This is a genomic window from Gaetbulibacter sp. PBL-D1, from assembly GCF_050509525.1.
Taxonomy (GTDB): domain Bacteria; phylum Bacteroidota; class Bacteroidia; order Flavobacteriales; family Flavobacteriaceae; genus Gaetbulibacter_B; species Gaetbulibacter_B jejuensis.
In genome coordinates, this window is the sequence record NZ_JBNWKB010000014.1 from 1 (window position 1) to 105,629 (window position 105,629).

General features: G+C 33.5%; 102 protein-coding genes and 1 pseudogene. 55 read left to right on the forward strand and 48 right to left on the reverse strand.

The genetic code is table 11. The annotated features are described in order from the left end of the window. Both ACQ0RB_RS11960 and ACQ0RB_RS11965 read left to right on the forward strand, forming a co-directional pair. Nucleotides 1-657 (forward strand): annotated as a pseudogene (locus ACQ0RB_RS11960) (hypothetical protein); the annotation flags it as partial. A gap of 14 nt (nucleotides 658-671) precedes the next feature. After that, entirely contained in the window at nucleotides 672-1,331 is a 660-nt protein-coding gene (locus tag ACQ0RB_RS11965) for a hypothetical protein (RefSeq protein ID WP_430498698.1), read from the forward strand. On the opposite strand, the gene ACQ0RB_RS11970 is transcribed toward ACQ0RB_RS11965, so the two are convergent. From ACQ0RB_RS11970 to ACQ0RB_RS11985, 4 genes are read right to left on the reverse strand one after another with little or no spacing between them, the layout of a single operon-like run. Continuing rightward, entirely contained in the window at nucleotides 1,315-1,890 is a 576-nt protein-coding gene (locus tag ACQ0RB_RS11970) for a 5-formyltetrahydrofolate cyclo-ligase (protein ID WP_430498700.1), read from the reverse strand. The genes ACQ0RB_RS11965 and ACQ0RB_RS11970 overlap by 17 nt on opposite strands. Continuing rightward, nucleotides 1,859-2,869, reverse strand: a complete 1,011-nt coding sequence (locus tag ACQ0RB_RS11975; RefSeq protein ID WP_430498704.1) for a succinylglutamate desuccinylase/aspartoacylase family protein — start codon at nucleotides 2,867-2,869, stop codon at nucleotides 1,859-1,861. The genes ACQ0RB_RS11970 and ACQ0RB_RS11975 overlap by 32 nt, the downstream gene beginning before the upstream one ends. After that, nucleotides 2,866-3,741: a 30S ribosomal protein S6--L-glutamate ligase gene (rimK, locus tag ACQ0RB_RS11980; protein WP_262732315.1), complete on the reverse strand. Its 876-nt coding sequence runs from the start codon at nucleotides 3,739-3,741 to the stop codon at nucleotides 2,866-2,868. Before rimK ends, ACQ0RB_RS11975 begins: the two co-directional genes overlap by 4 nt. Next, entirely contained in the window at nucleotides 3,719-4,162 is a 444-nt protein-coding gene (locus ACQ0RB_RS11985) for an ATP-dependent zinc protease family protein (protein ID WP_129759583.1), read from the reverse strand. Before ACQ0RB_RS11985 ends, rimK begins: the two co-directional genes overlap by 23 nt. 114 nt (nucleotides 4,163-4,276) lie before the next feature. On the opposite strand from ACQ0RB_RS11985, the gene uvrC reads away from it, so the two are divergent. The 10 genes from uvrC (at nucleotide 4,277) to ACQ0RB_RS12035 (ending at nucleotide 20,120) form a co-directional block, all read left to right on the forward strand. Beyond that, nucleotides 4,277-6,067 (forward strand): excinuclease ABC subunit UvrC, encoded by a 1,791-nt coding sequence (gene uvrC / locus ACQ0RB_RS11990; RefSeq protein ID WP_430498705.1) that lies wholly within the window; start codon nucleotides 4,277-4,279, stop codon nucleotides 6,065-6,067. Beyond that, nucleotides 6,067-8,304 carry a patatin-like phospholipase family protein gene (locus ACQ0RB_RS11995; protein ID WP_430498707.1) on the forward strand — a complete coding sequence of 746 codons (2,238 nt, stop codon included), beginning with the start codon at nucleotides 6,067-6,069 and terminating at the stop codon, nucleotides 8,302-8,304. The genes uvrC and ACQ0RB_RS11995 overlap by 1 nt, the downstream gene beginning before the upstream one ends. 217 nt (nucleotides 8,305-8,521) lie before the next feature. Further along, nucleotides 8,522-9,679 carry a homogentisate 1,2-dioxygenase gene (locus ACQ0RB_RS12000; RefSeq protein WP_134198471.1) on the forward strand — a complete coding sequence of 386 codons (1,158 nt, stop codon included), beginning with the start codon at nucleotides 8,522-8,524 and terminating at the stop codon, nucleotides 9,677-9,679. Nucleotides 9,680-9,805: 126 nt separating this feature from the next. Beyond that, nucleotides 9,806-10,966: a 4-hydroxyphenylpyruvate dioxygenase gene (gene hppD / locus ACQ0RB_RS12005; RefSeq protein WP_129759579.1), complete on the forward strand. Its 1,161-nt coding sequence runs from the start codon at nucleotides 9,806-9,808 to the stop codon at nucleotides 10,964-10,966. 149 nt (nucleotides 10,967-11,115) lie between these two features. After that, a complete protein-coding gene (locus ACQ0RB_RS12010) occupies nucleotides 11,116-11,895 on the forward strand; it encodes a DUF3108 domain-containing protein (RefSeq protein WP_129759578.1) in 780 nt (259 codons plus the stop codon). Between the two features lie 4 nt (nucleotides 11,896-11,899). Then, nucleotides 11,900-12,832: a tryptophan 2,3-dioxygenase family protein gene (locus ACQ0RB_RS12015; RefSeq protein ID WP_129759577.1), complete on the forward strand. Its 933-nt coding sequence runs from the start codon at nucleotides 11,900-11,902 to the stop codon at nucleotides 12,830-12,832. 14 nt (nucleotides 12,833-12,846) lie between these two features. Continuing rightward, the gene (locus ACQ0RB_RS12020; RefSeq protein ID WP_430498710.1) at nucleotides 12,847-14,136 is read left to right on the forward strand and encodes a peptidoglycan DD-metalloendopeptidase family protein; all 1,290 of its coding nucleotides are present in this window, start codon (nucleotides 12,847-12,849) and stop codon (nucleotides 14,134-14,136) included. A gap of 7 nt (nucleotides 14,137-14,143) precedes the next feature. Continuing rightward, nucleotides 14,144-15,766, forward strand: a complete 1,623-nt coding sequence (pgi, locus tag ACQ0RB_RS12025; protein ID WP_430498712.1) for a glucose-6-phosphate isomerase — start codon at nucleotides 14,144-14,146, stop codon at nucleotides 15,764-15,766. A 163-nt stretch (nucleotides 15,767-15,929) separates the two neighbouring features. Continuing rightward, complete coding sequence (locus tag ACQ0RB_RS12030; RefSeq protein ID WP_430498714.1) at nucleotides 15,930-18,464, forward strand: TonB-dependent receptor; 2,535 nt, start codon at nucleotides 15,930-15,932, stop codon at nucleotides 18,462-18,464. A 12-nt stretch (nucleotides 18,465-18,476) separates the two neighbouring features. Then, complete coding sequence (locus tag ACQ0RB_RS12035) at nucleotides 18,477-20,120, forward strand: choice-of-anchor J domain-containing protein (RefSeq protein WP_430498716.1); 1,644 nt, start codon at nucleotides 18,477-18,479, stop codon at nucleotides 20,118-20,120. Between the two features lie 59 nt (nucleotides 20,121-20,179). Here the strand turns inward: ACQ0RB_RS12035 and gldD are convergent, their stop codons facing one another. From gldD to mutY, 4 genes are all read right to left on the reverse strand, one after another. Next, nucleotides 20,180-20,755, reverse strand: a complete 576-nt coding sequence (gene gldD, locus ACQ0RB_RS12040) for a gliding motility lipoprotein GldD (RefSeq protein ID WP_131506215.1) — start codon at nucleotides 20,753-20,755, stop codon at nucleotides 20,180-20,182. After that, on the reverse strand, nucleotides 20,755-22,062 hold the full coding sequence (locus ACQ0RB_RS12045) for a gliding motility-associated protein GldE (RefSeq protein ID WP_430498718.1): 1,308 nt from the start codon (nucleotides 22,060-22,062) through the stop codon (nucleotides 20,755-20,757). Before ACQ0RB_RS12045 ends, gldD begins: the two co-directional genes overlap by 1 nt. Before the next feature lie 25 nt (nucleotides 22,063-22,087). Next, nucleotides 22,088-22,531 (reverse strand): single-stranded DNA-binding protein, encoded by a 444-nt coding sequence (locus tag ACQ0RB_RS12050; RefSeq protein WP_129759570.1) that lies wholly within the window; start codon nucleotides 22,529-22,531, stop codon nucleotides 22,088-22,090. A gap of 82 nt (nucleotides 22,532-22,613) precedes the next feature. Continuing rightward, nucleotides 22,614-23,660: an A/G-specific adenine glycosylase gene (mutY, locus tag ACQ0RB_RS12055; RefSeq protein WP_430498721.1), complete on the reverse strand. Its 1,047-nt coding sequence runs from the start codon at nucleotides 23,658-23,660 to the stop codon at nucleotides 22,614-22,616. A gap of 133 nt (nucleotides 23,661-23,793) precedes the next feature. Between mutY and ACQ0RB_RS12060 the strand changes: the two genes are divergently transcribed. Together ACQ0RB_RS12060 and ACQ0RB_RS12065 are read left to right on the forward strand one after the other, a co-directional pair. Continuing rightward, nucleotides 23,794-24,084 (forward strand): HU family DNA-binding protein, encoded by a 291-nt coding sequence (locus ACQ0RB_RS12060; RefSeq protein WP_129759568.1) that lies wholly within the window; start codon nucleotides 23,794-23,796, stop codon nucleotides 24,082-24,084. Between the two features lie 322 nt (nucleotides 24,085-24,406). Continuing rightward, complete coding sequence (locus tag ACQ0RB_RS12065; RefSeq protein ID WP_134198476.1) at nucleotides 24,407-25,951, forward strand: Rne/Rng family ribonuclease; 1,545 nt, start codon at nucleotides 24,407-24,409, stop codon at nucleotides 25,949-25,951. A gap of 43 nt (nucleotides 25,952-25,994) precedes the next feature. Here ACQ0RB_RS12065 and ACQ0RB_RS12070 read toward each other — a convergent pair whose 3' ends face one another. The 5 genes from ACQ0RB_RS12070 to ACQ0RB_RS12090 all read right to left on the reverse strand — a co-directional run bounded on the left by ACQ0RB_RS12070 (nucleotide 25,995) and on the right by ACQ0RB_RS12090 (nucleotide 29,492). Next, nucleotides 25,995-26,159: a hypothetical protein gene (locus ACQ0RB_RS12070; RefSeq protein ID WP_430498723.1), complete on the reverse strand. Its 165-nt coding sequence runs from the start codon at nucleotides 26,157-26,159 to the stop codon at nucleotides 25,995-25,997. Nucleotides 26,160-26,332: 173 nt separating this feature from the next. Next, nucleotides 26,333-26,560: a hypothetical protein gene (locus tag ACQ0RB_RS12075; RefSeq protein WP_430498725.1), complete on the reverse strand. Its 228-nt coding sequence runs from the start codon at nucleotides 26,558-26,560 to the stop codon at nucleotides 26,333-26,335. A 27-nt stretch (nucleotides 26,561-26,587) separates the two neighbouring features. Then, nucleotides 26,588-27,625 (reverse strand): aldo/keto reductase, encoded by a 1,038-nt coding sequence (locus tag ACQ0RB_RS12080; RefSeq protein WP_430498812.1) that lies wholly within the window; start codon nucleotides 27,623-27,625, stop codon nucleotides 26,588-26,590. An 87-nt stretch (nucleotides 27,626-27,712) separates the two neighbouring features. Next, nucleotides 27,713-28,672: an OmpA/MotB family protein gene (locus tag ACQ0RB_RS12085; protein WP_131506210.1), complete on the reverse strand. Its 960-nt coding sequence runs from the start codon at nucleotides 28,670-28,672 to the stop codon at nucleotides 27,713-27,715. Nucleotides 28,673-28,730: 58 nt separating this feature from the next. Then, the gene (locus tag ACQ0RB_RS12090) at nucleotides 28,731-29,492 is read right to left on the reverse strand and encodes an exodeoxyribonuclease III (protein ID WP_430498727.1); all 762 of its coding nucleotides are present in this window, start codon (nucleotides 29,490-29,492) and stop codon (nucleotides 28,731-28,733) included. 113 nt (nucleotides 29,493-29,605) lie between these two features. Between ACQ0RB_RS12090 and ACQ0RB_RS12095 the strand changes: the two genes are divergently transcribed. Beyond that, nucleotides 29,606-33,016 carry a hypothetical protein gene (locus ACQ0RB_RS12095; protein WP_430498729.1) on the forward strand — a complete coding sequence of 1,137 codons (3,411 nt, stop codon included), beginning with the start codon at nucleotides 29,606-29,608 and terminating at the stop codon, nucleotides 33,014-33,016. A gap of 51 nt (nucleotides 33,017-33,067) precedes the next feature. On the opposite strand, the gene ACQ0RB_RS12100 is transcribed toward ACQ0RB_RS12095, so the two are convergent. Together ACQ0RB_RS12100 and ACQ0RB_RS12105 are read right to left on the reverse strand one after the other, a co-directional pair. Further along, nucleotides 33,068-34,612 (reverse strand): glycine--tRNA ligase, encoded by a 1,545-nt coding sequence (locus ACQ0RB_RS12100; protein ID WP_129759560.1) that lies wholly within the window; start codon nucleotides 34,610-34,612, stop codon nucleotides 33,068-33,070. Nucleotides 34,613-34,675: 63 nt separating this feature from the next. Next, a complete protein-coding gene (locus ACQ0RB_RS12105) occupies nucleotides 34,676-35,560 on the reverse strand; it encodes a hypothetical protein (RefSeq protein ID WP_430498731.1) in 885 nt (294 codons plus the stop codon). Nucleotides 35,561-35,737: 177 nt separating this feature from the next. On the opposite strand from ACQ0RB_RS12105, the gene ACQ0RB_RS12110 reads away from it, so the two are divergent. Both ACQ0RB_RS12110 and ACQ0RB_RS12115 read left to right on the forward strand, forming a co-directional pair. Next, entirely contained in the window at nucleotides 35,738-36,307 is a 570-nt protein-coding gene (locus ACQ0RB_RS12110) for a ComF family protein (protein WP_430498733.1), read from the forward strand. A gap of 113 nt (nucleotides 36,308-36,420) precedes the next feature. Beyond that, nucleotides 36,421-38,028, forward strand: coding sequence for an Ig-like domain-containing protein (locus tag ACQ0RB_RS12115; RefSeq protein ID WP_430498734.1), 1,608 nt, complete (start codon nucleotides 36,421-36,423; stop codon nucleotides 38,026-38,028). On the opposite strand, the gene ACQ0RB_RS12120 is transcribed toward ACQ0RB_RS12115, so the two are convergent. The 3 genes from ACQ0RB_RS12120 to ACQ0RB_RS12130 form a co-directional block, all read right to left on the reverse strand. Beyond that, complete coding sequence (locus tag ACQ0RB_RS12120; RefSeq protein ID WP_430498736.1) at nucleotides 38,015-38,794, reverse strand: amidohydrolase; 780 nt, start codon at nucleotides 38,792-38,794, stop codon at nucleotides 38,015-38,017. The two genes, ACQ0RB_RS12115 and ACQ0RB_RS12120, sit on opposite strands and share 14 nt — an antisense overlap. A gap of 11 nt (nucleotides 38,795-38,805) precedes the next feature. Continuing rightward, entirely contained in the window at nucleotides 38,806-39,276 is a 471-nt protein-coding gene (locus tag ACQ0RB_RS12125; RefSeq protein WP_430498738.1) for a hypothetical protein, read from the reverse strand. An 87-nt stretch (nucleotides 39,277-39,363) separates the two neighbouring features. After that, nucleotides 39,364-40,506 (reverse strand): methionine aminotransferase, encoded by a 1,143-nt coding sequence (locus ACQ0RB_RS12130; RefSeq protein WP_430498814.1) that lies wholly within the window; start codon nucleotides 40,504-40,506, stop codon nucleotides 39,364-39,366. 83 nt (nucleotides 40,507-40,589) lie between these two features. On the opposite strand from ACQ0RB_RS12130, the gene ACQ0RB_RS12135 reads away from it, so the two are divergent. Next, nucleotides 40,590-42,680, forward strand: coding sequence for a S46 family peptidase (locus ACQ0RB_RS12135; RefSeq protein WP_430498740.1), 2,091 nt, complete (start codon nucleotides 40,590-40,592; stop codon nucleotides 42,678-42,680). Nucleotides 42,681-42,768: 88 nt separating this feature from the next. Here ACQ0RB_RS12135 and ahcY read toward each other — a convergent pair whose 3' ends face one another. Continuing rightward, nucleotides 42,769-44,085: an adenosylhomocysteinase gene (ahcY, locus tag ACQ0RB_RS12140; RefSeq protein WP_129759553.1), complete on the reverse strand. Its 1,317-nt coding sequence runs from the start codon at nucleotides 44,083-44,085 to the stop codon at nucleotides 42,769-42,771. A 68-nt stretch (nucleotides 44,086-44,153) separates the two neighbouring features. Between ahcY and ACQ0RB_RS12145 the strand changes: the two genes are divergently transcribed. The 8 genes from ACQ0RB_RS12145 (at nucleotide 44,154) to ACQ0RB_RS12180 (ending at nucleotide 51,430) form a co-directional block, all read left to right on the forward strand. Next, nucleotides 44,154-44,783: a 4'-phosphopantetheinyl transferase family protein gene (locus ACQ0RB_RS12145; RefSeq protein ID WP_129759552.1), complete on the forward strand. Its 630-nt coding sequence runs from the start codon at nucleotides 44,154-44,156 to the stop codon at nucleotides 44,781-44,783. Continuing rightward, nucleotides 44,784-45,509: a geranylgeranylglyceryl/heptaprenylglyceryl phosphate synthase gene (locus ACQ0RB_RS12150; protein WP_129759551.1), complete on the forward strand. Its 726-nt coding sequence runs from the start codon at nucleotides 44,784-44,786 to the stop codon at nucleotides 45,507-45,509. Nucleotides 45,510-45,511: 2 nt separating this feature from the next. Further along, nucleotides 45,512-45,772 (forward strand): thiamine-binding protein, encoded by a 261-nt coding sequence (locus tag ACQ0RB_RS12155; RefSeq protein ID WP_129759550.1) that lies wholly within the window; start codon nucleotides 45,512-45,514, stop codon nucleotides 45,770-45,772. Beyond that, on the forward strand, nucleotides 45,756-46,388 hold the full coding sequence (pnuC, locus tag ACQ0RB_RS12160) for a nicotinamide riboside transporter PnuC (protein WP_129759549.1): 633 nt from the start codon (nucleotides 45,756-45,758) through the stop codon (nucleotides 46,386-46,388). Before ACQ0RB_RS12155 ends, pnuC begins: the two co-directional genes overlap by 17 nt. After that, nucleotides 46,349-46,918 carry an AAA family ATPase gene (locus ACQ0RB_RS12165; RefSeq protein ID WP_129759548.1) on the forward strand — a complete coding sequence of 190 codons (570 nt, stop codon included), beginning with the start codon at nucleotides 46,349-46,351 and terminating at the stop codon, nucleotides 46,916-46,918. Before pnuC ends, ACQ0RB_RS12165 begins: the two co-directional genes overlap by 40 nt. After that, a complete protein-coding gene (locus ACQ0RB_RS12170) occupies nucleotides 46,915-48,480 on the forward strand; it encodes a DUF4301 family protein (protein WP_129759547.1) in 1,566 nt (521 codons plus the stop codon). Before ACQ0RB_RS12165 ends, ACQ0RB_RS12170 begins: the two co-directional genes overlap by 4 nt. Then, nucleotides 48,473-48,877, forward strand: a complete 405-nt coding sequence (gene arfB, locus ACQ0RB_RS12175; RefSeq protein WP_129759546.1) for an alternative ribosome rescue aminoacyl-tRNA hydrolase ArfB — start codon at nucleotides 48,473-48,475, stop codon at nucleotides 48,875-48,877. Before ACQ0RB_RS12170 ends, arfB begins: the two co-directional genes overlap by 8 nt. A gap of 369 nt (nucleotides 48,878-49,246) precedes the next feature. Next, entirely contained in the window at nucleotides 49,247-51,430 is a 2,184-nt protein-coding gene (locus ACQ0RB_RS12180) for a TonB-dependent receptor (protein WP_430498743.1), read from the forward strand. Here ACQ0RB_RS12180 and ACQ0RB_RS12185 read toward each other — a convergent pair. Then, nucleotides 51,427-51,852 (reverse strand): hypothetical protein, encoded by a 426-nt coding sequence (locus ACQ0RB_RS12185; protein ID WP_129759544.1) that lies wholly within the window; start codon nucleotides 51,850-51,852, stop codon nucleotides 51,427-51,429. The genes ACQ0RB_RS12180 and ACQ0RB_RS12185 overlap by 4 nt on opposite strands. A 171-nt stretch (nucleotides 51,853-52,023) precedes the next feature. Here ACQ0RB_RS12185 and greA point away from each other — a divergent pair, with 171 nt between their 5' ends. Further along, a complete protein-coding gene (greA, locus tag ACQ0RB_RS12190) occupies nucleotides 52,024-52,497 on the forward strand; it encodes a transcription elongation factor GreA (RefSeq protein ID WP_129759543.1) in 474 nt (157 codons plus the stop codon). 99 nt (nucleotides 52,498-52,596) lie between these two features. Continuing rightward, entirely contained in the window at nucleotides 52,597-52,986 is a 390-nt protein-coding gene (locus tag ACQ0RB_RS12195; RefSeq protein WP_430498746.1) for an HIT family protein, read from the forward strand. A gap of 1 nt (nucleotide 52,987) precedes the next feature. On the opposite strand, the gene ACQ0RB_RS12200 is transcribed toward ACQ0RB_RS12195, so the two are convergent. Continuing rightward, nucleotides 52,988-53,338, reverse strand: coding sequence for a hypothetical protein (locus ACQ0RB_RS12200; RefSeq protein ID WP_430498748.1), 351 nt, complete (start codon nucleotides 53,336-53,338; stop codon nucleotides 52,988-52,990). A 12-nt stretch (nucleotides 53,339-53,350) separates the two neighbouring features. Further along, nucleotides 53,351-54,505 (reverse strand): sensor histidine kinase, encoded by a 1,155-nt coding sequence (locus ACQ0RB_RS12205; RefSeq protein ID WP_134198492.1) that lies wholly within the window; start codon nucleotides 54,503-54,505, stop codon nucleotides 53,351-53,353. A gap of 122 nt (nucleotides 54,506-54,627) precedes the next feature. Between ACQ0RB_RS12205 and ACQ0RB_RS12210 the strand changes: the two genes are divergently transcribed. The 3 genes from ACQ0RB_RS12210 to aat all read left to right on the forward strand — a co-directional run bounded on the left by ACQ0RB_RS12210 (nucleotide 54,628) and on the right by aat (nucleotide 56,777). Then, nucleotides 54,628-55,497, forward strand: coding sequence for a flavin reductase family protein (locus ACQ0RB_RS12210; RefSeq protein ID WP_129759539.1), 870 nt, complete (start codon nucleotides 54,628-54,630; stop codon nucleotides 55,495-55,497). A 16-nt stretch (nucleotides 55,498-55,513) separates the two neighbouring features. Continuing rightward, nucleotides 55,514-55,888 carry a DUF3127 domain-containing protein gene (locus tag ACQ0RB_RS12215; protein ID WP_129759538.1) on the forward strand — a complete coding sequence of 125 codons (375 nt, stop codon included), beginning with the start codon at nucleotides 55,514-55,516 and terminating at the stop codon, nucleotides 55,886-55,888. A gap of 265 nt (nucleotides 55,889-56,153) precedes the next feature. Then, nucleotides 56,154-56,777: a leucyl/phenylalanyl-tRNA--protein transferase gene (gene aat, locus ACQ0RB_RS12220; RefSeq protein WP_430498751.1), complete on the forward strand. Its 624-nt coding sequence runs from the start codon at nucleotides 56,154-56,156 to the stop codon at nucleotides 56,775-56,777. Between the two features lie 11 nt (nucleotides 56,778-56,788). Here the strand turns inward: aat and ACQ0RB_RS12225 are convergent, their stop codons facing one another. Then, nucleotides 56,789-57,355: a DNA-3-methyladenine glycosylase I gene (locus ACQ0RB_RS12225; RefSeq protein WP_430498753.1), complete on the reverse strand. Its 567-nt coding sequence runs from the start codon at nucleotides 57,353-57,355 to the stop codon at nucleotides 56,789-56,791. A 103-nt stretch (nucleotides 57,356-57,458) separates the two neighbouring features. On the opposite strand from ACQ0RB_RS12225, the gene ACQ0RB_RS12230 reads away from it, so the two are divergent. Beyond that, a complete protein-coding gene (locus ACQ0RB_RS12230) occupies nucleotides 57,459-58,043 on the forward strand; it encodes a thioredoxin family protein (protein WP_430498754.1) in 585 nt (194 codons plus the stop codon). A 102-nt stretch (nucleotides 58,044-58,145) separates the two neighbouring features. On the opposite strand, the gene ACQ0RB_RS12235 is transcribed toward ACQ0RB_RS12230, so the two are convergent. From ACQ0RB_RS12235 to ACQ0RB_RS12265, 7 genes are all read right to left on the reverse strand, one after another. After that, the gene (locus tag ACQ0RB_RS12235; protein ID WP_430498756.1) at nucleotides 58,146-58,886 is read right to left on the reverse strand and encodes an energy transducer TonB family protein; all 741 of its coding nucleotides are present in this window, start codon (nucleotides 58,884-58,886) and stop codon (nucleotides 58,146-58,148) included. A gap of 49 nt (nucleotides 58,887-58,935) precedes the next feature. Then, nucleotides 58,936-59,475, reverse strand: a complete 540-nt coding sequence (locus ACQ0RB_RS12240; protein WP_430498758.1) for a hypothetical protein — start codon at nucleotides 59,473-59,475, stop codon at nucleotides 58,936-58,938. A gap of 37 nt (nucleotides 59,476-59,512) precedes the next feature. Beyond that, on the reverse strand, nucleotides 59,513-60,205 hold the full coding sequence (gene truB / locus ACQ0RB_RS12245) for a tRNA pseudouridine(55) synthase TruB (protein WP_430498760.1): 693 nt from the start codon (nucleotides 60,203-60,205) through the stop codon (nucleotides 59,513-59,515). Further along, nucleotides 60,205-61,005 (reverse strand): undecaprenyl-diphosphate phosphatase, encoded by an 801-nt coding sequence (locus ACQ0RB_RS12250; protein WP_430498762.1) that lies wholly within the window; start codon nucleotides 61,003-61,005, stop codon nucleotides 60,205-60,207. Before ACQ0RB_RS12250 ends, truB begins: the two co-directional genes overlap by 1 nt. Before the next feature lie 139 nt (nucleotides 61,006-61,144). Then, nucleotides 61,145-61,411: a DUF3098 domain-containing protein gene (locus ACQ0RB_RS12255; RefSeq protein WP_129759530.1), complete on the reverse strand. Its 267-nt coding sequence runs from the start codon at nucleotides 61,409-61,411 to the stop codon at nucleotides 61,145-61,147. Between the two features lie 34 nt (nucleotides 61,412-61,445). Next, complete coding sequence (locus ACQ0RB_RS12260) at nucleotides 61,446-61,781, reverse strand: hypothetical protein (protein WP_430498764.1); 336 nt, start codon at nucleotides 61,779-61,781, stop codon at nucleotides 61,446-61,448. Nucleotides 61,782-61,843: 62 nt separating this feature from the next. Next, complete coding sequence (locus tag ACQ0RB_RS12265) at nucleotides 61,844-62,722, reverse strand: cell division protein FtsX (protein ID WP_129759528.1); 879 nt, start codon at nucleotides 62,720-62,722, stop codon at nucleotides 61,844-61,846. A gap of 128 nt (nucleotides 62,723-62,850) precedes the next feature. On the opposite strand from ACQ0RB_RS12265, the gene ACQ0RB_RS12270 reads away from it, so the two are divergent. Further along, nucleotides 62,851-63,711, forward strand: coding sequence for a UbiA family prenyltransferase (locus tag ACQ0RB_RS12270; RefSeq protein WP_430498766.1), 861 nt, complete (start codon nucleotides 62,851-62,853; stop codon nucleotides 63,709-63,711). A gap of 142 nt (nucleotides 63,712-63,853) precedes the next feature. Next, nucleotides 63,854-66,913 (forward strand): leucine--tRNA ligase, encoded by a 3,060-nt coding sequence (locus ACQ0RB_RS12275; RefSeq protein ID WP_430498768.1) that lies wholly within the window; start codon nucleotides 63,854-63,856, stop codon nucleotides 66,911-66,913. A gap of 364 nt (nucleotides 66,914-67,277) precedes the next feature. Here ACQ0RB_RS12275 and ACQ0RB_RS12280 read toward each other — a convergent pair whose 3' ends face one another. Then, nucleotides 67,278-67,745: a hypothetical protein gene (locus tag ACQ0RB_RS12280; protein WP_430498770.1), complete on the reverse strand. Its 468-nt coding sequence runs from the start codon at nucleotides 67,743-67,745 to the stop codon at nucleotides 67,278-67,280. Between the two features lie 142 nt (nucleotides 67,746-67,887). Between ACQ0RB_RS12280 and ACQ0RB_RS12285 the strand changes: the two genes are divergently transcribed. After that, nucleotides 67,888-68,307, forward strand: coding sequence for a hypothetical protein (locus ACQ0RB_RS12285; RefSeq protein WP_430498772.1), 420 nt, complete (start codon nucleotides 67,888-67,890; stop codon nucleotides 68,305-68,307). Here ACQ0RB_RS12285 and ACQ0RB_RS12290 read toward each other — a convergent pair. Next, a complete protein-coding gene (locus ACQ0RB_RS12290) occupies nucleotides 68,304-68,900 on the reverse strand; it encodes a hypothetical protein (protein ID WP_430498774.1) in 597 nt (198 codons plus the stop codon). The two genes, ACQ0RB_RS12285 and ACQ0RB_RS12290, sit on opposite strands and share 4 nt — an antisense overlap. Before the next feature lie 435 nt (nucleotides 68,901-69,335). On the opposite strand from ACQ0RB_RS12290, the gene ACQ0RB_RS12295 reads away from it, so the two are divergent. Further along, nucleotides 69,336-70,031 (forward strand): zinc metallopeptidase, encoded by a 696-nt coding sequence (locus tag ACQ0RB_RS12295; protein WP_131506179.1) that lies wholly within the window; start codon nucleotides 69,336-69,338, stop codon nucleotides 70,029-70,031. A 205-nt stretch (nucleotides 70,032-70,236) separates the two neighbouring features. On the opposite strand, the gene ACQ0RB_RS12300 is transcribed toward ACQ0RB_RS12295, so the two are convergent. Both ACQ0RB_RS12300 and ACQ0RB_RS12305 read right to left on the reverse strand, forming a co-directional pair. Continuing rightward, nucleotides 70,237-70,707 (reverse strand): Lrp/AsnC ligand binding domain-containing protein, encoded by a 471-nt coding sequence (locus ACQ0RB_RS12300; protein ID WP_129759525.1) that lies wholly within the window; start codon nucleotides 70,705-70,707, stop codon nucleotides 70,237-70,239. 66 nt (nucleotides 70,708-70,773) lie between these two features. Continuing rightward, nucleotides 70,774-72,138: a saccharopine dehydrogenase family protein gene (locus ACQ0RB_RS12305; protein ID WP_131506178.1), complete on the reverse strand. Its 1,365-nt coding sequence runs from the start codon at nucleotides 72,136-72,138 to the stop codon at nucleotides 70,774-70,776. Nucleotides 72,139-72,217: 79 nt separating this feature from the next. On the opposite strand from ACQ0RB_RS12305, the gene ACQ0RB_RS12310 reads away from it, so the two are divergent. Together ACQ0RB_RS12310 and pckA are read left to right on the forward strand one after the other, a co-directional pair. Continuing rightward, entirely contained in the window at nucleotides 72,218-72,607 is a 390-nt protein-coding gene (locus ACQ0RB_RS12310) for a DUF423 domain-containing protein (RefSeq protein ID WP_430498777.1), read from the forward strand. A gap of 68 nt (nucleotides 72,608-72,675) precedes the next feature. Next, the gene (gene pckA, locus ACQ0RB_RS12315; protein ID WP_430498779.1) at nucleotides 72,676-74,292 is read left to right on the forward strand and encodes a phosphoenolpyruvate carboxykinase (ATP); all 1,617 of its coding nucleotides are present in this window, start codon (nucleotides 72,676-72,678) and stop codon (nucleotides 74,290-74,292) included. 75 nt (nucleotides 74,293-74,367) lie between these two features. Here pckA and ACQ0RB_RS12320 read toward each other — a convergent pair whose 3' ends face one another. Then, a complete protein-coding gene (locus ACQ0RB_RS12320) occupies nucleotides 74,368-75,117 on the reverse strand; it encodes a uroporphyrinogen-III synthase (RefSeq protein WP_131506175.1) in 750 nt (249 codons plus the stop codon). An 18-nt stretch (nucleotides 75,118-75,135) separates the two neighbouring features. Further along, the gene (locus ACQ0RB_RS12325; RefSeq protein ID WP_430498782.1) at nucleotides 75,136-75,789 is read right to left on the reverse strand and encodes a DUF4271 domain-containing protein; all 654 of its coding nucleotides are present in this window, start codon (nucleotides 75,787-75,789) and stop codon (nucleotides 75,136-75,138) included. A gap of 104 nt (nucleotides 75,790-75,893) precedes the next feature. On the opposite strand from ACQ0RB_RS12325, the gene ACQ0RB_RS12330 reads away from it, so the two are divergent. The 3 genes from ACQ0RB_RS12330 to ACQ0RB_RS12340 are packed head-to-tail and all read left to right on the forward strand — an operon-like array spanning nucleotide 75,894 to nucleotide 78,419. Then, nucleotides 75,894-76,619 carry a polyprenol monophosphomannose synthase gene (locus tag ACQ0RB_RS12330; RefSeq protein WP_430498784.1) on the forward strand — a complete coding sequence of 242 codons (726 nt, stop codon included), beginning with the start codon at nucleotides 75,894-75,896 and terminating at the stop codon, nucleotides 76,617-76,619. A gap of 1 nt (nucleotide 76,620) precedes the next feature. After that, nucleotides 76,621-77,967, forward strand: coding sequence for a dihydroorotase (locus tag ACQ0RB_RS12335; RefSeq protein WP_430498786.1), 1,347 nt, complete (start codon nucleotides 76,621-76,623; stop codon nucleotides 77,965-77,967). After that, nucleotides 77,964-78,419 carry a DUF4296 domain-containing protein gene (locus ACQ0RB_RS12340; protein WP_262732278.1) on the forward strand — a complete coding sequence of 152 codons (456 nt, stop codon included), beginning with the start codon at nucleotides 77,964-77,966 and terminating at the stop codon, nucleotides 78,417-78,419. Before ACQ0RB_RS12335 ends, ACQ0RB_RS12340 begins: the two co-directional genes overlap by 4 nt. On the opposite strand, the gene ACQ0RB_RS12345 is transcribed toward ACQ0RB_RS12340, so the two are convergent. After that, nucleotides 78,416-79,438 (reverse strand): NAD-dependent epimerase/dehydratase family protein, encoded by a 1,023-nt coding sequence (locus tag ACQ0RB_RS12345; protein ID WP_430498788.1) that lies wholly within the window; start codon nucleotides 79,436-79,438, stop codon nucleotides 78,416-78,418. The genes ACQ0RB_RS12340 and ACQ0RB_RS12345 overlap by 4 nt on opposite strands. 83 nt (nucleotides 79,439-79,521) lie before the next feature. On the opposite strand from ACQ0RB_RS12345, the gene tyrS reads away from it, so the two are divergent. Further along, on the forward strand, nucleotides 79,522-80,829 hold the full coding sequence (gene tyrS, locus ACQ0RB_RS12350; RefSeq protein ID WP_131506170.1) for a tyrosine--tRNA ligase: 1,308 nt from the start codon (nucleotides 79,522-79,524) through the stop codon (nucleotides 80,827-80,829). Nucleotides 80,830-80,932: 103 nt separating this feature from the next. Here tyrS and ACQ0RB_RS12355 read toward each other — a convergent pair whose 3' ends face one another. The 3 genes from ACQ0RB_RS12355 to ACQ0RB_RS12365 form a co-directional block, all read right to left on the reverse strand. Beyond that, complete coding sequence (locus ACQ0RB_RS12355; protein ID WP_430498790.1) at nucleotides 80,933-81,913, reverse strand: acyl transferase; 981 nt, start codon at nucleotides 81,911-81,913, stop codon at nucleotides 80,933-80,935. Between the two features lie 72 nt (nucleotides 81,914-81,985). Further along, nucleotides 81,986-83,566 carry a T9SS type A sorting domain-containing protein gene (locus tag ACQ0RB_RS12360; RefSeq protein ID WP_430498792.1) on the reverse strand — a complete coding sequence of 527 codons (1,581 nt, stop codon included), beginning with the start codon at nucleotides 83,564-83,566 and terminating at the stop codon, nucleotides 81,986-81,988. A gap of 105 nt (nucleotides 83,567-83,671) precedes the next feature. Beyond that, nucleotides 83,672-85,348: a T9SS type A sorting domain-containing protein gene (locus ACQ0RB_RS12365; RefSeq protein ID WP_262732274.1), complete on the reverse strand. Its 1,677-nt coding sequence runs from the start codon at nucleotides 85,346-85,348 to the stop codon at nucleotides 83,672-83,674. A gap of 375 nt (nucleotides 85,349-85,723) precedes the next feature. Between ACQ0RB_RS12365 and ACQ0RB_RS12370 the strand changes: the two genes are divergently transcribed. Both ACQ0RB_RS12370 and ACQ0RB_RS12375 read left to right on the forward strand, forming a co-directional pair. Further along, on the forward strand, nucleotides 85,724-86,407 hold the full coding sequence (locus ACQ0RB_RS12370) for a response regulator transcription factor (protein ID WP_129759511.1): 684 nt from the start codon (nucleotides 85,724-85,726) through the stop codon (nucleotides 86,405-86,407). After that, nucleotides 86,408-87,451, forward strand: a complete 1,044-nt coding sequence (locus ACQ0RB_RS12375) for a sensor histidine kinase (protein WP_131506166.1) — start codon at nucleotides 86,408-86,410, stop codon at nucleotides 87,449-87,451. On the opposite strand, the gene ACQ0RB_RS12380 is transcribed toward ACQ0RB_RS12375, so the two are convergent. Then, nucleotides 87,425-88,486 carry a glycosyltransferase gene (locus ACQ0RB_RS12380; protein WP_430498795.1) on the reverse strand — a complete coding sequence of 354 codons (1,062 nt, stop codon included), beginning with the start codon at nucleotides 88,484-88,486 and terminating at the stop codon, nucleotides 87,425-87,427. The genes ACQ0RB_RS12375 and ACQ0RB_RS12380 overlap by 27 nt on opposite strands. 60 nt (nucleotides 88,487-88,546) lie before the next feature. Here ACQ0RB_RS12380 and trmB point away from each other — a divergent pair, with 60 nt between their 5' ends. The 7 genes from trmB (at nucleotide 88,547) to ACQ0RB_RS12415 (ending at nucleotide 93,256) form a co-directional block, all read left to right on the forward strand. Then, nucleotides 88,547-89,221 (forward strand): tRNA (guanosine(46)-N7)-methyltransferase TrmB, encoded by a 675-nt coding sequence (trmB, locus tag ACQ0RB_RS12385; RefSeq protein WP_131506164.1) that lies wholly within the window; start codon nucleotides 88,547-88,549, stop codon nucleotides 89,219-89,221. Nucleotides 89,222-89,223: 2 nt separating this feature from the next. Beyond that, on the forward strand, nucleotides 89,224-89,853 hold the full coding sequence (locus ACQ0RB_RS12390) for a LysE family transporter (RefSeq protein ID WP_129759507.1): 630 nt from the start codon (nucleotides 89,224-89,226) through the stop codon (nucleotides 89,851-89,853). After that, on the forward strand, nucleotides 89,850-90,179 hold the full coding sequence (locus ACQ0RB_RS12395) for an MGMT family protein (RefSeq protein WP_430498798.1): 330 nt from the start codon (nucleotides 89,850-89,852) through the stop codon (nucleotides 90,177-90,179). Before ACQ0RB_RS12390 ends, ACQ0RB_RS12395 begins: the two co-directional genes overlap by 4 nt. 137 nt (nucleotides 90,180-90,316) lie before the next feature. Beyond that, nucleotides 90,317-91,450 carry an Mrp/NBP35 family ATP-binding protein gene (locus tag ACQ0RB_RS12400; protein ID WP_129759505.1) on the forward strand — a complete coding sequence of 378 codons (1,134 nt, stop codon included), beginning with the start codon at nucleotides 90,317-90,319 and terminating at the stop codon, nucleotides 91,448-91,450. 6 nt (nucleotides 91,451-91,456) lie between these two features. Then, nucleotides 91,457-91,699, forward strand: coding sequence for a NifU family protein (locus ACQ0RB_RS12405; RefSeq protein ID WP_129759504.1), 243 nt, complete (start codon nucleotides 91,457-91,459; stop codon nucleotides 91,697-91,699). Between the two features lie 163 nt (nucleotides 91,700-91,862). After that, entirely contained in the window at nucleotides 91,863-92,924 is a 1,062-nt protein-coding gene (locus ACQ0RB_RS12410; protein WP_430498800.1) for an NAD(P)/FAD-dependent oxidoreductase, read from the forward strand. Then, nucleotides 92,924-93,256, forward strand: coding sequence for a 2Fe-2S iron-sulfur cluster-binding protein (locus ACQ0RB_RS12415; RefSeq protein ID WP_131506161.1), 333 nt, complete (start codon nucleotides 92,924-92,926; stop codon nucleotides 93,254-93,256). Before ACQ0RB_RS12410 ends, ACQ0RB_RS12415 begins: the two co-directional genes overlap by 1 nt. Before the next feature lie 51 nt (nucleotides 93,257-93,307). On the opposite strand, the gene ACQ0RB_RS12420 is transcribed toward ACQ0RB_RS12415, so the two are convergent. The 7 genes from ACQ0RB_RS12420 to ACQ0RB_RS12450 form a co-directional block, all read right to left on the reverse strand. Beyond that, nucleotides 93,308-93,781, reverse strand: a complete 474-nt coding sequence (locus tag ACQ0RB_RS12420; protein ID WP_430498802.1) for a hypothetical protein — start codon at nucleotides 93,779-93,781, stop codon at nucleotides 93,308-93,310. Nucleotides 93,782-94,028: 247 nt separating this feature from the next. After that, nucleotides 94,029-94,925 (reverse strand): serine/threonine protein phosphatase, encoded by an 897-nt coding sequence (locus ACQ0RB_RS12425; RefSeq protein WP_430498803.1) that lies wholly within the window; start codon nucleotides 94,923-94,925, stop codon nucleotides 94,029-94,031. Between the two features lie 51 nt (nucleotides 94,926-94,976). Then, complete coding sequence (locus ACQ0RB_RS12430; protein WP_430498805.1) at nucleotides 94,977-95,699, reverse strand: SGNH/GDSL hydrolase family protein; 723 nt, start codon at nucleotides 95,697-95,699, stop codon at nucleotides 94,977-94,979. A 102-nt stretch (nucleotides 95,700-95,801) separates the two neighbouring features. Beyond that, nucleotides 95,802-96,980: an acyl-CoA dehydrogenase family protein gene (locus tag ACQ0RB_RS12435; protein WP_262732269.1), complete on the reverse strand. Its 1,179-nt coding sequence runs from the start codon at nucleotides 96,978-96,980 to the stop codon at nucleotides 95,802-95,804. Between the two features lie 93 nt (nucleotides 96,981-97,073). Next, nucleotides 97,074-97,787, reverse strand: coding sequence for a tRNA1(Val) (adenine(37)-N6)-methyltransferase (locus tag ACQ0RB_RS12440; RefSeq protein WP_430498807.1), 714 nt, complete (start codon nucleotides 97,785-97,787; stop codon nucleotides 97,074-97,076). Then, complete coding sequence (gene rimM / locus ACQ0RB_RS12445) at nucleotides 97,780-98,310, reverse strand: ribosome maturation factor RimM (RefSeq protein WP_129759497.1); 531 nt, start codon at nucleotides 98,308-98,310, stop codon at nucleotides 97,780-97,782. The genes ACQ0RB_RS12440 and rimM overlap by 8 nt, the downstream gene beginning before the upstream one ends. Before the next feature lie 137 nt (nucleotides 98,311-98,447). Continuing rightward, nucleotides 98,448-98,963: a 30S ribosomal protein S16 gene (locus ACQ0RB_RS12450; RefSeq protein ID WP_129759496.1), complete on the reverse strand. Its 516-nt coding sequence runs from the start codon at nucleotides 98,961-98,963 to the stop codon at nucleotides 98,448-98,450. 183 nt (nucleotides 98,964-99,146) lie between these two features. On the opposite strand from ACQ0RB_RS12450, the gene ACQ0RB_RS12455 reads away from it, so the two are divergent. The 4 genes from ACQ0RB_RS12455 (at nucleotide 99,147) to ACQ0RB_RS12470 (ending at nucleotide 105,561) form a co-directional block, all read left to right on the forward strand. Continuing rightward, complete coding sequence (locus tag ACQ0RB_RS12455; protein ID WP_131506157.1) at nucleotides 99,147-99,833, forward strand: DUF6252 family protein; 687 nt, start codon at nucleotides 99,147-99,149, stop codon at nucleotides 99,831-99,833. 136 nt (nucleotides 99,834-99,969) lie between these two features. Further along, nucleotides 99,970-104,358 (forward strand): DNA polymerase III subunit alpha, encoded by a 4,389-nt coding sequence (gene dnaE, locus ACQ0RB_RS12460; protein WP_430498810.1) that lies wholly within the window; start codon nucleotides 99,970-99,972, stop codon nucleotides 104,356-104,358. 263 nt (nucleotides 104,359-104,621) lie between these two features. Next, nucleotides 104,622-104,939 (forward strand): thioredoxin, encoded by a 318-nt coding sequence (gene trxA / locus ACQ0RB_RS12465; RefSeq protein WP_103050957.1) that lies wholly within the window; start codon nucleotides 104,622-104,624, stop codon nucleotides 104,937-104,939. 79 nt (nucleotides 104,940-105,018) lie between these two features. Then, complete coding sequence (locus tag ACQ0RB_RS12470) at nucleotides 105,019-105,561, forward strand: ClpP family protease (protein ID WP_131506155.1); 543 nt, start codon at nucleotides 105,019-105,021, stop codon at nucleotides 105,559-105,561. Nucleotides 105,562-105,629 lie beyond the last annotated feature (68 nt).

The window sequence follows — 105,629 nt, forward strand, 5'->3', positions numbered from 1 at the left end:
TCAGCAATGAAATATATGTTGGAAGAACCTCAAATAGTAATTGTTTATAACGAATTGCAACAGTTGGAAAAACTGTCGCCAAAAGATAAACGTGTAAAATATAACATTGCAGCTATTGAGCTTAAGTTGTGGCGATATAAAGCAATGGATATTGATAAAAACAAACTTAAAAGCAAAATAAATGCTTTAAAAACCTATGGTATTAATCAGGAACTAATCTCTAGAATGCTGGTGAATTATCATATTATTGAAGCTGAAAATTTAATGCGAAAACGCGATTATGCCAACAAGGACAAAGCTGTTTCGTATATTAAAAACAGTTATAAAAGTTTTTATTTATCAGACTATGATTATTTAAGTTTAGCGCAGTTTTTTAGCTATTACGCTAATACTGATATGGCTGTGGAACTTTTAAGCCCAAAAGCAAAAAGCATTGATATTGACGAAAACTTGCTGTTTTACTATTTGAATTTAACCATCATAAATCCTGAGCTTACACAAACGTCAGATTATAGAACTATTATGTTAAATGCATTAAACATGAACAAAACACGCTATTGTAAATTGTTTAATCCTTATGGTGAAGGTGGAGTTACATTTCAGTTGTTGGAAGATAGTTATTTAAGAACAACCTATTGTGAGAGTTGTGAAAATTAAGTGTCATTAATGGTTTGAAAAAGTCTAAAGACATATTGATAATTATTTTTTTGGTTCTTGTAATTTCAGTTTTGATTTATTTGGTTAGCATGTTTTTTCATGTTCAAAAGAAATATCGCGAAATTCCAATTGAAAAAAATGAAGTTGTTAAAACGTCAAAATTAGATGTTAACTCTAGTTTAGTTGAATTTTTAAAAAGTCCAATAGATTTACAGAAATTTAAAAGTGACAAAAAGAGAAATGTAACAACAACAGTTACTAATGGAATGAATTACTACTTCTCCCCAAAATTTAAAGATTCAATTTTTTATAAATACAATTTTATAACAGAAAAAGAAGGAGGTAAGCTTGGAATTAATAAACTAGTTGTCTTTAAATATGGAGAAAGCAAACACAAGTATGACGATTCAACAGAAATATTGATAGAGCTAAAGATTTCTAATAAAGATGTAAGTTTAAAGAAAGCAAACCTTGTTGGAACCACAAAAAAAGATATAGAATCTAAATTTGGAAAAGATTATTTAGTCTTTGAAAAAGGAATAGTTTATTCTCACAAAGACAAAGTGTTAATAATTGAGTTTAACGATTCTATAGTTAGTTCATTTAAATATATAAGATTAAACACTAATGTAATTGATAACGAGTTAATCCGAAAAATTAAAGAGAGCGATTAAACCTATATATGGTTTTAGGCGTCACGCAACAATCTAAAGTTACGTCACTTTCAAAAGTGTCTTCAATTTGGGTTTCTGCTTCAAAAAAAGACAGTCCAATTTTTAGTGTTTCAGGGTTGCATTGCGACAAGAATTTATCATAAAATCCTTTGCCATAACCTACACGATGACCTTGTTTATCAAAAGCTAAAAGCGGAACAAAAACAACATCTATTTTTTTCGAAGGAATAGCAATACCATCAACTGGTTCTGGGATATTATAATGGTTTTTCTTAATAACTGTTGCATCAGTTAAGAGAAAATGAGTCATTTCATACGTGTTGAAATCACTTTTTGAAATCACTATGTTTTTATCTTTTCCTGAGAGGATGTTTAAAATAAAATCGGTATTGATTTCCTTTTGTTCTTCAATAGATAAAAAAATATGATAAAACGATTTGTCCCAAATATCTAATTGGAGTAACGCATTTGCAATTTGAAGACTCAAATCATCAACATCATCTACTGTTAAAGCGTTGCGTTTTTGTTTATAAGTTGCTCTTAAGGTGGCTTTTTTCACTTGAAGAGGGTTTTAGTTTAGTGGTAATATGAAAAAGGGCATCACCTTGATATACAATAGGAGATTCATTAACATTAATAATATAACCCGAAAAAGAAGCTCTCACAAAGTGGTTGAATTTTCCGTAAGGGTCAGTAATATTACCAATAATATCTCCTTTAGTCACTTCAGAGCTTATTTGAACTGAAGCTCTAAACATACCTGAAATATTTGCACGTTGCCAACGACTGTCTAAAATATAAACAGGATTGTTTTTAGGTTTAGACACCTTAAACTTTGTAGATAACATACCTAAATGATTTAAGACGCGTTTAGCCCCATTTACACCAGTATTGGTAATGTTGTTATCAATATGATTAGATTTTCCGCCTTCAAACAATAGTACAGGTTTACCATGTTTGCTCAACACGCTTCTAAACGATTTTTTAATGTTTTTTGAGTACAGTATAAAAGGTGCATTAAAAATGTTTGCTAGTAAATCGAGCTCAGGATTATTTTTTACAATACGCATTTGAGGTGCATTAAAACGACCTGCTCCTCCAGTATGAAAGTCGACTACAACATCTACATCAGGAATAACTTCGGTAACTAATTTATTGGCAACTCTACTGGCTAAAGAGCCTTTTTTTGTGCCTGGAAATACGCGGTTTAAATCTCTTCCGTCTGGGAACTCTCTGTTGAGGTTAATAAACCCAAACACATTAATTACAGGTAAGCATACAATAGTTCCGCACTTAGGTTTATTGATGCCTTTTGCTATAATTTGACGTACAATTTCAACACCATTAACTTCATCACCATGAATACCTGCGGTAAATAAAACTACAGGTCCAGGTTTTTTAGAACGTTCAATAATTACAGGAACATCAACACTAGAGGAAGTATGTAAATTAGCAACACCAAAACTAAGTTCGCAGCTTTCGCCAACTTTAATATCGCGTCCTAAAATTGTTATAACTTTCCTGTGTTTGTAGGTCATGTTCTGTTTCTTTCTATATAAGTGATAATAGCTTTTGCTATATTTCTCCCTGTTGCACCTTCAATGCCTTCAAGTCCTGGAGTAGAGTTAACTTCTAATAACAAAGGTCCTCTTGCCGATTGCAGCATATCAACACCGCAAACAGGTAATTTTAAAGCGCGAGATGCTTGCATTGCTAATCGTAGTTCAGCATCGTCTAGTTTTACTACTTCAGCAGTTCCGCCTCTATGTAAATTAGACCTAAATTCGCCTTCTTTACCTTGGCGTTTCATAGCACCAACCACATGTCCATCAACAACCAAAGCTCTTAAATCGGCTCCTTTTGCTTCTTTAATAAACTCTTGAACAATAACTCTTGCTTGTAAACCATTAAAGGCCTCCAACACTGATTCGGCAGCGTTTTTTGTTTCAGCTAAAACAACTCCTAAACCTTGTGTGCCTTCTAAAAGTTTAATAATTACAGGTGTTCCTCCAACATGTTCAATAACTTCTTCAACGTCTCTAGAGTAGTTAGTGAAAACCGTTTTTGGCATACCAACACCAGCTTTACTTAGGCGTTGTAAACTGCGCAACTTATCTCTTGAACGTACAATGGCATCAGAGGTTACAGTTGTAAATACATTCATCATTTCAAACTGTCTTACCACAGCACAACCGTAAAAGGTTACCGAAGTTCCAATTCGAGGAATGATAGCATCTACATAATCCAAATACCTATCTTTATAATAGATGGTTGGTTTTTCTTTTTCAATAATAATATCACATTTTAAAGGGTCAATAACTTCAACGATATGACCTCTTTTTTCTCCTTCGTCGATTAATCGACGTGTTGAATACAAATGCGAATTTCTAGATAGAATGACAATGTTCATGGATGCTGGTATTGTATGATACATTTTGTTGATTAACGTCAACAAGAAATTTCTTGCTCAAAAACTGTCTGCCAATGAGTACAGGAAATTTCATATCATCTCTAGTGCTTAAAGTTAAGTTAATCTTATACGTTTTACCAAAAAATATAATGGTTGATTTTATTTTAAATCTATTTTCCTTAAAACCATTGCTACTTTTTACGTCAGTACGAGTATAGCTGTCAAACACAACTTCTTTTCCGCTAAAATTAGGATGACCAGCACTGTAAAATGTGCAAAAAAGTTTGTTGTCTTTTTCAATAATTTTTGAACAATGTATGGCAGAGGTGTAAGCACCTGTATCTATCTTAACATCAATGCTAAAAAGACCTAGCGTAGGAAAATCTACTCTGTCAATTCTACCAATAATTTGTTTTGTCATGTGTTTTTTTACGTTTTAAAAAAGTGGCGCAATGTAGTAAATAAGTTAATTCAAAAAATTTTAAAAATCATAAATTTTTCACGCTAAAAAATTAAAATATTTACCTTTGAAGTAATGAGCAATACATCACTAGAAATTCAGTTAAAAACCCTACCAAATCAACCTGGTGTATATCAGTATTTTGATAGTGATGGCAAGATTTTGTACATAGGTAAAGCCAAAAACTTAAAGAAACGCGTAAGCTCTTACTTCAATAAACAGCACGATTATGGAAAAACCAGAGTGTTGATAAAAAAAATTGCAACTATAAAACATATTGTTGTTGATACCGAAACCGATGCGTTGTTGCTGGAAAATAATCTTATTAAAAAATACCAACCGCGTTACAATGTTATGCTCAAAGACGACAAATCTTACCCATGGATTTGTATTAAGAATGAGCGTTTTCCAAGAGTGTTTTCTACCAGAAGAGTCATAAAAGATGGTAGTGAGTACTTTGGTCCTTATACAAGTATGAAGACCGTTTCTACATTGCTTAACCTTATAAAAGGGCTTTTTCAATTAAGAACTTGCAATTATGATTTGTCACAGGAAAAAATTGATGCCAATAAATATAAAGTATGTTTAGAATACCATTTAGGAAATTGCAAAGGTGCATGTGAAGGTTATGAGACAGAAACAGAGTATCACGCAAACATTGATGCTATAAAAGAAATTCTTAAAGGAAATTTTAAAGATTCGCTTTCGCAGTTTAAACAGCAAATGAAAGACTATGCCGAAGATATGCAGTTTGAAGAAGCGCAGAAAATAAAAGAAAAAATTGAAGTTTTAGAAAACTACCAGTCAAAATCTACTATAGTCAATCCAAAAATTAGCAATGTGGATGTGTTTAGCATTGTAAGTGATGAATCTTATGGCTATATCAATTTTTTGCAATTATCTTATGGTTCAATTATTCGTTCGCATACATTAGAAATTAAAAAGAAACTTCAAGAAACTGATGTTGAACTTTTAGAATTGGCAATTACCGAGTTAAGACAGCGTTTTAATTCAAAGTCAAAAGAAATTTATGTGCCATTTAAGGTGAATATTGGTGAGCATATAAAAACAACAATTCCTAAGCTAGGAGATAAAAAACACATTTTAGACCTATCACTTCGAAATGCCAAATATTACCGAATGGAACGCTTTAAACAGGTAAAAATCACCGATCCTGATAGACATGTCAATAGGATTATGGCACAAATGAAAGCCGATTTGCGCTTAAGTGAAGAGCCTAGACATATTGAGTGTTTTGATAACTCAAACATACAAGGAACCAATCCTGTTGCAGCTTGTGTAGTGTTTAAAGATGGTAAACCAAGTAAAAAAGATTACAGGCATTTTAATATAAAAACAGTTGAAGGACCAGACGATTTTGCGTCTATGGAAGAAGTAGTGTTTAGGCGATACAAGCGTTTGCTTGACGAAGATCAACCTTTACCACAGTTAATTGTTATTGATGGAGGGAAAGGACAACTGACTTCTGCCTTAAAGAGTTTGGATGTATTAGGATTGAGAGGAAAAATAGCAATCATCGGAATTGCAAAACGTTTGGAAGAATTATTTTATCCAGATGATCCAATTCCCTTATATTTAGATAAAAAAAGTGAAACCCTAAAAATCATTCAACAATTACGTAACGAAGCTCATCGTTTTGGAATAGAACACCATAGAAACAAGCGTAGCAAAAGTGCTTTAAATACTGAGTTGGAAACCATTCCAGGAATTGGAGAAAAAACAGTTGTTGAGCTTTTAAAAACATTTAAATCGGCTCGTCGAGTATCTAATGCAAAACTAGATGAGTTAGAAGATGTAGTAGGTAAATCAAAAGCAGATAAAATTTATAATTACTATCATAATTAATGAAGCATATAATCTTAATAGCACTGATATTTTTTAATATATCACTTTATGCTCAAGAAAGCGTAGAAGAAATCAAGCCCAAAATAGGTTTAGTGCTAAGTGGTGGTGGAGCAAAAGGGTTTGCACACATAGGTGTTTTAAAAGTTATTGATAGCTTAGGTATTAAAGTAGACCATGTTGCAGGAACCAGTATGGGAGCAATTATTGGATCATTATATGCGTCTGGTTATACAGGAAAACAATTAGAATCAATTTTTAGAACTCTAAATTTTGATGATGTTATTAGCGATAATCTACCTCGTGAAGCAAAAACGTTTTATGAACGTGATAATGCCGAAAAATATGCAGTAAGCTTACCGTTTGATAAATTTAAACTTAAGTTGCCTTCAGCAATTTCAAGAGGGCAAAATGTATATAATTTATTAACCTATTTAACGCTACATGTGAGTGAGGTTGATGATTTTCAAAAGTTACCTATTCCGTTTTTTTGTATTGCTACTGATGTAGAAACTGGTAAGGAGGTAATTCTAGATAAAGGAAATTTAGCTAAAGCTATTACAGCAAGTGGAGCGTTTCCGTCTTTATTTCAGCCTGTTGAGATTGATGGTCAACTACTTATCGATGGAGGTGTAGTAAACAATTATCCTATTGATGAGCTTAGAGCCAAAGGAATGGATATAATTATTGGTGTTGATGTGCAAGATGGATTGGCGACAAGAGACGAGTTGACTTCAGCACCTGATATATTACTTCAAATCAATAATTACAGGACAATTAATGACATGAAGTCTAAAGTAAAGAAAACCGATGTTTATATAAAACCAGATATTAAAGACTTTACTGTAATTTCGTTTAGTGAAGGAAGTCAAATTGTGGAAAATGGTGAATATGCTGCAAGTCAAAAGATTGATGAACTTGTAGCATTAGCAAAAACAAATCAAAACTCTGTACAGTATAAAGCAGTCAAATCACCAGATAGTATACTTATTAATTCAGTAAATTTTGATGGTAATAAACGCTACACGAGGTCGTATGTGCTAGGAAAGTTAAGATTAAAACAAAACTCTAAAGTAAGCTATGAAGATTTTAATAGTGGCGTAAATAATTTGGTTGCAACCAATAATTTTGATGCCTTTCAATACAAGTTCAAAAAGTCAAAAGACTCTGATGGTTACGATTTAGATGCAACCTTAAAAGAAAGTAAAGCAACTACGTTTTTAAAACTGGGTTTACATTATGACGATCTTTATAAAAGTGCAGCTTTAGTAAACATAACCAAAAAGCGATTTTTATTTGATAACGATGTAGCTTCTTTCGATTTTATTCTAGGAGATAATGTTAGATATAATTTTGAATATTTTATTGACAAAGGGTTTTACTGGAGTATTGGTTTAAGATCTAGATTTAACCAATTTCAAAAGGGAATTAGTGCACAATTATTGCTAGATGATGCTGAGCAAGACCTAACAGGAATTAACAAGCTAGATGTAGAATTACAGGATCAAACCAATCAATTTTATTTACAAACCCTTTTCAGAAAAGACTTTGCATTTAGTGTTGGAGCGGAGCATAAGCGTTTAAGAATTAAATCGGAAACGATAATCGACGATTTTCAGAGCGATGATGATGAGGTCATTTTTGAAAACACCGATTACTTAAGTTTGTTTGGAGGACTTAAGCTAGACACATATAGTAATAAGTATTTTCCAAAGAAAGGATTTTATTTTAATGGCGATTTTCATTTGTATTTACACGCTTCAAACTTTAACAAGGAGTTTTCTGAATTCTCAATAGCTAAAGCTGATATAGGATATGCGTTTAGTTTTTCTGATAAGTTTGCGGTAAATCTTTTATCACAAGGAGGCTTTAAAATTGGTGACGACTCTACCAAAACACTCGATTTTGCACTCGGTGGTTATGGTAATAACTTTATCAATAATTTTATTTCATTCTATGGGTATGAAAACATTGCCTTAACAGGTAATAGTTTTGTAAAAGGAACCATAACCTTAGACTATGAGTTATTTAAAAAACACCATATAATAGCTGCTGCTAACTATGCAAATATTGAAGATGGTTTGTTTGAGTCTGGAGGATGGATTTCTAAGGTTGACTACAGTGGTTATGCCTTAGGTTATTCAGTAGAAACATTTTTAGGACCGCTTGAAGCAAAGTATACATGGTCTCCAGAGAACAATAAAAGCATTTGGGTCTTTAATATTGGGTTTTGGTTTTAATAATCGTTTAAATTTTTCGATATTTGAGGACATGAAACCATTTTGGGAAGACTTATTACTACACTTACATTTTCTCATCAAGAGAAACCCAGAATAATTAGGCTCTATTGTAATTTCTGCTTAGACAGAAATCTTATATTTTGTATCTTTATATAAATTAAATAACGACTGTTCTGTAACTTTAAACTTTTAATATCAGAACATTAAAATATAAAAAATGCCTTTTTATCATAAATTAGGGAAAATCCCACATAAACGACATACACAGTTTAGAAAACCAGATGGTAGCTTGTACTACGAGCAATTATTTGGAACCATTGGTTTTGATGGTATGTCCACCAATATGTATCACGAGCATAGGCCAACACAAGTCAAAGAAATAAAAAAACAATACAGTGTAGCGCCTAAAATTGCCAAAGCAAATAATATTCAATCCTATAGGCTTCACGGATTTAAAATTCCACAGATAAACGATTATCTCGAAAGCCGAAAAACGGTATTAACCAATAGCGATTGTAGTATTATTTTGGCAGCACCAAAACAATCTACCAAAGAGTATTTTTACAAAAATACCGATGCCGACGAGCTTATTTTTGTACATCGTGGTAGCGGAAAACTACGAACACATTTAGGAAACCTCGATTTTAAATATGGCGACTATTTGTTAGTACCAAGAGGAATCATCTACAAAATAGATTTCGATACCGAAGATAACCGTTTGTTTATTGTGGAGTCTCGTCGTCCAATTTACACGCCAAAGCGTTACCGCAACTGGTTTGGGCAATTATTGGAGCATTCGCCATTTTGTGAGCGCGATTTACGCCAACCGCAAGAATTGGAAACTCATAACGAAACAGGAGACTTTTTAATGAAGGTTAAAAAGCAAGGTGATATTTTCGATATGGTTTATGCCACACATCCTTTTGATGTTGTTGGATACGATGGTTACAACTATCCGTATGCCTTTTCAATTCACGATTTCGAACCTATAACAGGTCGTGTGCACCAACCACCACCAGTTCACCAAACCTTTGAGACCGATGCCTTTGTGGTATGCAGTTTTGTGCCAAGGCTGTACGATTACCATCCAGAAGCAATTCCTGCACCTTATAACCATAGCAATATAGATAGCGATGAGGTTTTGTACTATGTAGATGGCGATTTCATGAGCCGAAACGATATTGACGCAGGTCATATCTCGTTGCATCCAGCAGGAATTCCGCATGGACCACATCCTGGAGCAACAGAGCGTAGCATTGGTAAAGTAAAAACCGACGAGTTAGCAGTAATGGTTGATACATTTAAACCTTTACAAGTAACCGAAGACGCATTAAAAATAGCAGACGAAGATTATTTTAAATCTTGGTTAGAATAACATATTAATAAGAAGCTAATCCTGCTTTCGGCAGTCGCTTTAAAAACTGTCCTATCGAGCGCAGTCGAGATACAGTTTTTAAGAGCTCCAACAAACTGCCTCAATCAGGGCTAAAAAATAAATAAAATGAGCAAAAACATAGAATCAGTAAACTACGGACTAGAAAAAATATTTGAAGGTGCAGAAGACTTTCTACCTTTATTAGGAACCGACTACGTGGAGTTTTACGTAGGTAACGCTAAACAAGCAGCACACTTTTACAAAACCGCTTTCGGGTTTCAATCTTACGCATATAAAGGGTTAGAAACAGGAAGTAAAGACACAGTATCTTATGTCTTAAAACAGGACAAAATACGTTTGGTATTAACCACACCATTAAACTCAAAACACCCAATTAATGACCATATTGTAAAACATGGTGATGGTGTAAAAGTAGTTGCCCTTTGGGTTGAAGATGCTCGTAGTGCTTACGAAGAAACCACATCGCGTGGTGCAAAATCTTACATGGAACCAACAGTTGAAACTGATGAGTTTGGAGAAGTTGTAAGAGCAGGTATTTACACCTATGGCGAAACCGTTCACATGTTTGTAGAGCGTAAAAACTACAAAGGTCAGTTTATGCCTGGGTTTATAAAATGGGAATCTGATTACAACCCAGAACCAGTAGGCTTAAAGTATATTGACCACATGGTTGGTAACGTAGGTTGGGGCGAAATGAATACTTGGGTAAAATGGTACGAAGACGTCATGGGCTTTGTAAATTTCCTGTCTTTTGATGACAAGCAAATCCACACCGAATACTCTGCTTTAATGAGTAAGGTAATGAGTAATGGTAACGGACGCATTAAATTCCCAATAAACGAACCAGCTGAAGGGAAAAAACGTTCACAAATTGAAGAATATCTAGATTTTTATGAAGGTCCAGGTGTTCAGCATATAGCTGTAGCTACAGATGATATCATAACAACAGTTTCGCAGTTGCGTTCTCGAGGTGTTGAGTTTTTATCTATTCCACCAGAAGAGTATTACAAAGCAGTTCCTGGTCGTTTAGAAGAGTTTAGTCATGAATTACGTGAAGATATCGAAACGTTAAAAAGTTTAGGGATCATGATTGATGCTGATGAAGAAGGCTATTTATTACAAATATTCACCAAACCAGTAGAAGATAGACCAACGTTATTCTTTGAAATTATTCAACGTATGGGAGCAAGAGGTTTTGGAGCAGGAAACTTTAAAGCTTTGTTCGAATCCATTGAAAGAGAGCAAGAAAAGCGCGGAACATTATAACAAATGTTTAACAATTACAGTATCAAAAAACTCCGCTAAAATATTGTGGAGTTTTTTTGTTTTAATACTTTTGGAACAGTAATTGTAATTTGTAGTTTATAACAATAAAATGTAAGCAAATAAGTTACATTTACAATCTTGTATAGATCATGAAAAAATTACTACTTATAATAGTTGCCCTGTCTTTTATGCAAACGTCTTTTGCTCAAGAGAAAACTGCATTTCAAGATGGAGAATGGTTTAAGTTTAGAATGAGTTACAGTGGCTTTTTAAAAGCTGGTAACGCAACATTAACAGTAGATGAAACTACCCTTAATGGTAAGCAAGTATACCATGTGGTTGGTAAAGGATGGACAACTGGAGCTATAAAGTGGTTTTTTAAAGTGAAAGATCGCTATGAAAGCTATTTTGATAAACAAACAGGACTTCCATATAAATTTATAAGAAAAATAGACGAAGGTGGTCACACAAAAGATATTGAAATAGACTTTGACCATAAAAAAAGGCAAGCTCACGTTGAAAATAAAAAACACAATACCAAAAAAGTAATTGCTACAGAGAAAGATGTGCAAGATATGGTGTCTGCGTTTTATTTTTTACGTAATAACTATAAAACCGAATCTATAAAAGAAGGAGACATGGTCTCTCTTAATATGTTTTTCGATGAAGAAAACTTCAATTTTAAATTGAAATTTCTAGGAAGAGAAACTATAGATACTGAATTTGGAAAAGTAAAAACACTTATATTCAGACCATACGTTATGGCAGGACGAGTGTTTAAAGAACAAGAAAGTTTGACGCTTTGGGTAAGTGCAGACGAAAATAAAATACCATTAAAAATTAAAGCAGATTTAGCTGTAGGATCATTAAGAGCAGACTTAGAAGCTTTTAAAGGACTAAAGCACTCCTTTCAAGTACAATTTGATTAATACCATGTCTAACCAACAAGATTACGATACAATAATAGAAGCACTTCAACAGAAGTACAAATCCATAAATCAAGATACCGAAGACCATTTATATGGTCTTTTGTACAGTAAACCCATTACTTATTGGGATTATATTCAAACCGATGCACTTTTAAGCCTACAAACGCAACGTACCACGTTACCAGATGAAATGGTGTTTATTGCCTATCATCAAATTAACGAGCTTATCTTTAAAATGATTTTGTGGGAAATTCAGCAAGTAGCCGAAAAAGAAGAATTAGATGCTACGTTCTTTGAAGGAAAAATAATGCGTATAAGTCGTTATTTTGATATGCTTACCACCTCATTCAATATTATGAGAGAAGGTATGGAAATAGAGCAGTACATGAAGTTTAGATATACTTTAACACCTGCGAGTGGTTTTCAAAGTGCGCAATACAGATTGGTTGAATTTGCTTCAACCGAATTAATAAATTTAATAGATTATAGATTTAGAGCTTCTATTGATCGAAATACACCTTACACACATGCTTTTGAGCATTTGTATTGGCAAGCAGCAGGTAAAGATTATAAAACTGGTAAAAAATCAACACTTTTAGTTAATTTTGAAAAACGCTACAAAGATGAGTTTTTAAGGTTTATGGAAAGTTATAATACCAAAAACCTTTGGACGCGTTTTAAAGAATTGCCAGAAAAAGATCAAAAAGATGAAGATCTTGTTAAGGCAATGAGACATTACGATTACACTGTAAACGTTACATGGGTTATGGCGCATTACAATGCTGCAAAACACTATATTGAAAGCGGTACAGGTGATGGCGAAGCTACTGGAGGAAGCGATTGGAAAAAATACATGCACCCAAAATATCAAAGACGTATATTTTTTCCTGAACTTTGGACCAAAGAAGAATTGGATAATTGGGGAATGGACGTATAAAATCAATCAAAATAATGCAATCAAAAAAATTATTAATAGCACTTTTAATTTTCACTTCAATTTTATCATGTAAAGATGATGAAAAAGAAAAAATTGAAGAAGTTCCGCTACAAACCTTTGTTGAACCTGAAGGAATTAAAGAGTTTGGGTTTAATCTTAACGATTATATTGTAAAAAGAGATACCATAAAATCAGGAGATAGTTTTGGTGTTATCTTAGAAAGAAACAATTTAGGGTATCCAAAAATTTTTCAAATTGCTGAAAGAGCTAAAGATACTTTTGACATTACAAAACTGCAAGTAGGAAAGCCCTATACCTTGTTATGTGCTAAAGATTCTATACAAACGCCTAGGTGTTTTATTTATCAACCTAATAAAGAAGAGTATGTGGTTGTGAATTTTCACGATTCCATTCATGCTTACACTAGCCGAAAACCAATAAAGTATGTCGAAAAAGTTGCTACAGGAACCATTTCTAGCAATATTTCAGAAGCTTTAGAAAAGCAAGGTTTAAGCCCTAGATTAGCATTTAAAATGGCTGACGAAATTTATGCTTGGACTATTGATTTTAGACGCTTACAACCAGGAGACAGGTTTAAAGTAATTTATACTGATAAGTATATTGATGACAGTATTTATGCAGGTGTGCATAATATTAAAGCTGCCTTTTTTGAACATAACAAAGAGCCTTTTTACGCATTTCAGTTTGAAACAGATTCTACTAAAGGTATTAAAGATTACTTTAACGAAGAAGCCAAAAACCTAAGAAGAGCCTTTTTAAAAATGCCTGTTAAGTATGGTAGATTGTCTTCTCGCTATAATTTAAAAAGACGTATAGCCTATTACGGTTATAAAATTAGACCTCACAAAGGAACAGACTTTGCTGCTCCTGTTGGTACTGAAATTATGGCAACAGCAAATGGTACTGTAACTGAATCTAGACGAAAAGGAGGAAATGGTAATTATGTTAAGATTAGGCATAATGCAACCTACTCTACCCAATACTTGCACATGAGCAGACGAAAAGTAAAAGTAGGCGACTATGTAAAGCAAGGCGACGTTATCGGTTGGGTAGGAATGACAGGTAATACTGGAGGACCACACGTATGTTATCGTTTTTGGAAAAACGGAAAACAAGTAGATCCTTTTAGAGAAAAACTACCTGAAGCTGAGCCAATTTCTGATAGCTTAAAGGTTAGATATTTAGAATACATAAAACCAATAAGAACCCAATTGGATAATATTCTATTTGAAGAACAAGAACCTGAAATCGAATTAGCAATAGAGGACGATATAATATCATAAGTATATAATGGCACTAAAAACAATCAACCCTACAACTACAAAATCTTGGAAAAAATTAGAAGAGCATTTTAACAATGTTAAAGATGTTCACATGAAGCAATGGTTTGCTCAAGATGCAGAAAGAGCAAATAAAATGACCGTAAAATGGGAAGATTTTTATGTAGACTATTCTAAAAACAGAATAACTGAAGAAACGCTAAACCTTTTACTAGAGTTAGCTAATGAAGTTGATTTAAAAGATGCTATTTCAAAATATTTTGAAGGCGATATCATTAACGAAACCGAAGGAAGAGCGGTACTTCATACTGCTTTAAGGGCTCCAAAAACAGCTGAGGTTTTTGTAGATGGAGAAAATGTTATCCCAGAAATTTATAGTGTTAAAGAAAAGATTAAAGATTTCACTAATAAAATTGTTAATGCCGAATTAAAAGGATATACAGGAAAAGGTTTTACTGATGTTGTAAACATTGGTATAGGTGGTTCCGATTTAGGTCCTGCAATGGTAGTCGATTCTTTGTCATATTATAAAAATCATTTAACAACGCATTTTGTAAGTAATGTAGATGGAGATCATGTTAATGAAGTTATCAAAAACTTAAATCCAGAAACAACACTATTTGTTATAGTGTCCAAAACATTCACTACACAAGAAACGCTTTCTAACGCAACAACTATTAGAAAATGGTTTTTAGAAAAAGCACCAAATAATGCTGTTGCTAAACATTTTGTAGCTGTATCTACAAATATTGAAAAAGTAAAAGCTTTTGGTATTGACGAGAACAATATTTTCCCAATGTGGAATTGGGTAGGTGGTCGTTTTTCGCTTTGGAGTGCTGTAGGACTATCAATTAGTTTGTCGGTTGGTTTTGAAAACTTTGATAAACTGCTTCAAGGAGCTCATAAAATGGATGAGCATTTTAAGACTGAAGACTTTGATAAAAACATACCTGTAATTGCAGGCTTGCTAAGTGTGTGGTACAATAACTTTTTTAATGTAGAAACCGAAGCGATTATCCCTTATACACAATACTTAAACCAGTTTGCTACCTATTTGCAACAAGGTATAATGGAAAGTAATGGAAAAAGTATTGACAGAAGCGGAGAACCTGTAAACTACCAAACAGGAACTATTATTTGGGGAGAACCAGGAACTAATTCGCAGCACGCATTTTTTCAATTAATACATCAAGGTACAAAAATAATTCCTGCAGAATTTATAGGTTTTGCTAAATCTTTACACGGTAATCAAGACCATCAAGATAAGTTAATATCTAACTTTATTGCGCAAACCGAAGCCTTGTTAAATGGTAAATCAAAAGAGCAAGTAATTGCTGAAGGTGCTCCTGAAAAATTAGTGCCTTTTAAAATATTTGAAGGGAACAAGCCTACAACTACAATTTTAATAAACCAATTAACACCTGAAAGCTTAGGAAAGCTAATTTCATTATACGAGCATAAAATATTCGTTCAAGGTGTAATTTGGAACATTTTTAGCTACGATCAGTTTGGTGTAGAGCTTGGTAAACAACTAGCAAATACAATTTTAAAAGACATTGACGAAAAAGAAATTGTTAATAAACACGATGCATCTACGCTTAACCTTTTAAAATTCTACAAAAATTTAACATAAAAATTGTTAAAAAGTTCTTGATAGTTTAAAGGCGTTAATAACTGATAACCTCAATATTATAGGTAACTTATATCGGTTTAATTCTTAACATTTAGGTAATATATTATTTCCTTTAATGCGTAATTTTGCCAAAAAACTAATTCAAATTTTTTAATAATTCAGTATGAAAAAAATTACTCAATTTTTATCGATTGTCGTACTAATGCTTTTTACGACAATTGCTTTTTCGCAAAGTACTATCACAGGAAAGGTTGTTGATGGTGACATGAATGCGCCACTTCCTGGTGCAAACATTATTGTGAAAGGAACTTCGAATGGAGCAACCACAGATTTTGATGGTAACTTTACATTAAAATCAGATTCTAGCTCTGGAGAGGTAATAATCACTTATGTAGGTTACATAAGTCAAACAATTCCTTTTAATGGAGATGTAGATTTAGGAACAATCACTTTACTGTCTAGCGAAGTAGGATTAGATGAAATTATGATTGTTGCTTCTGTAGCTGTAGACAGAAAAACACCAGTTGCAGTATCGACAATTAAAGCCGAAGAAATTTCTTTAAAGTTAAGTACACAAGAATTTCCAGAAGTTTTAAAAGCCACACCAGGTGTTTATGCAACAAGAGCTGGTGGTGGATATGGTGACGGACGTATTAATTTACGTGGATTTACATCTGAGAACGTAGCTGTAATGATTAACGGTGTTCCTGTAAACGATATGGAGAACGGAGCAGTATATTGGAGTAACTGGGCAGGTTTAGGAGATGTAACTTCTAGTATGCAAGTTCAAAGAGGTCTAGGAGCATCTAAAGTAGCAGTAGCATCTGTTGGTGGAACAATAAACATTCTTACTAAAACGACTGACGCTGTTAAAGGTGGTAATTTTTATACAAGTATAGCTAATGATGGATACCTTAAATATGGTATGACTTATTCAACAGGATTAAGTGAAAAAGGGTTTGCTGCAACTGTAAGTGCATCTAAAATATCTGGAGATGGTTATGTTGATGGAACAGAGTTCTCTGGATACAATTATTTCGTTAGCTTATCACAACAGCTATCAGATGATCATAGATTATCTTTTACAGCTTTTGGTGCGCAACAAGAACATGGTCAACGTTACAATCGTTCAACGATTTCTGAATTAAGAATGACTGACTCAGGACCAAGAAAAGCTAATAAAGATTGGGGTTATAAAAATGGAGAGGTTTATCACCAATCATTTAACTTTTACCACAAGCCACAAATTTCATTAAATCACTTATGGACAATTAATGATGATTCAGCATTATCAACTGCGCTTTATGCATCTTTTGGTTCTGGAGGAGGACGAAGAGACGAAGGTTCAAAAATTGGTTCAGATGATTACAGAATAGGATCTGCTGGTTTACAACCAATTGATTTTGATAGAATTGTTGAAGAAAATATTGCAAATGGTGTAAATGGATCTTCAGATATTATCTCATCTTCTAGAAACTCTCACGAATGGTATGGAATCTTATCTACTTATAAAAATAAGATTAATGATAAGTTAACTATCTCAGGAGGATTTGATGGTCGTTATTATATCGGATCACATTGGTATGAAGTAGATGACTTATTAGGAGGTCAATTTTATTTAGATAACGAAACAGACACGTTTGCTTTTGGTAAGCCTCTAGGTGTTGGTGATAAATATAATAAAGATTACGATGGAATCGTAGTAAGATATGGGCTTTTTGGTCAAGCAGAATACCAAGTAAACGAGAAATTTAATGTATTTATGGCTGCTGATGTATCTAACAGTAACTACAAGCAAAAAGAGTACATGAATAACACTATTACAGGAAGTAGATCATCAGATGCAGTAAACTTTCTAGGTTTTGGAGTGAAAGGTGGAGGAAACTACAATATTGATGGTAATCATAATGTTTTTGCAAATATTGGTTATTTTGAAAGAGCACCATTCTTAGATGCTGTTTTCTTAGATGAAGATGGAATAGATGCTAACAAAGATGCTGAAAATGAAAAAGTATTTAGTGCTGAGCTTGGTTACGGTTTCCGTGGTGAAAAATTAAGCGCTAATGTTAACGTTTACTATACTAAATGGTTAGATAAAACATTAAGTGGATCAATAGGTACAGGAGAAAATATTTTCTTTTATAACTTATTAGGTATCGATGCATTACATCAAGGTGTTGAAGTAGATGTAAGATATAAAGCTACAGATAACTTAACCTTAACAGGTATGGCATCTCTAGGGGACTGGAAATGGAAAAGTAACGTATCAGCAAGTATCAGAGACCAAGCAGGTGAAGAAGTAGATGTTGTAGAAGTATTTGCTAAAGACCTTAAGGTAGGTGATGCAGCACAAACTACATTTGCTCTTGGTGCAGATTATAAAATCGCAGCAAAATCAAACATTTATGTAGATTATAACTTTGCAGGAGATAACTATGCTTCTTATGATGTAACTAACAGAGCAAGTAGTGACTTACCAAACGTATGGAAATTACCAGATTTTGGTTTGTTTGATTTAGGTGCTAGACATACTTTTGAAATGGGACAGTTTGAAGCTACTTTAACCGGTAAAATAAACAACGTATTCAATACAGAATATGTATCTGATGCTAATGACATTAACGGAACAGCTAATGCAGCTCAAGTTTATTTTGGACCTGGTAGAACATATAGTGTAGGATTAAAAGTTAATTTTTAAAAAATAATTAAAATGAAAAGAATAATTTATTGTTTAGTATTATTGGGCTTAACCATTACTGGTTGTGACCCAATGGAAGACGTTTATCAAGAGACCGCTACAGAGGCAGACCCTATAATAGGTTCTGATAACTATACACTAACAAGTGATGATTATGCTGAACTAGAATTAGACTTTGGCAATTTTAGCTCTATTGATGATGCTAGAACTATGTTACCAGGGTTTTTAGCTGAAAAGTACCCATTTTGGGGAGAAGGCTCATCAGTTGTAGTTGGTTATAAATTGTATGTAGGAAACGCTGAAGGTGTAAGTGATTTTACTGGAGCTGATATTTATGAATTTACAAATTCTGATTATGCTACAACTGGTAGTGATGCTTTTGGGTTTTATCCAAATGTAAATGCTACTAATGAAATCCCTACAGTGTTAGACGCACAAATCGCTAGTCCAACCGAAGGACAAATAGTTTTAGCTAAATATGACCAATACACAGAAACTCCAGAAGTAGGTTTAGCTGATTTAGTAGCTTACAACTTTGAAGGAAGCATGGAAGGATGGACTGTAGCTGAAGAATCAGGAGCTGATGAGGTTTGGACTTCTCAATCAGGATATGTTCAAGGTAATGGATATTTTGGAACTCAAATAGCTAATGAAGAGTGGTTAGTATCGCCTTCAATTGATTTATCAGGAGAAAGTGATTTGAAATTCCAAATTACCCAAGAGTTAGATTTCGCTGGAGATACATCTTTAATCAAAATCTTAGTTTCAACTGATTATACTGATGATGTTTTAACTGCAACTTGGGATGAAATTACTTTAGCTAACCCAGCAACAGGTGATATGGCTTCTTCTGAAGATTATGATTTTTCAGCTTATGATGGAGAAACAATTAACGTAGCATTTAGATATGAGTCAACTGATAGTGATGCTGCAAGATGGAGAATTGCAAACTTAAAAATTAAAACATTAGGAGCTACTGGAAATACAAATTCTAAAGGAGAATACTTTATGTATACAGGAGGTTCTTGGGAGGCTGTTGAAGGTGTTTATTATTTAAGTTCCGCTGATTTTGATTCTATGGGAGAAGGTTCAGGACAACCAGGTCAGTACGATAACTTTAGTAGTTCAATATCACCAGATGACTATCTGCCTACTTTCCTAGGGTTAACTTTCCCATATGCCCAAGAAGAGGACGAGTTATTTGTAATCTATGATTACTATTCAAGCTCTAGTGGAGCTCAAATAAGAGGTAATCTTTATACAGTGACTGGTGGTGTTTGGACAGGACATGAAAGTGTTATTGACACAACTTTACAGTTTGGTTTTGAAGATGGTGTTTGGGTACCTGATAATACTATAAGATATGCGATGACTACTGATGATTATGCTACTATAGTAGCTGCTTTAGCAGATCAATATCCATCTGCGACATCTAGTATGGAGAACTATGGAAATATGGATAGAAGAGCAGGTAATCCTGCTGAATGGACTAATCCTATGGTTTTAGATGCAATAAATGTTGTTTTGGATGCTTTAAACCCATCAGCTGAAGAAGAGCAAAAGTATGTAGTTACTATTGACGTATATAACGGAAGTAACACTACTGAAGATTTTGCAGTTATTAAAATAGGAGGAGAGTGGATTTATCAAGAATAATATATTCTTTTCTTTAAATAAAAAACGCCTATCATAAATTATGATAGGCGTTTTTTATTTTATTGCCTCCATTTTATGGTTTCCATTATGTGCTTAATGTCGTTTTTTAAATACACAGCAGCAGGATAAATGGAGTCGTAATTAGGTTTTGCATAAAAGTAAAGTGACCCTGTTAAAAAGTGATTAATGCTATCAGTAACATAAAACTGAGATTGCGATGCAGCATTACCACCAACTTCGTAAAACATTCCAAAAACGCTTTGCTTTTCATTCTCATAAGGCTGTTCAACGATTTCATCAGCTTTACTAACATGTTTTAGAGTTAAACTTTGAGCATCTCTTAGTAAATTGTTTAAGTTGTCTTCGGTAACTTTTTTATAGGTAAGATAGATAGTTCCTTTCATTGAAGGATAGTTTATATCAATACCATAAGCATTTCTATTCTCGTCAATTTTAATTGAAGAAATACTATCAGAAAGTGTATTTTTTTCAAATGAAAACGGAAGAATAGTGTTTGTGCGCTTATACTCAGCAGCAGGATAATCTAAACGAAGATAACCATTAGGTTTTGGTACTGGGTCATCACCACAAGACATGCATAAACTTGCTAATACAGGTAAAATGAGTTTCTTCATTAATCTAATATTGTAAACTTTACTTGTTTTATTCTCTTTTTGTCAAGAGCTTCAATAGTGAAAACGTAGTTTTTGAAATTTATTTTACTTCTCACTCTTGGAAATATACCAGAAATCTCTAGGACAAAGCCTGCAACAGTTTCAGCTTCTCCTTTAAACTCTTCAAAGTCTGAGTCGTCTTCTAACGAGATAATTCTATAAAAATCCTTTAAAGGTGTTTTGCCTTCAAATAAAAAGTTTTTATCATCAATTATGGTGTAAATAAGGTCTTCATCGTCAAACTCATCACTAATATCGCCAACTATTTCCTCAATAACATCTTCTAAAGAGACCAACCCTGATGTGCCTCCATACTCATCAACCACAACAGCAAGATGTACTTTTTTAGTTTGAAATTCAACCATTAAATCATCTAGTTTTTTATTCTCAGGAACAAAAAATGGTTCGCGTAGCAAACTAGTCCAATCAAACTGCTTTCGGTCAATATATGGCAATAAATCTTTTACATATAAAATACCTACAACAGTATCTATGCTTTCTTTGTAAACAGGAATTCTAGAATATCCATTTTTTACAATTTCAGGAATAATTTCGGAGTATTTCTGTTCAGAATTAAGCGCGAAAATATCCATTCTTGGTCGCATAACTTGTTTGGTGTCGGTGTTTCCAAAAGAAACGATTCCTTGTAGTATTTTATGTTCTTCGGTAGTGGTGTCTTGTTCGCTAGTAAGTTCTAAAGCTTGTGAGAGCTGGTCTACACTAATGTTGGATTTTTGTTTTCCAAGCCTATTTTGAATAGTAATGGTAATAAAACGCATAGGCATACTCACAGGTGTAAAAACAACATCTAAAAAGCGCAAAGGAACAGCCATAAAAGATGAAAATTTCACCCTATTTCTACTCGCATAAATTTTAGGAAGAATTTCACCAAATAGTAAAATTAAAAAGGTAATGACCACCACTTCTAATAAAAAACGTACCCAAGGGACTTGTATACTTTGAAATAAACTTTCTCCTAAATAAGCAAACAAGATTACAATACCAATGTTTATAAAATTGTTAGCAACAAGTATGGTTGCCAAAAGTTTTTTTGGGCGTTCCAAAAGGTTAGAAATTATATTGAAAGTGTTAGGTTTTTCGTCTAAACCTGTATCAATATCAGATCGTGTTAAAGAGAAAAAAGCAACTTCGGCTCCAGAGATAAGTGCAGAGCAAATTAGCAAAACTACAAGCAGAATAATTCCCGAAATTAACGGAAGGTTTACTGAAATTAATGTTATTATTAAACTCGAGGGTTCAGGGTCCAATTCTAAAAAATTTGGTTAAACATAATTAAAATGGCAAATCATCATTATCATCAACCATTGGTTCAGAACTACTATTGGCAGTTGGTTGTGGTTTTTGTGGTTGAGGTGTAGGGCTGTTTTGTTGAGATTCGCTTTTAGTAGTTAAAAACGTAAAGTCTGTACATTGTATTTCGGTTGAATACCTGTCCATACCTTTATCGTCTTGCCACTTTCTAGTTTTTATACGACCCTCAACATAAATTCTATCACCTTTGGTTAAATATTTTTCGCAAATTTCAGCAGCTTTATTTCTAACCACTATATTATGCCATTCAGTATTAGTAACCCTTTCGTTAGTTTGCTTGTTGGTGTAGGTTTCGTTAGTAGCCAAAGGAAAACGACCAACACAGTTTCCACCTTCAAAATAATGCAGTTTTACTTCATCTCCCAAATGCCCAATGAGCATTACTTTATTTAAGGTTCCAGACATAATTAAAATTAAAATTTAAGTTAGCAAAATTAGCCATTTTAAAATGACTTTTTTAAAAGTAATAAAAAAATATGAGTCTTTACTAAACAGGAAAATTAAAATCGTTTAAAAAGTTACTTATTAAAACTGGAGTAGGATAATTGTGTAACTCAGTAATATAAATTCCGTCTTTAGGCAAGGTGTCAACTTCAATGATCCAAAATTTAGTATGTAAATGTTGATGCGATAGTTTATGTATAATTTCAGTCTCATTATATAATGTAAAGTCATAACGCTGACCATTAAAAAAACCTTTAACCAAAGGATGTGTTTTAAAATCGTCAACACTTAAACTAGATTTAGTTTCAACTAATGGAAATTGATAAAGGTTTTTCCATATTCCTTTACCTATTCGTTTATTGAAAACAGTTTTTTTATCAGAAGAGATACACACCAAAAAGTTAAAGTGCTTTTTACTTACTTTAGTTTTCTTGAGTTTAACAGGTAGTTTAGAAATGGTATCATTTTTTAAAGCTTCACAACTAGAGTTAAAAGGACAACGAGTACACTCAGGGTTTTTAGGCTTACATTGTGTAGCACCAAACTCCATTATGGCTTGGTTAAAATCAGCAGGATTATTGGTATCAATAAGCTCTGTTGCCAAAGCCTTAAAAGTTTTAAAGCCTTCGGTAGTATTTATTGGAGTCTCAATACCATAGTGTCTAGATAAAAATCGATATACGTTACCATCTACAACAGCAGTAGGTTCATTAAAACAAATTGAAGCTATTGCACTTGCGGTATAATCTCCTACACCTTTTAATTTAAGTAGCTCCTTGTATGTGTTAGGGAAAATCCCATTTAGTTCGTTTACAATATATTTTGCAGTGAAATGAAGATTTCGGGCTCTAGAGTAGTAACCTAAACCTTGCCATAGTTTTAAAACCTCTTCTTCACTAGCATTAGCTAAGTCGAAAACAGTAGGAAAATTAGTAACAAAAGCTTCATAATATGGTAAACCTTGCTTAATTTGAGTTTGCTGCAAAATTATTTCCGATAACCAAATGTAATATGGGTTTTTGGTTTTTCGCCATGGAAGTTCGCGCTTATTTGCTGAATACCAATTAGTTAAAATTTCTTTAAAATTCATTTAAATTTCTAAATATTGACAAAAATAAATCTTTACAACGTTAAATTTTAATTAATTAGGCTTGAAATATTGAAATTAAAATTCCTATATTTGCATCCCTTATAATTAATAGTAACCCAAAAATTAAATAACTATGACTAAAGCTGATATAGTAGCTAGAATTTCTGACAAGTTAGGAATTGAAAAAGGAGATGTACAAGCAACAGTAGAGACATTCATGGAAGAAGTAAAAACCTCATTAGAAGGTGGTGACAATGTTTACCTAAGAGGTTTTGGAAGTTTTATTATCAAAACAAGAGCAGAAAAAACAGGAAGAAACATTTCTAAGAATACAACAATTAAAATTCCTGCTCACAACATACCAGCATTTAAGCCTGCTAAAGTATTTGTAGAAGGTGTAAAGACAAATGTTGAAGTTAACTAAGACATTATAAAATAAATATTAATTAAAAAAGACAACAATTTATGCCAAGTGGTAAAAAAAGAAAAAGACACAAGGTAGCTACGCACAAGCGTAAAAAAAGACGTCGCGCTAATCGACACAAAAAGAAATAAAGTTGAAAAAGTAGTTTTTAAGCTACTTTTTCAATTTTTTAAAACAAACGTTCTTTGATATAAAATCCATAATACTTTACGTTTACCTTCGTAAAATATGGATTTAACGGATTTAACATCCTGTGTCAAAAAATAAAGTACAATCCATCTATCGTGGTCATTTATGACCATGGTGGATTTAAATTTACAATATGGAGAATGAATTGATTATAAGATCGAGTTCAGATATTGTTGATTTTGCCTTATTAAAAGATGGAAAACTTATTGAATTACATAAAGATGAAGAGGATAACAACTTCTCGGTTGGTGATGTGTTTATAGCCAAAATACGTAAAGTTGTTCCTGGTTTAAATGCTGCATTTGTTAATGTAGGTTATGAAAAAGATGCATTTTTGCATTATCATGATTTAGGACCAAAATTACCTTCACTTTTAAAATTCGTAAAACGTGTAAGCACAGGAAAACACACAGATTTTTTACTCAAAAACTTTCAGTTTGAAAAGGATATTGATAAAAACGGAAGCGTTACTAACGCTTTAAAGTCCAATCAATCAATATTAGTACAAATTGTAAAAGAACCAATTTCAACCAAAGGACCTCGCATTAGTAGTGAGTTGTCCATAGCTGGTCGTTATATTGTTTTAGTACCATTTTCTGATAGAATTTCAATTTCTCAAAAAATTGAATCGAAAGAAGAAAAAGATCGTTTAAAACGATTGGTAAAAAGTATAACACCTAAAGGTTTTGGAGTTATAGTTCGTACTGTAGCTGAAGGACAAAAAGTTGCAGAGCTAGATAGAGATTTACAAAACTTACTATCTAGATGGAAAGCAATGTGTAAAAAACTTAACAAAGCACATCACCCAAGCAAAGTACTTGGAGAAATGAACAAAGCCTCTTCTATTTTAAGAGATATATTTAATGATTCATTTTCTAGTATTGTTGTGGATGATGAAGAGTTGTACGTACAAATAAAAGATTATGTGCAAGAAATTGCACCAAAAAAAGAGTCTATAGTAAAGATGTACAAAAATGGCGTACCAGTTTTTGAAAAATTTGGTATAGAACGTCAAATAAAAACATCTTTTGGACGCACAGTATCAATGGCAAAAGGTGCCTACTTGGTTATTGAACATACCGAAGCACTACATGTTATTGATGTAAACAGTGGTAATCGATCTAACAAAGAAAAAAACCAAGAAGACACTGCTCTTGAAGTTAATATGATATCAGCATCTGAAATTGCTCGACAATTGCGTTTACGTGATATGGGAGGAATTATTGTAGTTGATTTTATTGACATGAACAAAGCAGAAAACCGAAAAACACTGTACAATCATCTTCGCGAAGAAATGAAAGATGATAAAGCAAAACATAAGATATTACCTCCGAGCAAGTTTGGGCTAGTACAAATTACCAGACAGCGTGTACGTCCGGAAAGGAATATTAAAACTAAAGAAGAAAACCCTAATGGTAATAATGGTGACGAAATTGAAGCACCAATTAAAATTGTGAATAAAATTACACAAGACCTTGAAAGGATTTTCAATAAAGACTATAAAAAGGTGACTTTAAACACACATCCTTTTATAGCAGCCTTTTTAACTAAAGGTTTTCCATCCATTAGGACAAAATGGTTTATGGAACATAAAAAATGGGTAAAAGTGTTACCTAGAGATGCTTACACATATCTTGAATATCATTTTTTTGACAAAAATGGTAAGGAAATCAAATAATATCTAAAACCCCTTTTCACTATCGTGGAAAGGGGTTTTTTTATTACCATTTTTCAGTTTTATATAGTTTTATGATTTTCCAATTTCCATCTTTTTTCTCATAATAGATATCGTATCCTTGTCCCCAAAGTCCACTTCTACTTAAACCTACTGAACTTATACAAGTACTATCAGAATTAAAATTAACCTTGGAGAATCTGTATAACAAATTATATTCCTTCCAATCGATAGTCTTTTTTAGAACTAGAGTATCAGCTATTACAATATTATGTTTGCTTATCTTGTTTATTGAGTTTTCTAATGTTTTGTTTAAACTTAATTTATTGTCTTTTAATTTTAAAAAATCTTCACTAGAACCTAAACTGATTAAAGGATGAATAGCTACTTCATTCGAACCTTTTTTAAGGAATCCTTTGTTTTTTCACTTATTGAACCTGAAACCAACGAATCATTTACTATTTCAGGTAATGGAGGTAAAGGAAAACTTAAACTATCAACTGTAATACTGATAATTTCTTCAACATTATTATTTAAATCAAAACTCTTATGATTGCAAGAAAAAAATGTTGTAATTCCAATAAGGTATATTATAACTATTCTCAGTCTCATAAGTTTTAAGATTAAAGCAAGAAAGTATCAAGGAGCTGGATTAGGTATTTCAGCATGTACTTGGTCTATTTCTTTAAGGATATCATCAGTTAATGTGATGTGTATACTATCAATGTTTTCTTGTAACTGTTTGGTACTGGTTGCTCCAATAATATTACTGGTTACAAAAGGACGTTGTGTTACAAATGCCAAAGCCATTTGAGCTAATGACATATTGTGGTCTTCAGCAATTTTTAAATAGCGCTTTGTAGCTTCGGTGGATTGTGTGCTACTGTATCTTGCAAATCTTGGAAAGAGATTTAATCGCGCGTTTTCTTCATCTTGTCCTTTTATGTACTTACCAGATAATACACCAAATGCCATTGGCGAGTAGGCTAAAAGCCCTATGTTTTCACGTAATGAAATTTCAGCTAAGTCACCTTCAAAGGTTCTGTTTAATAGTGAATACGCATTTTGTATGGTAATCATTCGTGGTAAATCATGAGTTTTAGAGACTTCTAAATAACGCATAGTTCCCCAAGCTTTTTCGTTTGAAATACCAGCATGTCTAACTTTTCCAGACTTGATAATATCGTCTAAAGTTTCTAAAACCTCATGAAAATTATCACTCCACGCATCAGTAGAATTGTGTTTATAATCTCTTATGCCAAAGGTGTTTGTATGACGCTCTGGCCAATGCAGTTGAAACAAATCAATATAGTCGGTTTTTAATCGTTTTAAACTATTTTCAACCGCTTCATGCAGTGCGTTTTTGCTAAATCCATTAGTTCTTATATGTGCTGTGTAATCTCCTGGTCCAGCAATTTTACTCGCCAAAATAACCTTGTCTCTATTACCAGTTTTTTCAAACCAGTTTCCTATAATTATTTCGGTGTGCGCATAACGTTCAGGTGTTGCTGGTACAGGATATAATTCGGCAGTATCAAAAAAGTTTATGCCATGGTCTAAAGCCATATCCATTTGAGCAAAGCCTTCGTCTTGGGTGTTTTGATTTCCCCAAGTCATTGTGCCCAAACATAGTTTGCTCACTTTTATATCAGTATTTGGGAGTGTAGTGTATTTCATTTTGCTTTTCTTGTCATGCTGAACTTGATTCAGCATCTAATTAAAACTTTTTTTGATAGAGGATTCCTGCTTTCGCAGGAATGACGATTAAATGTCATTCAATAGCTTAGAAATCTCGTCTAACTTTGGTGTTAAAATTACTTCAATTCTTCTGTTCTTCGCTTTTCCTTCAGCAGTATCATTGCTTGCAACAGGTGCAAACTCTCCACGTCCTGCAGCAGTTAAATTTTCAGGGTTTATTGAAGGGTTTTCTCTTAAAATAGTAACGATAGCAGTTGCTCGTTTTGTTGATAAGTCCCAGTTACCACTAAGTTGACCACTACCTGTATAAGGAACATTATCGGTATGTCCTTCAATAAGGATAGCAATTTCAGGGTTCTCAGCTAAAACGCTACCAAGTTGTTTTACAGCTTCTCGTCCGTTAGCACCAACAGCCCAACTACCAGATTGGAACAACAGCTTGTTTTCCATAGACACATATACTTTTCCGTCGCGTTGCTCAACAGTTAAGCCTTTACCTTCAAAATTAGTTAACGCTTTTGAAATAGCGTCTTTTAAGCGTGTCATGGCAGCATCTTTAGAGGCTATCACATTTTCAAGTTCAGCTACACGTTGCGATCTACTTTCCAGTTCTTTTTTCAATTTTTCCAAACGTTCGTTTTCGGCAGCAAGTGCTTGCTCTTTAGCTTCTAGTTGCGCTAACAATTCTCTATTCTTTTTTGAGTTTGCTGCAATAGCTGAGGAGCTATTCTTTTCTAAAGCATCATAAGATTCTTTTAAGTTGTCGAGATTGGTTTTTGTAGCGTCATAATCGGTTTGCAATTTATCACGCTGAGCAACAGTTGCGTCGTAATCTTTTTTAAGTTTTGCCAAATCGTTTTGAGCTTTGTTTAAAGCATCAGACAAACTTTTGTTCTCACTGGATAACGCTCTGTTTTCCTTTTTTAAATCGGCATATTTGTTTTCTAAATCAGTATAGATTTTTTTAGATACACATGATGTTGTTAAGGTTAGTGTAAGTGCTATTAACGACAATTTTTTAAGCATAGATATTTTTTATTTATTTGTTAATGTGTGTTTTTGACTGCTGACTGCCTACTGATAACTAAGCATCAATTTCTAATAAAATAGGACAATGGTCACTATGAACAGCGTCAGATAGTATAACGCTTCGTTTTATGTTTTCTTGTAGAGGTTCGGTTACCATAGCATAATCTAGTCGCCAACCTTTGTTATTGGCTCTTGCATTGGCTCTATAACTCCACCAAGTATATTCTTGTTTTTCAGGATGTAAATGTCTGAAAGAATCTATAAAACCACTATTGATAAAATTGCCTAACCATTCGCGTTCTTCGGGCAAAAATCCTGAGACACCTTTCATTTTAGGATTGTGAATGTCAATTTCTTCATGGCAAATATTATAATCACCACACACTACAAGGTTAGGGAAGGCTTCGCGTAATTCATTTAAATACTCATGAATCATGTTCATGTATTCAAATTTATGGGCTAACCTATCATCATTGGTTCCTGAAGGTAAATACATACTCATTACTGAAACACCATTAAAATCGGCTCTAATGTTTCTGCCTTCAAAGTCCATAGATTCTATTCCTGTACCAAACTCTACATGATCAGGTTTTATCTTGCTAAGTATAGCAACACCACTGTAGCCTTTTTTTTGAGCACTAAACCAATAGTTGTGAGTGTAACCTGCTTCTTCAAAAATATCTAAATCCAATTGCTCTTTTAAAGCTTTTATTTCCTGAAGGCAAACAACGTCAGGATTTGCAATTTTTAACCAATCTATAAACCCTTTATTTAATGCTGCTCTTATACCATTGACGTTATAGGAAATAATCTTCATTGAATCGTTTTTTTGAATTTTAGCTAAAATAAATAATACTGTACTTTTACACTAAAATTTTATGGAGCTTTTAACTATAAAATATTTTTGTGTTTAAAGAGTTTTAGGTACTGATGAAAATTGCTATTGCTTGTGTGTGTGTTTTAATGTCTTTTTGTGCTTTAGCGCAAGAATCGACCTCTAATTACAGAACCAAAAAAGTAGCAGTAAGTGATACCATAAAAATTGATACTGTAAGCATTAACTCTAGCAAGTTTGTGTTAAAGACTAAAACTAATGTGGTTATTGATAGCTCTAAGTACAAAGTCGATTTTTCTAAAGCGCTTTTAACTTTTAACGCTCCTTTAGAAACTGATACGCTTGTTATTGAATACTTGCGTTTTCCTGAGTTTATGACTCGTAAGTATTTTCAGTTAGATGACAATATTATTGTCAATAACACCAATGATACACAACGGTTGTATAGGTTGCAACAATCTACACTACAAAATAATTTCACACCTTTTGACGGTTTAAATACTTCAGGTAGTATCTCCAGAGGTGTTACTATTGGTAACAACCAAAACTCAGTATTAAACAGTGAATTGGATTTACAAATCACAGGTAAATTGAACGATAAAGTCTCGCTACGAGCATCAATACAAGATGCGAATATACCTTTGCAAGAGAGTGGATATTCGCAACGATTAGATGAGTTTGACCAAGTGTTTATTGAGTTGTTTAGTGACAATTGGAACATTAGAGCAGGAGATATCGATTTGGTTAACAACAGTAGCTATTTTGCCAATTTTACTAAGCGAGTACAAGGATTGCTGGTTAATGTGGATTTAGAACACCTTAACTCTAAAACCAATTTTTTTGCTTCAGGTGCTTTGGTAAGAGGACAGTTTACAACCAGCAAGTTTACAGCTCAAGAAGGTAACCAAGGTCCTTATAAACTTAGAGGACCAAATAACGAGTTGTTTGTGCTTATTGTTTCTGGCAGCGAAACGGTTTATGTTAATGGAATTCCGGTTGAACGTGGAGAAGACAAAGACTATATCATAGATTATAATGCTGGTGAGATCATTTTTAACTCAACCTATCCTATTACTTCTGAAATGCGTATCACTGTCGATTATCAGTTTAGTGAACGTAATTTTTCTCGTTTTACAGCGTATGGAGGTGGAAGTTATGAAACTGAAAAGCTAAAGTTAGGTGTTTCGGTGTATTCCGAAGTGGATGCTAAAAATCAACCCTTGCAGCAAAACCTATCTAACGAACAAAAGCAAATATTGGCCGATGCAGGTGATGATAGCTCCTTAATGGTTGCGCCTTCTGATGTTCCTGAAAATTACAGTGAAAATCGAATTTTGTACAAAAAGGAACTCATTAATGGTGTTGAAGCCTTTGTGTTTTCAAACAATCCTGATGACGAGTTGTTTAATGTGAAATTCTCGTTGGTTGGTGATAATCAGGGAAATTACATTATAATAAATAGTAATGCTATTAATAACATTTACGAATATATACCACCAGTAAATGGTGTTCCACAAGGAAATTATGAGCCTGTTGTGCAGTTGATAGCACCTACAAAATTGCAGATAGCAGTACTGAATGCAACATATAAACCAACTGAGAAAACAGATGTATATTTTGAAGTAGCAGGAAGCAAAAACGATCTCAATTTATTTTCGGGTTTAGATGATGCTAATAACGATGGGTTTGCTGCTAAATTGAAAGTGAACCAAAAACTGATACAAACCGATAGCCTTTGGAACTTAAATGCTTATGTAGATGCAGATATTATCCAGGAGAATTTTAAAACCATTCAACGTTTGTATTATGCCGAATTTAATAGAGATTGGAACCTCGAAGACCCACTTGGTAATCAAAACCTGTTGAGTTCAGGAGTAGAATTATTTCATCCTAAAAAAGGAATTGCAAATTATAAGTTTGAACATTTAGGGTTTTCTGAAAACTTCACAGGAAACCGTCACAGCCTTTTGGCTAATTTGAATTTTAAAGGTTTAAATGTATTTACAAATACAAGCATAACCAAGAGTGATAACACAATTTCAGATTCTAGGTTTTTTAGGTCATTTAATCGTGCGGTGTATGGTTTTAACAAACAATGGGTTGGTGCCAAATTAGCTTCAGAAGAGAACAAACAACGCGAAAAACTATCAGGTAATTTCACTAATTTAAGTCAGCGCTTTACGTCTTACGAAGTGTTTACAGGTATTGGTGATAGTACAAATGTGTTTGTTGAATTGGGTTATAAACACAGGGTTAATGACAGTTTAAGGGTTGAAGGACTTAAGCGTGTAAACAGTTCAAACACGTATTATATTAAGTCAAAGTTGATACAAAATGATAATACCAATTTAGGAGTTTATGTTAATTACCGAAAATTAAAATGGGTAGATGAAGCTGTTGAAGATGAGCAGTCCTTGAACTCTAGGGTTAGCTACAACCAAAACTTGTTTAAAAATATAGTACAATGGAACACTATTTTTGAGACCAATTCAGGAACATTACCACAACAAGATTTTACTTATGTTGAAGTTGAAGCAGGACAAGGTAGCTACACTTGGATTGATTATAATAACAATGGTATTCAAGAGCTCAACGAGTTTGAAGTGGCGCAATTTCAAGATGAAGGAAATTATATACGCGTGTTATTGCCTAATCAGGTATTTATAAAAACACATCAAAATAGGTTGAGTCAAACCATAACGTTAAATCCGCAGCAATGGTCAGTTTCCGAAAATAAATCCAAAAAGTTCTGGTCTCATTTTTACAATCAAACCGCATTTTTAATTGACCGAAAGTTGAGAAAAGAAGGCAATGATTTTAATTTAAATCCTTTTGAAGAAGATGAAAACAACCAATTGGCAGTTAATAAGAGCATAAGGAATGTGTTGTTTTTTAATAGAGGAAAACAGCGTTTTACAACATCTTACACATTCTTGTCTAATAGCAATAGAACAGTGCTTTCAATAGGATTTCAACAAAATAAATTAAAGAGCCATCAGTTTAATTTTAATCATAAATTCGGGAAAAGCTGGTTGCTTAACATGACTTCGGCTATTGATGTCAATGAGAGCGAAAGTGAAAATTACAGCTCAAGAAATTATACCATTGACGAAGTAAGGTTTAACCCAAAGTTGTCATATTTATTCAATGAAAATGCAAGTTTTGATGTGTTTTACCAATACACTTCAAAAGACAATACTATTGGTAATATGGAAACCTTACTTCAAAACAATTATGGAATTTCTTTTACGTACAATAACGCGCAAAAAATTTCACTTACAGGTGAAGTCAATTTGTTTCAAAACACTTTTGAGGGTAATGCCAATACACCTGTGAGTTATCAAATGCTAGAAGGCTTACAGCCAGGGAAAAACTTTACTTGGAGTTTGCTGGCTCAAAAGAAGTTGACTAAGTTTTTAGATTTGAATTTAAACTACTTTGGAAGAAAAACCGAAACCTCCAAGACCATTCATACAGGAACAGTACAGTTGAAAGCTTATTTTTAAAAAAAATGCTCAAACTAAATTTGTTTGAGCATTTAATATTGTAAAAAAAAATTACATTTTCATTAACCACTCACGAACATCAACTTCTTTTTTGATAATGTCTCTTAACTCAGAAACCTTAACGCGCTTTTGCTCCATAGTGTCTCTATGACGAATTGTAACTGTATTGTCTTCTAAACTTTCTCCATCTACAGTAATACAAAATGGCGTACCAGCAGCATCTTGTCTTCTGTAACGTTTACCTACAGCATCCTTTTCATCATAAAATACGTTGAAGTCCCATTTTAGGTCATCAACAATAGCCTTAGCCATATTTGTTAAAGCTTCATCTTTTCTTACTAATGGTAGTATAGCAGCTTTTGTAGGTGCTAAAACAGCAGGAAGTTTCAACACATCGCGTTTTGAACCATCTTCTAATTCTTCTTCTACTAAAGCGTTTGAAAACACTGCTAAGAACATTCTGTCAAGTCCAATAGACGTTTCTAGAACATAAGGCACGTAGCTTTTACCTTCTTCGTGGTCAAAATACTGTAGCTTTTTACCAGAGTATTCTTCGTGTTGTTTTAAATCAAAATCTGTACGCGAGTGGATGCCTTCTAGTTCTTTAAATCCGAATGGGAATTTAAATTCAATATCAGTAGCAGCATCAGCGTAGTGTGCTAATTTTTCATGATCATGGAAACGATAGTTGTCTTCGCCTAAACCTAAAGATTTATGCCATTTTAAGCGTGTGTCTTTCCAATAGTCGAACCATTCTTTTTGAGTTCCTGGTTTTATGAAAAATTGCATTTCCATTTGTTCAAACTCACGCATTCTAAAAATAAATTGTCTTGCAACAATTTCGTTTCTAAATGCTTTTCCTGTTTGGGCAATTCCAAAAGGAATTTTCATACGTCCTGTTTTTTGAACGTTTAGAAAGTTTACAAAAATACCTTGAGCTGTTTCAGGACGCAAGTACAAATCCATTGCACTTTCAGCAGAAGCACCTAGTTTGGTACCAAACATAAGGTTAAATTGCTTTACATCTGTCCAGTTACGACTTCCTGTAAGTGGGTCGGCAATTTCCAATTCTTCTATCAACGCTTTTACATCAGCTAAATCTTCATTTTCTAAAGATTTTGCAAGACGCGATAAGATAGTATCAATTTTTTCTTGATACCCTAAAACACGTTGATTTGTGGTAATAAATTCTTGTTTATTAAATGCGTCACCAAAACGTTTTTCTGCTTTAGCAACTTCTTTATCTATTTTAGCTTCAATTTTGGCACAGTAGTCTTCAACAAGCACATCAGCTCTGTAGCGCTTTTTAGAGTCTTTGTTGTCAATTAATGGGTCGTTAAAAGCATCGACGTGTCCTGAGGCTTTCCAAGTAGTTGGATGCATAAATATTGCAGCATCAATACCTACAATATTATCGTGCATTTGTACCATGGCTTTCCACCAATAGTCACGTATGTTTTTTTTGAGTTCGGCTCCATTTTGTGCATAATCATATACAGCACTTAAACCGTCGTATATTTCACTACTTTGGAATACGTATCCATACTCCTTTGCGTGTGATATAACCTTTTTAAATTGATCGTCGTTGTTTGCCATGATGCAAAAATAAAAAACCGCACCAACTAACGGAACGGTTTTTCAAAAAATAAAATTAGTTAGTTAATTAAGCTCTATTTTGGTGGAACCTAAATGATGATTTTTGTGAAACACATTAATGTGATAGGTGCCTTTTGTTAAAGGTTGATCGTCATTATCAGTGTCTATTGACAGTGTGACATCCATATCATTATTTTGGTAATTAACCACTTCTTTAAGACTGTAGATTAATAGCGAATTTCCAAAATCAATTGAGCCTTTATCAGCTACTACATTGTTTTTTGGGTTTACTATTTGAACATATAATTCTTTATCACCATTTTCAGCTAATGCATTTTCAACCAAAGTAAAACTTACGTCTATTTGGTTGGTGCTACTGGCTTTTCGAGTAATTATGGCTTTTCCTAAAAAGTTTTTAACCGCTTTAGCTTTAAAAGAATTTGCAGTTAAAACAGCTCCTTCTTCTAGCTTTTTGTTTAATATAAAATTTTCTTCAGAAAGCTTTTTATTGGTAAGTCGCTCTTTTTGTAACTCGTTGTAAGCTAATAGTTTTTCCTTTTGAAGGTTGTGGTTGATAGCCTTTAGAGAGTCTATAGTAAAGAACAATAAATTGTTTTTTTCTTTAAGATTAATAACTTGGTTCTTAAACTTCGAAATCACTGATAAGTCTACTTGCATAAGCTTTAGAGAATCTAAAGCTACTAGTGTTTCTCTTTTGGCGTCTTCAAGTTGAGAAGATAAAAGATTATTAGAGGTAAGCGAGTTGTCATATCTCAAAATCATTTGAGATAATTCATTTTCCATTAAGTGTTTTTCTTGTTCTAAAAATTGTTGATGAGTTCTAATGGATTGGTAACTTGTAAAACTAAAAACACATAAAACCGCAATAGTTGCTACTAATGAACCTATAATTAATCTGTAGTTAAAAAATTGAGGGTTAACTATCATTATTAATTTGTTATTTCATCGCGAAAGTATAACTTTATGTTAAGGTTGATTATTTTTATCGATGAAATGATAAAAAACTTGTTAAACTTGTTTTTTCCAAAGGTTTGTCTATCATGCGCAAGCTATTTGGGTGATAATGAGGCATATATTTGTATTAAGTGTAGGCATGATCTTCCATTGACAAATTTTCATTTTAATGAGGACGATACCGTTAAAAAAGTACTTTATGGAAGAGTAAAACTTGAAAATGCAACTGCCTTTTTACACTTTTCTAAAAAAGGGATTGTACAGCAACTTATTCATAAATTAAAATATAAAGGTTACGAAGAGGTAGGAACATTTTTAGGCAAGTGGTTAGGGGCTGAATTAAAAACAATTGAAGCTTATAACACAATAGATGTAGTGGTACCAGTGCCTTTACATAAACACAAACTTAGAAAGCGAGGATATAATCAAGTCTCAAAGTTTGCAGATGAAATTGCCAAAGCCTTAAATGTAAATGTAAACACGACAACATTACAAAAGATTGCAAATACTAAAACGCAAGTATTTAAGGACAGATTAAAACGAACCGATGATAGTAAAACTATTTTTGCTATATCTGAAAACCAATCATTAAAACACAAGCATATTTTATTGGTTGACGATATTATTACAACAGGAGCAACAATAGAAGCTTGCGCTAATGCCATGTTGCAAATAGAAGGTGTTAAAATAAGTGTGGCAACTATGGCAATTACACATTAACGTAATGCTTAACGGTAGTTGGTTTTCGTTTTTTAATACAATAAAACTTAATAAGTTTGAGTTTTGAGTATAGTTTTTAAAATTGTTTCTTTGTGCAAAATTATTCTTATTTAATGCGCTCATATATCACACGGATTTTAGGCATTGTTTTCTTAGCATTAGTTATTGCTAGTTGTGCTAATAGAGGAACTCCATCAGGTGGAGAAAAAGATACTGAACCACCAGTAATACTAAAGTCTGTCCCTGAAAACTTTACCACAAATTTTCAAGGTAACGAAATTCGAATTTACTTTGATGAATACATTAAGGTTAAAGATGTTCAGCGTCAGCTTATCATTTCACCACCAATGGACACACAACCAGATATTATTCCGTTAAGTTCAGCAAGTAAGTATATAAAAATAACCATAAAAGATACGCTTCAACCTAATACAACTTATGCGTTTAATTTTGGTGAAAGTATTGTAGATAACAACGAAGAAAACCCTTACCCTTATTACAGATATGTATTCTCCACAGGTGATTATATCGATTCGCTTTCAGTTAAAGGTGTGGTTATGGACTCTAAACTTAAAAAACCAGATACCTTTGTTTCGGTAATGCTGTATGAAGTCGATTCTACTTTTACTGATTCTATCATTTATAAAGAAAAACCTAAATACATTACTAATACACTAGATAGTGTTACAACATTTAGTATTGATAATTTAAAAGCTGGTAAATACTTGATGGTTGCTGTAAAAGATGAAAACAGTAATTACACATTTGAGCCTAAAAGTGATAAAATAGGATTTCATAAAGACTTTATTGAAGTCCCTAGCGATTCCATTTATACTTTAAAACTATTTGAAGAAGAACTCGATTTTAAAGCTATAAAGCCAAAACAAATTGCAAAACAACGAATTGCTTTTGGCTATGAAGGAGATTATAACGGAATGCAGATTGAAATACTCAACGACAGTATACCTAATAACTTTAAAACTAAAATAACTAAAGACAGTAAAACTGATACTTTGTATTACTGGTACAAACCTAAATTAGAATTAGATTCTACATTGTTTGTGGTTAAAAATAAAATGTATGTTGATACACTAAAGCATAGGTTTAGAGATTTAGATAAAGATTCATTAACTGTTAGAGCGTTGGTTTCAGGAACTATAGATTTTGGTAAAGATTTTTCATTACAAGGAAGTACGCCTTTTGTGTCTTTAAACGAAAAGCAGGTGACTATCTTAGATCAAGATTCGGTAAATGTAGATTTCACTACAGAGTTTAACGAAATGGAAAACACCTATGCTTTTAAGTTTGAAAAGTCTCAAAACAATACCTATAAGATACAGATGTTACCAGAAACATTTACCGATTTTTTTGGTGAAGTTAATGATACGCTAAACTTTAATTTAAAAACTAAAGCTTATTCTGATTATTCTAATGTGAGAGTGACTTTAAGAAACGCTAAATATCCTGCTGTTGTTCAACTTACTGATGATAAAGGCGAAGTTAAATATGAACAATTTGCTACAGAGTTAAAGCCAATAGATTTTAGGTATATTCTTCCAGGAACTTATTTTTTAAGAGTTGTGCATGATGCTAATGGTAACCAAAAATGGGATACAGGAAGTTACCTTAAAAAAATACAACCCGAACGCGTTAGCCACTTCCCTGATGCTATAGACGCAAGAGCTAATTGGGACCCTATTATTGAATTTATTCTAGAGTAAAACGGTCTTTATCGTTTAAAAATCTGAGTTTATTACGATAAAATGTAATATGGCTACGCTCTAGCGTAACTATTTCAGTAAGGTCTTTATTGGGTTTTATAGGTAGCATCACATTGCCCAAAACATCGTAAGCAGCTGAGTGCCCACAATATTCGTTTTCCTTTTCGTCAACACCAATTCGGTTTACACCAATGCAATATGTCATGTTTTCTATTGCTCTTGCTTTTAGCAATGCGTCCCAAGCTTGTATGCGAGGTTTAGGCCAATTGGCAACATATAGCAATAAGTCGTAGTCTTCAACATTTCGGCTCCAAACAGGAAATCTTAAGTCGTAGCATATAAGAGGGCAAATTTTCCAACCTCTAAAATCTATAACTAATTTATCACTACCAGCCGAAAATACCTTGTCTTCACCTGCTAATGAAAAGGTGTGGCGTTTATCATATTTATGGATAGTTCCATCTGGCTCAACAAAACACAATCTATTATAAAACGCATTATTTTCTTCAATAATTAAGCTGCCAACTAAAGCTGCATTTTTGTTATTAGCCATTTTTTGCATCCACTCTACAGTTTTACCTGCCATGATTTCAGCATTGTCCTTGGCATTCATGGTGAAACCTGTGGTAAACATTTCAGGAAGAAGTATAACGTCAACAGGCTTGGTGATGTCTTCTATTTTTTGTTTAAAATGTTTGCGGTTTTGTTTTGGGTCTTCCCAAATTAAATCCGATTGTAAATAAGCGATTTTTAGTTGGTCTTGCATTGAGTTTAGGCTCACTTGAGCTTCTTTTTAGACTTATCGTAGTTTTCTTTTAGTTTTTCTATTTTTTCAAGCCATTTTGCCTCGTCATTAGGAGATAGTTTTCCTTTCTTTTTTAGCTTTTCGTACTTGCTTTGAGCGTCTTCTAATTTTTTAGATGCTTTATCAAATTTTAATTGCGCCTTTTCTTTTCGTTTTAGCTCTTTTTCGGCCTTTTTTTGCGCTTTTTCAGCCTTTTTTGCTTGCTTTTCAAGTTTTTTAGCCTCTTTTTCTTGTTTTTGTATTTTGGCGTATTCTTCTTTTGCTTTGGCTATTTTTACTTTAAATGCTTCAATTTCTTCTTTAGTAAACGTATCAGTAACATCTTTTCCTTCAAGGAAAATTTTTCCTTTTTTTATTTCGTAAGTTTTTCCCTCATGTTTAACCTCTTGTGCGTTTAAGTACAGTCCTAAGCTTAAAAATAATATTGTAATCCAGAATTTCATGTATTTATGTATTTGGTTTCTATATAAAGTAAGACACAGAATTATTGTAAAAGTAACTCTTTTGTAGCAAATTAATTCAACTATTTTTTAAATGCTGTTTAATAATTCTGCAGCTTTTTTTAGAGTGTCATTTGTTTTAGCAAAGCAAAAGCGTAGTACATGCTCATCTAGATTATTATCGTTAAAAACAGATAATGGAATTGAGGCTATACCATGCTCAATAGTTAGGCGTTTTGCAAAATCTACATCATGCTCTAGTGTAATGTCAGAGTAATCCAATACTTGAAAGTATGTGCCTTTTGAAGGTGTAAACTTAAAACGAGAATCTTTTATCAATTCTAGAAATAAGTTGCGTTTTTCCTGATAGAACTCAGGTAAATTCAAATAATGATCTGGCTCTTCCATATAATCCGATAGTCCTTTTTGTGAAGGATGATGCACAGAAAACACGTTAAATTGATGCACACTTCTAAAAACGTCCATTAGTGTTTTTGGCGCACAACAGTAACCAATTTTCCAACCAGTGTTATGAAATGTTTTCCCAAAAGAAGCTGTTATAAAACTTCGCTCTTTTAAGTTTTTAAACCTACAAACACTTTGGTGTTGCTCACCATCAAAAATAATATGCTCATACACTTCGTCACTTAAAACAACAATATCTGTTTCGTTGGTTAATTCTTGTAGCTTGAGCATATCAGCTTTACTCAGTACTGTTCCACTTGGGTTGTGAGGAGTGTTGACAATAATCATTTTGGTATTACTGTTTATGCTTTTCGTAACAGTATTCCAATCAATAGTGTAATTAGGTGCTTTTAGTTGTATAGCAATGCTTTTTCCACCATTAAGTTCAATTGCAGGTTGATAGCAATCATAAGCAGGTTTAAAAATAATGACTTCGTCATTTGGTCTTATAAATGCTGATATTATGGTGAAAATAGCTTGGGTAGCTCCAGCTGTAACGGTAATTTCATTTTCAGGATTGTAACTAGAATTATAGAGTAACTCATATTTTTTACTGATAGCATGACGTAAACCCAAATGTCCTTGCATAGGTGCATATTGGTTGTACCCAGAATTCATTGCGTTTGAAACTGCATCGATGAGTTTCTGGTCGCTTTTAAAATCAGGAAACCCTTGTGCTAAGTTCATAGCATTATGGGTATTTGCCAATGCACTCATTACAGAAAAAATGGAGTTGCCTACGTTGGATAGTTTTGATTGGTGGTATATCATAATATCTCGTTAAATTGATAAGTTTTAAAGATATAAAAATGTACTTTTTTTATTTTTACGCAAACTATAAAATATTAAATATGCGCATAATAAAATTTCTTTGCTTTTTCGTTGTTTTTCAAATGTCTGCCCAACAAGGAGGTATGTGGATTCCATCTCTTTTAGAAGGTATGAATGAAGATGAAATGCAAAGCCTTGGAAGTAAACTAACAGCAAATGATATTTATGATGTTAATAATTCTAGCCTTAAAGATGCTATTGGACATTTTAATGGAGGTTGTACAAGTGAGGTGATTTCCGAACGTGGTTTGGTACTTACTAACCACCATTGTGGCTTCAGTCAAATCCAATCACATTCTTCTTTAGAAAACGATTATTTAAAAGATGGATTTTGGGCAATGTCTTTGGAAGAAGAACTGCCTAACGAAGGACTTTATATTGAGTTCATTGTAAGTATTCATGATGTTTCTGAGACCGTTTTAAAAGGGATTAATAACTCTATTACCGAAAAAGAAAAACAGTCTTTAATTGATCAAAATAAAAATGCAGTAATGGACTCTTGGCCAAAAGAAGAATGGCAAGATGTAAAAACAAAATCTTTTTACAAAGGCAATCAATATTTCTTATTTGTAACCGAACGATTTGAAGATATTAGATTGGTAGGAGCACCTCCAAGTAGTATAGGTAAGTTTGGAAGTGATACTGATAACTGGGTATTTCCAAGACATACAGGTGATTTTTCGTTATTCAGAATTTATGCTGATAAAAATAACAGACCAGCAAAATATAGTAAGGATAACGTTCCTTATAGACCAAAACATTTTTTACCTGTTTCGTTAGATGGTATTGAAGAAGGAGATTTTACAATGGTTTTTGGTTTTCCAGGTAGAACAAACGAATACCTTCCAGCTGTGGCCATTGAGCATATTACTGAAGAGTACAACCCTACAAATATTGCAATTAGGGAAGCCGCTTTAAAAGTGATTGATGCTAAGATGAAAGCGAGTGATGAAGTACGTATTAAATATGCCTCTAAGCAAGCTAGAATTGCAAATGCATGGAAAAAATGGATAGGTGAGAATTTAGGCATTGAGAAGAGTGATGCTGTTGCTAAACGACGTGAGTTTGAAGCTACATTTACAAAAGCTTTAAAAGAGAATAATTTAGAAGAAAAATATGCGCACATTCTTCCTGAGTTTGATAGACTTTATAAAGACTTTGCTCCAATTAATATCAAAAGAAGGAATTTTACCGAAGTTTTTTTAGTAACCAATGAGTTAATGCAAATGACGTATAGGTTATACAAATTTGAACAAGCACTTGTTGACAATACTGAAGATTTTGAAAAGCAAAAACCTGATTTAATCCAACGCCTTAAGAAAATTCATAAAAATTATGATGTTGATGTTGATAAAGGTGTTTACTTAAATGTAATGCCATTATATGGAGAATCTGTTGATGCTTCAATTTATGATAAAACGGCTTTAACAAACTTAGACTCTGCTTTAAAGCTTTTAGAAGGCGATGTTAAAAAAGTTCTAAAAAATATAAATAAGGATGCTGCTTATGCTTACGCAAAACCTATAATAGAGGAGTATTTTAATACAATAGACCCTGAGTATAAAGAAAAAAACGAGCTAATAACTGCATTGCAAACCGATTACATGACAGCATTAATGAAAGCATTACCTAACGAACGTTATTTCCCTGATGCAAATAGTACTTTACGTGTTACTTATGGGCAAGTTCGAGGCTATTCACCAAGTGATGCTGTGTATTACAGTCCAGTAACTTATTTAGAAGGAATTATGGAAAAGTATATTCCTGGTGATTATGAGTTTGATGTACCGCAAAAGTTAATAGACTTATACAATACTAAAGATTTTGGTCCATATGCTGATAACAATGGAAAAGTGCCAGTGTGTTTTATAGGTACTAATCACACAACTGGTGGAAATTCTGGTAGTCCAGCTATAGATGCTTACGGAAATTTAATAGGACTCAATTTTGACCGTGTTTGGGAAGGTACTATGAGTGACATGAATTATGATCCTGAAATTTGTAGAAATATTATGGTAGATATTAGATATGTACTTTTTATAATAGATAAATATGCAGGAGCAAAACACCTAATTGAAGAAATGAAATTAGTTAGTAAAACACCTCAATAGATAGAATAAAAATAAAACCCTTACTAAATTTAGTAAGGGTTTTTTATTATCTAAAAGCAAAGCAATCTATAGTTTAGACGCTATTTTTTTAGTATCTATAATACTCAGGTTTATAAGGACCTTCTACTTTAACACCAATGTACTCTGCTTGGTCTTGCTTAAGTTCTGTTAGCTCAACACCAATTTTTTCAAGGTGTAATTTCGCTACTTTTTCATCAAGATGCTTTGGTAACATATACACTTTGTTTTCGTAAGCGTCTTTGTTATTCCAAAGTTCTATTTGAGCCAATGTTTGGTTTGTAAACGAGTTACTCATTACAAAACTTGGGTGTCCTGTTGCACAACCTAAATTCACCAAACGACCTTGAGCTAAAATGATAACATCTTTACCGTTTACGTTGTATTTGTCAACTTGTGGCTTAATTTCATCTTTAGTGTTACCGTAGTTTTTGTTTAACCAAGCCATGTCAATTTCATTGTCAAAATGTCCAATGTTACAAACTATGGTTTTGTCTTTCATAGCTTCAAAGTGCTCACCACGAACAATATCTTTATTTCCTGTAGTTGTAATCACAACATCTGCATTACCAATAACAGTTTCCAGTTTCTTCACTTCAAAACCGTCCATAGCAGCTTGTAGTGCACAAATAGGATCAATTTCAGTAACAGTTACAATACTTCCTGCGCCTTTAAAAGAAGCAGCGGTACCTTTACCAACATCACCATAACCACAAACAACCACACGTTTTCCAGCTAGCATAACGTCAGTTGCACGACGAATAGCATCTACAGCACTCTCACGGCAACCGTATTTGTTATCAAATTTAGATTTAGTAACAGAATCGTTTACGTTAATAGCAGGCATTGGTAATGTACCTTTTTCCATACGCTCGTATAAACGGTGAACACCTGTTGTAGTTTCTTCACTTAATCCGTTAATTCCAGGAACTAACTCTGGGTATTTGTCTAATACCATATTTGTTAAATCACCACCATCATCAAGAATCATGTTAAGTGGCTTTCTGTCTTCACCAAAGAAAAGTGTTTGTTCAATACACCAATCAAATTCTTCTTCGGTCATATTTTTCCATGCATAAACTGCAGTGCCAGTTTCAGCTATAGCAGCAGCAGCTTGATCTTGCGTAGAAAAGATGTTGCAAGAACTCCAAGTTACTTCAGCGCCAAGAGCTTGTAATGTTTCAATCAAAACAGCAGTTTGAATAGTCATGTGTAAACATCCTGCAATACGAGCACCTTTTAAAGGTTGTTCATCTTTATATTCTTCACGAAGGCTCATTAAACCTGGCATTTCTGCTTCGGCTAATTCAATCTCTTTTCGTCCCCAAGCCGCAAGCGACATATCTTTTACCTTATTAGGTACGTAAGCAACAGTTTTTGTGTTCATATTAGTATATTTGTCTTTGTAAAATTAATTGAGACTGCAAAGATAACTAATAACTTTCAGAATAATAAATGCCTCTATATAAAACCCTTACTCCTAATTCTTATACTACTGTTAAAATTTGGAAGATTACAGAATCTTATAACCAGTTAAAGCAAGGTATGTTTTTAAGACCAGAGTGCGAAACTCGTGTTTTAGGTATGAAAAGCGAGTTGCATCAACGTGGTTTTTTAAGTGTGAGACATTTGCTAGCAGAGTTTGGATACACTGATGCCGATTTGTTTTATGACGAAAATGGAAAGCCACACCTAAAAGATGGAAAACATATTTCCATAACACATTCGTTTATATTTTCGGCAGTTGTAGTAAGCGATAAAGAAGTAGGTATTGATATTGAAAAGCAACGAGAAAAAATAAGCATTATTGCTCAAAAGTTTGTTGAGTATGAGTTTGAATATCTTGATAAAACTGCAACGGATTATATTAATAAGCTTACTGTAATTTGGTGTATTAAAGAGTCCTTGTATAAGTTGTTTGCAACACCAGGTTTAAGCTTTTTTCAGCATACATTGGTAATTCCATTTATGATGAAAGATGAAGAAACAATAGCTTGGATTGATTATGATAATAAGAAATACCGTTACCAAACCACATTTTTAGAATTTGAAGGATTTACCTGTGCGTTAGCTTTACCATCATAAATGAAACAGATTTACAAAAACATAGTGCAGTCTGTTTCTAGTGGCAAAAAGTTATTGGCAGTTCTTATTGATCCTGATAAGTTTCATGTGCAAAATACAAAACTCTTTATTGATAAAGTAAATGCCTCTATAGCAACTCATATTTTTGTTGGAGGAAGTGAAGTAGAAGAACAGCTTACAGATATTTTGGTTAATGAAATAAAAAAACACACGCAATTGCCAATTGTTTTGTTTCCTGGAGATGTTACTCAAATTACAAATAAAGCTGATGGCTTACTATTTTTATCATTGATTTCTGGGAGAAACCCAGAATATTTAATAGGCAAACATATAAAAGCAGTTTCAAAACTAAAAGGCACGCAGCTTGATATTATTCCAACAGGGTATTTGCTTATAGAAAACGGAAAAGAAACAGCTGTACAGCGTGTAACAGAAACACAACCTTTACAAAAAAGCAACAGCAATCATATAGTAAACACAGCAAAAGCTGGAGAGTTGCTAGGTATGAAACTTATTTATCTTGAAGCAGGAAGTGGAGCATGTGAACCAATTTCAGAAAGTATTATTTCTAAAGTGAAAAGAGAATTGAATATTCCGTTGATTGTAGGAGGAGGAATTAGAAGTAAAACACAAATGAATGCTGCATATCAAGCAGGAGCAGATGTTGTGGTTATAGGAACCGCTTTTGAAGAAGACGAATCATTTTTTGACAGTTTAAAAAAATAAATATGAAAATATCAGTAGAACTAACATTAACACCATTACAAGACGATTTTGAACCATCAATCATCCATTTTATTAAAAAGTTGAGAGCTTCAAATCTTAAAGTACTAGAAAACCCATTAAGCACTCAGGTTTATGGTGAGTATGATGAGGTTATGCAGGTGCTTACAACCGAAATAAAAGAAGCTTTTGAACTTGTAGAAAGAGGCTTACTGTATATGAAAATTGTAAAATCAGACAGACACGATTATGAGCCACATTTTTGATTGGTTGTTTTCACAGTATCAAGGTATAGATACACATTTAATAGTTCTTGAGTTTATAGGAGTCTTCTTTGGCTTTTTAAGCGTTTGGTATTCCAAGCAAGAAAACATTTTGGTGTATCCAACGGGAATTATTAGCACAGCAATTTTTGTTTATATTCTTTGGGTTTATGGTCTTTTAGGAGATATGTTTATAAATGCCTATTACTTTTCTATGAGTATTTATGGCTGGTATTTCTGGACTAGAAAAGATGATAATAACCAAGAAGTGCCAGTAACAAAAACTACAAAAAAAGAACACTTGTGGAGTGCAGTTATTTTTGTAATTACAATTCTTTTTGTGATTCTAATTTATAAAGTAAATGATAAGTTTGATTCATGGACAGCTTATGTAGATACCGTTACTACTGCCATATTTTTTGTTGGTATGTGGTTAATGGCAAAAAAGAAATTAGAAAATTGGACATATTGGATTATAGGAGATTTAATTTCGGTACCCTTGTATTTTTATAAAGGTCTAATTTTCACGTCTTTTCAATATTTTTTATTTACTATTATAGCTATTTATGGATATAAAGCATGGAAGAACAGCTTAAACAACAACCAGCAAATTGCATAAAAGTAGTTTTATTTGGACCGGAAAGTACAGGTAAAACAACACTTTCTAGGCAGTTGGCAAGACATTATAATTCTGTTTGGGTACCAGAGTATGCACGTGAATACCTTCAAAATAAATGGAACAATGAGCGTAAAACCTGCGAACCTAAAGACTTGCTGCCAATTGCTATTGGACAAATACGTTTAGAAAATGAGCTAGCCCAAAAAACAAATACTGTTTTGATTTGCGATACCGACTTGTTAGAAACCAAAGTTTATTCTGAAGCGTACTACTCAGGGACTTGCGATCCAATTTTAGAAAAATTTGCTTTAGAGAACACCTATAGTTTATACTTTTTAACGTATATTGATACACCTTGGGAGGCAGACGATTTACGTGATAAACCCAATGAGCGAGAACGTATGTTTAAAGCGTTTGAAAGTGCATTAATCAAGCATAAAAAACCTTATGTTTTGCTTAAAGGAAATAAAAGTAAACGTCTAGAAACTGCCATAAAACACATTGATCAATTATTAAAAAGCAATGCATGAGTTTTTCAGATTCAGATTTAAAACAAATTGAAAGTAAAGGTCTAACGCTTAGAAAAGTCCAGTCTCAAATAGAACTTTTTGTAACAGGATTACCTTTTTCTAACCTTGTCTCAGCTGCTACCATTGGTGATGGAATTATCAGGTATACTGATACTGAGGTTGAACATTATATAAACGTGTTTGAAGGCAAAAAAAATGACCTATGCGTTTTAAAGTTTGTTCCTGCTTCTGGTGCTGCAACTCGCATGTTTAAGTTTTTATTTCAGTTTACAAAAGAATATAATCCTGAAGCTGAAACCTTAAATGCCTATATAAACAGAACAAAAAACAGTAATCTGTCTATGTTTTTGGTTGGTTTAGAAAAGTTTCCGTTTTATTATGAGGTTATGGATATGCTCAATGAAAAATATCCTAATTATAAAGCGCTAAGTACAGGTCATCAAGCATTGTTGTTTGTAAAAACTATGTTAGATGAAGACAAGCTTAACTATGGTAATTTCCCTAAAGGTTTATTGCCTTTTCATGAATACAAAAACAAAATAATTTCAACGGCTTTTGAAGAGCATTTATTTGAGTCGGCTTTGTATTCTTCAACAAATGCAACAACTAAACTGCACTTTACAATTTCTGAAAAGTATAAAGACAAATTCAAGAATGAGTTCAATAGAATTCAGGAAAAAGTAGAGAAAAAAACAGGCGCAAAATTTGATATTTCGTTTTCCTATCAAAAAGAATCTACTGATACTATTGCAGTAACTCCAAAAAACAAACCCTTTCGTGAAGACGATGGTACATTGTTGTTTAGACCATCAGGTCATGGAGCACTTATTGAGAACTTAAACGACCTAAATGCTGACATTATCTTCATCAAAAACATTGATAATGTTGTGGTGTATAAGTACAAGACTGAAGTTGCTAAATACAAAAAGTTACTTGCAGGTGTTTTACTAAACCTTCAAGAAACCTCGTTTAAATATATGGAGCAATTGGATGATGAAGAAACAACTGAAGAGGAACTGATTAAAATTGCTGAATTCCTTCTTAATAAATTACAGGTAAAAATTTCTCCTGAGTTTGAAAAATATAAAGCTAAATACCAAATTGAATATTTAAGAGAAAAACTAAATAGACCAATACGTATTTGTGGAATGGTGAAAAATGAAGGCGAACCAGGTGGTGGACCATTTTGGGTAAAAGACGAAAGCGGAAATGTGTCGCTTCAAATTGTGGAGTCTGCTCAAATAAACATGAAAAATAAGCCGCAAAAAGCCATTTTAAAAAAATCTACGCACTTTAATCCTGTTGATATTGTATGCAGTGTTAAAAACTATAAAGGAGAAAAGTTTGATTTAACTGACTTTGTAGACCCAAAAACAGCATTCATTACCATGAAGACCAAAGTAGGAAAAGATTTAAAAGCACTTGAGCTACCTGGTTTATGGAATGGAAGCATGTCTAACTGGAATACGGTTTTTGTTGAAGTTCCTCTTATTACGTTCAATCCTGTAAAAACGGTAAACGATTTATTAAAAGCACCACACCAAATAAAAAGTGATGCTTAACGAAGACCTCTTACTTGCCGAATTATCTTTTAAAGCCATAAAGAGTTCTGGAGCTGGTGGACAACACGTTAATAAAACAGCTTCAAAAGTTGAATTGACTTTTAATGTTGAAGCATCTACAGTTTTAAATGAGGAGCAAAAGGAGCTCTTGCTCAAAAACCTACAAACAAGATTAAGCAACCAAAATGTACTTATCTTACAATGTGGTGAAAGCCGAAGTCAGCATAAAAATAAAGCACTTGTAATTGAACGTTTTCTAGAAATTATTAAACAAGGTTTGATAGTTCCTAAAAAAAGAAAAAAGACAGCTGTTCCTAAAGCAGTAAAACAAAAACGACTTCAAAACAAAAAACAACTGTCTGAAAAAAAAGCCAATAGAAAGCCTCCTGAAATTTAAAAGTTATAGGTGTCACTCTCAGTGATTTTTCGAGTAATAAAAAATTGTTTCGAGAAGTCTTTTAAAGTCTAAATTAGTTCATTAATTTTGCAGCGTTCTCAAAAAGGGGTGCTTTTTTCAGTACTCAGTAGAACAGTATTCAGTTACAGTTTAAGTGTTTTTTGTAATACAGACTGCTAATTGTAAGACTGTAAACTGCGCACTGATTTCGGCTGAGATCATACCCAATGAACCTAGAACAGGTAATGCTGTTTAGGGACTGTGAATACTTAATGCTGTATCCGGAACAACCTAAAGTATTCTATTTTATAATAATTTATTAACCAAAGAATAATTACCTCTTTTTATTCGATTATAAACATAATCGTAATGAAAAATTTATTCGCATTTTTAGCATTATTTGTGCTATCTGTCAGTGCATTTTCACAAGAAAAACAAAAAGATTCTACCAAAGTAGAAAAGCTAGACGAAGTTCTAGTAAAAGCAGTTCGTGTTGAGGCAACATCACCAATTACTCACACAAACGTAAAAAAAGAAGACCTTAAAAAACGCAATTTAGGTCAAGACATTCCTGTACTTTTAAATTATTTACCGTCAGTTGTTACTACAACCGATGCTGGAGCAGGAGTTGGTTATACAGGAATTAGAGTTCGTGGTATTAGTTCGCAATCTACTAACGTAACTATTAACGGAATTCCCTATAATGATGCAGAGTCATTAGGAACATTTTGGGTGAATTTAGGGGATTTTGCGTCTTCTGTTGAAAACTTACAATTGCAACGTGGAGTAGGAACATCTACTAATGGTTCAGGAGCTTTTGGAGCTAGTATTAATGTGCTTACCGATGCGATTTCTGAAAAGCCTTATGGCGAAATTTCAAACTCATTTGGTAGTTATAATACTAGAAAACACACCTTAAAGTTTAGTACAGGTAAGTTAAATGACCATATTGAAATTGCAGGTCGTTTGTCTCAAATAAAATCTGATGGATATATAGACAGAGCAACTTCTGATTTAAAATCCTATTTTCTACAAGCAGCTTATGTTGATGCTAATACTTTAATTAAAGCTATTACTTTTTCTGGTAAAGAAATTACCTATCAATCTTGGAATGGATTGGAAGATTTAGAAAAACTAGAAAATGATCGTACCTTCAATACAGCAGGTATGTATACTGACGAAGATGGCAACACACGCTTCTACGATAACGAGGTTGATAATTACCAGCAAGATCACTATCAGCTACACTGGAACCAACGTTACAATAACAATTGGTCAACTAACTTAGGGCTTAACTATACCTATGGTCATGGTTATTTTGAGCAGTATAAAGAAGACGAAAGCTTTTCAGATTATGACTTAGAAGAAATCACTATTGGTGGTGAAACTATCAATGAAACAGATTTGATTAGACGTAGATGGTTAGATAACGATTTTTATGTAGTTAATGCCAACGTTAATTATAAAGACGATGCTATAAATGTTATTTCTGGGTTATCTTATAGTAATTATGATGGCGATCATTTTGGAGAAATAATTTGGGCTCAATATGCTAGCAATAGTGAAATAAGAGATCATTATTATGACGGAAATGGTAAGAAAAATGATTTTAGTGTATTTGCAAAAGCAACCTACAGATTGAATGATAAAGTTAGTTTATATGGTGATTTACAATTGCGAAATGTAGGTTATAAAACAACAGGAGAGACATCAGATAGAGTGCCATTTAATATTGATGAAAACTACAGTTTTTTTAATCCTAAAGCAGGCATCACGTATAAGTTAAACACAGCAAGTAACCTGTATTTCTCATATGCAAGAGCTAACAGAGAACCAAAGCGAGATGATTTTGAAAACAATCCTGATGTAAAACCAGAACAGTTAAACGATTTTGAATTAGGTTGGAGATACAGTAAAGAAACCTTTAGACTTAATATCAATGGTTACTATATGCAGTATAACGAGCAATTGGTTTTAACAGGAACTATTGATGATGTTGGTAGTCCTGTAAGAGCCAATAGTGGAGAAAGCTATAGACTAGGTATAGAAGTTGATGCAGCTTTAGCCATAACGCCTAAGTTTTCAGTGCAACCTAATTTTACCATTAGTTCTAATAAAAACAAAGAAACTGTTGCCTCAATTGATGGCGAGCTAGTAAATCTTGGTAAAACCAATATTTCATTTTCACCAGAGTTTATTGCAGCTAATGCTTTTGTATTTCAACCAACACCACAATTTCAAATGTCTTTTTTAAGCAAGTATGTTGGTGAGCAGTTTATGGGAAATACTGATGCTGAGGCTTCAAAACTCGATAGCTATTTTGTTAACGATTTCAATATCATGTATGAAATTAAAACCAATTCTATTTTCAAATCTATAGTGCTAACAGGATTGGTAAACAATGTGTTTGGTGAAAAATATGAGTCTAACGGATATTATTATACCTACGATGATACTTGGTCTAATCCAGGACAAGTTGAAACAATTGAAGGTGCAGGCTTTTATCCGCAGGCAACTACTAACTTTTTAGTAGGAGCAACCTTAAGATTTTAATTAGTAATACTATAGGTGTTACTTCCAGTTGGAGTAACTCTGTATTCTTTAAGACCACAAGGTAATGCTTCGTTAAGAGGCTGACCAATAAATAGGCTATATTCATTTTCATCACCACAACCACACTTAGCATTTGCACCATCAATAGTCATAATTGAGCAACTGCTAGCTGTGTGGCTAGGGTCTGCAGCATCCCATGCTCTCAGTCCTGAGCCAACATTGGTCACAATAATGCCTCCATTACCTTGGTTGGGAATATATACAGAGTTACTCGTAAACTGTAATTGACTGTATTGTGGTAGGTTAAGGTTAATACTTGCGTTAACCCCTAAATTTTGTAAAAAATTGCAGTTGTTGTTATCGTCACTTTTACTGCACGATACCAATAAAGCAAAGGTAAGTAGTGTTAAAAAATTCTTCATAGCATGAATTTATAAGCCTGCAATTTAAACAAAATAAATAGTGAAATAAATATTTTGTATATTTGTGTCATAATCTCGTGTGAGCGAGATTTTTTGCGTTAGTCCCGAGCATAAGCATCGGGATATTTTGAATAAAGTCGCAAAGCTAATTATAAAGTAAACGATGAAGTTATGAGTAAAGTATCTTATTATACTGCTGAGGGATTAAAAAAATTAAGAGAAGAGTTAAACCAACTTAAAGATATAGAACGTCCTAAAGCGTCACAAGCAATTGCCGAAGCTAGAGATAAAGGCGATTTGAGTGAAAATGCTGAATACGATGCAGCTAAAGAAGCTCAAGGTATGCTAGAGATGAAAATTTCTAAGTTAGAAGAAACTTTGGCTAACGCAAGACTTATTGATGAGTCGCAATTAGACACTTCAAAAGTATTGGTATTGTCTAAAGTGAAAATTAAAAACCAAACCAACGGTATGGAAATGACTTATACTTTGGTTGCTGATGGTGAAGCTAATTTAGCACAAGGAAAAATTTCAGTTAACTCTCCAATAGGTAAAGGGTTGTTAGGAAAATCTGTAGGAGATGTTGCCGATATACAAGTGCCTAATGGTATAATGAAATTTGATATTTTAGAGATAAGCCGATAAGCTTCCACGACATAATAATATGCTAAAAGATTCCACATACGTTGGAATCTTTTTATATTTACAAATAGTGCAATAACTAAGTAACCTAAAACCTAAAAAATGGCATCCATATTCACAAAAATTGTAAATGGTGAAATACCTTGTTATAAAGTAGCCGAAACTAAAGATTATTTGGCGTTTTTGGATGTTAACCCTAATGCAGTAGGACACACGCTTTGTATTCCAAAAATTGAAGTAGATAAATTATTTGATCTTGACGAAGCGACCTATATAGGTTTAATGGAGTTTTCTAGAAGCGTTGCTATTGCGCTAGAAAAAGCAGTGCCTTGTAAACGTGTAGGTGTTTCGGTTATTGGGCTAGAAGTTCCTCATGTACATGTACATCTTATTCCATTAAACTCAATGGAAGATGCTCGTTTTATTTCAAAAGTTGCCATGGATAAAGAAGCGTTTGAAGCTACAGCAAAACGTATTACTTCGTTTATGTAAACTACCCAAAAACTCCCATAGCAAATAGGACAACTCCTGCTATGATAAGCAAATCTAAAACAATAAGTACCCAAGCTAAGGTTTTTAGCTTTAAAGATTTTGGTTTAGGCTTAGCAGCGCGTTTTTGGTAAGCAACTACTCGTTCAATTTCATCAGTCCAACGTACAGGGAAAATATCAGTATTGCAGGTAGAGCATGACATTGACTGTGTGGTTTCTTCGGTAATGGCTTTGTAAAAAGCGTTTTCAACAAACTGTTGCTTAAAGGTGAGTTGCAATCCATTGTTGGAGTAGCATTCAGGACAATTGTTGTTAAGTTTAACTTCTTTTAGTGTAAAAAACTTTTTAGCCATACTTCAAATGTACTAAACTAATTTTAAACTGATTAACATTGTGGTGCCTTTACCAATTTCGGACTGTAAGACTTTTATTTTGCCTTTGTGGTAATCTTCAATAATACGCTTGGATAACGAAAGTCCTAATCCCCAGCCACGCTTTTTACTGGTAAAACCAGGTTCAAAAATTTTATTGAATTGGTGTTTTGGAATTCCTTTTCCTGAGTCGCTAATAGTTACTTTTACATATTTACCATCTTCAACTATTGCTATTTTAAGCTCGCCTTTACCTTTCATGGCATCAATAGCATTTTTTACAAGGTTTTCGATAGTCCAACTGTAAAGTTGAGCGTTGAGGTTTACAAAAATATTAGCATCGGGAGTAGTGATTTCAAAATCTATAAGTTTGGAAGAACGCGCTTTTAAATAATCGTAAGAGTCTAGTGTTTCCTGTACAATATCAGTTTTTTTAAGTGTTGGTACAGAGCCAATTTTACTAAAGCGTTCAGTAATGGTTTGAAGCCTATTGACGTCTTTTTCAATTTCTTTTATATAATCTGGATTTACGTTTTCAGAACGTAAAATTTCAGTCCAACCAACTAATGAAGACAATGGTGTCCCAATTTGGTGTGCTGTTTCTTTTGCCATTCCTGTCCAGAGTTTATTTTGTTCAGCATTTTTAGCACTTCGGTAAAAAAAGTAGGCCACAGCTATAAACAGGAAAATAATAAGCAACAATGCCATTGGGTAATACTTCAACTTATTCAATAGAGGAGAGTTACCATAGTATAAAGTAGAAAAAATCTTGTCTTTATATTTTATTTCAATAGGTTGGTTTTCTTTTTTAAACTGTTCAATTAACTTTTTAGCATATTCAGGATCTTGAATTTTCTCTTCATCAATATTATTACTACTGGTTACATTTCCTTTTGCATCCAATAAAATCATTGGAGTAGAGGAGTTGCTTCTTAAAATCTCTAAAGGTAATTCACCTATGTCACCATCAAGGTCTGTGGTTTTGGTAACTTCTTTTTGAGCAAACGACCAATTTTGCATTTTTATTCGCTCTTCTTGTTTAAAATTTTGAAAGAAAATATAGGTATTCCAAAGTATTAACGAGATAATAATAAAAGAAACTATAATAATGGTCCAGCGTAGAATGTTCTTGTTTGCGGTAAGTGTCATTATAAAATGTTTACAATAATTAAATATAATGCAAATCTGTTAATAATATTGTACATCAACTACTTCAAATCATTTTTATAACAGTACTAATATGGTTACATTTGTGCAAAATCAATGGTGTAATGATATCTTTTGAGCCAAAAGACCTTTCAACAGGAAAACTTCATAGTTATTTATTAAGTGCTGTAGCGCCTAGACCTATTGCATTTGCAAGTACTATAGACAAAGACGGTAACCCAAACTTGTCACCTTTTAGTTTCTTTAATGTGTTTAGTGCTAATCCGCCAATTATGATATTTTCTCCTGCACGACGTGTAAGAGATAATACAGTAAAACACACTTTAGAAAATGTTGAAGCTATAAAAGAAGTGGTCATTAATGTGGTGAATTATGATATGGTACATCAAGCATCATTAAGTAGTACCGAATACGCTAAAGGTATTAACGAGTTTGATAAAGCTGGTTTAACCATGTTAGCATCTGATGTGGTAAAACCCTTTAGAGTAGCCGAATCGCCTATTCAATTTGAGTGTAAGGTAAACGATGTTATTAAACTAGGAACCGAAGGAGGAGCAGGTAATTTGGTAATATGTGAGGTAGTTAAATTCCATATTACAGAAGAAGTACTGGACGACAACCAAGTTATAGACCAAGAAAAACTAGACTTAGTTGCTAGAGCAGGTGGAAGCTATTATAACAGAGCTAAAAAAGGATTTTTTGAAATTCCTAAACCACTCTCAACACTAGGTATAGGTGTCGATGCAATGCCTGAAGAAGTTAAAAACAGTATGGTGTTGACAGGAAATGATTTGGGTATGTTGGGTAATGTAGAAGAGTTACCTAACCAAAAGGAGATTGATGCGTTTATAACCACTGTAAGCGAGCATTATCCAAATATTAAAAACATGTCTCACCACCAAAAGCATAGTATAGCGCGAAACTATTTAAGTTATGGCGATGTAAGTAGTGCGTGGAAGTTATTATTATCATAAGTAAATTAAATATTAGATGGAAATACAAGGAAAAGTAAAAATGATTGGAGAAACCCAAACTTTTGGAAGTAATGGGTTTAGAAAAAGAGAAATTGTTGTAACTACTGAGGAACAATATCCTCAGCATATAATGGTAGAATTTATTCAAGATAAAACCGATTTGTTAAATAACTATCAAGTAGGTCAACCAGTAAAAATAAGCATCAATTTAAGAGGAAGAGAATGGGTTAACCCACAAGGTGAAACCAAGTATTTCAATTCTATACAAGGATGGAGAATTGAAAACTTACAACAAGAAGCCTCTAGTGATATGCCACCAGTACCACCAGCAGAAGCGTTTGAGCCTGCTGGCGATTTAAATGAAGATGACCATGACGATTTGCCATTTTAATTGGCAACCAAAATAAGTGTTAATGAAAATCCCAATGTAAACCCATTGGGATTTTTTATTTTTAATGCATAAAAAAAGCCCTGAATTACTTCAGGACTTTATAATGTGGTTTTAGGTTTGACCTTTACAAACAAACTCAAAAAAAAGCAATGATGAACAAAATTTAATTAGTAAAGGTCTACTCAAATATGGCTAAAAATGTTTGTTTTTCAAAGTGTTAAGCCATTTTTAACAGTAAAAAATCAACGAAAACGTTTTAGTAATAATGCACATTTTAAATAAAGACATAGCGTTTCCTGAAATAAATTCTGCATCACCTGAAGGCGTTTTAGCCATTGGAGGCGATTTGTCTGTTGAACGCTTATTGTTGGCCTATAAATCTGGGATATTCCCTTGGTTTAGCGAAGACGAACCTATTATTTGGTGGTCTCCAGACCCAAGATTTGTACTCTTTCCTGAAAAGCTTAAAGTTTCAAAAAGTATGAAACAAGTATTACGAAACACTAGCTTTGTTATAACCGTAAACCAAGCATTTACACAAGTAATTACAGAGTGTGCTAAGGCAAAACGCGACGGACAAGATGGAACTTGGATTACCCAAACAATGATTGAAGCTTATACTAAATTACATCAATTAGGTTATGCCAAATCTGTTGAGGTCTGGTTGCACAATGAGTTGGTTGGTGGTTTGTATGGTGTAGATGTTGGTAATGGTGTGTTTTGTGGCGAAAGTATGTTTGCCAAAGTAAGTAATGCGAGTAAAGCAGGTTTTATAACCTTTATACAAAACACCAATTACAAGCTTATAGATTGCCAAGTCTATACCAATCATTTAGAGCGTTTAGGTGCAGAAGACATGGATAGAGAAGTGTTTTTAGGGTTTTTGTGAAAATCTTTCAACTAAACCTCATCATATCTAAAACAACCCACTTCATGGTCGTTTACCATACCTGTGGCTTGCATATGCGCATAAATAACGGTTGAGCCCACAAACTTAAAGCCTCGCTTTTTCAAATCTTTGCTAATGGCATCACTTAACGCAGTAGTTGCAGGAGCATCCTTGTAGTTTTTAAGCGTGTTTTTTATAGGTTTACCATCAACAAATCCCCAAATATATTTTGAAAAACTTCCAAACTCTTGCTGCACGTTCATAAACGCTTTGGCATTGGTAACGGTTGCGTTTACCTTTAGCTTGTTACGTATAATACCAGCATCTTGTAGTAAATTATCAATCTTAGCTTGTTTGTAGTTAGCAATGGTTTTATAGTCAAAATTATCAAAGGCTTTTCTAAAGTTTTCGCGTTTGCGTAAAACGGTTATCCAACTCAATCCTGCCTGAAAGGTTTCTAATATTAAAAACTCAAAAAGTGTGTCGTCGTCGTAAACAGGAACTCCCCATTCTTGGTCGTGATAAGCTTCGTAAAGGTCGTCTCCAACACACCAACCGCATCTGTGTTTTGATTGCATAACTTAGTTGTAAGTTTTTTATTATAAATTAGACTTATTCATGACATTAGTCATAAAACAAGAGCGTACAAGATACTATTTTTGCTTTATCAAACATACAATTATGAACCCAAATATAGATACAAAACTATCATACAGTCAATACAGAGAGTTGGTTTCTGAATTGGTTGAAAACAAATCAACAACTGGTAACGATGCTTCTGAAGCATTGGTGAATTACACAATGCTCAACGACCGAAGAATGAAACGTTGGGACAAGACCGTAAAAATTTCAGATGAAGACCAAGCACGTATAAAATCTTTTAAAGGAAATGTTACTTGGGTAGTACTTACCGAGAGTTGGTGTGGTGATGCAGCACATGTAGTGCCTGTGTTAAATAAAATAGCTGAACTTAACGATGGTATTGAACTACAACTAGTTTTTAGAGATGAAAACGAGGAGTTAATGAATCAGTATTTAACCAATGGAGCAAAGTCTATCCCAAAACTGATTATGACTGATAACGTTACGCAAAAAGTGGTGGATACTTATGGACCAAGACCTAGTGAAGCAACTAAATTGGTAAACGATTTTAAAGCAAAACACGGAACACTATCTGCGGAGTTTAAAGAAGACTTACAGCGTTGGTACAATCAAGATAAAGGTAAAACTGTAATTAAAGATGTGTTACAGTTATTAAGAGTCTAATTGAAAACTATAGCTGCCGATTATTTTTAAAAACAATTATAAAAAATAGATAGAAGTGTCAGTTCGAGTATGCCGACAGAAACTGTCGGTATGTATCGAGAACTAGTTTTTTCCTTTAAAGAAAAACGTGATAGAGCCTATTTGCGAATTGTTGGTTGAAGCATCAAAAGTAGCCGATTTTGCATACTCCAAAGCATGTTCGGTTAAACACTCATTTTGTGTTGTAGAAGAATTGTTTATATAAGCATTGGTTACTAAGCCATCAGCATTTACTGTGATGTTTATTACAATTTTACCACTGTCTTCACACAAGTATCTAGGTGTGTTATAATCTAGTAATTCTCTTCCTTTTAGAGAGTAGGTTAAGGTACTTATAGCATTTCCTTTTTGATTTTTTTCACGCTTTTCTGGAGAACGCATTGCAAGTACATCGTTTGCTTTTTTATAACGGTTGAGTTCTTCTTTATTAACGGAATAGCCACTAGAACTGTTGTAGGAAGAAGATGAAGTAACCACATCATTTAGCTCTTGCGAAGCTTCTTCTTCAAGGGCTTTTGTGGTACGATCAAAGTCATTGGCATTCATGGATTTGAAGTTCTTCATCATTTCCTTGAATTCCTCGTCTTCGTTATAAGCTTGATTGGTAGTTTTAAGTCCTTTTTCCAAAGCTTTTAAAGCTTCAAGTTCTTTAAGCTCTTCTTCGGTAGGTGGTTCTATTTCGTAAAAACTTTCAGCAATAAACTCATTTTGTTTAGTAATATGAAAACTAAACATAGCAAACACTATGATTCCCGATAAAAGAACCGTAATTATTAATGCCTTATGTTGTTCAATCCATCCCAATAGTTAAGATTTGAGTGCTTAATATATACGTTAAAATAGGAAAAATAGATTAGAAGAGCATAAATTCTAAAAAAATTGATACACTAGATAGTTTTTCGGTTTGCCTAAAACCGAAGCGTTTTCGGCTAAAATCTAACCCAATCAACCACGAGTTTTTAAAGTTGTCATCAAAGGCTTGATACCCAATTCCTAGTTTGTAAAGCGTACCACTTTCAAAGTTTTTGCCTAAGTCTATCATCTTACCATAACCTCCTCTTAAAAACACTTTGTCATCAAAATCAAACACATTGTATCTAAAACTTAAGTGTACAGGAAAAAAGTTGAGTTCTTGCTTAAAATAACGGTCATATTCTATGTTTAAACCAATACTTGAGCGTTCGTCAAACTGATAACCTAAAGTGTTATTGATAAAAATAGCGTTTGGGTTTATAAAGGTTTCACCATCGTCATTTCCAATGCTATAATCGTCATTGGTGGTTAATGTAACAGCAGCCGAAACTTTATAAAAAAGACCACGTGTTTTAATGGTGTCTTGAGAAAATAAAAGGCTAGTAAAAAGTGCAAAGTAGAGTTGTAAAAATAGCTTCATGGTTTTGTTAGGTTTAAAGCTAGTTTGCTATCAATAATTATTCCGAAGCAAGTTGTTCAATAAACTTTTCGGGAGTAACAGCGTTGTCAACACTAAAATCACCAATTTTTGTACGTCTTAAAACCGAAAGGTGAGCGCCAGAGTTTAAGGCTTTTCCAAAATCGTTAGCCAAAGAACGTATGTAAGTGCCTTTGCTGCAAACTACTCTAAACTCCACAGAATTACCATTGATAGACGTAATTTCAAATTCTGAAATATGTACAGTCCTAGATTTGATTTCAACCGCTTCACCAGCTCTTGCAAATTCATACAAACGCTTACCATCTTTTTTAATAGCCGAAAATACAGGAGGATACTGCTCTATATCACCAATAAATTGTTTGGTGGTTTCGTGTATGAGTGCTTCTGAAATGTGTTCGGTAGGATAGGTTTGATCAATTTCGGTTTCTAAATCATAAGAAGGCGTAGTGCTACCTAAAACAAACGTTCCTGTGTATTCTTTTATCTGACCTTGAAAAATATTGATTTGCTTAGTCATTTTTCCTGTGCAAATCACCAATAGTCCTGTAGCCAAAGGATCTAAAGTTCCAGCATGACCTACTTTTATTTTTTTTATGTTGAATGCTTGCCTAATTTCCCAACGCAGTTTATTAACGGCTTGAAAGGAAGTCCAGTGCAAAGGTTTGTCAATTAATAAAACTTGACCAGAAAGTACATCGTCTTTAGTCATTAGCCTACTTTATAAGAATAGATTACAGCAATAATACCAATAACAATGCAGTATAGCGCAAAGTAAGACAATTTGCTTTTCTTAACTAAAGCAATCATCCATGTGCAAGCAAAAAGCCCAGTGATAAAAGCAGCAATAAAACCTAAACTAAGGCTTGTAAAGTTTGCACTGTCGTAGGTGATGTCACCACTTAAAACGTCTTTTGCTATTTTACCAAAAATTAAAGGGACAACCATCAAAAACGAAAAACGAGCTGCTTTGGTTTTATCGTTTCCTAATAATACTGAAGTCGATATAGTTGCTCCCGAACGCGAAATTCCAGGAAGCATTGCAATAGCTTGAGAAATACCAATTACAAAAGCATTAGCAAAACTCACTTTTTTATTAGTGTCTTTGGCTTTATCGGCAAGAAATAACAGAACAGCAGTAACCATGAGCATAAAACCTACAAGTTTTATATTGCCTTCAAACAGTTGCTCTAATTGTTCTTCAAAAAAGAGCCCAACAATTACTGCAGGAATCATTGATAATGCAATTTTAGACACAAATTGCAAATCCTCGTTCCATTCAAATTTTAAAATACCTTTTAGAATTAAAAGGATGTCTTTTCTAAAGACAACCATTGTACTTAATGCAGTGGCAAAATGAAGTACAACTGTAAATAAAAGACTTTCTTTAGGGACTAGATTGTCGTCATTTAAAATAACTTTCCCTAACTCTAAATGTCCACTAGATGATACAGGTAAAAACTCTGTTAGTCCTTGTATAATACCTAATATAATTGAATCGATAATATCCATGTGCGCAAAAGTACATGAATTTTTTCGTTTGAAAATTTAAAAAACAAATGAAAAAATGTTAAGTATTAACAAAGTAGAAACTAAAGCGAAAAAAAGGAGGCAGTTCTAACAGATGTAAGTTAAAAAATGGAAGCTGAGTTTACTTCTTACTGTTTTCTTTATTTGGGTTCAATAAAATAGCATACACTTCAATAGCAAAACCAATTAAGATAAGTGTTGGTGCTAGTCTAATTCTTCTGAAACTAAAAATACTTGGGTCAAAAACGTTTGGGTCATCGCTACCACCACCAGACATTAAAATAAAACCAATGGCTATAAATGCTAAACCTATTAGCATAAACTTGTAGTTTTTCTTTCCGAAAACAAATTCGGCTTTTGCACTTTCTTTACGTTTTTGTTCTCCCATATTCATTTCCTACCAAAGCAGGAATCTATTTTAATTACTCAAATTCTGTAAAAATAATCTCATCACCTATGGCTAGTTGTGCAATATGTTCTGAGGTACCTAACCAAAGTTTAGGTAAGTGCAAAGTAACGGTTTTATTTAAAACTTTTGCGTTAAGAGTATCTAAATTTAATCCGCGTTCCAAACCTCTGTTAATGTAAAAGAAGTCGGTTTTGTCATCATGAAACACAATATCATGCGATGTGGCTTCAGTAATATTGGTAATTTTAGCAGTAACCACAGTACATTCTTCTGGTTTAGGGTTGTTAATAATGCAAGACCAAAACGTTAGAAAAAGGGCAAGGGCAAAAAAAGGAACTGTTCGTTTCATGAATGAAATCTTGGTTGGTTTCATTAAGAACGTAAAAACCCAAGTGTTTAGTGTGTTGCGACTTAATAGTACAACTGGTCGGTTTTCAAATTCAAGAAACGTTGTGTGGCAATAAATGTACTAATCCAAGTGATAATTATACCAAGTATAAAAATACCAGCAAACAATATTGCTAACAACACAGGGTTTTGAACAAAGCCAAGATCAGGGAATGTTCGGTTAAGGTAATAAAGTACTAAAGCCATACCAATAAGTGCAACAATAGCTCCTATAACACCAAGCTGAACGCTTTTAAATACAAATGGTCTACGAATAAAAGCTTTGGTAGCACCTACCATTTGCATCGTTTTTATGATAAAACGTTTAGAATAAACAGCTAATCGTATAGAACTGTTAATGAGTAAAACTGCAATTACGGTAAATAATGCACTTACAATCAGTACCCAAAACGTTATTTTTTTAACGTTGTCATTCATCAGTTCCACAAGGTCATTGTCATAACGTATGTCTTCAATAAACTGTTTGTTGGCAAGCTCTTCGGTAATACCATCAAGGGTTTCGTTAGTAACATAATCGGCCTTTAAGTAAACCTCAATGTTGTTTTGTAACGGATTGTACCCAACAAAATCCATAAAGTCTTCACCTGTATCTGCTTTCATAAACTCAGCAGCTTCTTCTTTTGAGACATAAACCGTTTTCTTGGTGTATTCAGCCATGGCTAAACTTTTTTGAAGCTGGTTGATTTCAACTTCTTTGGCAGAATCATTCAAGAAAATAGTAACAACAACTTGCTCTTTAAAATGGTCTGCTACTTTTTTAGCATTTAAAACCAAAAGACCTAAACAGCCTAAAAGAAAAAGAACCAAGGCGATGCTGATAACTACAGAAAAGTATGACGAAATTAATTTTCGTTTTTGGTATCTATCAAAAGATGAACTCATAAATATTGTGGGTTAATGGTGTAAAAATAATAAACAAAACTATTTCCGTAAGGTTTACAACGTTTAATCTTTCAACATTGTTATAATAACCTTAAATTTGAAGCAAAATGCACTTTAAAATCTAGTATTTGCTCCACGATTTAAAAATTTCACGTCCAGGTTTATGGTTTCCAACACTTTGGATTTATTTGGTGCCATTTAGTTTAGAAACCCATTTTTGGCAAGATTATAATTTCTGGATAGGTTTACTTTTTGTCACTTTTCCGCTTAATTATTTAGTGTATGGTTTAAACGATTATAATGATGTAAAAGCCGACGAAGTCAATGAGCGTAAAGGAAATTTTTTATTTGGAGCAAAATCCACAGCAGAACAACTGGTGTCTATTCCTAAGAAAATAGCAGTAATACTATTGCCTTTTATAATCTATTTTACAGTAGTATCTGGATTAAAAATGCTGTTACTTTTAGTGTTTATGATTGTTATAAATATCATTTACAATTTTAAACCTTTCAGAGTCAAAGAACGTCCACCTTTTGAAATATGCATTCAGGTTGGTTATGTATTCACAGCTTTTTTCAGTGTTGTACTTAATGATTTACCAATGTTGCCTTGGCAAACCATTTTATACCTAACATTGTTTGCATTTCAAGCACATATTGCAGGAGAAATCATGGATATTGAACCCGATTTAAAAGCAGGAAAACAAACCACAGCAACATTAATTGGTAGAAAGAACACCAAATTATTAATGCTCTTATTATTGCTTCTAGAAACATTTATTCTAGCATATTGGTTTAAAGACTATGTACTTTCAGGATTTTTAGCTTTGTTTTCGTTATGGCTTATAGCTGATGTATTTGTCTGTTTTAAAGAAAAACCATATTCAGTACAACAAATGAAACTCTTTGGATTTGCGATGAATATTTCAGCGCTTTTATCGATGATTTGGGTACTGTATTCAGGAAAACTAATGCAACCTGTTTTTTGATAGCGCTTCCTTTTACAATCGTATAATAAACCTTAAATTTGCACCTAATTTCCAAATTAAGTGTGATTTGTCATTCCACACTTGATACGGAATCCATAAAGCGACAGTAAAAAATAAAATACTCACCTTCGAGAGCATTATTATGACATATAATTTCAACGAAATAGAAGCCAAATGGCAAAAATATTGGGCAGAAAACAATACGTTTAAAGCCGAAAACCATAGTGATAAACCAAAATACTATGTGCTGGATATGTTTCCTTATCCAAGTGGAGCAGGTTTACATGTTGGTCATCCATTAGGTTATATTGCTAGTGATATTTATGCACGTTATAAGCGTCATAAAGGGTTTAATGTACTGCATCCTCAAGGGTATGATAGTTTTGGTTTACCTGCAGAACAGTATGCTATTCAAACAGGTCAGCATCCTGCAATCACTACCGAAACTAATATTGCAACCTATCGTCGCCAATTAGACCAAATAGGATTTTCGTTTGATTGGAGTAGAGAAGTACGCACATCAGACCCAAGCTATTACAAATGGACACAGTGGATTTTCATTCAACTATTCAACTCGTGGTACAATAATGAGAACGATAAAGCTGAAAACATTTCAACTCTAATTTCTGTTTTTGAAAAAGAAGGAAATGCAAACGTCAATGCTGCTTGCGATGATGATATTAAAATATTTTCTTCGGAAGAATGGAAAGGCTTTTCTTCTGAAAAACAACAAGAAATACTATTGCAATACAGGTTAACGTATTTAGCCGAAACTGAAGTAAATTGGTGTCCTGCTTTAGGAACCGTTTTAGCCAATGATGAAATTGTTAATGGCGTTTCAGAACGTGGTGGACATCCTGTAGTGCGTAAAAAAATGACACAATGGAGCATGCGTATTTCGGCATATGCTGAACGTTTGCTTCAAGGGCTAGATACTATTGATTGGACAGATTCACTTAAAGAAAGCCAGCGCAACTGGATAGGAAAATCGGTTGGTGCATCTGTTACATTTAATGTTATTCCTGCTGTCTCGTCGAGCGCAGTCGAGACGTCTCATCAAATAGAAGTTTTTACCACACGACCTGATACTATTTTTGGAGTGTCGTTTATGACTCTAGCTCCAGAGCACGAAATGGTCTCAAAAATTACAACACCAGAACAAAAAGCTGAGGTTGAAGCCTATATTGAAGCGACTTCAAAACGTAGCGAACGCGATCGTATGGCAGATGTAAAAACCATTTCAGGAGCGTTTACAGGAGCTTATGCAGAGCATCCGTTTAGTAAAAAACCTATCCCAATCTGGATTGGAGATTACGTATTGGCAGGTTATGGTACAGGAGCTGTAATGTCAGTGCCTTGTGGTGACCAACGCGATTATGATTTTGCAAAACATTTTAATATTCCTATTCCAAATATATTTGAAGGTGTTGATATTAGTGAAGCAGCATTTACCGACAAAGACAATACTGTAATTGCTAATAGTGGCTTTCTTGATGGGTTAAACTATAAAAAAGCAACTAAAACAGCTATTTATGAGTTGGAAAAATTAGGCTACGGAAAAGGGAAAACCAATTACCGCTTACGTGATGCTGTATTTAGTCGTCAGCGTTATTGGGGAGAACCATTTCCTGTGTATTATGTCAACGGCATGCCGCAAATGATAGACGCGCAACACTTGCCTATTACCTTGCCTGAAGTTGAAAAATACTTACCAACCGAAACAGGTGAGCCACCTTTAGGAAATGCAAGCGTTTGGGCTTGGGACACCAAAACAAATACGGTTGTCAGTTCGAGCGCAGTCGAGAACAAAACCGTATTTCCTCTAGAACTTAACACCATGCCTGGGTGGGCAGGAAGCTCACAATACTTTAATAGGTACATGGACCCACATAATGACAAAGAAATTTTCTCGCAAGAAGCCGTAAACTATTGGCAGCAAATAGACTTGTACATTGGTGGTAGCGAGCATGCTACAGGACACTTGCTGTACGCGCGTTTTTGGCAAAAGTTTATGTTCGATTTAGGATTAGTACCTGTTGATGAGTTTGCTAAAAAACTCATTAACCAAGGAATGATTTTAGGTGAGAGTGCTTTTGTTTATAAAGTAATAGTAGATTCTGAAGAAGTAAGGCAGTTGTTGATTGAAGGAAGAGATAATATTTCAAGTAATGAAGCTTCGGATTTAGGCTTAATTTCTAAGGAAATAAGAGAGATTTATTTGTCAAAATCTCATTCTGATATAAGTAAATCTAAAGATATAGTTATTAGTTATTTGAAGGCGTCTTATGAGTTGAAATCTGATATTGTAGATAAAATTACTTTTAAGATTTTACCAATCCATATGTATGTTGATTTAGTTAATTCTTCAAATGAGTTGGATGTTTTAGCTATTCAGTCTGAATACAAGTATAAAAGAGAGTTTGGAAAGAATTCTGTTTTTATTGGAGAAAAAGGTGAAGTTATTAAAGGCGATAATGATGTGTATATTGTAGGTCGCGAAGTAGAAAAAATGTCCAAGTCCAAATACAATGTGGTTAATCCAGACCATATTTGTGAAGAATATGGCGCAGACAGTTTACGTCTGTACGAAATGTTTCTTGGGCCTTTAGAGCAATACAAACCTTGGAATACTGCTGGTATCACAGGAGTACATGGATTTCTTAAAAAGTTATGGAAACTCTATCATTCCTCACTTGAGGGAGGTCAGGGTGTTTTTCACGTCACTGAAGAGCAACCGACTAAAGAGGCTTTAAAAACCTTACATAAAACCATTAAGAAAGTAGAAGAAGACATCGAGAACTTCTCGTTTAATACTTCGGTATCTACGTTTATGATTGCTGTTAATGAGTTAACCGCTCAAAAATGTACAAGTAGAGCAATTTTAGAACCTCTTATTGTGTTAATCTCACCTTATGCACCACATATCGCTGAAGAGTTATGGAGCAAGTTAGGATACAACGAGTCCATTGCTACTGCACCTTTTCCTGAGTATGATGAAAAGCACTTGGTAGAAAGCAGTAAGGTATATCCAATTTCGTTTAATGGTAAAAAACGTTTTGAACTAGAGCTACCATTAGATATGAGTAAAGAAGATATTGAAAAAACAGTGATGGCTCACGAAAAAACACAAGACCAACTACAAGGACGCACACCTAAAAAAGTAATTGTGGTTCCTGGGAAGATTGTGAATGTTGTTGGGTAGTTAAATTCCTGCAACAGCAGGAATCTCTCTTGTCATCCTGTCCCAATTTTCGGGAGTTTCTGGATCTCGTGCGATTTGCTCGTGGCTTAACAAATCACTCGAAGTGACGATTAACTATTCCTCATCGTCAGTTCGAGTGTCACGCCAAAGCGTGATGTATCGAGAACTAAAGCAATACATTGCAAACATGACAAAATTTCTTGACGAATGTAATGATAAACTAACAAAAACGATTTACGAGTGCTATGGTCAATTTTTTTTTAAGTTCTATAATTTGAAATACTGTTGTTTTGTGAAAAAATACCACTGTTAAAGAAAATGAACTATAATAATTACTTTGAGCTACAATTTTTTAATGGATTACTCAATCATTTTTACCCTGTTCTTTCTCTAGTTGCTTAATTCTAAATTCAGCTAAACTAATATCTCCTAAAATATATTTTGTGCTTGCCTCATTACTATAAGGCTGACAAGGGTTATGGATTTTGGTATATTTTCCAGCATATTTCTTGTCGATTTCCATAAGTTCGTTACAATAAGCTATAGCCTCTGAATTACTTTCTATTTTTCTTTTATAGATTTTTGCATTTTCAATAAAAGCCCTTAAATCTTCAATAGAAGAATTGCTATTATTTAACTTGCTATTTTTGTAATTTTCATAATCTTTAGATAATTGTCCATAAGAGTTGTTGATCAATTTATTTAATTCTCTTCTTCTTTCTTGATCTTCATTATAATTTGACTCTTTGTCTTCAATATGTACTTTGGTTTGGGCTTGGAGTGAAAAGGAACATATAAACAACAAGACTCCGAAGTATCTTAATATTAACATGAAATGATTGGATTATAGATTAATAGCACTGTAATATAATAAAAATGTTAAAATAATTAACATTATTTTGATTAACAATACTCATTTTGAGTATTTTACGCTTTATTTTTAATGCAGAGTATTACAACAGGCTAGCAACAACATGGAAATAAAAATTAATAATATACCAACTGAATCTCAAAACATAGCGTATAACGATGGACTTAATTTTGGTCGGTTTTTAGAAAATATGGAAGTTGTGAGCTATACTCTAAAATTATCTAAAAATCAGTTTTTAGCCTTGATTGAAGCGGACTACAACCAAATACGAGATGAGATAAAAGCAGATGATGAGACCATGAATGACACATCCGAATTTTCAGAATCAGGTTACTGTTCTTTGGAAGATTTGTTTACAAAAACCGCTGCTTTTTCAGACATTGTTAAGACGTATTTAGGTAGGTTATTATTGGAAAAAGTGGTAATACCACAAGAAAACCCAAAGTATATTATAAATAGTATTGGTGGAGCAAAAGTTGAGGATAATGCTATAATTATTTACGGAAAAGCTTCTGTAACCTAATCTTTTTCTTCATCCAACTCAGCAGCCGTTTTAGCGCCATAGTCTTCAATAAGATATGTGCGGAGTTCTTTCATAACGGTTAATTTGTAGTCTTTATGCTTGCTTGGGTCTGCAATAATTTTATCCAGATAATCTATGAGGGTTTCACCTTTGCCATCAACTAGTTCCACTGCGTTAACATCTATAGGAAATTCTTCTGGGTCATTAAGTAGAAACTCATCAAACACTTGTGGTTCCATATTGAAATCCACCACACGCTTTAAAAAATGGGTAGGATATGGTATTTCGGGTTTTGTTACAGATTTAGATTTACAAACAAAACAATTGGAATAAGTGTTCCATAAGCTTAAAATCTGTTGTTTGTAATTGGGAGTGTCTCGTGTAATCCCTAAATGACCTAAAAAAATATTTTCAATTTTTTCGCCTGCATCATCATAACCAAAATTAATATCTATTGAAAGACATATTTTATTTCCCAGCATTTCCACTTCTGTTTCGCCATAGCCTGTATCTTCTCCACAATCGGTTTGTGCGGTAAGGGTTACTGTAAAACCTACAAAAACAAACAGTAAGGTGTGTTTTAGTTTTTTCATGAGTAATAGCATTGTGTTAAGGTTTCAATTTAATTTATTTTATTTAGAACTAAAAAACCAATTACTACAATGATTTAAATAATTATGTTGAACAGCTCTTGTAATGCACTAAATTATTCTGGTGACTATGCTATTTAAATCTTCAATTTCTATTTTGTTGCCGCAAAGGTGTATTGAGGATAGATAAAAAAGGAAAACGAACAAAGAAACCTTAATATGAGGATTGAACTGGGTTTTTGAAACACAATTGATAGCATCATTTTCTTTATGTTTGAAGTAGAGGGAAGCATCCTTACAACTATTGAGTATGTAGTCTTTGGGATAGCTAAGATTAAATGGATTGAAATTACACAAAACTGACAAAATTTCTTAACTTAAATTTGGCTTATTTTTTGCTAGATTAGTATTAAATTTACACTATTAAACTTTAAAAAGATGATTGGATATTATATATTAATTGGAGCGATTGCTCTGGTAAGTTGGTTAGTTAGTAATCAATTAAAACAAAAGTTTGCCAAATACTCTAAAGTAAGATTACGCAACGGAATGACAGGACGTGAGATTGCTGAAAAAATGTTGGCAGACAACGGTATTTATGACGTTGAGGTTATTTCGGTAGCTGGTCAACTAACAGACCATTACAACCCAAAAAATAAAACAGTAAACCTTAGTGAACCAGTGTACAACCAAGCTAACGCAGCTGCTGCAGCTGTTGCAGCACACGAGTGTGGGCACGCAGTACAGCATGCACAAGCCTATAGCGCTTTAGGGATGCGTTCAGCATTAGTACCTATTGTAAGTGTAACTTCTGGGATGTCACAATGGTTAGTAATAGGAGGTTTAATACTTGGTGCAGCTGCAGGAGTAGGATTAGGATATTGGGTTGCTGTTGCAGGATTGGTATTTATGGGGTTTGCAACCTTATTTAGCTTTATCACGCTACCTGTAGAGTATGATGCTAGTAATAGAGCATTAGCTTGGTTAAAAGCAAAAAACATGGTAACTCCTGAAGAATATAAAGGCTCTGAAGATGCACTTAAGTGGGCAGCTAGAACTTATCTGGTAGCAGCAATTGGTGCTTTAGCTTCATTGCTATATTGGGCACTTCAAGTATTTGGCGGAAGAGATTAACACTCACAATAATTATAACAAAAGCCTTTCAAAACTATTGAAAGGCTTTTTTGTTGGGTATTAGTAGCTTTTAAGTTAGTCATTCGTCAATTTATACCAACTATATGCCGACTTTATACCGACTATATGTTGAGTCAAATTGCAGTTAAATACCTGTTATAGTAAATACAACTATTACTTATAAGGTTATGAATAAGGCAAGGAGTTACACTTTTATCTGTCTGTCAATTTGCTGTTGAAGCGATATAAAGGTTTCAGTTCGTGATACACCAGAAATAGATTGTATTTCTTTATTAAGAACTTGCATTAGGTGCTCATTGTCTTTACAAAGAATCTTTACAAAAATACTCCAGTTACCAGTTGTGTAATGACATTCCAATACTTCAGGTATCTTTTGTAATTGTCGTACAGCTTCTGGGTTACTAACGGCTTTATCTAAGTATATACCTATAAAAGCCATAGTAGTATATCCTAAAACCTTAGGATTGATTACAAACTTTGATCCCGAAATTAACTTAGACTTTTCAAGTTTTCGTAACCTTTGGTGGATAGCAGCTCCTGAAATACCCACTTGTCTTGCTATTTCAAGAATGGGTGTTCTTGCATCTTCCATTAAGGCACGAAGAATTTTTTTGTCTATACCATCAATATGGATATTTTGATTTACAACTTTCATTAGGTTTTAAATAGAAATTATAAAACATAAAAGTAGTAAATACAATTAGATTTGTAATGCTTTAGACTATAAGTTTAAAGGATTGTAACCAAGATACGGTACATCGTATTCTTTAAACTTAATATCATACGCTTCCAACTCTTTTAAAATAGGCTCATACACTTCTTTATTAATTGGTATTTGAACACCAGGAGTTGTGATTTTTTCATTTAAAATCGCCAAGGTAGCTATAGCCACAGGTAAGCCAACAGTTTTAGACATTGCTGTAAACGTCTGGTCTTCACCAATAGTTACCATTGTAGAGTCTATTTGGTGTTTTTTACCGTTAAGCTCGTAACCAAACTTGTGATACATTACAATCATGTCTTTATCCTCTTCGGCAAGTGTCCAACTATCCATTAATATCTTTTGAAGTATTTGTGCAGGCGTTGCTTTTTTAAGCTCAACCATTTTACTAGCACTAAAGATATCTAGTTCAATAAGTTTGTCCCAAACAATATCGTCTTGGTCAATCTTTAAAGCATGTCTAAATTTTAATTCAACCGAATCTGTTGGGCTGTAAGGTAAAAAGGCGTTTACAAAATCGCGATAGCTCATGTTTTCACTATCATCTATAGTGTAGCTGTCGTCAGTCATCCCTAAAAGTACAAACATGTTCCACGCACGAGAAAACCCTACACGACGCATTGTACCTCTGTAAAGTGTTTTAATATCATCTAGTCCATAAACGCTTTGGTATTTTAAAGAATCTCTATTAGCATATGCTTCAAAACGTCCATAGCCTTCAACGTCCAAAAATTCTGTTCTTCTAAATAATCGGTTATAAGGAATGTATTTATAGGTGCCTTCCTGAAGAAATTTTGCAGCACCACCTTGTCCAGCAACAACTACGTTTCTTGGGTTCCAGGTAAACTTGTAATTCCATAGGTTATTATCGCTTTCAGGAGCAACCAAACCACCAGTAAACGATTCAAATAAAATCATTTTACCACCTTTTTCACGTATGCTATCAATTACTTTCATAGCACTCATGTGGTCAATTCCTGGGTCAACACCTATTTCGTTCATAAACACCAAGCCTTTATCTCTAGCAGCTTTGTCTAAACTTTGCATTTCATCGCTTACATAAGATGCAGTAACCATATTTTTACCAAACGAAATACAATCTTTAGCAACCTCTATGTGGTATCTTGCTGGAAGCATAGATACTACAATGTCGGCATTTTGAATAGCTGTTTCTCTAGAGTGTTTGTCAAACACATCTAGCACAATAGCTTGAGCATTTTTGTGGTCGCCAATTAACTTTTTGGCACTAGAATAGTTGATGTCTCCAACAATTATAAGTAGGTTTTCAGATTCTGATTTTTCAAGTAAATATTTTATAAGATAGGATGCAGATTTTCCTGAACCAATAACTAAAATCTTTCGCATAATGGGATTTGTTGAGTAATTTTGTGTTCACGAAAGTAGTAAATCGAACGTGCAATAAAAACCCAAAGATTAAATTTATATGAACAAGTCTATATTAATTACCGCTTCCATATTAGGAATTTTAAGCATTGTACTTGGTGCCTTTGCAGCACATGGTTTAAAGTCACTTGTTTCTGCCGAAATGATTGATACTTTTGAAACAGGAGTAAAATACCAAATGTATCATGCTATTCTATTATTGTTTGTAGGAAGCACTACTCTTGTAACCCAAAAGGCTAAGAAAACCATCTTTTATTTGGTGCTTGTTGGAGTGTTGTTTTTTTCGGGTTCAATTTATGGTTTGGCAACTAATGTATTGTCTTCGTTTGATTTTAAAAGCATAGGGTTTATTACACCAATAGGAGGATTACTACTTATACTTTCATGGGTTGTTTTGTTGATAAACTTTTTAAAACTTAAAAAGGATTAAAAAGCTATTTTAGTGAGAGTTTTAAAATATTGTTTTAGCTTTGCACAATTAAAACAACACAAAAAATTATGGTAAACCATACTCAAACTACGAAATCGATTTCGTTAGAGCAATATGGCATTAAAAATGCAAAAGTAAATTATCAATTGTCTCCTGATGAACTTCAGGCTGCGGCAATTTCTAAAAAGCAAGGTGTAGAAACATCTAATGGAACTTTAGCTGTAAACACAGGTGAGTTTACAGGACGATCGCCTCAAGACCGTTTTATTGTAAAAGATGCCATTACCGAAGACAAGGTATGGTGGGGAAATATCAATATTCCTTTTGAGTCGGACAAATTCCAAAAACTGTACGATAAGGTTACTGATTACCTTTCAGAAAAAGAAGTTTTTGTTAGAGATAGCTATGCTTGTGCTGATGACAATTACAAGTTGAATATTCGTGTAATTAATGAATATCCATGGAGCAATATGTTTGCTTACAACATGTTTTTGCGTCCTACTGAAGCTGAACTAGAAAACTTCTCACCAGAGTGGACTATAGTTAATGCACCTGGTTTTATGGCAAATCCAGAGGTTGATGGTACACGTCAACACAACTTTGCTATTTTAGACTTTACAAGAAAAATAGCCTTAATAGGAGGAACAGGATATACAGGAGAGATTAAAAAAGGAATTTTCTCTGCGTTGAATTTTATACTTCCTGTATTTAAAAACACTTTACCAATGCACTGTAGTGCTAATGTTGGAAAAGATGGAGATACAGCAATTTTCTTTGGACTGTCAGGTACTGGAAAAACTACACTTTCTACCGATCCTGATAGAAGTTTAATAGGTGATGACGAACATGGTTGGACAAGCGAAAACACAGTGTTTAACTTTGAAGGTGGTTGCTATGCAAAAGTTATAAACCTTTCACAAGAGCAAGAACCTGAAATTTTTAATGCTATTAAAAAAGGAGCTATACTAGAAAATGTGATAATAGATGATAAAGGTGAAGTTGATTTTGCCGACACATCAATTACTCAAAACACACGTGTTAGCTACCCAATCTATCATATTGAAAATATTAAAAAGCCATCAATAGGAGAAAACCCAAAAAATATATTCTTCCTTACTGCTGATGCTTTTGGAGTTTTGCCTCCAATTTCTAAATTAACACCAAGTCAGGCAGCATACCATTTCATTTCAGGATATACTGCAAAAGTAGCAGGTACTGAAGCTGGAGTTGTTGAACCTGTACCAAGTTTTTCAGCTTGTTTTGGAGCACCTTTTATGCCTTTGCATCCTACTAAATATGCTGAAATGTTAAGCAAAAAGATGAAAGAGTCTGGAGTTAATGTTTGGTTAGTAAACACAGGTTGGACAGGTGGACCTTATGGTGTTGGTATAAGAATGAAGTTAAAATACACTCGTGCTATGATTAATGCTGTTTTAAATGGTGATTTAGGACTGTATAATTATGACGATTACCATATTCACTCAGTATTTGGAGTGGCGCAACCAAGAAGTTGTCCAGGAGTTCCAACTGAGGTATTGAGCCCAAGAACTACTTGGAACAATGACGAAGCATACTACACTACAGCATTTAAGTTATCTAACGCTTTTAGAGAAAACTTTAAAAAGTTTGAATCTTATGCAAGTGAAGAAATAAGAAGAGGCGGACCACAGCGTTATGCCTTTTAATTAATGAAGGCTAATTCATTAAATAAAAAAGCGATTCAATTTTGAATCGCTTTTTTTTATTATGATGTAAGAAATTTATTTTCCTTTATTAGCCTGAGTAATGTACTTTTCTAAAGCCATTGTCATCGAAGGTGTTTCAGGAGTTGGAGCTGCAATGTCAACTCTTAATCCATGAGACTCAACAGCTTTAATAGTAGTGTTTCCAAAAACAGCTATACGCGTATTGTTTTGTTTGAACTCTGGGAAATTGTGGAATAAAGATTCAATACCAGAAGGACTAAAAAACACTAAAATGTCATAGTAAACATCAGCTAAATCAGATAAATCACTAATTACTGTTTTGTAAAAAACAGCTTCTTTCCATTTTACTTTCAACCCATTTAAAGTTTCAGGAACTTCAGGTTTTAATTTGTCGGTAGTAGGTAGTAAAAAGCTTTCGTCCTTATACTTTTTAATAAGTGGCGATAAATCTTGGAAGGTACGTTTACCAACATATATTTTACGCTTTCTATACACTACGTATTTTTGAAGATAAAATGCAACCGCTTCAGACTGACAAAAATACTTCATCGTATCTGGAACTTTAAAACGCATTTCTTCAGCTACTCTAAAAAAGTGGTCCACAGAATTTCTACTAGTAAGTATAATTGCTGTGTACTGGCTTAAGTCTACTTTTTGTTGTCTAATCTCTTTAGCAGGAACACCTTCTACATGTATAAAAGGTCTAAAGTCAATCTTAACTTTCTGCTTTTCTTGAAGATCAAAGTAAGGCGAATTTTCTATTTTAGGCTCGGGCTGTGACACTAAAATTGTTTTCACTTTCATAGGCTCTAGTTATAGTTTTTAAGCGTTATAATCTGTAATTAACTTATACAAAATTAGATAAGGTCCAATTTCGAGTGCGCAAAGATACAAAATAAAATAGAATAAGTTATCAAATATCAACTTTTGATGTTTTTTAAATGAAGTTATAAATCCAATTAAATTAATCAATAAAACAAGACCAATAACTGTGTAAATTAAAGGTTTTGAAGGTGTTATGCTATATATGAGTAAAATGTTTATTGGTAAGAGTACAAAGCCACTATAATTTAAATAGCTGGTTTTCTGAAATAAATATACATCAATCAATTCGTCTATTTCAAACAAACTTGCTAATAGTCGTTCTAAGAGCACTTTTATAAGTATGAGAGCTCCAATTGCAAAAAGAACTTTAACAAATAGTGTAAGATCAAATTCTGAAGGTAAAAAAAGTTCAGAGTAAGCTATAAACGAAAATATTGATACTGAAATTAGTAGGTTTAAAAACATTAAAGTGTCAAACCCATCAATAAATTTTTGGTCTCTAGAGTAGATTTTTAAATACTTGGAGTTACCTATAACTAAGAGAAAATCTTTAAATCTGTTTTCAAACAAAAACTTTGACAGGGTTACCAATACCAAACCCAGTACAATGAATATTGTAAACCATTCATTTGAAACTACCTCTCTTAACATGATGCTAAATTATAAAGAAATTTTCACCTGTTTAACTTTTATTTAAGCTCATTTCAATAAACTTTATACTTCAAAAAAACTTACTTTTGCTAAAATTTGGTAAAATGAAGGATGCAATTGTCATCATACCTACTTACAATGAAATAGAGAACATTGAAGCTATAGTGAGAGCTGTTTTTGCTCAAGACAAAGCTTTTGATGTTTTAGTGGTTGACGATAATTCACCAGATTTAACTGCACTTAAGGTTAAAGAGCTTCAAAAGGAATTTGATAACCAGCTTTTTTTACTTCAAAGAAAGGAAAAGACAGGATTAGGAACAGCTTATATTGCTGGATTTAAATGGTGTTTAGAAAAAGAATATGAATATATTTTTGAAATGGATGCCGATTTTTCTCATAATCCTGATGATTTGATGAGGTTGTATACTACTTGCGCAATAGAAGGAGCTGATATGGCAATAGGTTCAAGGTATATTAATAATACTGTTAATGTGGTTGATTGGGATATGAAGCGATTATTGTTATCTTACTTTGCATCTAAATATGTAAAGTTTATAACTCGAATGAAAATTGCAGATACAACAGCTGGTTTTGTATGCTACAAAAGACAAGTGTTAGAAACTATTAATCTAGATACAATTAAGTTTGTGGGTTATGCGTTTCAAATAGAAATGAAGTTTAAAGCCTATTTAAAGCAATTTAAAATTGTTGAAGTTCCTGTCATTTTTACCGATAGAGCTAAAGGAAAATCAAAAATGAGTGGAGGTATTATTTCCGAAGCTATTTTTGGAGTGTTGAATATGAAATTTAAAAGTCTATTTGCTAAGTAACATGAAAGCAAAAACTATTCTTATTAAAAATGCCAAAATTATAAACGAAGGCAAAGTTAAAGAAGGTGATATCCTTATTGAAGGCGAGTATATTAAAGAAGTTGCCGACTCAATAAGTGCTAAATCATCTGATGTTGTGGTAATTGATGTTGAAGGAAACTATGTGTTACCTGGTGTTATTGACGATCAAGTGCATTTTAGAGAACCAGGACTTACCCATAAAGCTGATATAGGCACAGAATCTAAAGCTGCTATAGCTGGAGGTATTACCTCTTTTATAGAAATGCCAAATACAGTACCGCAAACCACTACTATTGAAAAACTAGAAGAAAAGTTTGAGATAGCTTCAAAAACATCATACGCTAATTATTCGTTTATGTTTGGTGGAACCAATGATAACTTGGAAGAAATTTTAAAGGTTGACGAAAAAAACGTAGCAGCACTTAAATTGTTTTTAGGATCTTCAACAGGAAATATGCTAGTTGATAATCCTGAGGTACTCGAAAAAATATTCAGTAGCACCAATTTGTTGATTGCTGTTCACTGTGAAGATGAGGCAACTATTAGAGCTAACATGGAAGAATTCACCAGCAAGTATGGTGAGGATATCCCAATTGAAAACCATCCTATCATTCGTAGTGAAGAAGCCTGTTATTTATCCTCTTCAAAAGCTATAGAACTTGCTAAAAAAACAGGAGCTAGGTTGCATGTATTCCATTTGTCAACTGCTAAGGAAACTAAGCTGTTTTCAAACAAAATTCCTTTAAAAGATAAAAAAATTACTGCCGAAGTTTGTATACATCACCTATGGTTTAGTGATGAAGATTATAGCAAAAAAGGAACGCTAATTAAATGGAATCCTGCTGTAAAAACTGCACACGATAGAGACGAACTTTGGAAAGCATTGTTAGACAACAGAATTGATGTTGTTGCTACTGACCATGCACCTCATACTCTAGAGGAGAAAAAGAATGTATATACAAAAGCACCATCTGGCGGACCATTAGTACAGCATGCACTTGTTGCAATGATGGAGTCTTACCATAGAGGACGAATTTCCTTAGAAAAAATAGTGGAAAAGATGTGTCATAATCCTGCGATATTATTTCAAATAGAAAAACGAGGTTTTATAAGAGAAGGGTATTTTGCCGATTTAGTTGTAGTAGATGCCAATAGCCCTTGGACAGTAAACAAAGACAATATATTATATAAATGTGGATGGTCGCCTTTTGAGGGAACTACCTTTAAGTCTAGAGTAACACATACATTTTTAAATGGTACTTTAGTGTATAATAATTTTAAATTCCTTAACGGAAATGCTGCCAAACGACTAACATTCGATAGATGAAAAAAATAGTAACACTTGTTTGTATCATAGCGTTGTTTTTAGGTTGCGATAAAACGCAAAAACCTAAAAAACCAAGTAATCTTATACCAAAAGATAAGATGGAGCAAGTGTTATATGATACTTATTTAATGAATGCTGCTAAAGGCATTAAAAAGCAACAACTTGAAAATTATGGTATTAATCCTGAAGGATATATATTTAAAAAGTATAGCATAGACAGTCTTCAATTTGCATTAAGTAACGAGTATTATGCATACGATTCTAAAGACTATGCTGAAATGATAGAATCTGTTAAAGAACGTCTTAGCAAAGAAAAAGAAACTTACGAAAAACTAAAAGAAGAGGAAGAAGAGGATAGAAATAAAAAAAGAGATTCAATAAAAAAATTATCTGATTCTATTAAAAGAGAAACCAAAAGATTAAAGGATAAAAACTTTGGCGCTCGAGATTAATCTTTTTTAATATCTTCTAAAAAGAGTTTGCTCGTCTTTTCTATAACTTCATCAATTGGTGTAAACTGAAAGTTTAATGCGTTTTTTATTTTAGAATTATCATATAAAGTTCTCTGTCTTGCCGATTTTGCAGTATGTTTTGATAATCGTCTTCGTTTTCCTGTAAGTTTATGTCGAAGCCAATCCAATCGCCAACCTAGTTCCAATAAAAAAGTACTGGCTTTTTTCTTTGTAGGTTCAACCTTTAAAGCATTGGCAACTTTATAAATAAAGTTCTTAAATGTAAGATTATCTGAAACAAGAATAAAACCCTCATTTTTTATGTTACTTTCCATAAGTTGTTGCATAACATTTGCAACATCCCAAACACCAACATAACCAGTGCTTCCGTTAGTGTAGTAAGGAACACCTTTGTAAATCAAACGAATTAAACTGCTACTGCCAGCACCTTTCCAAAAGCCTGGACCAACTATTATTCCTGGATTAACAATTACTGCATCAACACCTTCTTGAGTGCCTCTCCATACTTCAATTTCGGCACCATATTTAGTAATAGCATAAACGCTGTTGTCGTCTTCAGTATTCCAATGGGTGTTTTCTGTAATTAATTTCTCAGAATTTGTATGATGTCCTATAGCAGCAATAGAGCTTATATAACACAGCTTTTTTATATTATGAGAAACACAAAGGTTAACAATGTTAGCGGTACCTTCAATATTTATTTTTCGGAGTTGATGGTATTTATCAGGCTCAAAAGATACAAATGCAGCACAATGGTAAACATGTGTTACCTCCTTAAAAGCATTGGTTAAAGCAGTAATATCTGTAAGGTTGGCTTCAACCCATTCAATGGAGTTAAAAAGAGATTCAGAATGTTCAGTATAATATGAAAACACTTTTTTTACAGTATCTAGTTTGTGTTCACGTCTATAAATTGCACGAACCTTCTTTTTATTACTCGCAAGATTATAAAGTAAATGCGAACCAACTAAACCTGTACCTCCTGTAACTAAAATCATAAAACTAAAGTAAAGAATTATTCATAAAGGGATAAGAATTCTACATTGATTTTTATCTTTGCGGAACTAAAAATAAATTGAATATGTCTAAATCATTGGTAGAAGAATTACGCTGGAGAGGTATGGTACACGATATTATGCCTGGAACCGAAGAACAACTTGATAAGGAAATGACAACTGCTTATATAGGTTTTGATCCAACTTCAGATTCTTTACACATTGGGAGTTTGGTGCCAATTATTCTACTGGTACATCTTGAGCGATTTGGTCATAAGCCTATTGCTTTGGTTGGTGGAGCTACAGGAATGATTGGAGACCCATCAGGTAAGAGTGATGAGCGAAACTTATTAGACGAAGCAACACTTAATCATAATGTACAAGGCATAAAAAATGTACTGTCAAGGTTTTTAGATTTTAATTCTAAAGCAGCTAATGCGCCTTTATTAGTTAATAATTATGATTGGATGAAAGACTTTTCTTTTATCGATTTTGCAAGAGATGTAGGTAAACGTATAACCGTTAATTACATGATGGCAAAAGACTCGGTAAAAAAACGTTTTTCTGGTGAAGAAGGTAGTGTTGGTATGTCGTTTACAGAGTTTACTTATCAATTAATTCAAGGTTACGATTTTTACCATTTATATAAAACTCATAATTGTTTACTACAAATGGGAGGAAGCGATCAATGGGGAAATATTACCACAGGAACTGAATTAGTAAGGCGTATGAATGTTGGCGAAGAGGCTAAAGCTTACGCAATGACCTGTCCGTTGATCACAAAAGCTGATGGTTCTAAATTTGGAAAAAGTGAAGGTGGTAACGTTTGGTTAGATGCCGATAAAACTTCGGTTTACAAGTTTTACCAGTTTTGGGTAAATACGACTGATGAAGATGCTGAAAAGTATATTAAAATCTTTACGTTTTTAGATAAAGAAACAATTGAGAATATAGTTGCTTCTCATAAAGAAGCACCTCACCAAAGACTACTTCAAAAACGATTAGCAGAAGAAGTAACAACCTTTGTGCATAGCAAAGAAGACTTTTTAACTGCTGAAAAAGCGTCAAACATCTTGTTTAGTAAAACTTTTAAAGATGATATTAAAACACTAGACGAAAAAACATTTTTAGATGTCTTTGAAGGTGTTCCGCAAGCCGAAGTGTCTAAAGCAGATTTTGAAGGAGGTTTTGATATGATTGCTGCATTATCTGCCAAAACAAGCTTTTTGAATTCTAATGGTGAAGCCATAAGAGCATTAAAAGAAAATTCAGTGTCAGTTAACAAAGAAAAAGTCACAAAAGACTATCAGTTAACTGATGAAGACCTAATAAATGGTAGCTATATCATTATCAATAAAGGAAAGAAAAACACTTACATTATAAAAGTTGTATAAAAAAACGCCTGATGAAAATCAGGCGTTTACAATAACCAACCAACTAAAAAAAATAATCTTGCTTTCTCTTAGCTAGATAATAGTCGTAGTTGATATTATTTCCTTACAAAGCCATCAAATTGCAGCCTCTAATATCGCTGTTGTCAAACCTACCAATAATTTCAAAAGAATTATCGTTGTAAACTTTACCAAGATCTTGAGTTGCCATAAAAGAGCAGCTGTAAATATTTGCTAAATCAATAATGTTAATTCCTCCAGTAGTAGACGTGCTTGTTATAGTTAAAGGGTCTTCAGTATCTCGTGTTAAAACTTTCATCCAGTTAGGACATTTAAAAATACCGTTTCCTTTGGAATATGCTTGACTTAAAAGCTCTGTCATACCATATTCGCTATGAATTTCAGAAACACCAAAACCTTGTTTTAAAATAGTATGAAGTTCATCGCGAATCAATTCTTTTCGTCTCCCTTTCATACCACCAGTTTCCATAACAATAGTGTTTTTAAGCTGAAATTGGAACTGTTCCACTAAATCCAATAATGCAAACGACACACCAATAAGTAGCACTTTTTTTCCTTCGGAATCTAAAGTGATTAACTTGTTTTTTAATTCGGCTAGATTATGAAGGTAAAACCCACTTTCTTTATGGTTAGATTGCGCTATTAAGTGCTCAACCATATAAATTAATGACGAGCCATCACGCTCTAAATAACTAGGTAAAAGTGCTAATACCACATAATCTTCAATAGGTCCGTAAAAGTGATTAAAACAAGTGTTAAAACTGTTTTCGTAAACATCTAAATCACTTACATGATGCTTGCTTGTTATTTGACCTGTTGTTCCTGAACTTTCAAAAACTTTTTCTATTGCATTAGTTGTACTTAAAATAGGGTGTGTTTTAAAAAATTGAATAGGTAAAAACGGAATGTCTTCAACTTTTTTTATGTCGCTTGGGTTTTTGTACAACAAATCGCAATATGAACGATATACAGTGTTATTTTCAAATTGAAATTTGAAAATATCTAAAGCAAGAGTATTAAACTCTGCTTGCGTAGAACTGTTGAAGATGGAACGTGTATCAATCATTTTGGCAAAAGTATGCAAAATAAAAAAGCGTCACCAAGTTGATGACGCTTTTTAAATAGTATAAGGTAAGTTTTACTTAATTACAATCTTTTGAGTAGTTGTAGTATTACCTTGAGAAATTTTCATGATGTAAACCCCAGCATTAAGTGTTGAAACATTTAAGCGGTTGTTAGCAATAGTTTCATTAATTACTTGTTTACCTAACATATCATAAACATTAACTGAAATAGCTTCAGAATGTGCAGAAACAATATTTACAAATCCAGTTGATGTTGGGTTAGGGAAAATTGAAAATTCTCTTTGCTCTGAATCAACAATTGATAAAGTAGGGCAATCTGAAGTAGGTCTAGCGCCTAAAACAGGACAATTGTTGTAAGTAGTTAACTCTACATTTGATAAATCCCAGTTAGAGTAACCGTCAACACCATCATCATAATACTGAATACCAATAAAAACTGCAGTACCAGTTAAAGCAGATAAGTCAATTTCAACATCACCTGCATCGCTTTCAGTGATAGTTTGTAATAATGACCAAGAAGTTGTGTCAGGACATCCTGAGTAAGCAGCTGTGTAATTGATAGCTAAAGGAGTGTCTCCAAAATTTTCTTGAGCGTTAAATTTTAAAGCTAAGTCAGAAACAGATGTTAAATCTAATGGTCCAAATAATAACCAAGTGTTTACCACTTCTTCGCAGCCACCACCACAATAGCCATTCATGTTGTATGTACCACTACTTTCAGTCCAAACATCATTGTCAGAGTTAGTAGCTACAGTAAACATTTCAAATTTTTCAGCACCATTGCTTATGTCAAAACAAGATGTAATTGCTGGCTCGCAATGATCAGAAGGAATAGTTCCGCTTGAAGCAACACAATCACTACCAGTAAATTTTAAATCCCAGTTGTCTCCTTCAGATAATCCAGTAATAGTAATTGTTCCATTTTCTGTTGTTGCAGGATCATCACCACTTATGACACCTAAAGAGGTAGTTGCTACTTCAGTGATTGAAGCGTCAACTCCATTATAATTAACATTAATAGTAACAGAATCATTGTTGTCACCCAATGTTAAAGAGTTACATACAATATCTACAGAATCAATTGTAATTCCACAAGAGCTTGAAAATCCTGTCCAAGTAAAATCATCAATCATAATTCTTTCAGTAGACCCATTTGATTTGATTCTAATTAAGATATTAGAATTAGCACTTTGTATAGATGTACCAAAAGTTACCCAATCTGACGAATCATTTAAAGTAGTATTATTAATGGTAGCCACATCTGTCCAATCTGTACCACCATTAATAGAATATTCTAAAGTAAAATCTGGAGAAGGGCTACCATCCCATCTTCTAATTTTTACAGAAAAATTATCAACTCCACCAGTAGCAATGTTTGCTGTAAATTCTGAAGAGCTATTGTTTCTAAGGCGCAATGCGTAAGTTCCAAAAGCTTTTGGGAAACCATCTTGCGTACCTGTTGTTTCTCTTAATGCTTCATTACTTGAAAAAGAGAATTCTCCTTCACTGTAAGATTGTGTAGAATAACCACTGCTGTAGGTCCAATTGGCAGTATTATCAAAATTTATTGTTGTTTGTCCAAAAGTTAGGTTCCCTATAAATAAGGAGCATAATAAAAAGTAAATGTTTTTCATGAATTAAGTTTTAAAGTTCAACGAGCTCCAAAAGTAATACTAGCAACAAAAAAAGCCAACATTTAAGTTGGCTTTTAATGATTTGTTAATATAGATGTGTTTTATCTATTTAATAACTAATTTTTTGGTAACTGAAGCATCGTTTTGAGAAATATTCATAATATAAACCCCAGTGTTTAGTGTTGAAACATCTAAACGGTTGTTGCTTACTGTAGCTTTATTGATAACTTGTTTACCTAAAACATCATAAACAGAAACTGAAATCGTTTCAGAACTAGATGAAGTTATGTTTACAAACCCAGTTGAAGTTGGGTTAGGGTAAACAGAGAAAGAAGCAATTGCATTAGGGTTATTGATTGAAAGTACTTCATCAGGACTTCTTGGGTATACTTGTGGAGTTCCAAAGTATTCTCCAGCTATTACTGTAATTGTAGTAGCAGTTGAAGGAATTGTCTCTCCTGCCATGTTATCATTTGGATAATTTGTTCTAAACGCTAAAGGTCCTCCAGAAACATCTGAGATGTCATAGTTTTGACTTGAATCAAATGTAGCAGTACCATTTCCATCAGCAAATGTTACATCAGCAATTGATACTAATTCAGACTCATACATATCAAAGTTGTTGATGATGTCATTAACCGTTACAGTTTGAGGAGTTATTGAATTACCTGTAGAACTAGCAGCACCAGGATCAACTGAAGGAACAAGCTGCATAACATTAGCGAACTCTCCCAACTGACCTTGAAGACCTGTTATACCATCACCATTATTAAATACGGTTGTAATTGTACCAGAGTTGTCGTCAATTAACATACCTCCAGTTGCATCTTCAATAAAAATTTGATTTCTACTGTTACCAGTTACAAATGTTACAACTACTTCGCCAGTAATTTGATAAATATTACCAATAGTACCTGCTCTTAAACCAGCTATATCAGCAACCGTTTGTACAGATGTTACTGTGAAAGTAACTGAAGCAGTTACAGCAGGATCTAGAGGCACATGACTGTTATCAACTAAAGTAAGCTCAACAGTGTGCTCACCGTCAGCTAATCCTGTTAAGCTAATAGGATCTGTGTCATATTTCATAACATTACTACCTCCATCAACAGTATAGTGTATGTGACCATCTCCAGTACCACCATTAGCAGGTAATTGATCTACAACAAAATTTTGTACACTTAATTCAATGTCAACATCACTAGATGCAATTGTAGCTCCATTAGATGGCGAGGTTACCGCAATACTAGGTGTAGTTGCAGCTACTACTTGTAAATTGTCAATATAAAATAAAGACGATTGTGTGCCAGCAGTCCAGTTTGAAGCGATATCATAAAAACGGATACCCATATCAAAATCTTCATTAGTAGCAGGTGTATATTCAAATGAAATAGTTTGCCACTGATTTAATAGAGTTTCGTCTGAATATACAGAAGGCGAAAATCCATTACCATTAAAAATACGAGCTCTAGCTTCATTATTTGTTGCATAGACGTCTAAGCTCATAGTATATGTTACTCCTCCTACTAATGCAATAGTTTGTCTTATGTCAGTATCTCCTTGAGTTTGAGTTAAAACATTAACACTTGCAGAACTTGTTCCGTCAGAAACAAAAGTTGAATTCGTGTTTTCTGTAAGATCAGTAGTGCTAAAATCTACAGTAGTGTATCCATCAGGAACACCAGCTGTCCAGTTTTCAAAGCTACCATTAACAGCTAAATTTTGGGCAAACCCAGAAAAAGCCATTAAAGTAATAAGGAATAAAAAGTAAATTTTTTTCATAAATCTTAATTTTAATAAGTTTAAATTTTGTTTCAAATATAGTGAGATTTTGGTGTTTAAAACGTTAAAGCCACTATATTGTATGCTAATTTACAATAATATAACATTATTTTTTAACTATCTTAGGGACAGTTTTACATTTTTACTCTAAAAACCTGATTTAAGACGCTATAATAGAATAGATTTTTTATTGTGTTTTGAGAGTTTTTAGAGTAGGTTATAAAACAGTAAGGACTAAGTTATTTTAACGTTATGATTATATTATGTAATATAAATTTTTGTTATTAATTCTATCTTTACATCGTTAGTTTCTCAAAAAAAATGAAGAACTAAACAACAAAACACATGTGATAACTAAAACAATAAAAACTACACATGAAAAAAAAGGATATTAAAATACTTTTAGTTGACGACGAACCAGATATTTTGGAAATTGTTGGCTACAACCTTTCATCTGAAGGTTACCAGGTTATAACTGCCGAAAACGGTCATGAAGCTGTTAAAAAAGCAAAAAAAGAAAGGCCACAACTAATCATTTTAGACGTTATGATGCCTGAGATGGATGGTATTGAAGCTTGTGAGCAAATAAGAAAAAACCCAGATTTAAGCGAAACGATTATTACATTTTTAACTGCAAGAGGTGAAGATTATTCACAGGTAGCAGGTTTTGATGCTGGAGCAGATGACTATATTACCAAACCTATAAAACCAAAAGTTTTAGTAAGCAAAGTAAAAGCTTTACTAAGACGACTTAAAGAAGAAGACGCCTCGGAAAGTATATTAAAAATAGGTAGTTTGGTAATCAATCGCGAAGAGTATAAAATATCTTTAAAAGGCGAAGAATTGGTCTTGCCAAGAAAAGAATTTGAATTGTTATCTTTGCTAGCAACAAAACCAGGAAAAGTTTTTAAGCGCGAAGAAATCTTAGATAAAGTTTGGGGAAATGAAGTTGTAGTAGGAGGGAGAACCATTGATGTGCATATTAGAAAACTTCGCGAAAAAATAGGAGATAAAAGCTTTAAAACCGTTAAAGGAGTTGGTTATAAGTTTGTAGACTAGATGCAGAAAAAATTAAAAAAAACGTACAGGTTCGCTATTAGAACCTCAATGTACATCACAATTTTTTTAACGCTCTTCATGAGTGTTTTTTTATATACAACAAAGTCTTTTGACTGGTTGTTGATACTCTCCTTTGCACTAATTTGTTATAGCTTTTGCTTTATTGTGATTCAATATAGGGTCGAGCGTTTTATTTACCGTCGTGTAAAAAAAATATACGACGACCTCACTTTGTTAGAGTCTACATCATTGCGTAAACAGCCTATTACTACAGATATGGCAACGCTTACTAAAGAAATAGATAAATATGCAAAAGATAAAAAACTAGAAATTGAAACTCTAAAAGTAAGAGAAGAATACCGAAAAGAGTTTTTAGGAAATGTATCACACGAGCTAAAAACACCATTATTTACTGTTCAAGGTTATTTGTTAACCTTAATTGATGGTGCTCAAAATGACCCGAAAATTAGAGAAAAGTACCTTAATCGAGCCAATAAAGGCGTGGAACGTCTAATCTATATTGTAAGAGATTTAGATATGATTACTAAACTTGAGGTTGGTGATTTGAGTCTAAATGTTGAAAGGTTTGATATTGTTGAGTTGGTAGAAAGTGTTTTTGACCTTTTAGAAATGAAAGCTACCAAGAAAAAAATTACACTTACGTTTGATATGGATTATAATGAACCTGTTTTTGTTAATGCCGATAAAGAGCGTATACAACAGGTGCTTACAAACCTTATCGTAAATTCCATAAAATACGGAAGAGAAAAGGGAACTACCGAAGTTAGTATAGAAAATCTTATAAAAAATAAGGTTATTGTAAGAGTGACCGATAATGGTGAGGGTATTGCTAAACCTAATGTTCCAAGACTTTTTGAACGCTTTTTTAGAGTAGATAAAAGTGGTTCTAGAAAAGAAGGCGGTTCAGGCTTAGGCTTATCAATAGTGAAACATATTATTGAAGCTCACGATGAAAAAATATATGTAGAAAGCGAATTTGGTGTAGGTAGTGAGTTTTCATTTACCCTTGAAAAGGCTGAATAGTTTTTTGTAATTCAATTCGTAATCCAATTCAGCTAAACCTTTATAGTCGTCAATTTTTTCAAGCATTTCCATAGTAAAAGTATCTTGCGTTGCTGTAGGAACTAACTTTTGTTCATCTAGTTTTTTAGCTAGATATTCTTGCTCAAATTGCCCAGGAGTAGGAATAAAAAACGCCTTTTTATTCAGTTTTGCTAAATCCATTATAGTAGTATAGCCAGAACGCGAAATCACAAAATCACTTTGGTTTAATGCAAGTTCAAGTTGTTCGCTAGTCATATAATTGTAAATAGTCATACTGCCTTTGTGAACTGTAGTTTGTTGGTCTTCAACCAGTCCTTTTACAAACAATACGTTGCCATTATAATTCTCAAGTAGAGTGAGTAGCTTTTCTTCTAAGAGTGTGCGTTGAGGTTCAGGTCCAGATAGTAGTGCCATGATATCATATTCTTTTTCAACCTCCAGTTTTTTAAATCTGCTAATAGGACCAATATATTTTAAAGGGATTTCTAAGAAATTAACATGACCTAGTTTGCCACTTAAGTTTGGTTCATTAACATTATCAGGAACCCAACATTCGTTGAATTTTTTAATAAATTTTTGATGAATTTTTGTGCTAATCCAAGTTGTATTTCCACTTAAAACCTGTAATTGATGTGTAATAAATACAGAAGGCACTGTTTTAGAACAAACCCCTAGTCTATTATCAGAAATGATTCCGTCAATATCATAAGTTTCAATAATTTGCTTTGTGGCTTGTTTTTCTCTTTTGATGGCTTTCACCACTTTAGGCGAATTACTAATAATTTTCAACTTAAACCATTTTCCTTTTTTCGCGTAGGTAATTCCGTAAGAAGGCAATTCAACAGCAATTAAATCTGGAAACTCTTTTTTTAAAAGTTCAAGTGCAATACCATCACTCGCAATAACAGGTATGTAGTTATTTTTTAATAAGGCATTAATGATTGGAATACACCTTGTGGCATGACCTAAACCCCAATTTAGAGGCGCAACTAATATTCGTTTTTTCAAAATCATAAAAAAAGCAAATGTAAACCTAATATGTTTCCTTAATTTTGCCTAAATATTAAATTAACTGTGGGAAGTAAAAATAAGCTAAAAAGATTTAAGGAAAACGAGACCTTTTCAAACGTAATTCAGCCAACAAGAGATGAATTAGTCAATCAAGATTTCAAATGGAAAGGGAATTGGAACAGTCATTTTTTTAAGAATGATAACCCTTTGGTTTTAGAGTTAGGTTGTGGTAAAGGTGAATATTCGGTTGGATTAGCTAAACTATATCCAAACAAAAACTTTATTGGAATTGATATTAAAGGAGCTCGCTTTTGGAGAGGTGCTAAAACTGCTATTGAAGACAATATGACTAATGTTGGGTTTTTAAGAACTCAAATAGAATTAATTGATTTTGCTTTCGCAGAAAACGAGGTTGATGAAATTTGGATAACCTTTCCTGATCCTCAAATTAAATACAAGCGTACCAAACATCGTATGACTAATACTGAGTTTTTACAACGCTATAAAAAGGTATTAAAACCAGATGGTGTAGTTAATTTAAAAACCGATAGCGAGTTTATGCATGGTTACACGCTTGGGTTATTACATGGTGAAGGACATGAAGTGTTGTATGCTAACCATAATGTGTATAAACAAGAAGGCAGTCCTGAAGAAGTTACTGGTATTCAAACATTTTATGAAAGCCAATATCTAGAGCAAAACAAACCAATTACGTATATTAGATTTAAAATCAAGTAATTTTGAATATAACAGTTGTATTTTTCTTGGGACTGATTTTTGCGCTTGTTGGTGTAATTCCTCCAGGATTATTAAATATGACTGCAGCAAAAATTAGCTTAAAGGAAGGACACTCTAGAGGTATTATTTTTTCAGTTGGAGCTTGTGTTGTAGTTTTTTTACAAACCTATATAGCTGCAATGTTTGCACGTTATCTAAGCAATCATCAAGATGTGGTTGATATCTTACAACGTGTTGCCTTTGTTATTTTTGTGCTAATCTCCATTTACTTTTTACTCATTGCTAAAACCAATTCTAAACCAGATGTAGAAGAAAACAGCAAGAGCAAACACAGTCGTTTTTTTCAAGGTATGTTCATGTCTGCATTAAATGTGTTCCCAATACCTTATCAAGCTTATATGACAGTAACTTTGGCGTCTTTTGATTTGTTAACTTTTGAAAGAACAAGTATTATTTCGTACGTGTCTGGAGCAGCTATGGGAACCTTTGTGATGCTGTATGTGTACATTTTCTTTTTTGATAAAATCAAGAATAAGAAGTTTACGTCTCAAAAAAATATGAACTACATAATAGGGTCAATTACTGGTTTAATTGCTGGAGTAACATTGATTAATATTTTAATGGAAGCATGAAGCCAGAAACCTTAAGTTTTTTTGATAAAGTTTATGAGGTAGCCAAATTAATACCCTACGGAAGAGTTACAAGTTATGGTGCAATTGCAAAGTATTTAGGAGCTCCTCGAAGTTCAAGAATGGTTGGTTATGCCATGAACGGTTCTTCAAGAAAAGATGTGCCTGCACACAGAGTGGTAAATAGGAATGGTTTGCTTACTGGTAAACACCATTTTGAGGGTACAAATTTAATGCAGCAACTATTGGAAAGTGAAGGTGTAAAAGTTAAAGATAATCAAGTACAAGATTTTAAAAAACTGTTTTGGGATCCTGCTGAATTACTCTAGTTGTTTTACCATTTTTATGAAAACAGTTTACCATAGAAATCAATAATGGTACTATAATAAAACTTCAAGCTTCGTGCTTCTGTCTTCCATCTTTATTAATTATATTTGCATTTTAGAACTAATCTAAATTATTGATTTTGAAGCTTAATAAACAAGATATATTAAAAGCCTTAGAAACCATTACAGTTCCTGGTGAAGGACAAAATATGGTTGAGAGTGGAGCAGTTACCAATGTTGTTACTTTTGGTGACGAAGTAGTTGTTGATGTTACCATTAAAAACCCAAGTTTACAGGCAAAAAAGAAGACCGAAGTTGAAATAATGAAAGCTATTCATAATGAAGTCTACGAAAAAGCCAAAGTAAAAGTAAATGTTAAGGTAAATGCACCAGCTGCGCCAAAAAACGAAATAAAGGGAAAACCAATTCCTGGTATTCAAAATATAGTTGCTGTTGCTTCTGGAAAAGGAGGCGTAGGAAAATCTACAGTAACAGCAAACCTAGGAGCTACTTTAGCAAAAATGGGCTTTAAGGTTGGTATTTTAGATGCTGATATTTATGGACCTTCAATTCCTATTATGTACGATGTGGAGTTTGAAAGACCTATTTCGGTTAATGTAGGAGGAAAGTCTAAAATGAAACCAGTAGAAAGCTATGGTGTTAAAATTTTATCTATAGGCTTTTTTACAAAACCAGACCAAGCTGTAATTTGGCGAGGACCAATGGCAGCTAAGGCATTAAACCAAATGATTTTTGATGCAGATTGGGGAGAATTAGATTTCTTATTAATCGATTTACCTCCAGGAACAGGAGACATTCACCTAAGTATTATGCAATCGCTTCCTATAACAGGAGCAGTAGTGGTAAGTACGCCTCAGCAAGTAGCTTTAGCCGATGCTAAAAAAGGAGTAGCTATGTTTCAGCAAGAGTCTATCAATGTACCAGTACTTGGTATAATTGAGAATATGGCTTATTTTACTCCAGAGGAATTACCAGATAATAAATACTTTATCTTTGGAAAGGAAGGTGCTAAAAACCTTTCAGAAGATTTAGAAGTACCTTTCTTAGGCGAAATTCCTTTAATACAAAGTATAAGAGAGGCAGGAGATGTTGGTCGTCCTGCAGCGCTTCAAACAGCAACACCATTAGAAGCTGCTTTTGAAAAGTTAACTCAAAATGTTGTGCAAGAAGTAGTGAGACGTAACGATGCCTTACCACCAACCGAAGCAATTAAAATAACAACAATGGCTGGTTGTTCAGCAGTAAAGAAATAACAGAAGATGAGTTCAGAAGAATTAAAACGTAATATTGAAAAAGCGCTAGACGAAATTCGTCCTTTCTTACAAAGTGATGGAGGCGATATTTCATTACTTTCAATAGAAGATGATAAGTTAGTGAAAGTTCAGTTGCAAGGTGCTTGTGTTGGCTGTAGCGTTAATCAAATGACCTTAAAGTCTGGTGTGGAAATGACTATTAAAAAGTACGCACCTCAAATAGAAAAGGTTATTAATATTGAAGCTTAATATCTATTAAGCTGAAGGCTCATCAAGGTTTTTCAAAATGCTAGAACAAGCCTGTTTTTTAATGACATTTATCATAAATCTTTATAAAAACAGTATGTAATTTTGATGTAGTACATTAAACAATTTCTAAATTAAAGAGATACCCACTTTTGTGGGCTTTATTATGATTAAAACAGATATACTTATTATTGGTGCAGGACCAACAGGGTTGTTTACTGTTTTTGAAGCAGGATTATTAAAATTAAAATGCCATTTAATTGATGCCTTACCACAACCTGGTGGACAATGCTCTGAAATTTATCCTAAAAAACCAATCTACGATATACCAGCTTATCCTGAAATTTTAGCAGGAGATCTTACAGAAAAACTCTTAGAACAAGGTAAACAGTTTGAACCTGGTTTTACTTTAGGAGAACGTGCTGATACTATAGAAAAGCTAGAAGATGGAACCTTTATAGTTACGACTAATAAAGGTGCAAAACATCACGCTCCTGTAGTTGCTATTGCTGGTGGATTGGGAAGTTTTGAACCAAGAAAACCAAAAATCCATAACATTCATTTGTTTGAAGATAAAGGTGTAGAGTATATGATAAAGGATCCTGAAGTCTACAGAAACAAAAAAGTTGTTATTGCTGGAGGAGGAGATTCTGCATTAGATTGGAGTATATTTTTAGCTAATGTTGCTAAAGAAGTAACACTTATCCATAGAAGAAATGAGTTTAGAGGTGCTTTAGATTCAGTTGAAAAAGTACAAGAGCTTAAAAATAAAGGTAAAATAAATTTAATTACTCCTGCTGAAGTAGTTGGTATTCTTGGAGAAGATCACGTTTCTGGTGTGGTTGTTGAGCAAGCACAACATATCAAAAAAGAATTTGAAATTGAGTGTGATCATTTTGTGCCTTTGTTTGGATTATCTCCCAAACTTGGACCAATTGCAAATTGGGGATTAGAGATTGAAAAAAATGCTATCAAAGTTAATAATGCTTTAGACTACCAAACTAACGTTCCTGGTATTTTTGCTATTGGAGATGTAAATACTTATCCAGGAAAATTAAAATTGATATTGTGTGGTTTTCACGAGGCAACGTTAATGTGTCAAGCAGCTTATAAAATTATAAATCCTAATAAAAAATATGTTTTAAAATATACTACTGTTAGTGGTATTGATGGTTTTGACGGAACACGTAAAGAAGCACCTAAAGCTGTAGTAAAAGCAATTGAATAATGGAACAGGACATTAAAATAACAATAATTGATCGTGATGGTGAAGCTCACGAAATTGATGCTCCAACTGATATGGCTATGAACCTTATGGAAGTAGTTCGTAGTTATGAATTAGCTCCTGAAGGAACCATAGGAGTTTGTGGCGGAATGGCTATGTGTGCATCATGCCAATGCTATGTGTTATCTGATCATGAACTTCCTGAAATGCAAGACGACGAAGAAGCTATGCTTAGCGAAGCGTTTGATGTACAAGAAAACAGCAGACTGGGTTGTCAAATTGCTATTACTCCAGAATTAGAAGGTCTAAAAGTTGAATTAGCTCCTGAGAGTTAGTCAAAATTCCTATGAAAATAGGAATCTTTTTTAATCTAATTGAAAGAAAGATTAATTATCAAAAACTAATTCAAGTTTAATTTGTGTTTTATCTAAGTTTTTAAATTCCATTAATAGAAATCCTGTTGAATCATTAAAAATAAATTTAGAAGAAGTGCTTCCAGCTTCGCTTCTGGTTTCGGCATTAATTTGAATGCAATTTAGGTTACCATAAATTACATTTTCTTCCTTTATGTATTCGTGAACTAAATTTAAGTTTTTATAATTCTCATAGGATGCTTCAAGTTTCCATGTCCATTTTTTAGTTTTTTCAAATTTGAGATAAGGAAATGCCGAAAGTTGTAAAATTCCAGCGTCGTGAGTTCGAGGAGGATGAAGCCAAATGTTTTTATTATTTTCAACTAATCCTGTTTTTTCAGAAAATAAAATAGAGTATTCACTGTCTAAATATTCATATTGAATAACAGTTTGATTGTAGTTAGGGTTAAAATTTGAAAAAGGTTTTGTGCCTCCAATAATATTCAACCTAATATATTTTATAATAGAATTTATTTTTTCATTTTCCTTGTAAACTGAAAATGTATATAAGTATGAATTATTAACCTTGTAGGTGGAGTTGTCAATGTCATATTTGTTCTCCGGATTTTTGTTATTTAGAGAACCTTGTTCAAAGAATATTTGATTTTTACTTGATTGACAATTAGTAATCAAACAAAAAAAACATACGATTAAAAGCAAATTATAGCTTGAGTTACGTTTAATCATTTGTGTCCTATTCCGTTTTATAATCTGCTAATTTTTGAGGACCTTCCAATAACACTCTTACAATTTTTAAAGTGCCATCATCTGTAGTGGCTATTTGCCATTTGATGAGTGAGATTTCTCCGTTTTCAATTTCAATACCTGTAATGCTTCTTGGGTGTACACAACTGCCATCATTAAAAAAAGCAATGTCTCCAGGTTCAGGAAAACGAGGTCTATGAGTATGACCAACAACAGTAATTAAATTGTTGTTTTCTATAATCCATTTTTTGGTTCTACGTTCAACTTTTATAAGTTCTTTGTAGTTTTTTGCAGGACTTGTAGGGTCTGCAATTCCCATTACGTTTAGTGGTTTCCATAAAATACGAACCATAAAACGGCTCCATCTCCAAAACAAATAGTTCCACCAATCGGCTTGATGACCATGGGTTAAAAATAGTTTTTGTCCAGTTTGGGAATGTTCTAAAACAATGCCTTCATGATATTCTATGTTACAGAATAACTCAACATCTTCACCTATTTTAGGGTCAAAATAAGTGGAAAGGTGTTTTTCTACATATTTTGGATCTCTGTAAACCATGTCGTGATTTCCCCAAATCATATGCAAACGCTCTTGTTCATGAAATAACTTCATAAGCAAATACACATTTTTATGAGCGTTTAAAATAGAATTAAAAGAGAGGTTTTCCCAGAGTTCATCACCATCACCAAGTTCACAATAGCTAAAACCTTCAGCATAATAATGTTTTAAGGCATGAAAGTAAATGTTTCGGTTGTTTGCAAAATCATCAGCAAAACTATTATCGCCTCTGTGGCAATCACTAAAAAGGATAAACTTGGACGTATCGTCAAAATAAACTTTTTTGGCGTTTTTGTAAGCTCTATCTAAGCGTTTCTTTGAAGACATTTACTAACATTTTCAACTAAAATAAGCAGAAATAAAATATTGAAACTAAAATCAGTCAATTTTTTCAATAGCAAAAGGAAGTATACGTTCTACAAATTTAGCATACGCTAGTTCTGAAGGATGCAAACCATCAGAAGCTACTAATTCAGGTTGTTCTAAACCATTTCTTGTAATATCTGTTATGTATACAAATGTAATGTCTTGTGATTGACAGTAGCTTTCAGCAAAATCATTATACATATCAATTTCTTGAGAAATTGTGTCAGGATTTCCCGTGTTTTGACCAAAAGGTGTGTAGGCATAATCAGGAATCGAAACCACTATTACTTTGTCCTTATTGCCATCAGCGGCAGTTATAGCAGTTTGAACCAATTCAGGAAATTCAGTTTCATAAACTGAAAATGGAATGTTTTGATATTGATTATTTACACCAATTAATAAGGTTACTAGGTCGAAGTTAGAAGAAATCCCTTGGTTATCAATTGCGTTTTTAAGATTAGCAGTTGTCCATCCAGTTTGCGCTATAACGTTAAGGTCAATTGTGTAAAAGGTATCAGCACTAAGCTTGTTTTTAAGTTGCTCAGGAAATTTGCAGGTAGCACAAACACTCTGTCCAATAGTGTAACTGTCTCCTAATGACAATAGGCTTCTAATTTCATCAACAGGAGTATTTTCGTTATTAGTATTATTCTGACTTGCAATAAAATCATCATTTGCACCACAGGAATACAGCGTGAGGGAAACTGTAAAAATAAGGTATTGTATCTTTTTCATATCTAATCAATATACGTAAAATAGAATACAATGGTTTTAATAGTAAAAAGCTTCTCTAAATAATAAAGAAGCTTTTTTATGTTTATTAGAAGTTAGTTGTTTTTACTTAAATGCATTTAATCCTGTAACATCTAATCCTGTAATTAATAAATGGATGTCATGAGTTCCTTCGTAAGTTATTACACTTTCAAGGTTCATAGAGTGACGCATGATGCTGTATTCTCCAGTAATTCCCATTCCTCCTAGCATTTGTCTTGCTTCTCTAGCAATATTGATAGCCATATCCACATTGTTACGTTTTGCCATAGAAATTTGAGCAGAAGTAGCTTTACCTTCATTTCTTAGTACTCCTAAACGCCATGTTAATAATTGTGCTTTAGTGATTTCAGTAATCATTTCAGCTAATTTTTTTTGCTGTAATTGAAATTGGCCAATAGGTTTACCAAATTGTTTACGTTCTTTGCTGTAACGTAAAGCTGTATCATAACAGTCCATAGCAGCACCAATTGCTCCCCAAGCAATACCATATCTTGCAGAATCTAAGCAGCCAAGTGGAGCTCCCAATCCTGATTTGTTAGGTAGCAAGTTTTCTTTAGGTACTTTTACATTGTCAAAAATAAGCTCTCCAGTAGCTGATGCTCTCAATGACCATTTATTGTGTGTCTCAGGAGTTGAAAATCCTTCCATACCACGTTCAACAATTAAACCATGGATTCGTCCTTCTTCATTTTTAGCCCAAACTACTGCCACTTGTGCAAAAGGCGCATTGCTTATCCACATTTTAGCACCATTTAAAAGGTAGTGGTCTCCCATATCTTTAAAATTAGTAACCATTCCTCCTGGGTTACTACCATGGTCAGGTTCGGTTAAACCAAAACAACCCATCCATTCGCCACTTGCAAGCTTTGGTAAGTATTTTTTACGTTGTTCTTCGTTTCCGTATTTCCAAATAGGATACATTACTAAAGACGATTGTACTGATGCAGTACTACGAACACCAGAGTCACCTCTTTCAATTTCTTGCATAATTAAACCATAAGAAATTTGGTCTAATCCTGCACCTCCATATTCTTCAGGAATGTATGGTCCAAAAGCACCAATTTCAGCTAATCCACCAATAATTTGGTTGGGAAATTCTGCTTTTTGAGCATAGTCTTCAATAATTGGAGATACATCGCGCTTTACCCAATCACGAGCAGCATCTCTTACTAATTTATGTTCGTCGGTTAAAAGCTCGTCTAAGTTGTAATAATCTGGAGCTTGGAATAAATCTGGCTTCATTTGTATGTTTTAGTTGTTCAGTAGTCGAGATTTAGTTTTTAATCTAGACTCGAAACAAAAATAACGAAAACGTTTTCAGTGCACAATTATAAATTACATTTTCAAGTAAAAATCTTTGGTTAAATCAATGTACTCTTTTGTATAATTATGTCTTTCGGTTTCAATGATTAGATTTGAATGTTTAACTATTTCTTCTATGAATGAAAACTCAATTAAACTTCGCTTTATAGGAGTATTTTCGGCTCCTTTTACATGCAATATTCTATTTGGAAATAAAGAAAAATCAGATGCTAATTGTATGAAGTTTTGCTCTTCTTTGTAAGGAATTATCACTGAAAATAAACCATTTTCAGATAGTAGTTTTGAGGCACATCCCAATAAATGCTGAAAAGGCATTGCATCTTGAAATCTTGCTAAATCGCGCTCTGGGATATTTGTTTTGGAATCTTCTGAGTAAAAAGGAGGGTTGGAGATAATTAAATCATATTGGTCGTCAATTTCATTAGTAAACTCATCTAATGAAGCATGGTAACAGAACAATCGGTCTCCCCAAGGTGATTGCTCAAAATTTTCTACGCATTGTTCATAAGCATCACTATCAATCTCCAAGGCATCAATTAATTCGGCATTGGAGCGTTGAGCGATCATTAAAGAGAGCACACCTGTGCCTGCACCAATATCTAAAACAGAAAATGGGTTATGATCAAGGCTTGCCCAAGCACCTAGTAAAACACTGTCAGTGCCTATTTTCATGGCGCAACGGTCTTGATTTACTGTGAATTGCTTAAACTGAAAAGGCTTATTCATTTAAATATAAGTCTATAAGCCCTTCAGGAGTTTCAACAAAAATGGTTTTATTCGCTTTGTCTACTTTAGAAATAAACTCATCATTCATAGGAATTAAAATTTCTGTGCCTTCTCTGTCAATTTCAAAAAGCGCTTGTGCTGTAGAGTCGTTTACTGATGTTATAGTACCAACAAAACCAAAATTGGCATCTTCAACCTTGAAACCAACAATTTCATGAAAATAAAACTTGTTGCCTTCTAGTTTTGGTAGGAATTCTAGAGGAAGGTAAACACCGCTTTTTATAAGACTGTCGGCATCTTCTTCAGTGTCGACGTCTTCAAATTTTACACGCAACAAATCAGATTTATGTAATTGTGAGGTTTCAATAAAAAAAGGAACAAGGTTATTGCGTAAATCAATAAACAGCGCGTCTAAATTTTCATACAGCTCAGGTTCGTCAGTATCTAATTTGATAAGAAGTTCTCCTTTGAAGCTATATTTTTTAACAATTTTACCTAGATAAAAACAGTCTTTTTTTTGCATGTTGTCTGTTCGAGCGCAGTCGAGAACTATAAAAAAAGTGTCAGTTTAATTACATCTCGACTGCGCTCGATGTGACACTTAAGAATAAAAAAACCCAGACGATTTGTCTGGGTTCAAAGGTATAAAATAAAAATTTTTTACTCTTCTTCGTTGTTAGCAGTAGCTTCTACTTCAGCATCAGCCTCTTCAGCAGCTTCTTCAACAACAGGTGCAGCCGCAGCAATTCTTGCTTCGTTCACTGCTTTTTCAGCTTCAAGAGCTTTAGCTTTAGCGTCAGCATCAGCTTTTGCTAAACCATCAGCCTTAGCTTGTACTTTAGAAGCTTTTTCTTCTAACCAAGCATTGAATTTAGCTTCTGCTTGCTCTTCAGTTAAAGCACCTTTTCTAACACCACCTGCAAGGTGATTTTTTAATAAAGCACCTTTATAAGATAAAATTGCTTTAGCGGTATCAGTTGGTTGTGCACCATTCTGTAACCAAGTTACTGCTCCATCAACATCTAATTCAATAGTTGCTGGATTAGTGTTTGGGTTGTAAGATCCTATTTTTTCTAGGTATCTACCATCTCTTTTTGATCTAGCATCAGCTGCTACGATCCAGTAATAAGGTTTTCCTTTTTTACCGTGTCTCTGTAATCTAATTTTTACTGGCATATAAATTAATTAGTGAGGTTCTCGACCTCGATTATTAATAAGTGCGCAAAGATACTACATTTTTTTTATTTACAACATTTTATTATAAATTAAGCTAATTTGAAATTTTATTATACTTTTGGAAATCATTAAACGTTATTTTAATTGCGCAAACAATCATTAAAATAAGAAACCTATTATAAAATGAAGAGATTAGCCTTAATTCTATTTACTTTTCTGTCAGTACTAAGTTGTGGCGACGAAATCGAGTTTAATTCACCTGCAGTACAAGGAAATAAAGATGGTGAATTATGGAGAGCAGTATATTATTCGGCTGATATTGATTTTGGAGGATTTATAATAGAAGGAGGTAATAATTTTGAAACTATACAGCTTATCACAACAAATGATACTGCTGGCACATACAATTTAGGTGATGGAAGTGGTAATGAGGCTACTTTTACTAATTCTCAAGGAGTGGTTTATTCTACAAACAACGAACCTGATCCTAGTGTTTCGATTTATCCTAATGAAGGGCAAATAATAGTGGAGCACGTAGATAATGATGCTGATCCTAAAACTATTTCAGGAAAGTTTTGGTTTTATGCTTTTACAGCTGATGGAATGAATACTGTTAATTTTAACGAAGGTCATTTTTATAAAGTGCCATTAGTTGGAGGTTTAGTAACAGTTGGTTCAGGGTGTTTGCAAGCAACAGAAGCTACGGCTAATGCGGCTCAAACTTATATAGCTACAGATACTACTGCTCCAGAATATACTGATGTTTGTAATGCTTATAAAGATGCTTTAACAGCTCAAATTGATGCTTGTGGAGATACCACAGGAGCTTTGCAAGCTCTTATAGATTCGTTAGGTGATTGTACACCTTAATTAATCAATAAAATAATACAAAAAACGCAACCTATCAGGTTGCGTTTTTTGTTTACAACTGTTTATAACTTTCGGTCAAAAAACTAATAATTATTCTTAATTTTAACCTTCTTATTTTTCAAGATAAAACCATTTTATGTACTTAATTTTTGATACCGAAACAACCGGATTACCAAAGCGTTGGGATGCGCCTATTAGCGATACCGATAACTGGCCAAGAGCTATTCAAATTGCTTGGCAGTTGCATGATGCGCTTGGTAATTGTATTGAGCATCAAGATTATTTAATAAAGCCTGAAGGATTTAATATTCCTTATGATGCCGAGAAAATTCACGGTATTTCTACCGAATTAGCAGAGGAACAAGGTGTCTCTTTATCTGAAGTTCTTGAGAAATTTAATGAAGCATTAAATAAAACCACGTTTATAGTTGGTCAAAATGTTGGCTTTGATGTCAACATTATGGGCTCTGAATTTTACAGAGGCGATGTTGCAAATAAATTGCAAGAATTACCAGTGCTTGATACTTGTACCGAGCATACAGCGCAACTTTGCCAAATTCCTGGTGGTCGTGGTGGTAAATTTAAGTTGCCAACCTTAACCGAGTTGCACGAATTTCTATTCAACAAACCTTTTGCTGAAGCACATAATGCAACAGCAGATGTTGAAGCAACAACACGTTGCTTTTTTGAATTAATTCGTCGTGAAGAATACACGGTTGAGCAACTAGACGTTCAGCCAGATTATTTTCAGAAATTTTCTGAAGCTAATCCGCAGGAAATTCAACTTATCGGATTAAAGCACATTAACCTAAAGCGTGAAAGTGCTAAAATTCGTGAGCGTCTTCAAAAACAACAAACAAGTACCATTTCAACCGAGGAAATAAAACAAAATATTTCCGATTTAGCAGAAGTTGATTTTGTACACCTTCATAATCACTCGCAATTCTCAATATTGCAGTCTACAATGAGTATTCCTGATTTAGTTTCGGCTGCTGCAACGCACAATATGCCTGCGGTTGCACTAACAGATCATGGGAATATGATGGGTGCCTTTCATTTTATAAATGCGGTAAACAATCAAAATAAAAATATTGAGGCTGCTATAAAAGCTGCCGAAGAAAAAGGAGAAACAACAGATAAAAAACTTATTAAACCCATTGTAGGTTGTGAGTTTTTTGTTTGTGAAGATCATACTGATAAGTCCAGAAAAGACAATGGTTACCAGATTGTACTTTTGGCAAAAAATAAAAATGGGTATCATAATTTAGCAAAACTGTCTTCGCATGCCTTTGTAGATGGGTTTTATTATGTGCCTCGTATTGACAAAAAACTTATTGAACAATACAAAGAAGACATCATTGTTTTAACAGGAAACTTGTATGGAGAAGTTCCAAGCAAGGTATTAAACATTGGTGAAAACCAAGCTGAAGAAGCCTTGATTTGGTGGAAAGAACAGTTTGGAGACGATTTGTATGTTGAGATTATGCGTCATAATCAAGAAGACGAAAATCGTGTAAATGATACATTGGTGAAGTTAGCAAGAAAGCATGATGTTAAGCTGGTTGCAACTAACAATACCTATTATCAAAATCAAGAAGATGCCAACGCACATGATATTTTATTGTGTGTAAAGGATGGAGAAAAACAAGCCACACCAATAGGTCGTGGACGTGGTTATCGCTACGGTTTACCCAATCAAGAATATTACTTTAAGTCTTCTAATGAAATGAAGGCGCTCTTCAAGGATTTACCTGATGCAATTTCTAATACGCAAGATATTCTTGATAAAATTGAAGCTTTTCAGTTAGCTCGTGATGTACTGTTACCAGCGTTTGATATTCCTGATGAATTTAAGCATGAAGAAGATTTAGTTGATGGTGGAAAACGTGGGGAAAATGCCTATTTACGACATCTGGTTTACGAAGGTGCTAAAAAGCGTTATGGCGACCCACTTTCTGAAGAAGTTACAGAGCGTCTCGACTTTGAGTTAAGCGTTATTGAAAACACAGGTTATCCTGGATATTTCTTGATTGTAGAAGATTTCATTCGCGAAGCCAGAAATATGGATGTATCGGTTGGTCCAGGACGTGGTTCGGCTGCTGGATCGGTAGCTGCGTACTGTTTGTGGATTACCAACATAGATCCAATGAAGTACGACTTACTTTTTGAGCGTTTCTTAAATCCTGATCGTATTAGTATGCCTGATATTGATATTGATTTTGATGACGAAGGCCGAAGTCGTGTTATGGATTACGTAATTAAAAAATATGGTGCTAATCAAGTGGCGCAAATTATTACGTACGGAACCATGGCTGCCAAATCTTCTATTCGTGATACAGCTCGTGTATTAGATTTGCCTTTATTTGATGCTGATAGAATTGCCAAATTAATCCCAAACATGTCTAAACTAAATAAGATATTTGGTTTAGATGAAAAAGCGCTAGCAGGTAAGTTTAGATCGGAAGAATTAGAGAAGGTTAATCAGCTTTTAAATATTTCTGAAGGCTCCGATTTGGAGGCAGAAACCGTAAACACTGCGCGTGCGCTTGAAGGTTCTGTAAGAAATACAGGAATTCATGCTTGTGGTGTGATTATTACACCAGATGATATTACCAAATTCGTTCCGGTGTCTGTAGCAAAAGATTCCGATTTGTATGTTACCCAGTTTGATAACTCGGTTGTAGAATCGGCAGGACTTCTTAAAATGGATTTCTTGGGATTAAAAACCTTAACCCTAATTAAGGATACTGTTAAGATTGTAAAAGCAAAACATGGTATTGAGCTAGATCCTGAAAGTTTTCCGTTAGATGATGAAGAAACCTATGCGTTATTCCAACGTGGTGAAACGGTTGGTGTGTTTCAGTACGAATCTCCTGGGATGCAAAAACACCTTCGCGATTTAAAACCAACGGTGTTTGAAGATTTAATTGCGATGAACGCCTTGTATCGTCCAGGTCCAATGGAATATATCCCAAGTTTCGTTCGTAGAAAGCATGGTGATGAAGAGATTGAATACGATTTACCTGCCATGGAAGAATACCTTAAGGAAACCTATGGTATTACCGTTTATCAAGAGCAGGTAATGTTGTTATCGCAAAAACTTGCAGATTTTACCAAAGGTGAAGCCGATATGCTTCGTAAAGCCATGGGTAAAAAGCAAATTGCGGTACTAGATAAAATGAAACCGAAATTTATTGAACAAGCTAGTGCAAATGGTCATGATGCCAAAGTACTTGAGAAAGTCTGGAAAGACTGGGAAGCCTTTGCAAGTTATGCCTTCAATAAATCGCACTCAACATGTTATGCGTGGATTGCTTATCAAACAGCTTATTTAAAAGCGCATTATCCTGCCGAATATATGGCTGCGGTACTTTCAAATAACATGAACGATATTAAATCGGTTACCTTTTTTATGGAAGAATGTAAGCGAATGAAATTGAATGTACTTGGACCAGATATTAACGAAAGTTATTATAAGTTTTCGGTAAACCAAGACAACGCTGTACGTTTTGGTATGGGAGCCATAAAAGGTGTTGGTCATGGAGCTGTAATGACTATTGTTGAAAACCGAAAAAAAGATGGTCATTATAAATCTATTTTTGATTTTGCTAAACGTATAGATTTGCGTGCTGCCAATAAAAAAGCTTTTGAAAACCTAGCGCTTGCTGGTGGTTTTGATTGTTTTAAATCAACGCATCGTGCGCAATATTTTCATGATGAAGGAGATGGTATTACCTTTTTAGAAAAAGCCATAAAATATGGTGCAAAGCATCAAGAAAATGAAAATTCTGCACAAGTGAGTTTGTTTGGAGAAGCAAGTGATGTGCAAATTGCTGAACCACAAGTGCCACCTTGTGAAGAATGGGGAACCATGGAAAAATTGGCAAGAGAGAAAGAAGTTGTTGGTATTTATATTTCAGGGCATCCTTTAGACGACTTTAAAGTTGAAATGAAAACGTTTTGTAATGCTAATTTATCATTGCTTAGAGATTTAGAACCTTATATAAACAGGGAGCTATCTTTTGGAGGTGTGGTGACAGATGTTCAACATCGTGTGAGCAAGCAAGGAAAAGGTTGGGCAGCTTTTACGGTTGAAGATTATGACGATAGTTTTGAGTTTAGAATATTTGGTGAAGAATATTTAAAGTTTAGGCATTTCTTGGTCAAGAATTCATTTGTGTTTGTAAAGATATTTATTCGCGAAGGTTGGGTCAATAAGACTACAGGTATTAAAGGCGAACCTAGAATACAGTTTAATAATTTTCAGTTACTGCATGATGTTATGGATGCTTATGCTAAAAAACTGTCTATTCAGTTGCATATAAATGACTTGCAGGAACAACGTATAGCTATTTTAAAAGACTTATTTCACACGCATCCTGGAGATCAAATGCTTAATTTTGTGGTGTATGATAATGATGAGCAGATAAAATTAACGATGCCAAGTCGAAAACAGAAAATAAAAATATCGCAAGATTTATTAGATAAACTAGAAAGCAATGATGTATTCTATAAATTGAATTGATAGTGATAGTAGTATTTACGCAAAGGATTGAACGGTGTGTTTGAGCTCCTCAAAGAGAGCGAGTGGTTAATATTTATATTCGCGAATTCCGAAGAAATAGAAATACATGAATAAAGCATGGTTTATGCGCCTAAGAAAAAGTAGCTAATAACCTGAAACAATGCGTATATAAACAAAACAAATTGTTATGCTGTAAGTTTTGGCAAAATTTTTGACTAATATTGCATATAAAATTGAAGTAAAACACATTTAAATAAAAGATTATGGCATTAGAAATAACAGATGCAACGTTTGAAGAAACTGTATTAAAAAGTGATAAACCAGTAATGGTAGATTTTTGGGCTGCTTGGTGTGGACCATGTAGAATGGTTGGACCAATCATTGATGAAATTAGCAATGAGTATGAAGGTAAAGCTGTTGTAGGTAAAGTAGATGTTGATGCTAACCAAGAGTTTGCTGCAAAATATGGAGTTCGTAATATACCAACTGTTTTAGTATTTCAAAATGGAGAAGTAGTAGGACGTCAAGTAGGTGTAGCTCAAAAAAGCGCATATACTGAAGCGATTGATTCGCTTTTATAAGATACTTTCTAAAAGAAAAGATAAAAGGTTTGCTTTAACGGCAAACCTTTTTTTATTTTAGATGAAAATTAATATACACATGAGCAAAGTAATAAAAACCCAAGATTTAATAGATAATAAATTATTAGAAGACCGTAAAGTGTTTCTTTGGGGTCAAGTTGATGATAAGTCGGCAAAACATGTTATTGATAGATTAATGTATTTGGATGCATTAGAAACTAAAGACATTCAATTATACATAAATAGTCCAGGAGGTTATGTGACTTCTGGTTTTTCGATATACGATTGTATAAAATCTTTAAATAGCGATGTGTCTACTATTTGTACAGGTTTAGCAGCGTCTATGGGTTCTATATTGTTATCTGTAGGAACAAAAGGGAAGCGTTTTATTCAACCACATGCAAGAGTAATGATTCATCAACCTAGTGGTGGAGCTAGAGGTCAAGCTAGTGATATTGAAATTACAGCTCAAGAAATTTTGAAGACAAAAGAGCTTAGTGCTCAAATTTTGGCTGATAACTGCGGGCAGGATTTTGATAAGGTAATGAAAGACTTTAATAGAGATCATTGGATGGGAGCAGAAGAGTCTGTTGCTTATGGAATTGTAGATGGAATAATTTAGTAGTTGATGGATCTTCAACAGGAACTTAATAAAACAGGAGGATTTAAAAATCTAGAGCTACTCGCAAA

Bases quoted from the DNA above. Each gene is read 5' to 3' on its own strand.
- ACQ0RB_RS11985 (WP_129759583.1), bottom strand. From the start codon at position 4,162: ATGACAAAACAAATTATTGGTAGAATTGACAGAGTAGATTTTCCTACG.
- ACQ0RB_RS12085 (WP_131506210.1), bottom strand. From the start codon at position 28,672: ATGCTTAAAAAATTGTCGTTAATAGCACTTACACTAACCTTAACAACA.
- tyrS (WP_131506170.1), top strand. From the start codon at position 79,522: ATGTCTAAATCATTGGTAGAAGAATTACGCTGGAGAGGTATGGTACAC.
- ACQ0RB_RS12035 (WP_430498716.1), top strand. From the start codon at position 18,477: ATGAAAAGAATAATTTATTGTTTAGTATTATTGGGCTTAACCATTACT.
- ACQ0RB_RS12010 (WP_129759578.1), top strand. From the start codon at position 11,116: ATGAAAAAATTACTACTTATAATAGTTGCCCTGTCTTTTATGCAAACG.
- ACQ0RB_RS12285 (WP_430498772.1), top strand. From the start codon at position 67,888: ATGGAAATAAAAATTAATAATATACCAACTGAATCTCAAAACATAGCG.
- uvrC (WP_430498705.1), top strand. From the start codon at position 4,277: ATGAGCAATACATCACTAGAAATTCAGTTAAAAACCCTACCAAATCAA.
- ACQ0RB_RS12020 (WP_430498710.1), top strand. From the start codon at position 12,847: ATGCAATCAAAAAAATTATTAATAGCACTTTTAATTTTCACTTCAATT.
- truB (WP_430498760.1), bottom strand. From the start codon at position 60,205: ATGACTAAAGACGATGTACTTTCTGGTCAAGTTTTATTAATTGACAAA.
- ACQ0RB_RS12095 (WP_430498729.1), top strand. From the start codon at position 29,606: ATGAAAATTGCTATTGCTTGTGTGTGTGTTTTAATGTCTTTTTGTGCT.
- ACQ0RB_RS12365 (WP_262732274.1), bottom strand. From the start codon at position 85,348: ATGAAAAAAATTTACTTTTTATTCCTTATTACTTTAATGGCTTTTTCT.
- hppD (WP_129759579.1), top strand. From the start codon at position 9,806: ATGAGCAAAAACATAGAATCAGTAAACTACGGACTAGAAAAAATATTT.
- ACQ0RB_RS12415 (WP_131506161.1), top strand. From the start codon at position 92,924: ATGGAACAGGACATTAAAATAACAATAATTGATCGTGATGGTGAAGCT.
- ACQ0RB_RS12100 (WP_129759560.1), bottom strand. From the start codon at position 34,612: ATGGCAAACAACGACGATCAATTTAAAAAGGTTATATCACACGCAAAG.
- ACQ0RB_RS12075 (WP_430498725.1), bottom strand. From the start codon at position 26,560: ATGAGACTGAGAATAGTTATAATATACCTTATTGGAATTACAACATTT.
- ACQ0RB_RS12115 (WP_430498734.1), top strand. From the start codon at position 36,421: ATGCGCTCATATATCACACGGATTTTAGGCATTGTTTTCTTAGCATTA.
- ACQ0RB_RS12455 (WP_131506157.1), top strand. From the start codon at position 99,147: ATGAAGAGATTAGCCTTAATTCTATTTACTTTTCTGTCAGTACTAAGT.
- rimK (WP_262732315.1), bottom strand. From the start codon at position 3,741: ATGAACATTGTCATTCTATCTAGAAATTCGCATTTGTATTCAACACGT.
- ACQ0RB_RS12215 (WP_129759538.1), top strand. From the start codon at position 55,514: ATGGAAATACAAGGAAAAGTAAAAATGATTGGAGAAACCCAAACTTTT.
- ACQ0RB_RS12150 (WP_129759551.1), top strand. From the start codon at position 44,784: ATGAAACAGATTTACAAAAACATAGTGCAGTCTGTTTCTAGTGGCAAA.
- ACQ0RB_RS12330 (WP_430498784.1), top strand. From the start codon at position 75,894: ATGAAGGATGCAATTGTCATCATACCTACTTACAATGAAATAGAGAAC.
- ACQ0RB_RS12320 (WP_131506175.1), bottom strand. From the start codon at position 75,117: ATGAAAGTGAAAACAATTTTAGTGTCACAGCCCGAGCCTAAAATAGAA.
- ACQ0RB_RS12470 (WP_131506155.1), top strand. From the start codon at position 105,019: ATGAGCAAAGTAATAAAAACCCAAGATTTAATAGATAATAAATTATTA.
- mutY (WP_430498721.1), bottom strand. From the start codon at position 23,660: ATGAATTTTAAAGAAATTTTAACTAATTGGTATTCAGCAAATAAGCGC.
- ACQ0RB_RS12060 (WP_129759568.1), top strand. From the start codon at position 23,794: ATGACTAAAGCTGATATAGTAGCTAGAATTTCTGACAAGTTAGGAATT.
- ACQ0RB_RS12425 (WP_430498803.1), bottom strand. From the start codon at position 94,925: ATGTCTTCAAAGAAACGCTTAGATAGAGCTTACAAAAACGCCAAAAAA.
- ACQ0RB_RS12225 (WP_430498753.1), bottom strand. From the start codon at position 57,355: ATGCAATCAAAACACAGATGCGGTTGGTGTGTTGGAGACGACCTTTAC.
- ACQ0RB_RS12340 (WP_262732278.1), top strand. From the start codon at position 77,964: ATGAAAAAAATAGTAACACTTGTTTGTATCATAGCGTTGTTTTTAGGT.
- ACQ0RB_RS12230 (WP_430498754.1), top strand. From the start codon at position 57,459: ATGAACCCAAATATAGATACAAAACTATCATACAGTCAATACAGAGAG.
- ACQ0RB_RS12295 (WP_131506179.1), top strand. From the start codon at position 69,336: ATGATTGGATATTATATATTAATTGGAGCGATTGCTCTGGTAAGTTGG.
- gldD (WP_131506215.1), bottom strand. From the start codon at position 20,755: ATGAAGAAACTCATTTTACCTGTATTAGCAAGTTTATGCATGTCTTGT.
- ACQ0RB_RS12080 (WP_430498812.1), bottom strand. From the start codon at position 27,625: ATGAAATACACTACACTCCCAAATACTGATATAAAAGTGAGCAAACTA.
- pnuC (WP_129759549.1), top strand. From the start codon at position 45,756: ATGAGCCACATTTTTGATTGGTTGTTTTCACAGTATCAAGGTATAGAT.
- ACQ0RB_RS12000 (WP_134198471.1), top strand. From the start codon at position 8,522: ATGCCTTTTTATCATAAATTAGGGAAAATCCCACATAAACGACATACA.
- ACQ0RB_RS12405 (WP_129759504.1), top strand. From the start codon at position 91,457: ATGAGTTCAGAAGAATTAAAACGTAATATTGAAAAAGCGCTAGACGAA.
- ACQ0RB_RS12165 (WP_129759548.1), top strand. From the start codon at position 46,349: ATGGAAGAACAGCTTAAACAACAACCAGCAAATTGCATAAAAGTAGTT.
- ACQ0RB_RS12435 (WP_262732269.1), bottom strand. From the start codon at position 96,980: ATGAAGCCAGATTTATTCCAAGCTCCAGATTATTACAACTTAGACGAG.
- ACQ0RB_RS12205 (WP_134198492.1), bottom strand. From the start codon at position 54,505: ATGACACTTACCGCAAACAAGAACATTCTACGCTGGACCATTATTATA.
- ACQ0RB_RS11995 (WP_430498707.1), top strand. From the start codon at position 6,067: ATGAAGCATATAATCTTAATAGCACTGATATTTTTTAATATATCACTT.
- dnaE (WP_430498810.1), top strand. From the start codon at position 99,970: ATGTACTTAATTTTTGATACCGAAACAACCGGATTACCAAAGCGTTGG.
- ACQ0RB_RS12195 (WP_430498746.1), top strand. From the start codon at position 52,597: ATGGCATCCATATTCACAAAAATTGTAAATGGTGAAATACCTTGTTAT.
- arfB (WP_129759546.1), top strand. From the start codon at position 48,473: ATGCTTAACGAAGACCTCTTACTTGCCGAATTATCTTTTAAAGCCATA.
- ACQ0RB_RS12200 (WP_430498748.1), bottom strand. From the start codon at position 53,338: ATGGCTAAAAAGTTTTTTACACTAAAAGAAGTTAAACTTAACAACAAT.
- trxA (WP_103050957.1), top strand. From the start codon at position 104,622: ATGGCATTAGAAATAACAGATGCAACGTTTGAAGAAACTGTATTAAAA.
- ACQ0RB_RS12260 (WP_430498764.1), bottom strand. From the start codon at position 61,781: ATGAAACGAACAGTTCCTTTTTTTGCCCTTGCCCTTTTTCTAACGTTT.
- ACQ0RB_RS12450 (WP_129759496.1), bottom strand. From the start codon at position 98,963: ATGCCAGTAAAAATTAGATTACAGAGACACGGTAAAAAAGGAAAACCT.
- ACQ0RB_RS12280 (WP_430498770.1), bottom strand. From the start codon at position 67,745: ATGTTAATATTAAGATACTTCGGAGTCTTGTTGTTTATATGTTCCTTT.
- ACQ0RB_RS12375 (WP_131506166.1), top strand. From the start codon at position 86,408: ATGCAGAAAAAATTAAAAAAAACGTACAGGTTCGCTATTAGAACCTCA.
- ACQ0RB_RS12170 (WP_129759547.1), top strand. From the start codon at position 46,915: ATGAGTTTTTCAGATTCAGATTTAAAACAAATTGAAAGTAAAGGTCTA.
- ACQ0RB_RS12410 (WP_430498800.1), top strand. From the start codon at position 91,863: ATGATTAAAACAGATATACTTATTATTGGTGCAGGACCAACAGGGTTG.
- ACQ0RB_RS12125 (WP_430498738.1), bottom strand. From the start codon at position 39,276: ATGAAATTCTGGATTACAATATTATTTTTAAGCTTAGGACTGTACTTA.
- ACQ0RB_RS12155 (WP_129759550.1), top strand. From the start codon at position 45,512: ATGAAAATATCAGTAGAACTAACATTAACACCATTACAAGACGATTTT.
- ACQ0RB_RS12300 (WP_129759525.1), bottom strand. From the start codon at position 70,707: ATGAAAGTTGTAAATCAAAATATCCATATTGATGGTATAGACAAAAAA.
- ACQ0RB_RS12120 (WP_430498736.1), bottom strand. From the start codon at position 38,794: ATGCAAGACCAACTAAAAATCGCTTATTTACAATCGGATTTAATTTGG.
- ACQ0RB_RS12440 (WP_430498807.1), bottom strand. From the start codon at position 97,787: ATGAATAAGCCTTTTCAGTTTAAGCAATTCACAGTAAATCAAGACCGT.
- ACQ0RB_RS12305 (WP_131506178.1), bottom strand. From the start codon at position 72,138: ATGCGAAAGATTTTAGTTATTGGTTCAGGAAAATCTGCATCCTATCTT.
- pgi (WP_430498712.1), top strand. From the start codon at position 14,144: ATGGCACTAAAAACAATCAACCCTACAACTACAAAATCTTGGAAAAAA.
- ACQ0RB_RS12325 (WP_430498782.1), bottom strand. From the start codon at position 75,789: ATGTTAAGAGAGGTAGTTTCAAATGAATGGTTTACAATATTCATTGTA.
- aat (WP_430498751.1), top strand. From the start codon at position 56,154: ATGCACATTTTAAATAAAGACATAGCGTTTCCTGAAATAAATTCTGCA.
- ACQ0RB_RS12335 (WP_430498786.1), top strand. From the start codon at position 76,621: ATGAAAGCAAAAACTATTCTTATTAAAAATGCCAAAATTATAAACGAA.
- ACQ0RB_RS12430 (WP_430498805.1), bottom strand. From the start codon at position 95,699: ATGAAAAAGATACAATACCTTATTTTTACAGTTTCCCTCACGCTGTAT.
- ACQ0RB_RS12210 (WP_129759539.1), top strand. From the start codon at position 54,628: ATGATATCTTTTGAGCCAAAAGACCTTTCAACAGGAAAACTTCATAGT.
- pckA (WP_430498779.1), top strand. From the start codon at position 72,676: ATGGTAAACCATACTCAAACTACGAAATCGATTTCGTTAGAGCAATAT.
- ACQ0RB_RS11975 (WP_430498704.1), bottom strand. From the start codon at position 2,869: ATGACCTACAAACACAGGAAAGTTATAACAATTTTAGGACGCGATATT.
- ACQ0RB_RS12135 (WP_430498740.1), top strand. From the start codon at position 40,590: ATGCGCATAATAAAATTTCTTTGCTTTTTCGTTGTTTTTCAAATGTCT.
- ACQ0RB_RS12240 (WP_430498758.1), bottom strand. From the start codon at position 59,475: ATGAAGCTATTTTTACAACTCTACTTTGCACTTTTTACTAGCCTTTTA.
- ACQ0RB_RS12255 (WP_129759530.1), bottom strand. From the start codon at position 61,411: ATGGGAGAACAAAAACGTAAAGAAAGTGCAAAAGCCGAATTTGTTTTC.
- ACQ0RB_RS12185 (WP_129759544.1), bottom strand. From the start codon at position 51,852: ATGAAGAATTTTTTAACACTACTTACCTTTGCTTTATTGGTATCGTGC.
- ACQ0RB_RS12065 (WP_134198476.1), top strand. From the start codon at position 24,407: ATGGAGAATGAATTGATTATAAGATCGAGTTCAGATATTGTTGATTTT.
- ACQ0RB_RS12250 (WP_430498762.1), bottom strand. From the start codon at position 61,005: ATGGATATTATCGATTCAATTATATTAGGTATTATACAAGGACTAACA.
- ACQ0RB_RS12145 (WP_129759552.1), top strand. From the start codon at position 44,154: ATGCCTCTATATAAAACCCTTACTCCTAATTCTTATACTACTGTTAAA.
- ACQ0RB_RS12050 (WP_129759570.1), bottom strand. From the start codon at position 22,531: ATGTCTGGAACCTTAAATAAAGTAATGCTCATTGGGCATTTGGGAGAT.
- ACQ0RB_RS12355 (WP_430498790.1), bottom strand. From the start codon at position 81,913: ATGATTGATACACGTTCCATCTTCAACAGTTCTACGCAAGCAGAGTTT.
- ACQ0RB_RS12290 (WP_430498774.1), bottom strand. From the start codon at position 68,900: ATGAAAAAACTAAAACACACCTTACTGTTTGTTTTTGTAGGTTTTACA.
- ACQ0RB_RS12395 (WP_430498798.1), top strand. From the start codon at position 89,850: ATGAAGCCAGAAACCTTAAGTTTTTTTGATAAAGTTTATGAGGTAGCC.
- ACQ0RB_RS12380 (WP_430498795.1), bottom strand. From the start codon at position 88,486: ATGATTTTGAAAAAACGAATATTAGTTGCGCCTCTAAATTGGGGTTTA.
- ACQ0RB_RS12105 (WP_430498731.1), bottom strand. From the start codon at position 35,560: ATGATAGTTAACCCTCAATTTTTTAACTACAGATTAATTATAGGTTCA.
- ACQ0RB_RS12090 (WP_430498727.1), bottom strand. From the start codon at position 29,492: ATGAAGATTATTTCCTATAACGTCAATGGTATAAGAGCAGCATTAAAT.
- ACQ0RB_RS12030 (WP_430498714.1), top strand. From the start codon at position 15,930: ATGAAAAAAATTACTCAATTTTTATCGATTGTCGTACTAATGCTTTTT.
- ACQ0RB_RS12180 (WP_430498743.1), top strand. From the start codon at position 49,247: ATGAAAAATTTATTCGCATTTTTAGCATTATTTGTGCTATCTGTCAGT.
- ahcY (WP_129759553.1), bottom strand. From the start codon at position 44,085: ATGAACACAAAAACTGTTGCTTACGTACCTAATAAGGTAAAAGATATG.
- ACQ0RB_RS12360 (WP_430498792.1), bottom strand. From the start codon at position 83,566: ATGAAAAACATTTACTTTTTATTATGCTCCTTATTTATAGGGAACCTA.
- ACQ0RB_RS12265 (WP_129759528.1), bottom strand. From the start codon at position 62,722: ATGAGTTCATCTTTTGATAGATACCAAAAACGAAAATTAATTTCGTCA.
- ACQ0RB_RS12345 (WP_430498788.1), bottom strand. From the start codon at position 79,438: ATGATTTTAGTTACAGGAGGTACAGGTTTAGTTGGTTCGCATTTACTT.
- greA (WP_129759543.1), top strand. From the start codon at position 52,024: ATGAGTAAAGTATCTTATTATACTGCTGAGGGATTAAAAAAATTAAGA.
- ACQ0RB_RS12275 (WP_430498768.1), top strand. From the start codon at position 63,854: ATGACATATAATTTCAACGAAATAGAAGCCAAATGGCAAAAATATTGG.
- ACQ0RB_RS12310 (WP_430498777.1), top strand. From the start codon at position 72,218: ATGAACAAGTCTATATTAATTACCGCTTCCATATTAGGAATTTTAAGC.
- rimM (WP_129759497.1), bottom strand. From the start codon at position 98,310: ATGCAAAAAAAAGACTGTTTTTATCTAGGTAAAATTGTTAAAAAATAT.
- ACQ0RB_RS12015 (WP_129759577.1), top strand. From the start codon at position 11,900: ATGTCTAACCAACAAGATTACGATACAATAATAGAAGCACTTCAACAG.
- ACQ0RB_RS12370 (WP_129759511.1), top strand. From the start codon at position 85,724: ATGAAAAAAAAGGATATTAAAATACTTTTAGTTGACGACGAACCAGAT.